Origin of the sequence: Parageobacillus galactosidasius, assembly GCF_002217735.1 — a bacterium.
In the GTDB taxonomy this organism is placed as follows: Bacteria; Bacillota; Bacilli; order Bacillales; family Anoxybacillaceae; genus Parageobacillus_B; species Parageobacillus_B toebii.
Genome location: NZ_NDYL01000001.1, coordinates 1662893 through 1766519, shown reverse-complemented (window position 1 = coordinate 1766519; position 103627 = coordinate 1662893). Strand labels below are relative to the sequence as shown.

Annotated in this window: 81 protein-coding genes, 17 pseudogenes, 1 riboswitch and 1 other annotated feature (1 of these 100 only partly in view); of the genes and pseudogenes, 24 read left to right on the top strand and 74 right to left on the bottom strand. The window is 39.5% G+C overall.

Translation table 11 applies throughout. From position 1 onward, the window contains the following. From B9L23_RS21005 to B9L23_RS09325, 3 genes and pseudogenes are all read right to left on the bottom strand, one after another. Positions 1-724: transposase (locus tag B9L23_RS21005; RefSeq protein ID WP_245842343.1), on the bottom strand; the 724-nt coding region annotated here is incomplete at its 3' end. Between the two features lie 316 nt (positions 725-1040). Continuing rightward, on the bottom strand, positions 1041-1187 hold the full coding sequence (locus B9L23_RS20995) for a hypothetical protein (protein ID WP_245842341.1): 147 nt from the start codon (positions 1185-1187) through the stop codon (positions 1041-1043). A gap of 302 nt (positions 1188-1489) precedes the next feature. After that, positions 1490-1778, bottom strand: a pseudogene (locus B9L23_RS09325) (ATP-binding protein); the annotation flags it as partial. Between B9L23_RS09325 and B9L23_RS21695 the strand changes: the two are divergent. Then, a pseudogene (locus B9L23_RS21695) lies at positions 1746-2283 on the top strand (transposase); the annotation flags it as partial. The pseudogenes B9L23_RS09325 and B9L23_RS21695 overlap by 33 nt on opposite strands. A 367-nt stretch (positions 2284-2650) precedes the next feature. Here B9L23_RS21695 and B9L23_RS09310 read toward each other — a convergent pair. The 12 genes and pseudogenes from B9L23_RS09310 to B9L23_RS09250 all read right to left on the bottom strand — a co-directional run bounded on the left by B9L23_RS09310 (position 2651) and on the right by B9L23_RS09250 (position 13581). Further along, positions 2651-3223, bottom strand: coding sequence for a DJ-1/PfpI family protein (locus B9L23_RS09310; RefSeq protein ID WP_089097447.1), 573 nt, complete (start codon positions 3221-3223; stop codon positions 2651-2653). 62 nt (positions 3224-3285) lie between these two features. Next, positions 3286-3996 (bottom strand): iron-sulfur cluster assembly protein, encoded by a 711-nt coding sequence (locus B9L23_RS09305; protein WP_089097446.1) that lies wholly within the window; start codon positions 3994-3996, stop codon positions 3286-3288. 36 nt (positions 3997-4032) lie between these two features. Continuing rightward, positions 4033-5061: an amidohydrolase family protein gene (locus B9L23_RS09300; protein WP_245842339.1), complete on the bottom strand. Its 1029-nt coding sequence runs from the start codon at positions 5059-5061 to the stop codon at positions 4033-4035. A 562-nt stretch (positions 5062-5623) separates the two neighbouring features. After that, positions 5624-6529: pseudogene (locus B9L23_RS21530) on the bottom strand (transposase). Between the two features lie 375 nt (positions 6530-6904). Then, the gene (locus tag B9L23_RS09290; RefSeq protein ID WP_089097445.1) at positions 6905-8230 is read right to left on the bottom strand and encodes a Na+/H+ antiporter NhaC family protein; all 1326 of its coding nucleotides are present in this window, start codon (positions 8228-8230) and stop codon (positions 6905-6907) included. A 109-nt stretch (positions 8231-8339) separates the two neighbouring features. After that, a riboswitch (SAM riboswitch) is annotated at positions 8340-8445 on the bottom strand. Positions 8446-8633: 188 nt separating this feature from the next. Next, positions 8634-9311: a TetR/AcrR family transcriptional regulator gene (locus B9L23_RS09285; protein ID WP_015863723.1), complete on the bottom strand. Its 678-nt coding sequence runs from the start codon at positions 9309-9311 to the stop codon at positions 8634-8636. Further along, positions 9311-10108, bottom strand: coding sequence for an ABC transporter permease subunit (locus tag B9L23_RS09280; RefSeq protein WP_089097444.1), 798 nt, complete (start codon positions 10106-10108; stop codon positions 9311-9313). Before B9L23_RS09280 ends, B9L23_RS09285 begins: the two co-directional genes overlap by 1 nt. Positions 10109-10122: 14 nt before the next feature. Continuing rightward, a complete protein-coding gene (locus B9L23_RS09275) occupies positions 10123-10998 on the bottom strand; it encodes an ABC transporter ATP-binding protein (RefSeq protein WP_089097443.1) in 876 nt (291 codons plus the stop codon). Between the two features lie 78 nt (positions 10999-11076). Further along, positions 11077-11370, bottom strand: coding sequence for a hypothetical protein (locus B9L23_RS09270; RefSeq protein WP_089097442.1), 294 nt, complete (start codon positions 11368-11370; stop codon positions 11077-11079). Positions 11371-11602: 232 nt separating this feature from the next. Continuing rightward, positions 11603-12763, bottom strand: a complete 1161-nt coding sequence (trpB, locus tag B9L23_RS09265; protein WP_015863721.1) for a tryptophan synthase subunit beta — start codon at positions 12761-12763, stop codon at positions 11603-11605. A 336-nt stretch (positions 12764-13099) separates the two neighbouring features. Beyond that, positions 13100-13264, bottom strand: coding sequence for a DUF4937 domain-containing protein (locus tag B9L23_RS09255; protein ID WP_089097440.1), 165 nt, complete (start codon positions 13262-13264; stop codon positions 13100-13102). Between the two features lie 26 nt (positions 13265-13290). Then, positions 13291-13581 carry a 4a-hydroxytetrahydrobiopterin dehydratase gene (locus B9L23_RS09250; RefSeq protein WP_089097439.1) on the bottom strand — a complete coding sequence of 97 codons (291 nt, stop codon included), beginning with the start codon at positions 13579-13581 and terminating at the stop codon, positions 13291-13293. 364 nt (positions 13582-13945) lie between these two features. Between B9L23_RS09250 and B9L23_RS09245 the strand changes: the two genes are divergently transcribed. From B9L23_RS09245 to B9L23_RS09235, 3 genes are all read left to right on the top strand, one after another. Next, complete coding sequence (locus tag B9L23_RS09245; protein ID WP_089097438.1) at positions 13946-14731, top strand: ABC transporter ATP-binding protein; 786 nt, start codon at positions 13946-13948, stop codon at positions 14729-14731. Positions 14732-14833: 102 nt separating this feature from the next. After that, positions 14834-15802 carry an ABC transporter substrate-binding protein gene (locus tag B9L23_RS09240; RefSeq protein ID WP_081189673.1) on the top strand — a complete coding sequence of 323 codons (969 nt, stop codon included), beginning with the start codon at positions 14834-14836 and terminating at the stop codon, positions 15800-15802. 4 nt (positions 15803-15806) lie between these two features. Further along, positions 15807-16574 carry an ABC transporter permease gene (locus tag B9L23_RS09235; protein ID WP_089097437.1) on the top strand — a complete coding sequence of 256 codons (768 nt, stop codon included), beginning with the start codon at positions 15807-15809 and terminating at the stop codon, positions 16572-16574. Positions 16575-16628: 54 nt separating this feature from the next. On the opposite strand, the gene B9L23_RS09230 is transcribed toward B9L23_RS09235, so the two are convergent. Continuing rightward, positions 16629-17078: a winged helix-turn-helix transcriptional regulator gene (locus B9L23_RS09230; protein ID WP_062755333.1), complete on the bottom strand. Its 450-nt coding sequence runs from the start codon at positions 17076-17078 to the stop codon at positions 16629-16631. A gap of 354 nt (positions 17079-17432) precedes the next feature. Between B9L23_RS09230 and B9L23_RS09225 the strand changes: the two genes are divergently transcribed. Both B9L23_RS09225 and B9L23_RS09220 read left to right on the top strand, forming a co-directional pair. Next, positions 17433-17966: a DUF4242 domain-containing protein gene (locus tag B9L23_RS09225; RefSeq protein WP_062755335.1), complete on the top strand. Its 534-nt coding sequence runs from the start codon at positions 17433-17435 to the stop codon at positions 17964-17966. Between the two features lie 139 nt (positions 17967-18105). Further along, a complete protein-coding gene (locus B9L23_RS09220; RefSeq protein ID WP_089097436.1) occupies positions 18106-19170 on the top strand; it encodes an acyl-CoA dehydrogenase family protein in 1065 nt (354 codons plus the stop codon). Positions 19171-19303: 133 nt separating this feature from the next. On the opposite strand, the gene kdpC is transcribed toward B9L23_RS09220, so the two are convergent. The 3 genes and pseudogenes from kdpC to B9L23_RS09205 all read right to left on the bottom strand — a co-directional run. After that, positions 19304-19861 carry a potassium-transporting ATPase subunit KdpC gene (gene kdpC / locus B9L23_RS09215; RefSeq protein ID WP_081189978.1) on the bottom strand — a complete coding sequence of 186 codons (558 nt, stop codon included), beginning with the start codon at positions 19859-19861 and terminating at the stop codon, positions 19304-19306. 21 nt (positions 19862-19882) lie between these two features. Then, positions 19883-20113, bottom strand: a pseudogene (locus B9L23_RS09210) (potassium-transporting ATPase subunit B); the annotation flags it as partial. Beyond that, a pseudogene (locus B9L23_RS09205) lies at positions 20103-20423 on the bottom strand (transposase); the annotation flags it as partial. The pseudogenes B9L23_RS09210 and B9L23_RS09205, both read right to left, overlap by 11 nt. A gap of 97 nt (positions 20424-20520) precedes the next feature. Here B9L23_RS09205 and B9L23_RS09200 point away from each other — a divergent pair. Next, positions 20521-21933, top strand: coding sequence for an alanine/glycine:cation symporter family protein (locus B9L23_RS09200; protein WP_081189932.1), 1413 nt, complete (start codon positions 20521-20523; stop codon positions 21931-21933). 110 nt (positions 21934-22043) lie between these two features. Next, positions 22044-23369 (top strand): branched-chain amino acid transport system II carrier protein, encoded by a 1326-nt coding sequence (brnQ, locus tag B9L23_RS09195; protein WP_089097435.1) that lies wholly within the window; start codon positions 22044-22046, stop codon positions 23367-23369. 698 nt (positions 23370-24067) lie between these two features. On the opposite strand, the gene B9L23_RS09190 is transcribed toward brnQ, so the two are convergent. The 3 genes and pseudogenes from B9L23_RS09190 to B9L23_RS21525 form a co-directional block, all read right to left on the bottom strand. Then, positions 24068-25645, bottom strand: a complete 1578-nt coding sequence (locus B9L23_RS09190; protein WP_318282000.1) for a malate:quinone oxidoreductase — start codon at positions 25643-25645, stop codon at positions 24068-24070. Positions 25646-26170: 525 nt separating this feature from the next. Further along, positions 26171-26515 (bottom strand): hypothetical protein, encoded by a 345-nt coding sequence (locus B9L23_RS09185; protein WP_089097433.1) that lies wholly within the window; start codon positions 26513-26515, stop codon positions 26171-26173. Between the two features lie 119 nt (positions 26516-26634). Then, positions 26635-26981 (bottom strand): annotated as a pseudogene (locus B9L23_RS21525) (Imm70 family immunity protein). Positions 26982-27229: 248 nt separating this feature from the next. Here B9L23_RS21525 and B9L23_RS20415 point away from each other — a divergent pair. Next, complete coding sequence (locus B9L23_RS20415; protein WP_169712543.1) at positions 27230-27370, top strand: hypothetical protein; 141 nt, start codon at positions 27230-27232, stop codon at positions 27368-27370. Positions 27371-27528: 158 nt separating this feature from the next. Here the strand turns inward: B9L23_RS20415 and B9L23_RS09175 are convergent. From B9L23_RS09175 to B9L23_RS09160, 3 genes and pseudogenes are all read right to left on the bottom strand, one after another. Then, a pseudogene (locus B9L23_RS09175) lies at positions 27529-27925 on the bottom strand (PTS transporter subunit IIC); the annotation flags it as partial. Between the two features lie 114 nt (positions 27926-28039). After that, a complete protein-coding gene (locus B9L23_RS20735; protein WP_062678840.1) occupies positions 28040-29194 on the bottom strand; it encodes an SEC-C metal-binding domain-containing protein in 1155 nt (384 codons plus the stop codon). Between the two features lie 409 nt (positions 29195-29603). Further along, positions 29604-29840, bottom strand: a pseudogene (locus B9L23_RS09160) (PTS transporter subunit IIC); the annotation flags it as partial. A gap of 87 nt (positions 29841-29927) precedes the next feature. Between B9L23_RS09160 and B9L23_RS09155 the strand changes: the two are divergent. Beyond that, the gene (locus B9L23_RS09155; protein WP_089097499.1) at positions 29928-31052 is read left to right on the top strand and encodes an NAD(P)/FAD-dependent oxidoreductase; all 1125 of its coding nucleotides are present in this window, start codon (positions 29928-29930) and stop codon (positions 31050-31052) included. 110 nt (positions 31053-31162) lie between these two features. Further along, complete coding sequence (locus B9L23_RS09150; protein ID WP_015863713.1) at positions 31163-31612, top strand: hypothetical protein; 450 nt, start codon at positions 31163-31165, stop codon at positions 31610-31612. A gap of 569 nt (positions 31613-32181) precedes the next feature. Continuing rightward, positions 32182-32425 (top strand) — a binding site (T-box leader). Positions 32426-32668: 243 nt separating this feature from the next. On the opposite strand, the gene B9L23_RS09145 is transcribed toward B9L23_RS09150, so the two are convergent. The 3 genes and pseudogenes from B9L23_RS09145 to B9L23_RS09135 all read right to left on the bottom strand — a co-directional run bounded on the left by B9L23_RS09145 (position 32669) and on the right by B9L23_RS09135 (position 34500). Continuing rightward, positions 32669-33715, bottom strand: a complete 1047-nt coding sequence (locus B9L23_RS09145; protein ID WP_089097431.1) for an RNA-guided endonuclease InsQ/TnpB family protein — start codon at positions 33713-33715, stop codon at positions 32669-32671. 31 nt (positions 33716-33746) lie between these two features. Beyond that, positions 33747-34111, bottom strand: a pseudogene (gene tnpA, locus B9L23_RS09140) (IS200/IS605 family transposase). Positions 34112-34245: 134 nt separating this feature from the next. Beyond that, the gene (locus B9L23_RS09135; RefSeq protein ID WP_015863711.1) at positions 34246-34500 is read right to left on the bottom strand and encodes a hypothetical protein; all 255 of its coding nucleotides are present in this window, start codon (positions 34498-34500) and stop codon (positions 34246-34248) included. 201 nt (positions 34501-34701) lie between these two features. Here B9L23_RS09135 and B9L23_RS09130 point away from each other — a divergent pair, with 201 nt between their 5' ends. Continuing rightward, entirely contained in the window at positions 34702-35826 is a 1125-nt protein-coding gene (locus B9L23_RS09130) for an IS256 family transposase (RefSeq protein WP_089097430.1), read from the top strand. Between the two features lie 302 nt (positions 35827-36128). On the opposite strand, the gene B9L23_RS09125 is transcribed toward B9L23_RS09130, so the two are convergent. Further along, the gene (locus B9L23_RS09125) at positions 36129-37874 is read right to left on the bottom strand and encodes a cache domain-containing protein (protein WP_089097429.1); all 1746 of its coding nucleotides are present in this window, start codon (positions 37872-37874) and stop codon (positions 36129-36131) included. 231 nt (positions 37875-38105) lie between these two features. Here B9L23_RS09125 and B9L23_RS09120 point away from each other — a divergent pair, with 231 nt between their 5' ends. Next, the gene (locus B9L23_RS09120) at positions 38106-39437 is read left to right on the top strand and encodes an APC family permease (RefSeq protein ID WP_089097428.1); all 1332 of its coding nucleotides are present in this window, start codon (positions 38106-38108) and stop codon (positions 39435-39437) included. A 210-nt stretch (positions 39438-39647) separates the two neighbouring features. Here B9L23_RS09120 and B9L23_RS09115 read toward each other — a convergent pair whose 3' ends face one another. The 29 genes from B9L23_RS09115 to kynU form a co-directional block, all read right to left on the bottom strand. Continuing rightward, on the bottom strand, positions 39648-40376 hold the full coding sequence (locus B9L23_RS09115) for a glycerophosphodiester phosphodiesterase (protein ID WP_015863690.1): 729 nt from the start codon (positions 40374-40376) through the stop codon (positions 39648-39650). A gap of 143 nt (positions 40377-40519) precedes the next feature. Continuing rightward, entirely contained in the window at positions 40520-41857 is a 1338-nt protein-coding gene (locus tag B9L23_RS09110; RefSeq protein WP_089097427.1) for an ABC transporter substrate-binding protein, read from the bottom strand. Between the two features lie 18 nt (positions 41858-41875). Continuing rightward, the gene (locus B9L23_RS09105) at positions 41876-42688 is read right to left on the bottom strand and encodes a carbohydrate ABC transporter permease (protein WP_089097426.1); all 813 of its coding nucleotides are present in this window, start codon (positions 42686-42688) and stop codon (positions 41876-41878) included. Then, entirely contained in the window at positions 42685-43611 is a 927-nt protein-coding gene (locus B9L23_RS09100) for a carbohydrate ABC transporter permease (protein ID WP_089097425.1), read from the bottom strand. The genes B9L23_RS09105 and B9L23_RS09100 overlap by 4 nt, the downstream gene beginning before the upstream one ends. Continuing rightward, positions 43608-44714, bottom strand: a complete 1107-nt coding sequence (locus tag B9L23_RS09095; RefSeq protein ID WP_015863686.1) for an ABC transporter ATP-binding protein — start codon at positions 44712-44714, stop codon at positions 43608-43610. The genes B9L23_RS09100 and B9L23_RS09095 overlap by 4 nt, the downstream gene beginning before the upstream one ends. Beyond that, positions 44701-45288 (bottom strand): glycerol-3-phosphate responsive antiterminator, encoded by a 588-nt coding sequence (locus B9L23_RS09090; protein ID WP_041269868.1) that lies wholly within the window; start codon positions 45286-45288, stop codon positions 44701-44703. Before B9L23_RS09090 ends, B9L23_RS09095 begins: the two co-directional genes overlap by 14 nt. A gap of 943 nt (positions 45289-46231) precedes the next feature. Next, a complete protein-coding gene (locus tag B9L23_RS09085) occupies positions 46232-46678 on the bottom strand; it encodes a hypothetical protein (RefSeq protein ID WP_089097424.1) in 447 nt (148 codons plus the stop codon). Between the two features lie 29 nt (positions 46679-46707). Next, entirely contained in the window at positions 46708-48705 is a 1998-nt protein-coding gene (locus tag B9L23_RS09080) for an AAA family ATPase (RefSeq protein WP_089097423.1), read from the bottom strand. Then, positions 48702-48902: a hypothetical protein gene (locus B9L23_RS09075; RefSeq protein ID WP_089097422.1), complete on the bottom strand. Its 201-nt coding sequence runs from the start codon at positions 48900-48902 to the stop codon at positions 48702-48704. The genes B9L23_RS09080 and B9L23_RS09075 overlap by 4 nt, the downstream gene beginning before the upstream one ends. Beyond that, positions 48895-53058, bottom strand: coding sequence for a sigma factor-like helix-turn-helix DNA-binding protein (locus tag B9L23_RS09070; protein ID WP_089097421.1), 4164 nt, complete (start codon positions 53056-53058; stop codon positions 48895-48897). Before B9L23_RS09070 ends, B9L23_RS09075 begins: the two co-directional genes overlap by 8 nt. Before the next feature lie 610 nt (positions 53059-53668). After that, entirely contained in the window at positions 53669-54004 is a 336-nt protein-coding gene (locus B9L23_RS20975; RefSeq protein ID WP_245842337.1) for a hypothetical protein, read from the bottom strand. After that, positions 53974-54345 carry a hypothetical protein gene (locus tag B9L23_RS20970; RefSeq protein WP_044746809.1) on the bottom strand — a complete coding sequence of 124 codons (372 nt, stop codon included), beginning with the start codon at positions 54343-54345 and terminating at the stop codon, positions 53974-53976. Before B9L23_RS20970 ends, B9L23_RS20975 begins: the two co-directional genes overlap by 31 nt. Positions 54346-54414: 69 nt before the next feature. Next, entirely contained in the window at positions 54415-55863 is a 1449-nt protein-coding gene (locus B9L23_RS09060; RefSeq protein ID WP_089097420.1) for a protein kinase domain-containing protein, read from the bottom strand. A gap of 5 nt (positions 55864-55868) precedes the next feature. Then, a complete protein-coding gene (locus B9L23_RS09055; protein ID WP_089097419.1) occupies positions 55869-56474 on the bottom strand; it encodes a hypothetical protein in 606 nt (201 codons plus the stop codon). Further along, positions 56467-58155, bottom strand: coding sequence for a helicase HerA domain-containing protein (locus B9L23_RS09050; RefSeq protein ID WP_044746806.1), 1689 nt, complete (start codon positions 58153-58155; stop codon positions 56467-56469). The genes B9L23_RS09055 and B9L23_RS09050 overlap by 8 nt, the downstream gene beginning before the upstream one ends. Continuing rightward, the gene (locus B9L23_RS09045) at positions 58155-59312 is read right to left on the bottom strand and encodes a hypothetical protein (RefSeq protein WP_211278801.1); all 1158 of its coding nucleotides are present in this window, start codon (positions 59310-59312) and stop codon (positions 58155-58157) included. Before B9L23_RS09045 ends, B9L23_RS09050 begins: the two co-directional genes overlap by 1 nt. Further along, entirely contained in the window at positions 59299-60108 is an 810-nt protein-coding gene (locus B9L23_RS09040; protein ID WP_089097418.1) for a hypothetical protein, read from the bottom strand. Before B9L23_RS09040 ends, B9L23_RS09045 begins: the two co-directional genes overlap by 14 nt. Further along, the gene (locus B9L23_RS09035) at positions 60108-64157 is read right to left on the bottom strand and encodes a hypothetical protein (protein ID WP_089097417.1); all 4050 of its coding nucleotides are present in this window, start codon (positions 64155-64157) and stop codon (positions 60108-60110) included. Before B9L23_RS09035 ends, B9L23_RS09040 begins: the two co-directional genes overlap by 1 nt. A gap of 13 nt (positions 64158-64170) precedes the next feature. Continuing rightward, the gene (locus B9L23_RS09030; RefSeq protein WP_089097416.1) at positions 64171-65250 is read right to left on the bottom strand and encodes a hypothetical protein; all 1080 of its coding nucleotides are present in this window, start codon (positions 65248-65250) and stop codon (positions 64171-64173) included. Then, a complete protein-coding gene (locus tag B9L23_RS09025) occupies positions 65247-66332 on the bottom strand; it encodes a hypothetical protein (protein ID WP_089097415.1) in 1086 nt (361 codons plus the stop codon). The genes B9L23_RS09030 and B9L23_RS09025 overlap by 4 nt, the downstream gene beginning before the upstream one ends. 32 nt (positions 66333-66364) lie before the next feature. After that, positions 66365-67780, bottom strand: coding sequence for a restriction endonuclease subunit S (locus tag B9L23_RS09020; protein ID WP_089097414.1), 1416 nt, complete (start codon positions 67778-67780; stop codon positions 66365-66367). Positions 67781-67827: 47 nt separating this feature from the next. Continuing rightward, positions 67828-69705: an HsdM family class I SAM-dependent methyltransferase gene (locus tag B9L23_RS09015; RefSeq protein WP_089097413.1), complete on the bottom strand. Its 1878-nt coding sequence runs from the start codon at positions 69703-69705 to the stop codon at positions 67828-67830. Between the two features lie 13 nt (positions 69706-69718). Beyond that, positions 69719-70078 carry a hypothetical protein gene (locus B9L23_RS09010; RefSeq protein ID WP_089097412.1) on the bottom strand — a complete coding sequence of 120 codons (360 nt, stop codon included), beginning with the start codon at positions 70076-70078 and terminating at the stop codon, positions 69719-69721. Beyond that, complete coding sequence (locus tag B9L23_RS09005) at positions 70079-70666, bottom strand: hypothetical protein (RefSeq protein WP_089097411.1); 588 nt, start codon at positions 70664-70666, stop codon at positions 70079-70081. A 16-nt stretch (positions 70667-70682) separates the two neighbouring features. Further along, positions 70683-71954, bottom strand: a complete 1272-nt coding sequence (locus B9L23_RS09000; protein ID WP_089097410.1) for a restriction endonuclease subunit S domain-containing protein — start codon at positions 71952-71954, stop codon at positions 70683-70685. 355 nt (positions 71955-72309) lie between these two features. Further along, entirely contained in the window at positions 72310-72936 is a 627-nt protein-coding gene (kynB, locus tag B9L23_RS08995) for an arylformamidase (RefSeq protein WP_089097409.1), read from the bottom strand. Positions 72937-73009: 73 nt separating this feature from the next. Beyond that, positions 73010-73867 (bottom strand): tryptophan 2,3-dioxygenase, encoded by an 858-nt coding sequence (gene kynA, locus B9L23_RS08990; RefSeq protein ID WP_089097408.1) that lies wholly within the window; start codon positions 73865-73867, stop codon positions 73010-73012. Between the two features lie 62 nt (positions 73868-73929). Continuing rightward, a complete protein-coding gene (locus B9L23_RS08985; RefSeq protein WP_089097407.1) occupies positions 73930-75369 on the bottom strand; it encodes an amino acid permease in 1440 nt (479 codons plus the stop codon). 38 nt (positions 75370-75407) lie between these two features. Beyond that, the gene (gene kynU / locus B9L23_RS08980; RefSeq protein ID WP_089097406.1) at positions 75408-76694 is read right to left on the bottom strand and encodes a kynureninase; all 1287 of its coding nucleotides are present in this window, start codon (positions 76692-76694) and stop codon (positions 75408-75410) included. Positions 76695-76879: 185 nt separating this feature from the next. Here kynU and B9L23_RS08975 point away from each other — a divergent pair, with 185 nt between their 5' ends. Further along, positions 76880-77494, top strand: coding sequence for a TetR/AcrR family transcriptional regulator (locus B9L23_RS08975; protein ID WP_089097405.1), 615 nt, complete (start codon positions 76880-76882; stop codon positions 77492-77494). 653 nt (positions 77495-78147) lie between these two features. Here B9L23_RS08975 and B9L23_RS08970 read toward each other — a convergent pair. Together B9L23_RS08970 and B9L23_RS08965 are read right to left on the bottom strand one after the other, a co-directional pair. After that, positions 78148-78693: a GNAT family N-acetyltransferase gene (locus B9L23_RS08970; RefSeq protein ID WP_089097404.1), complete on the bottom strand. Its 546-nt coding sequence runs from the start codon at positions 78691-78693 to the stop codon at positions 78148-78150. An 88-nt stretch (positions 78694-78781) separates the two neighbouring features. Further along, positions 78782-80224 (bottom strand): NAD-dependent malic enzyme, encoded by a 1443-nt coding sequence (locus B9L23_RS08965; protein WP_089097403.1) that lies wholly within the window; start codon positions 80222-80224, stop codon positions 78782-78784. Between the two features lie 412 nt (positions 80225-80636). Here B9L23_RS08965 and B9L23_RS08960 point away from each other — a divergent pair, with 412 nt between their 5' ends. Then, positions 80637-80786 carry a DUF3006 domain-containing protein gene (locus tag B9L23_RS08960; protein ID WP_223812141.1) on the top strand — a complete coding sequence of 50 codons (150 nt, stop codon included), beginning with the start codon at positions 80637-80639 and terminating at the stop codon, positions 80784-80786. 91 nt (positions 80787-80877) lie between these two features. Here the strand turns inward: B9L23_RS08960 and B9L23_RS08955 are convergent, their stop codons facing one another. After that, entirely contained in the window at positions 80878-82200 is a 1323-nt protein-coding gene (locus B9L23_RS08955) for a gluconate:H+ symporter (RefSeq protein ID WP_081189718.1), read from the bottom strand. Between the two features lie 663 nt (positions 82201-82863). Continuing rightward, positions 82864-83778, bottom strand: a complete 915-nt coding sequence (locus B9L23_RS08950; RefSeq protein WP_089097402.1) for a tyrosine-type recombinase/integrase — start codon at positions 83776-83778, stop codon at positions 82864-82866. A 372-nt stretch (positions 83779-84150) separates the two neighbouring features. Here B9L23_RS08950 and B9L23_RS21520 point away from each other — a divergent pair. From B9L23_RS21520 to B9L23_RS08925, 5 genes and pseudogenes are all read left to right on the top strand, one after another. Further along, positions 84151-84548: pseudogene (locus tag B9L23_RS21520) on the top strand (transposase); the annotation flags it as partial. A gap of 38 nt (positions 84549-84586) precedes the next feature. Next, complete coding sequence (locus B9L23_RS08940; RefSeq protein ID WP_089097401.1) at positions 84587-85279, top strand: lantibiotic protection ABC transporter ATP-binding protein; 693 nt, start codon at positions 84587-84589, stop codon at positions 85277-85279. A gap of 15 nt (positions 85280-85294) precedes the next feature. Continuing rightward, positions 85295-86041, top strand: coding sequence for a lantibiotic immunity ABC transporter MutE/EpiE family permease subunit (locus B9L23_RS08935; RefSeq protein ID WP_081189715.1), 747 nt, complete (start codon positions 85295-85297; stop codon positions 86039-86041). A gap of 1 nt (position 86042) precedes the next feature. After that, positions 86043-86831 (top strand): lantibiotic immunity ABC transporter MutG family permease subunit, encoded by a 789-nt coding sequence (locus B9L23_RS08930; RefSeq protein WP_081189714.1) that lies wholly within the window; start codon positions 86043-86045, stop codon positions 86829-86831. Positions 86832-86943: 112 nt separating this feature from the next. Next, on the top strand, positions 86944-87378 hold the full coding sequence (locus B9L23_RS08925) for a NisI/SpaI family lantibiotic immunity lipoprotein (RefSeq protein WP_081189713.1): 435 nt from the start codon (positions 86944-86946) through the stop codon (positions 87376-87378). Positions 87379-87592: 214 nt separating this feature from the next. Here B9L23_RS08925 and B9L23_RS21690 read toward each other — a convergent pair. The 7 genes and pseudogenes from B9L23_RS21690 to B9L23_RS08895 form a co-directional block, all read right to left on the bottom strand. Continuing rightward, positions 87593-87805: pseudogene (locus tag B9L23_RS21690) on the bottom strand (IS110 family transposase); the annotation flags it as partial. 24 nt (positions 87806-87829) lie between these two features. After that, positions 87830-87964, bottom strand: a pseudogene (locus B9L23_RS21685) (IS110 family transposase); the annotation flags it as partial. Positions 87965-88122: 158 nt separating this feature from the next. After that, a complete protein-coding gene (locus B9L23_RS08915) occupies positions 88123-89568 on the bottom strand; it encodes a sensor histidine kinase (RefSeq protein ID WP_089097400.1) in 1446 nt (481 codons plus the stop codon). Then, the gene (locus tag B9L23_RS08910) at positions 89555-90253 is read right to left on the bottom strand and encodes a response regulator transcription factor (RefSeq protein WP_089097399.1); all 699 of its coding nucleotides are present in this window, start codon (positions 90251-90253) and stop codon (positions 89555-89557) included. Before B9L23_RS08910 ends, B9L23_RS08915 begins: the two co-directional genes overlap by 14 nt. A gap of 134 nt (positions 90254-90387) precedes the next feature. Further along, positions 90388-90552, bottom strand: a pseudogene (locus B9L23_RS08905) (lanthionine synthetase LanC family protein); the annotation flags it as partial. A 467-nt stretch (positions 90553-91019) separates the two neighbouring features. After that, a pseudogene (locus tag B9L23_RS08900) lies at positions 91020-91169 on the bottom strand (gallidermin/nisin family lantibiotic); the annotation flags it as partial. A gap of 297 nt (positions 91170-91466) precedes the next feature. Continuing rightward, positions 91467-92634, bottom strand: a pseudogene (locus B9L23_RS08895) (transposase). Between the two features lie 389 nt (positions 92635-93023). On the opposite strand from B9L23_RS08895, the pseudogene B9L23_RS21680 reads away from it, so the two are divergent. Next, positions 93024-93200, top strand: a pseudogene (locus B9L23_RS21680) (ISNCY family transposase); the annotation flags it as partial. Positions 93201-93369: 169 nt separating this feature from the next. After that, the gene (locus B9L23_RS08880; RefSeq protein ID WP_089097398.1) at positions 93370-94266 is read left to right on the top strand and encodes a DMT family transporter; all 897 of its coding nucleotides are present in this window, start codon (positions 93370-93372) and stop codon (positions 94264-94266) included. 39 nt (positions 94267-94305) lie between these two features. On the opposite strand, the gene B9L23_RS08875 is transcribed toward B9L23_RS08880, so the two are convergent. Next, complete coding sequence (locus B9L23_RS08875) at positions 94306-94860, bottom strand: DJ-1/PfpI family protein (protein WP_015863676.1); 555 nt, start codon at positions 94858-94860, stop codon at positions 94306-94308. Positions 94861-95015: 155 nt separating this feature from the next. Here B9L23_RS08875 and B9L23_RS08870 point away from each other — a divergent pair, with 155 nt between their 5' ends. Continuing rightward, positions 95016-95744 (top strand): NAD-dependent deacylase, encoded by a 729-nt coding sequence (locus B9L23_RS08870; RefSeq protein WP_062677288.1) that lies wholly within the window; start codon positions 95016-95018, stop codon positions 95742-95744. After that, positions 95741-96613 (top strand): fructosamine kinase family protein, encoded by an 873-nt coding sequence (locus B9L23_RS08865; protein WP_089097397.1) that lies wholly within the window; start codon positions 95741-95743, stop codon positions 96611-96613. Before B9L23_RS08870 ends, B9L23_RS08865 begins: the two co-directional genes overlap by 4 nt. A 160-nt stretch (positions 96614-96773) precedes the next feature. Here B9L23_RS08865 and B9L23_RS08860 read toward each other — a convergent pair. From B9L23_RS08860 to B9L23_RS08845, 4 genes and pseudogenes are all read right to left on the bottom strand, one after another. Beyond that, positions 96774-98248 (bottom strand): annotated as a pseudogene (locus B9L23_RS08860) (penicillin acylase family protein); the annotation flags it as partial. A gap of 417 nt (positions 98249-98665) precedes the next feature. Continuing rightward, positions 98666-100780 (bottom strand): GDYXXLXY domain-containing protein, encoded by a 2115-nt coding sequence (locus B9L23_RS08855; RefSeq protein ID WP_089097396.1) that lies wholly within the window; start codon positions 100778-100780, stop codon positions 98666-98668. A gap of 402 nt (positions 100781-101182) precedes the next feature. Beyond that, complete coding sequence (locus B9L23_RS08850) at positions 101183-101821, bottom strand: phosphatase PAP2 family protein (RefSeq protein WP_089097395.1); 639 nt, start codon at positions 101819-101821, stop codon at positions 101183-101185. 902 nt (positions 101822-102723) lie between these two features. Continuing rightward, a protein-coding gene (locus B9L23_RS08845; protein ID WP_081189802.1) for a carbon-nitrogen hydrolase family protein crosses the window boundary here: on the bottom strand, positions 102724-103627 show its 3' portion. The gene runs 50 nt beyond the window's last position; the window shows 904 of its 954 coding nt (coding positions 51-954); the start codon falls outside the window, past its right edge — the gene reads right to left on this strand; its stop codon occupies positions 102724-102726.

Here is a 103627-nt window from a genome sequence, read left to right as displayed (position 1 = left end):
GCGTGGCGAGTGAAAAAAACCCCAGATCCCGAATGCAAAGGTCATTCGGTAAAATCGTGTGCTGGGTATGATAAGCAAAACGGGCATCGGAATCATTGGCCTGTTGGACGCACAGCTGAAGACAGGTGCCCGATAACAGCTCATACTCAAATTGGATTTTGGCGCCAGATGAAACCGAACCTTGATAGTCCTCACCATAGTCGGCCGGCGTGGCGAGTGAAAAATACCCCACATCCCGAATGCAAAGGTCATTCGGTAAAATCGTGTGCTGGGTATGATAAGCAAAGCGGGCATCGGAATCATTGGCCTGTTGGACGCACAGCTGAAGACAGGTTCCCGATAACAGCTCATACTCAAATTGGATTTTGGCGCCAGATGAAACCGAACCTTGATAGTCCTCACCATAGTCGGCCGAACGCAACCGGGTAATATAATAAGCACCTCGAGCATCGATCTCCGCCAGCGTGGCGAGTGAAAAAAACCCCAGATCCCGAATGCAAAGGTCATTCGGTAAAATCGTGTGCTGGGTATGATAAGCAAAACGGGCATCGGAATCATTGGCCTGTTGGACGCACAGCTGAAGACAGGTTCCCGATAACAGCTCATACTCAAATTGGATTTTGGCGCCAGATGAAACCGAACCTTGATAGTCCTCACCATAGTCGGCCGGAAGTAAAAAACTGGTAGAGTCTAAGATCCGCAGACGGGTGAAACAAGAACGCAACCGGGTAATATAATAAGCACCTCGAGCATCGATCTCCGCCAGCGTGGCGAGTGAAAAAAACCCCAGATCCCGAATGCAAAGGTCATTCGGTAAAATCGTGTGCTGGGTATGATAAGCAAAGCGGGCATCGGAATCATTGGCCTGTTGGACGCACAGCTGAAGACAGGTCGGGCATCGGAATCATTGGCCTGTTGGACGCACAGCTGAAGACAGGTGCCCGATAACAGCTCATACTCAAATTGGATTTTGGCGCCAGATGAAACCGAACCTTGATAGTCCTCACCATAGTCGGCCGGGAGTAAAAAACTGGTAGAGTCTAAGATCCGCAGACGGGTGAAACAAGTTCCGCTGTTAATGAACGCTGCCGCTGAATGAATCCGACTTTCCGTGCCAGACGGGTCAGTTCTTCAGAGGAGAAGAGTTGACGAATCGTTTTTATCCATGCCTTCATCTTTTTTGCCATCAAAAAACAATCCTTTCCAACGATGATTTTCGTTAGAAAGGATACCATGTTTTTGGCGCTGAAAAAAGATCAAATTCTTAACTTGATGGCTATGGTCCTCCTCCCCCTCCTCTGAATCGATGGATTTTCTCTTCCGAAATAATTCACAAAAAATTTAGCACATTCTTTCAGAAAAGGGGAGAGGGCTTTCTGAAGGAATGTGCAAAAAAATGGCTCTTTTGTTCCGAAATAAAGTGATAATTTACATCAAGGCCGATTATTTTTTCCCCAAAATCCCCGGTTTAAAACTCCCCAGAAGAACCTTATTGATCCTTCTGTTTTTCTTCTTGGAGCCTCTTTTCCCGTAATCGATAGCTTTCCTCCTTTAGGTTGAAAATGATGGAATGATGTAGTAATCGATCTAACATCGCCGTCGCAAGAACTGAATCTCCCACGATTTCTCCATTCTCCAAAGCTTTTGTTGGAGATTAGGATAATCAGGACATATTCGTACCGACGGGCGATCACCTGAAATAAGTAATGTGCGCTGTTCGGGGCCAGTTTTAAGCATCCCATTTCATCCATAATGAGAACGATTGGCTTCACAAACATCAGAGTGAAGGATCATCTAAACTGTTGGAACAATTCCCGAATCAAATTCTCAAGACGCAAGTTGAAGAATAGCTGAAGCACGCCGTTATAAGCGTACGGAAGGACAAAAAGACGATTCGAAACGGGTGCTGACGCCACCAGGTAGCGGTTGACCTTGCGCATTCCATGAGAGGTGGGGAGTTCTCCATCGAACTGTTTAGACGATATCAACGGAGTGAACAAGCTCTAGTACTGACACGAATGGAAATGGTGGTAACGGGTGGTTACGCGAAAGGTGACGCAAATCACCAAGGAGTTGTGCGGGACTTCGTTTTCCAAGTTCATGGTCTCCTAGCTGTACAAGGAGCTAGATCCGATTATCCAGGACTGGAATTTCCATTCCTTGCATGAACACGTATATCCGTTTGTACTGGTGGATACCATTTATGCAAATTATACAAATGTCCAGGAGAATGGACGAGTGCACTCCAGAGCTGTTTTGATCGCCACGGGAGTGAATGAGGAGGACATCGGCAAATGTTGTTCGGTGAGGTAGCCGGTAGGGAGACTTGCCGGACTTACCTATTAATAGGTCAAGCCATCGATTCCGCGGTGTCTATCAAAGGGGAATTTACACAATAATATTTGGACTTGTAGATGATAAGGCAATCGAACATTCGGACACATGTTCGACATTCTGATTATTCTCTCAAATTGCCTCATTAAACAAACTTCATTAAAAATAATCCTTGCTCATTTGATCTCCTCCGCTCACACCTTTGATTCGATTGTAAACGTATTTTTTTCATAATGAAACAAAAATCCCGAATATCGGACTTTTTAAAGTATCTGATATTCGGGGTACATTTCGGATACATCAGCCTTTTTATTATTTAAACAGAAGCTTTTTCTCTTATATTCAACAATTTAAAGAATTCTCTCATGAATCCCGGTAAATCCGGCCAAGCATGCCCTGATACAATGTTTCCATCAACATGAAGCATTTTTTCCACATAAATAGCGCCTGCTGCTTCCACTTCTGGTCTACAAGCAGTGTAAGCCGTCATCTCTCTTCCTTTAATATATTCTCTTACAGTTGTTAAGACTAATTGTCCATGACAGATAACCCCAAGAGGTTTATTTTCTTTTAAAAAGTGAGCAGCAATTTCCTGAACTTTTGGATTCATACGAATATATTCAGGCGCACGCCCTCCTGGAATAATTAATCCATCATAGTCGGCAGGATTAATCTCATCTACTGATGCATGAGATTCGATTTTATATGCCCATTTTTCTGTAAAAGTCTCCATTTCAGGAAGAAAATCATGAACAACTGTCTGAAGCTTCTTTTTAACAGGAGAGGCAATTGTACAATTAATATTTTCTTCAATACAACGATAATAAGGATAAAACACTTCTAATGCTTCAGCAGCATCACCAGTAATAATAAGAACATTTTTACTCATCTTACATCACCTTTCCTTTTATATTATTAATTAAATTATTTGCAGACTGTTAAAATAATGAATCATTTTACCAAACCGCCTTCATGGGCATTAGGCAAATTATATCGTGTCTCTAATAATCCCCGGCAATAATGGGCATTAAACTCCATACTCAACCGTGTCAGCTTGGCGCCTTGCAAGTAATCCGAAAACTCTTCTTCAGACAATGGTTTATCTTCTGGAGTTGTTATGGCCAATATACTTGAGTGATTTAATACTTTTTTCTTCTCCAAATACTTTTCTCTTAACAACTTCCCTTCTTCGGGCAGGGGCAGTTCATTTAATTCTTGAAGAGATAAGGACGTGATCTCTTTCTTTGTCATACCCCTATTTAGAAGATACTTAATAAGTTTCTCTTGCCTTGCATAGTAAGCTTTTATATCAAATGTTTTACGCAATTCTTCGAGGTCTCCGTCAGATAAAGCGCCGAAGACTTCGCTAAATGATTTTCCTGCTGATGCTCCGTGATTAATTTCATCGGATGCACAATGATCCAGTAAATGAACTTGAACCGTTTTTACCCATTCTAACTCAGACACATATTTCCTTATATCTTCAGCCATGATGTATGCAAAGTTAGGAGAACACCAATAAGTTGGAAGACGAATGACTACTTCAACATGATTGTCTTTAATTACAACATGGTCGATAAATCCCAACTCTGTTAACGGCTGGTCCAGTTCAGGATCATACACTTTTTCAAGCATGCTATACACTTGCTTTTCTTCATCCATTAACTTCGATGCACCCCCCATTCAATGGATTATCAGTTATGCTGTTTGTCTAGATAGTTTGCAATTTTTTAACTTTTGTTTTTGCTCTTCGATATCAATGTTATACAATCTCGCTACATTTCCTGCTAAAATCTTTTTCTTAACTTCCAAATCAAATGTAACTCCAGTTTCTTCTTGTATATCTTCTGGAAGTTCAAATTCAAGAAACTTTTCAATGATCCACTTCGGTTCCCATATAGCATAATCACTTCCAAAAATGATTCGGTCTTCATCAAGCCAGTACAACAATTCACTAATAATTTGAGCAAAATAACGAGGTCGAGTATGAATTAAAGCAATGGCAACTGCCAAACCTGCATAGACATTTTTCTCTTGTGTAGCAATCCAACAAAAATCTTCTAATCTTGGAAGCCCTACGTGTTCTACAATAAAGTTAAGTTCAGGGAAACAACTTGCTGCATCATCAACATCTGCTACGTCAAATGCATCCCGATTTAAAGGAGTGATCGTTGGACCCTTATGAATATGAATATTTCTTATCCCCAGCTCTTGGCATTTTTCAAGATATCTTTTTGACCAGTCATCAGATAGTTTATAGCCCTTTGAATTACCGTACCAATCAGCTGTATATAACTTGACACCTTGCCAGTTGTATTTTTCTTTATTTTCTTCTAATTTTTCTAAACCTCGTTCACCATGTCGGGGATCGAATGTTCCATTGCAAATAAAACGATTAGGGTACTTTTTTGAAAGTTCCTCATTTGCATCAAAATTACCAAAACCATTTTTATAAAACTCTTTTAGAAGAACTGGTTGGAAAATCGCCATATCCACATATCCTTCAATAAACACATCATTCACAAGTTTTTCTGGAGAATACTTTACGAACTCATCTTTAGGCCACCAATATTCTTTCGGACTTAGATTTTTGTGATAATCATAAAAGCAACTAATAAATTGTTCTCCGTGGATATTTAATTGATTCTCCTTACTTCCATCCCATAAGGCAATGTGTGCATCAATAATAAAAATTTCTTCACCATTAGATGTTTTGATCAATTCCATTCCCCCCTCACATTAGATTAATTTTCAATTGAAAGCGGTATCATTTTTTCGGATGTCCATAGAAAAGTGTTTTTGTAGGTACGAATATTTTTAGTTTTCATTTTATTTAGAAAATTCTAATCAAATTATACTTGGTTAATCCACTATTTGAAATATATACTTAAACAAAAAACAGCAAATTTTGCCATCAATTTTTTGGGTGATGAAACAAAACTTTTTATAATCTAAAATTAAAGCACATACCCCTGTCAAGTAGACAATGAAAAAGAGTATATTATGATGCCATGGACTTTTCTCGATATTCCATCAGGGAAAGGCCGTTCAGCAATACGCATTTTCCAAATCTAATATTGTGACAGGAAGGTTGGAACAACATAAAAAAATGGGTAATTCACCATTTACTCAATCCTAGAAACATGTTAGCTGGATGAAACAGGTTCATCCGATGGGCTCCTTCTTCCGCATACGGACCACCAAGTTGGTAGAATGGAAACAGTCAAGTGCTTTCCTTGACAGGTTCCATTCTACCAACTATCATACCGATAGCGGAAGAAGTGAGAGCTTAGGCAGCCTGACTGCCTGTAGTGTTCCCTGTACACTCCAGAAATACACGCAAACGAAACCGTTCTCGATTTCGATAGCCAATGCCCGGCGTTTGATGTTTTTGATCTTGTGATTCGTTCCCTCCATTCGAGTAGCCTTTTATATAGAAGGAATCTAGCCTTTTTCAATGAGGAGAATTCCTTCTCGCTTGATCCAGGGCTTGTGTCACCTTTTGAACCACATGGTACTTATCGATCACAATCGAAGCAGATGGAAACAGAGCACGAACCGCCTTGTGATAGGGTTCCCACATGTCAAGAATCACGGTTTGCACCATTTCTTTAGACAGGACGTTTTGATTCAACAAGTTGATGGCGGAGTCACATTGGCGGTCGGCATGCAATCCCATGACCGATCCTGCTTTGGCATCCATCAATACGGTTTCATACTGATGTCCTTTTTTACCGCGGTTTCATCTAAGCTAAGCACCATCCCTTCTGGAGAAGAGGCCTCCATCGCTGCTTGGCGCTCTTTTGCTTTTTTCGATGCGATGGAGTAATAAATGCGTTCCAATGTCGTATATGGGATACGATGCTTTCAGCCTTCACAAAGTTCATACAAGTACTCGCAACATGATTGGTGTAATGTTGGTTTGGTGGAATCGATTCGAAAGAGGCAGAAAACACTTGGAAACAATTCCAGCATCGATAACGCTTCACCTCTACGAACAAGTACACCGGTTGACGGAAAATCGCTAAATCCCGTACTTTTCGTGTCCGTCTGTCATGGACAGTGGAAGTAAGAAACCCACAATGTGGACAACGTTCTTGTGTCTCTGTTTTCTCCACATGAATCGCATAACCATAGGAAAGAAGTTCTTGTTTAACAATTTGAATTCTGGCAATCCTAGTGATATAGAAAGCACTTGCGAAGCCTCCTTATGTTTGTTTCGTCGCTGACATTATTGCCAGGATTTCGTTAATGCTTTCTCTTTTTTATCACTAAATCACAAAATTTGGTGATGAACCTATTTTTTATTACTCTCTTCTCTTAATTTATTTTTGTGAAATATTCATAAATTATATTAGAAATGTTTAATGTTGAACAAGTCAACCAGCTTATTAAAGAATGTTTAATGTTGAACAAGTCAACCAGCTTATTAAAGAAAGATTTCAACTTTGCAAAATTATTCACTAATATACTCTTTTTTCGATCATAAAAAATAGAATCGCTCTATTTGGTGAAAATGAAAGCTGACTCAACATCACTCCAAGGGATGTTTTGAGTCAGCCCCTTTCCTTTATACCGCTTTATTCGCTTGTAAGTCTGCCTTTACTTCTTTTTGTGTTTTTAATTTTGGAAAGTCAAACACAATCGCGATCATGCCACAAACTCCAATTAAGAATGGGTAGAACGAATACTGCAAAATACTTAATGGTGAAATGGAAGCAACACCTGCTGCCACAAGCATTTGCGCACCATATGGGATGAGCCCCTGGAAACAGCATGAGAAAATATCCAATATGCTGGCAGATTTACGCGGATCAATGTCATATTGATCAGCAATGTTTTTTGCAAGTGGACCAGCAATTAAAATGGAGATCGTATTGTTTGCTGTTGAAAGATTTGTTAAGCTCACTAATCCCGCGATGCCGAATTGTGCTCCTTTTTTTGACTTTACATTTCTTGTTACTAATTGAAGTAAATAATCGATTCCACCGTTATGTTTAATGACTTCCACCATACCGGAAATTAAGATCGCAAGCAATGACAATTCCTGCATTCCGGCGACCCCGTCGCCGATGGCTTGAATGAGGCCCATTGCACTGTAGCTTCCATCAAGAAGGCCGATGATTCCTGCTAATAAAATACCGCCTGCTAACACGACTAGTACATTAACGCCCATTAATGCTGTTATTAATACACCAAGGTAAGGTAAAATTTTCATCCAATTAAAAGATTGATTCGTAATTTCCGCTTGCTCTCCAGCAGTAATGGCCCAGAAAAGAACGATAGTGATGATTGCCGCTGGTAAAACAATGAAAAAGTTCACCTTAAACTTTTCTTTCATTCTTGTATTTTGTGTACGAACTGCCGCAATCGTTGTATCAGAGATAAAAGATAGGTTATCTCCAAACATAGCACCGCCAATGACAGCTGCCATAGATAATGCCAAAGAAATATCGGTTTGTTCACTAATTCCGACTCCAATCGGCGCTAACGCTACAATCGTTCCCATGGACGTTCCCATCGAAATGGAGATAAAACATCCAATGACAAATAAACCGGCTATTAATAAATTTTGCGGAACAACGGAAAGAGCTAAATTAACCGTTGATTCAACAGCTCCCATTTTTTTAGTTACTTCCGAAAATGCCCCTGCTAATAAGAAAATGATGACCATTAACATGACATCGGCATTTCCAGCCCCTTTTGTGAACACTTCCACTTTCTTCGTTAAAGACTCTTTCCGATTCATCATCAACGAAATACTTGCCGCAATCAAAATTGCTACAATGACTGGAAATTTATAAAAATCGCCTGTAACCACGCCTGCACCAATGAACAACACTAAAAAGACCACAAACGGAAATAACGCAAATAGATTGCCTTTTCTTAACTCCACTCTTTCCACCTCATTTTATGTTTTTTTGAAGGAGCTTTCCACTTAGAGAAAAGGCCTCTTCTTATCTGAACATAAGAAGAGGCCTTATACGTATCTATATAAGAAACCCTTCTTATCTTTCAAGCACAATGCTTGCTGGATTTGGCACAGCACTCGAAAACGAGTCCGCTGCCGAGACTTCTTCGGGCCAGTCCCTCCGCCTCTCTAGATAAGAAGATGAGCAGTTGTATTTCGTTATATAAAACAAATAAAAGATTACAACATATTCATCTATTGTGCAATACACTTTGATAATGTCTTATTTTTAAATAATTTTAAATAAATCTTAAAATTATACTTGTGTAACATTAATAATATGCAAAAATCCCGTAGCAAAACGCCACGGGAAAAGAAATCAAAAACTCTATTCTGGTTTATAGATTCCATATTTAATAATCTTAAGATATTCATTCAGTTCCCTTATCAAAGACTCCACACCACTCATGACATCCATTTGCTTATTTTTGTATATAGCCATATACTTATTAGACAGCTGTTCGGCAATCAACATGGTCATGCGGATCGCGGTATCCACGGAAATATCCTCTCTAAGTTTTTCCGTTTGGATCAGATCTTTAATATAGACATGCTTCAGCAAAAAATCTTCCTGATAAGCTTCGTAATGTTTCTTAATAATTTCTTCCATTTCCTTCTTTACTGCCACTGGAGGATTAGTAAAGGCATCCGTAATAAACTGAGTTTCTTGGAGATACTGAACCGTTAGTTTTTGTTTCAACAGGACGATTTCTTTGATCCTTTCAAAGAAATCATCAGATTGGATTTTTTTCATTTCTTCCATTGCTAGTTCCGTCAGAAAGTCCTTCACATAATTCACTAAATAAAGGTATAAGTTTTTCTTGCTCTTAAAATAATGAAAAAGGATTCCCTTGGAAATTCCCGCCCGTCTCGTAATAACATCTGTAGAGGTCTTTTCATAACCATTCTTCACAAATTCCTCGATGGCCACTTTGATGATCAAGTCTTTTTTCTCTTTAGGCTGCTTTTCAAATGCTGAATACAATTTTAACACCTCTAATTTCATTAGACTGCAATATCTTTCTTTTTATATACCATATATGAAGCGAAGATACTAATCAAAATAACCGCAGCCATAATAAAGATATACAAAGGCTCAATCTCGTTATCATTAATAATGGAGGCAGCGTCCACATATTTAAACGGGCTTATATATTTTAGGAACTCTAAGTCTTCCGATATCCCTGCCATCACATTCATAAAGTAGGCAGCTAGGACAATCCCCAGTGAGATCGAAAGGATGTTTCTTGTTTTTTTCATCATCGACGACAACATAAACGCAATTGCACCGAACGTCAAATGAAGCAATATCGTTGCGGCGATTAATAAACTAAATGTGTCTGTCGGAACATCCGGGTCTTTTGCAAATTGAAATCCAATGATGCTTGCTACGGCTGAAACTACGTTAAAAATCAAAATATTTACCAAAACGGCCAGAAGTTTTTCTGTTACGATTCGGCTTCTTGTGACAGGCTTTGATAACAAAAATTCAATCGTTTTTTCATTTTCTTCCTTGGCCAGAATATTGGATGCAAGAATTGCCGAGTATATGCTTCCTAAAAGGGTAGTCATCATATAAATTTCTACCCCGTAAAAACCCATTAAATCTCCCATATTTAGCTCATTCATTCCAAACGCTTTTTTAATCGATTCCGGATAGGCCTCAAGCAGTTTGGTCATTTCTTTTTGCTGCTCGGCAAACTGGGGATAAATGCTTAATGTCAACAAAATAAGTCCGCTGAGTACGATGCTCCAAATGATCAATGACTTTAAATTTCGCTTCAATTCTCTTTTAAAAATCATTTTCGTTCCCTTCCTCACTTTTCATAGTAATGCATAAATACTTCTTCAAGAGTCGGTTCTTCGATTAATAGATCCTTGACCGGCAGAGTATTTAATTTATTCAGAAGCGTCTTCATATCCCCGCTGTAAAGCAGCGTCATTTCATTGCCGTTTACCTCTTTCTTCACTACTCCCTCCAGATTGAAGTCGATTGGTTCCGATTGGTCAAAAGTAATCGTGATATTTTTCAAATTGTTCTTCGTGAGATTTTCAATCGTTTCTACTTTAATAAGCTCCCCTTCCTTAATAATGGCGACCCGATCACACATTTTTTGCACTTCAGAAAGAATATGGGAGGAGAAAATGATCGTTGTTCCCTTCTCTCTTTCCTCTGCAAGAAGTTCAAAAAAGGTGTTTTGCATCAGCGGGTCGAGTCCGCCTGTCGGCTCATCCAAAATTAGAAGTTTTGGTTCATGCAAAAGCGCCTGGACAATCCCAACCTTTTTTCGGTTTCCAAATGAAAGATCCTCAATTTTTCTATTAAGATCCAAGTCAAGTCTTTCTGCCAGTTCTTTCATTCTCTTTGAATCAAATTTTTTGTAAAAGCCAGCGGAGTATTTTAATAAGTCGATCACCTTCATATCATCGTAATAATGGACTTCAGACGGCAAATAGCCCACGTTTTGTCTTATTTCTTTTGAGTGTTTGATGATATCCTTTCCGAAAATAGTCGCACTTCCGCTAGTCGGATAAATGAAATTTAAAAGTGTTCGAATGGTTGTGCTCTTGCCTGCTCCGTTCGGGCCGATAAAACCAAAAATCTCTCCTTCTTCAATCGAAAATGTAAGGTTTTTTATTCCCCTGTTTTTTTTATACGTCTTGGTCAAATGCTTGACGTCTACAACTTTCATACATTCCCTCTCCTTTGGGCGGCTTTGTGTTAATTGACTTACGAGTCAATCCAATTATAAAAAATATTGACTCACAAGTCAATGGATTTCAAAAAAGGGCTGCATGGTGCTTCCGAAGTGTTGCAAGGGTCCACCAATACCATTTGATGAACGTTCAATCGCCTCCTCCCCCTCCACTATCTCCACCGCCATCGCCGCTGAAATCGCAGTAATCGTTGTGATCATTGCTGGATGAAGTATCATGATAAAACGGCGAAAGCACTTCGCTGCCGCTTCTTTTATTTTCTCTATGTGTTTTCGTTGTATTTGACAGAAAACCGAGGAAAAAAGAGCATCGAATACGCCTAGAACAAAAAGCAGAAAAAATTTCATTCCTCTCACCTCGTTTTCTTCAAACGCTCGTCTCTAAAAAACGATGGCCAGACACGTTAACAGAAATCACAGATTCATAAGTTTAACGATTTTGTTGAATCTCTAGGTTAGATTGGCAGTAGTACGGAAGCGGCTTCTTCTTAATTATTTTCTCAGCATATATCATAAAAAAAACGATTCTGTCGTTTGACAAAATCGTTGAAACGCCGCGCTTTTGGCGGCGTTTGTATTCTTACTTTAACATATGAAACACTTGCTCAACGTCTTTATCGCCACGCCCTGAAAGATTAACGATTATAATTTGATCTTTATCCAATGTTGGTGCCAATTTTATTGCATAAGCAACCGCATGGGCACTTTCAAGCGCTGGAATAATCCCTTCCGTTTTCGACAAAAGCTGGAATGCTTCAAGAACTTCCTCATTTGTCACCGTATAATATTCGGCACGTCCGGATACTTTCAGATGGCTATGCTCAGGACCAATTCCCGGATAGTCAAGACCAGCGGCAATCGAATAAGTCGGCTGAGGATTTCCTTCTTCATCCAACAATACTAAGCATTTAAACCCATGAAGCACGGCCGGGACACCTTTGGTAAGTGTCGCCGCTTTTTCCGGCTCGACACCAATCAGGCGCACGCTTGGTTCATCAAGATAATGGGCAAACGCGCCAATCGCGTTGCTTCCGCCGCCAACGCAAGCGATGACGACATCAGGCAAACGTCCTTCTTTTTCTAAAATTTGCCGTTTGCTTTCTTCGCTTATAACAGACTGAAAATGTTTAACGATACTTGGATACGGATGAGGCCCAACCGCTGAACCAAGCAAATAGAACGTATCCTTATAGTTTTGCACAAAGTCATTCAACGCTTCATCGACGGCATCCTTTAATCTTCTCTGTCCTTTTGATACCGAAACGACTTTTGCGCCTAAAAGCTCCATGCGAAACACGTTTAATGCCTGACGCCTTGTATCTTCCTCGCCCATGTAGATGGTGCAATCAATGCCAAACATCGCGCAAGCCGTTGCAGTGGCGACACCATGCTGTCCCGCCCCGGTTTCGGCAATTATGCGTTTCGCCCCCATTCGTTTTGCAAGCAAAATCTGTCCGATGACGTTATTAATTTTATGCGAACCTGTATGGTTCAAATCTTCGCGCTTTAGATAGATTTTCGCCCCGCCTAAACGTTCAGTGAGCCGAGCCGCAAATGTAAGCGGATTTTCACGGCCGACATACTCTTTTAAATAAAACTTAAATTCATCGTTAAACGCTGGATCATCTTTGTACTTGAGAAATTGCTCCTCCAAATAATCAAGCGCTTCCTGCAACTCTGGCGGCACGAAGCTTCCGCCAAATTCTCCGAAATAACCTCTTCTTTGCTGAACTAAACTCATCACTCATCTCTCCTCTGCTTTTCAAACTTTATAATTAGGATATTTTCTTTGCCCATAAAAGTCAATGAATTTTCTGTATTTTCTTACCGATTATTTGTTTTTTGTTTCCTCCAAGCCAGCAGGACGAACACGAAAAGAAAAGCTAGGATTCCAGTCAATACAAAATCCTGCGATGAATGGAGTATCTCGATTGGCATTAGCTTTTCATGGAAAATAAGTTTTTCAACAAATTCTTCTATTAAACTAGTTTTGTAATACGTCCCTTCTTGCCTGCTTCGTTCAAAAATTTCGTCATGTTTATCACTCAATAAAGGATTGATAAAAATCAAGATTTTCCTAAAACGCCAATATACACGCTTCTTGTGGCTTTGCAATATTCCAGCCGCCAATTTGCCCGAGAAAACCAGGGCATCCTTTCAAATCGCACCATTTTTCTTGCGCGGCGGAAAACAAAGCTTTCTTCTCTTCCTCCACTTCACATCGAATCCATTTCAAAAGCATTACTTTCCCCTCTTACTCTGCGTTGATCATTTCATTTTGTCGTAAACCTCATCATATTTTTTCGCCAGTTCGAAATCGAGCTTCGTGAGTCCTTTCGCTCGCCAAGACGAAATCTTTACCGTGATTAACTTATAATCAATGGAAATGAACGGATGATGGTTTGCTTCTTCCGAAATGGCCGCAATTTGCCGCACAAATTCGATTCCTTGCAAATAGTCTTGAAAGCGATACTTTTTCGCAATCCATCGCTCCTCCACCAACTTCCAACCTTCCATCTCTTGTAAAAGAAATTGCACTTCTTCCTCTGTTAACCGCATCACCGTTTGCCTCCTTGATTTTTGTATCAAAATCGAACAACCAACATCGCATATCAGTGTAAAAATATTACCATATATACCAAAAGCCTTCTAGCAAATTTTAGTTGATTGGAGTTAAGCAATAACGAATAAGAATGCCCTTGGAATACTCAATGTGTTCTATCTGGATTTCCAAACAAACGTTTTAGAATTATCTTAAAATTATAGGTTGATTTTTTGAACAAAGTATCATAAAATTACTAGCAAATATTAATCATATTAAACATATAGGAATTAATTATTTTAAAAAACATAAATGCCGCGTTTATTCACTGCCTAAAATGTCTGTCCGTTTCTATAAAACAATGAAAGGTAGGTTAGGCGATTGAAAAATTCAGCAATCATTCAAGTGGAGAATTTGAGCAAAAGCTTTCCTAATCAAGGAAAATTAGAACCAGTGCTCCAACAAATCTCCTTTCGCATAGAAAAAGGGGAAATCATCTCCATCCTTGGCCAGAGCGGCTGCGGAAAAAGTACACTTTTAAATATTATCGGCGGTTTCGAAAAACCAGACAAAGGTCATGTCCTGTTGGATGGAAATGTAGTGGAAAGACCTAGCCGGCGATGTGTAATGTTATTCCAACATTATGGCCTCCTGCCTTGGCGTTCCGTCCTGAAAAATGTCGAGTTAGGTCTCGAAGGGATGAACTTAACCTCCGAACAACGACGAAGCCGGGCTTTCGATTATCTAAAGCTAGTTGGTTTACATGACTATGCTGAACGCTTTCCCCATGAATTGTCAGGCGGGATGCAACAACGAGTCGCGATTGCCCGCGCGCTTGCGATCCAACCAGAGGTAATATTAATGGACGAACCGTTTGCCGCACTGGACACTTTTAACCGTTATTATTTACAAGACGAACTCTTGCGTCTTCAAGATAAAGAAAAGACAACCATCATTCTTGTGACCCATGATATTGACGAAGCAGTATATTTATCAGATCGGGTGTTGATCATGAGCGCAAATCCTGGCCGAATCCATAGAGAATTAAAAATTGACACCCCAAGGCCTAGAGATCGAAGTCACAGCGACTTCCAATATTATCGAAAGATTATTCTTGAAGAATTTCATTTTCATCGTCCGACCCCTCCCATTGATTATAATATTTAACTAACTTAACCAAGGATGTATACAAACCCTTATACACGCAAAATTGCCCAAATCTTTAGATAGTATAGTCATGCAGCGCAATAATAAAGGAGGTATATTTCCATGAAGAAAAAATTAAGGAAACTTATGATTTCTTTATTCATCATGACAGTAGCTTTTAGCCTAACCGCTTGTAATTCCAATAGTGCTCATTCCAACACAAACGGAAAGCGGACCATTAAAATAGGATACTTGCCGATTACCCACGCCGTACCCCTATATATAGAAAAAGAACTAGAAAAAGGCCAGTCCCGGAATTTTAATCTCGAACTCATTAAATTCGGCTCATGGCCTGAACTAATGGATGCACTGAATACAGGTCGGATTGATGGAGCGAGCGTGCTTGTGGAATTGGCGATGAAAGCAAAAGAACAAGGCGTTGATTTAAAAGCAGTGGCGTTAGGACACAGAGATGGAAATGTGGTTGTGACGTCCCATAATATTCACAGCGTAAAAGATTTAAAAGGGAAAAACTTTGCGATTCCTCATAAGTTTTCTACACATAATCTATTGCTCTATCAAATGTTAAAGCAGGAAGGTTTTCAATATAAAGATGTGAATATCGTTGAACTGCCTCCTGCTGAAATGCCGGCAGCCCTTTCAGAAGGCAGAATATCCGGATATGCAGTGGCAGAACCTTTTGGGGCTCTGTCTGTAGCAATGAATAAGGGTAAGGTGTTATTCCAATCTGAAGACCTTTGGAAACATTCTGTGTGCTGCGCGCTGGTTTTAAGAAATGACTTTATCCGCAACGAAAGAAAAGTCGCTCAAGAGTTTGTTAGTGAATATGTCAAAGCCGGAAAAAAAGCAGAATTAAAAGATGAGTATACCTATGAAGCTTCCTCCAAATACATGAAGGTAAATAAAGATGTGCTCAATTTATCCTTAAAATGGATTTCATTTAAAGATTTAAGAATAGATAAAAACGCATACGAAGAACTAAGTCAGTACATGGTCGAAACGGGATTGTCCAAGAATCCTCCGTCCTATGAAGAATTTGTCGATAATTCATTAATAGATAAAGTGAAGTGATCGTATGAACATGATAAAGAAATTCACCAACGTCATCATAGGATTTTCGATATTAATTGCTGTATGGCAAACCGTGATTGTAATTGGAAATTATGAAGAGGCCCTCTTCCCTTCTCCTTTAAAAGTAGGGGAAGGAATTGGGGCTCTGATTACCAACGGCACTCTATTTGTACATCTAAAAGTGAGCCTCATCCGGTTTTTCATTGGTTATCTCTCAGCGGTGGTTACTGCTGCTATATTGGGACTCATGTTAGGCCGTCTAGTAAAATTATGGAATATTATTGATCCGATTGTTCAAGTCCTAAGACCTATCTCACCGATTGCCTGGTCACCCTTTATTGTTTTGTGGTTTGGAATTGGAGACATCCCTGCGATTGTGATTATATTTATCGCAGCGTTTTTCCCAGTATTGCTTTCCACCGTTTCCGCTGTAAGGAAAGTGGACCGTATATATTTAAAGGTGGCGGAAAATTTTGAGATCAGGCAGCCCCATCTAATGACGAAAATCATTTTTCCTGCCGCTTTTCCGTTTATCGCCAACGGTCTTCACATCGCACTCGGCACCGCTTGGATTTTCCTCGTTGCCGGTGAAATGGTCGGCGCCCAATCCGGATTGGGTTATTTAATAGTCGATGCGAGAAATTCTTTACGTTTGGATCTTGTTTTAGCCGGAATCATCTTCATCGGCATCTTGGGGCTTATTCTTGACAAGGCAATCCAATTATTCGAAAGATGGGTAGAAAAGCAATGGGGAATGTTATCGAATAAATAAACTAGTAAAAAAGACAGAAAGTATCATGCTCTCTGTCTTTTTTACTAGCCATTATCACCGCTTTTCGGGAATATTTTCAGAATCGACTTCGACAACGGCCAAGTTCTCTACATTTGTTTTACATTGCGGACAATAGTAGGAAATTTCCACCTCATGCCCGCAAGATTCATGCACCAATTTTTTATAACATTTTTTTAAATGCTTTCTGCCCCAAAGGATTAGGGCGTTAAACACCATTTCCAAATCCTTTCCGCTTTTCGTTAACATGTATTTGTATCTTGGCGGGTGTTCAGAATATAAAGCAGAAGTGATCAAACCGGTTTCTTCTAAATATTTTAAACGATCCGATAAAAGATTGGAGGATATCCCTTTTAACGATTTTCTTATTTCATTAAATGTCTGACGCCCCATTAAAATTTCATGAACAATCAACAATGTCCAGCGATCACCAATGATGTTCAAGGATTGGGCGATATTGCATGGCAAATCATATCTATCTTTCATAAAAAAACCTCCTGTTCTCGTTTCGGTTCAATTATAACTTACCTTTCGCAGAATAGAAATTTCGTTTACCACTATTTTTTATCAAAGGAGCATGTTCCACACTTGCCTCTGAACGTCAAAAAACTTCTTATTTCATCAGACGCCGAATTTTCAATTTCTTCTGGTATAGTGCATGTTCATGGCCCAAAACATGTGATATGGAGGCATACTTGCCAAATTTGTGTGACAAAGTAATAAATTCAGAATAATTTATTTTTAAGGTTGATTTTTTGAACTAACTATAATAAAATTACCATAAAATCATATTAATTTTATAAGAATTTAAGGTTATAATAATAAAAGGAGGCAATAAAAATGGCGCTTTACTTAGTGGAATCGATTTTAAACGGGGCAGTAAAGGACAAAGAAGGATTTGAAAAGAAAGTTTCCGAGATTAAGGAAGAAGTAAGAAAAAACAATGCAAATCTCATTGAAGTCCAAGTTTCCAAAGATTTTTCAAGAGCATTTTTCATTTTTGAAAGCGAAGAACGAAATATTATTAATGATCGCTTAAGACTGTTAGGCATTCCTGTTACTCTTATTAAACCGGTCCGTTTAGTTGGAAAAGATATCGAAGAAGTCAAAAAAGAAGCGGATACCGTAAACTACGTAGTCGAATGGAACCTTCCTGAAAATCTCACCATGGAAGATTATTTAGAAAGAAAGAAAAAGAATTCCGTACACTATGCAGAAGTACCGGAAGTCACTTTCTCTAGAACGTATGTATGCGAAGATATGACAAAATGCCTTTGCTTTTATAATGCACCGGATGAATCCGCTGTCAAAAGAGCCCGTGAAGCTGTGAAAGCACCGATTGATACGGTTACAGAAATTTTGCCAAACAAATAACATTCCCCTAACCTCAGCTGGAATTTTCACATTCCCGCTGGGGTTTGACTATCATTAAATTACTAGTTACATAAATTGTCATAATTCGATGTCCCTTATTCACAAAGAAAATACATAATCAGATAGGAGGTGGCGGTAAATGGCCATTATGGAATCAGAAGCAAAAAAGGCATTCAACGATTTGCTTTACAACCAATTAAAGCCTTTAGTAAGAAAAATTGATACAAAAGCCTATTATCCCCGTGAATTTTTAGAAAATATCGGGAAATACGGTTTCCTATTGTCAGCGGGGCTTTCAAAAAAAGAGGTTCTTTCCCGTGAAATGCAATTAGTCGAGGAAACGGCAAAAATATGCATGACAACAGCTTTTACCCTTTGGTGCCACTTAGCAGCGCTGACATACTTGCGAACATGTGAAAATTCTTACCTCAAAAATGAAGTTTTACCGCTGCTTGAAAGCGGAAAGGTGCTTGGGGGAACCGGACTGTCTAATCCAATGAAATATTACGATGGGCTTGAATCTCTCCATTTGAAAGCAGAACGAACTCCGAAAGGATATATCATTAACGGCCATTTGCCGTCTGTCTCCAACTTAGGGCAAAATCATTGGTTTGGTATTATCGCATCCGTTAATGAAAAACAGCGGATCATGGCGTTTGTCCCATGCCATGTGCAAGGATTGGTGTTAAAGGAAAAGCTAGACTATTTAGGACTAAATGGAAGCGCAACGTATGCATGCACATTCAATGAAGTGTTCATTCCGGATCAATGGATTATTTCTGAGCAAGCAGATGACTTTGTGCCCAAAATACGTCCTTCATTTCTTATTTATCAAATCCCGCTAGGATTGGGAGTTACAGACGCTTCTATCCAGTCGATGAAAAAAATACAAAATAAACAAAACGGATGCAATCGATATTTAAGCATTCAACCAGAGGAATTAGAAAGTGAACTAACATCCATCCGTGAAGAAATGTACCGTCTTGTTCAGTCTTCTGATTTGACGCAACATTGCGAAGATTTATTAAGAATCCGTTTAAACGTTACTTATCTCACTTTAAAAGCGGTCCATGGTTCAATGTTACATCATGGAGGAGCCGGCTACTTGCAACAAAGCGACCCATCCCGCAGATTAAGAGAATCTTACTTCCTTGCCAATTTAACACCTACGGTTAAACATTTGGAGAAATTATTAAATAACTAGCTTTAAGGTCATGTGCATCCCTTAATATACGGAATTTTTTGTCATACCAAAAGCCGCCCCAACCAGATTTTGAGGCGGCCTTTTTCTTCAAAATTTCTTCTGGACTCATTTCTTTGCGCATATATCAAGATTTTTATTCCATCAACTTTTGCAGTTCCATGTTTAATTTCAATACATTCACCCGCAGCTCTCCAAAAATACCAAGCATTCTTCCTTCGGTATGCTTGTTTACTAGTTTCTTTAGTTGTTCTTCAGATAAACCGGTTGCTTTCGCGACATCAGGAACTTGAAAGAGAGCTGCATCCGGGCTGATATGAGGATCTAATCTTGAGCCGGAATTTGTGATTAAATCTAACGGAATCTCTTCCTTTGTTTTTCCTGGATTTTTCTTTAACCATTCTTCAGCTGCCTGCTCTGTTCGCTGAATCATTTCTTCGTTAGAAGGGGCATAGTTAGGTAAACCTAAAGCAGCCGAATCATAATTAATGGAAGAGATGCGCCCATGAAAATACCTTGGATCTTGAAATGATTGACCGATTAACTTCGAGCCTACAGCTTTGTTTTCATCGCTATAAACAATGCTTCCATTCGCTTGATGAGGGAAGAGCGCTTGTGCAATTCCGGTCATCAAGGCAGGATAACCTAAACCGAATAACAGGATCATGACGATAGCTAAACGAATGGATTTCATAACCTCTTTCCTTCTCTCCTCTTAAACAAATACCCCGGTAAAAAGATCAATAAGCTTAATGCCGATAAATGGAGCGATCACTCCGCCTAAACCATATATCAATAAGTTTCGGCGCAATAGCTTCACAGCTGGCATCGGCTTATACGTAATTCCTTTCATCGCTAAAGGAATCAATAAAGGAATAATAATGACATTAAAGATTAATGCCGACAAAATCGCACTGGTAGGCGAATCGAGCTTCATAAAATTCAAGAATTTCGCGATACCCTTCTTCATTCACCCCTAACACCACATAAATGACTTCTTTCTCCACGGTTTCGCGACGAAGTTTTACGTATAAACCATCCAAATATAAGACAGAATAACGCTTGTGCAGTGGACGAGTGTGCCATTTCTCGATGTCTTCCTTCACTACATCGGTAATACGGCTGATCGTTGCAGGAGAATAGGCATTGCCTAAAATTCGTTCAATAAACTTGCCAATTTCCCGTGTGCTCATGCCACTTTGATACATCCTGATGATGGCTTCCTCAAGCCAGCCGGTGTGGCGTTGGTAAGGGGCTTTTTGGAAGCTGGTTTATGCAACATTGATGATACAAAATATTAAAATTTATGTTAATATGTTAAAGTAAAAGTAAACTATCATGTGAGGTGACAGAATGGAGCTACTACAGAAGATCATTTCACTGCTGAACGACTGGTTGTGGTCTTACGTCTTAATCGCATTACTGATCTTCATGGGTCTTTATTTTACGTTTCGCACAAAATTTGTCCAATTTCGCTATTTTCGTGAAATGTTTCGCGTAATCGCGGAATCCCCTAACCAAAAAGGAAGCATCTCCTCTTTACAAGCGTTTTTCATCAGTACAGCTTCACGCGTAGGAACGGGTAACTTAGCAGGAGTAGCTCTCGCTATTTCTCTCGGTGGTCCCGGCGCGGTTTTTTGGATGTGGTTAATCGCTTTGATTGGCGGAGCATCCAGTTTTGTCGAAAGCACGCTTGCGCAAATTTATAAAGTAAAAGACGGAAGCAATTATCGCGGCGGCCCAGCATATTACATGGAACGAGGGTTGAACAAACGTTGGATGGGAATTATTTTTGCGGTACTCATTACGTTCAGTTTTGGTCTTGTTTTTAACTCCGTTCAAGCAAATACGATTACGTTTGCGTTTGAAAACGCATTCGATGTAGACCGTACTATTGTTGGAATTATGATTACAGTATTAACAGCAATCATTATTTTCGGTGGAGTGAAGCGGGTCGCTGTCGCTACGTCGATTATCGTTCCTGTGATGGCTGGACTATATTTATTAGTAGCGATTTACGTATTGCTTACAAATATTACAGACGTCCCATCCATGTTTTCGTTAATCATAAAAGACGCGTTTGGCATTGGACCAGCTGTCGGCGGCACGTTAGGTGCAGCGGTGATGATGGGAATTAAACGCGGTTTATTCTCCAATGAAGCAGGTATGGGTAGTGCACCGAACGCGGCGGCAACCGCTGAGGTGTCGCATCCCGTCAAACAAGGCCTCATTCAAACGTTAGGTGTGTTTACGGATACATTGCTCGTCTGCAGCGCGACGGCATTTATGATTTTATTATCTGGTGAGTATACGAAAGAAGGACTTGATGGAATCGCCTTAACGCAAGCGGCGTTAAGCGCGCATATCGGCGGCTGGGCCGAAGAATTCGTCGCTATCTGTGTCTTTTTATTCGCGTTTAGTTCCGTTATTGGAAACTACTATTATGGCGAAACAAACATTGAGTTTATTCAATCTAGCAAAACGGCGCTATTCGTTTATCGCCTCGCTGTTGTCGGCATGGTTATCTGGGGATCGCTTGCCAGCCTTGAACTCGTTTGGAGTTTGGCTGATTTATTCATGGCGTTAATGGCCATCATCAACTTAATCGCCATCTTCATGCTTGGAAAAGTAGCATTTGCGGCATTAGCCGATTACATGGAGCAAAGAAAGAGCGGGAAAAACCCTGTCTTTTACGCTCGTAACATCGGAATTCACAATACGGATTGCTGGGACGAGCCGTACGAAGAATGGAGAAAAGAGGCATAAAAATAAAGCTGTCCAGACAGCCTTCAGCTTGTCGACAAAGTCGATAAGCTGACCCGTCCCTATATGTAGGGACGGGTTTTTATATATTCTAAACAATAAAGGAGATTACTTTGAAAAAATCAGACACCTTATCGATTGGATTGATGTTGCTTTCGATGTTTTTTGGCGCAGGAAACCTGATCTTCCCGCCATTCTTAGGAGCTGAATCTGGTACTTCCTACTGGCTGGCCATGCCAGGATTTATTATTACCGGCGTTGGCTTGCCATTTATAGTGCTGTTTGCTGTTTCTCTCGTAAAGGGCGGTGTTCAAACCATCGGGGATCGTGTTCATCCGGTATTCAGCATAGCCTTTATGGTTATTATTTATCTATGTATCGGACCATTTCTGGCCATTCCGAGAAATGCAACTGTTGCGTATGAAATGAGCGTTACACCTTTCCTTAGCGAATCGTGGAAGAACTCATCTTTGTCCTTATTTTTATATACGGTTATCTTCTTTTCCCTTGTCTATGTGATAAGCTTAAACCCTTCCAAAATGGAAAAATACATGGGACGTTGGATCACTCCGATCTTGCTTTTATCGATGGTTATCTTGTGTGCAGTTGGGTTTGTTAAGCTGGATGCACCGCTTCAATCGCCATCAGAAGCCTATCAAACCGGAGCATTTTTTAAAGGGTTCATTGAAGGATATAACACTATGGATGCCTTGGCCGCATTGGCCTTTGGCATTGTCATTCTCACCTCCATTCAACAAAGAGGAGTGCAAGACAGTAAGAAATTAACAGAATATACGTTGAAAGCCGGTATGATTGCAGGGGTATTGCTTGCACTAGTATACGTCAGTCTTGGATTGATTGGAGGAAAAATGGCTGCAAACGGGCCGTTTGAAAACGGCGCGGATATCCTGTCCTCTGCTTCAACGCTTTTATTGGGACAAAGCGGCACAGCTTTGCTTGGGTTCATTTTTACGTTAGCTTGTTTCATAACAGTGGTGGGATTAACAGTAGCCTGCGGCCAATATTTTTCAAATCTCATTCCAAAAGCAAGTTATAAATCAGTAGTATTCGCCGTTACTCTAGTAGGCTTCACTCTTTCCAACTTAGGATTAAACCAAATACTTAAAGTATCAGTACCGTTCCTTGTCACGGCGTATCCATTGACAATGGTATTAATCACCCTTACCTTTTTTAAGAATTCGAAAAAAGTATACAGAAGCGCCATGTTATTTACTGGCGTATTTGCCGTGATTGGCGGATTAAACGCATTTGGTTTGGACTTGGGTCCACTTCAAACCATAAGAGATATTCTTCCTCTTTCATCCGTTGGGTTAGAATGGATCGTGCCGGCACTTGTCGGTACAGGTTTAGGAATCGTTTTAAGCAAATTCAGCAAGAAACAGGAGGCACCAGAACAGGTTGATGTAAAAGTTTCGTAGTTTATAAGAAAAGCTTAAGCGCCTTGTTTGCCCCAACATACATATGATGGACTCTGAGGGAAATCCTTTCTTTATGCGAGGAGGCGCTTCTGAAGCGCTCCTTGTCCTGATTTCCGCAAGGAGCCATCTTATAACATAAAAAATAAAAAAGAAAAAGAAAAGGAACCTTTGCATCATTTCGATGACGAGCGTAATTTTACTGATACCTGACGACTTCTGATACCGCCGAAACACATATTGGAATGCCGAAAAAGCAACTGTTCATCATCCACAAGCGATTGTTGTCCCCATGTGGCAGCCTATTCATGAGGCATGGGCCTCCTTGTGGGAATGGTTTGGCGGCAAATATCCAGCCAAGGTGTCTGGTTTATGTCTCGCTTTTTTGTTTATTTGTATCAAGTACATAAATTGACCTAGGGAGTAGAACATGAAGCATTTTTTGCTCCTATTTTTTGTAACACGGTTCACCGCAGCTTCTCTAACTGCGAATTCGAAAAAAAGAACCTTTGATCCAAAGATGGATCAAAGGTTCTATGTTTTATTTTCAATCATATTCTATTATTCTGTATTTTTTATATATTACCTCTGTTTTATAATCATTGACTTTTCCATCTCTTTATCATAGAAATAATTGTCCATTGATGAAAAGTGTTGCTTAAACTTTTTCATTCAATACCTTTGTTTCTGCATCCAAAGAATTAACTATAAACCAGTTCTTTTTCGCTTACACCAGAGACCGGTTCTTTTTCGTTTAGACCGAGCGTCTCTGCTGTTGAATCATGAAGTTTTTGGAAAAGATCTGGGTTTTTCGCTAGTGACACGCCATAAGAAGGAATCATTTCTTTTATTTTCGGTTCCCACTCTTTCATATGTTGTGGGAAGCATTTTTTAAGCACCTCAAGCATTACGTGTACGGCAGTAGAAGCACCAGGAGAAGCGCCGAGCAATGCAGCGATCGAGCCGTCTGCGGCACTAACAACTTCCGTGCCAAATTGAATCGTTCCTTTACCGCCAGCTTCAGTATCTTTGATAATTTGCACACGTTGGCCCGCGACGACTATATCCCAATCCTCTGATTTAGCCGTCGGGACAAACTCGCGCAACTCTTCCATGCGCTTTTCTTTCGTTAACATAAGCTGCTGGATCAAGTATTTTTCCAAAGAAAAGTTTTTAAAAGCTGACGCCAACAAAGTTCCGAGATTGTGCAGTTTTACGGAAGCAAACAAATCCATATTTGAACCATTTTTTAAGAATTTAGGCGAGAAACCTGCAAACGGTCCAAAGAGCAACATTTTTTTGTTGTCGATATACCGTGTATCAAGGTGCGGAACAGACATTGGAGGAGCACCGATTTTAGCTTTACCGTAAACTTTTGCATGATGTTTCTCCACAACTTTTGGATTATTACATACCATAAATAATCCGCTTACAGGGAATCCACCAATATGTTTGCCTTCTGGAATACCAGATTTTTGAAGCAAATGCAGACTTCCCCCACCGGCTCCAATAAATACGAATTTAGCCTTATGGATTTCAACAGAACCGCTATTGAGATCCTTTACTTCCAATTCCCACAGGCCATCGCTGGTACGTTTAATATCCTTAACACTATGCTTGTAGTTTATTTCGACACCTTTTCTCTTTAAGTGGTCAAACAACATGCGCGTTAAAGCGCCAAAGTTAACATCCGTACCTGAGTCGATTTTGGTTGCCGCGATCGGTTCATTCGATGTACGGCCTTCCATTATAAGCGGCATCCATTCTTTCAGTTTTTCCGGATCATCAGAAAATTCCATTCCCTGGAATAATGGATTGTTTGATAGCGCTTCAAAACGTTTCTTTAAAAATCTCACATTATTTTCCCCTTGGACTAAACTTATGTGGGGCAACGGTCTGATGAACTCTTGCGGATTTTGTAACAGATTGTTTTTTACAAGGTAAGCCCAAAACTGTTTGGAAACTTGGAACTGTTCATTAATTCTTATAGCTTTGCTAATATCAATAGATCCATCCGGTTTCTCAGGTGTGTAGTTAAGCTCGCATAGTGCAGCATGCCCCGTTCCCGCATTATTCCATTCATTAGAGCTTTCTTCTCCTGGTTTGTCGAGCTTTTCAAACACTTTAATTTCCCATTCCGGTGCTAATTCTTTCAACAGTGTCCCTAAAGTCGCACTCATGATTCCTGCACCAATTAAGATAACGTCTGTACTAGTTTGTCTGTTACTCATTTTTCTCATCCTTACCCCCAATATTTTGCAGAAAAGATGCAGGCGCACCTGCTTAAGTCAAAGCTATCCAGGTCCTCGCCACACACCTTTTCTGCACAATCATATCTATAGTATATCACTATTTGATTATAAGTATATCATTATTTAATTAATAGTATATCATTATTATTTATAGATTTATATATACTATAATCAACTTTTTTTGTACAACTAACATACTAATTGGCCACGTTACATTTATATTCCTCCTAAAAACGAAATATCAAATTAATTATAAATATTCTGATAAGTAACAATATTTTTATCATTTTCCCGTAATATTGGTTATAGTTGTTGACAAGGTGACGTGCTCCCACCACCTATGCTAACGCTTAGCGGTGGGGGCTTCTCGGGTCATCCCTTCCAACGAAGGGAAATAGGAAAAAAGAATAGATACCTATGATTCAATATGCGTCATTAGCGGAGAGATAAAAATTCATTTCGCCGAATGTTTTACATTTATGCATTTAACGATTCAAGTGTTTTCAAAGCATGAAAATTCAGGAAACAGTAATTTAGAATGTTAGTAGCACACTAATCCCAAAGTATAACTGTTCTTCGGCGAACAGTTTCTGTCACTGTTCGCCAAGATGATCCCCTTTTGTTTCTTTTCGCAAATGCTTCATCATGTGCTATTCTAATGATAAAGAAAAAAACAGAAAAGGTGCTTTTTATGAAATTATACATAGTCGATTCTTCAGAGATTCCTATCATCTGTCCACTTGACACCGCTCCAACTCCGTCGAGGGCGGGCTGCCATTGGACAAATGGAACGCTGTCAAGAAGGTCGTCCCATTGCTTCTTGATCGAACAGATCGTTTCAGTAATCGGCGCCTTTACGACTTGGTGGTACGCCTCCTGAAGGACAGGTTGTATCATTCGTCACTTCCCCATCTCATAAAATAAAAAAGAAACCTTGAAAGAGTATCTCATACTCATTCAAGGTGTTTATAAATTACTTATATTGTACGGTTCCTAAAAATCTAAACTGATTTTTTTCATTTAGATTCCATTATATTTACATCCATTGCATTATATAATACTTCAAAAAAAGTTTTCCCATCACTAGTTGCAAAATAATTTGCTAAATTAGTTACTTTTGAACTTATCTTATCTCCCCATGGAGGAACTTTTGATAAATCGTTAATATCCCATATAACTTGTTCAGGTGAATATTTTGAAAGTTGTTCTTCAATTTCTTTTAATTGATTCCTTGCCTTTGGTACATCATGCCACTTTAATTATCATTGTAAAAATCATTCATTAATAAAGGATACCTTGTCCCCCAACCTTTCTCTTCTAAATGGTACGAAATACAACGGTAGAACGCTGGTTTTACCAACATGCCCCGACTCTTTTACCAGCATCGAATCCTACTGTAGTATGTGTGGATGAATTCGCTTTCCGAAAAGGTAGAGACCTTTACCACATTTTAACGTAAAAATCAAGTACATCTTTTGGTGATGAATCATTATATCATAAAATTGGTGAAAATGTAAAATATTTTTAAAATAAAATCAATAATGTATTTAAATATGTCGATATCTTATGTTAATATTTAATAAATAATAAAGATTTATGGAGGAATTCAATATGAAAGCATTGGATTTAATTATCGATTTTGTTAACCGTCAGGACACATTTATTAGAATAGGATTTTATGTAGGGGCATCTTTTATTATTTTATTAGCAGGATATTTAGTAGGAGGATTTATTGCTAGAATAACGGGGTAGGGGAAAGAAAAACGATTTGGGTTGGTGGTTTGATTTTTTTATTGTTACATTAAGTATTATGTTTTATTTTAAATGGAATGACAAAAATATCTGATTTTAGGTCGCATTTCTTTTTTTTCTAATTTTAAAAAACGCAAAAAGAAACTGACTTCAGACCGCTATCCGACGTCGAAGTCAGTTCTTTTCGAGTGTAAGAAAAAATACCCCAACAAAATCCCAACAATCCCAAAATCCGAATCTCCGAACGTTGTCCCTTCAAACCCGAGCGAGCCAAGGACTGGGAGCAAGAGCGCCGGTAAGAAAGAGATTAAAATTCCGTTGGCAAATGCCCCGAAAATGGCGCCTCATCTGCCGCCTGTAGCGTTGCCGAATACACCGGCAGCGGCTCCCGTGAAAAAGTGCGGAATCAGCCTAGGAACAATCTCCTTTAAGCCGACGAGCGGCAAGATAAACATCGAAATAATCCCCGCAGCAAAGCTCGATAAAAAGCCGACGATGACGACGTTCGGAGCGTATGGAAATAACAGCCGGACAATCGAGCGTTGGTTTGGCGTCTCGTATCACACGAAATTCATTGACATGCTTCTCCGATGAATTCGATGGTTGAACGTATTTGTGGGCGATCCACTTGAGATAAAACAAACCTTTTAAGTTAACGTCCTCTCTCCCCTATGCCCCGCAGCATTTCTTATATTTCTTCCCGCTCCCGCACGGGCACGGATCATTGCGTCCGATTTTATTTACGTTGCGATAAGGGACTTTCAGGGGGAGTTGATGTTGCAGTTGTTCATATCTCTTTTCTTTTTCGAGAGCTATTTGTCCCCATTTCTCGAGATTCGGGTGCTCGATCCCCATCACCCGATAAAAACCGTATGCGATAAGCTCTGTATCAATCATAGCAGCATTCCGTCTTTTTTCCATATATTCGTTAATTTCCGGCAGCGCTTCTTCGGAAAGCTGTTGGCAAAGCGCTTCAAACAGCAATGACTTTATATCGTCATCCATTTCCCGTCTGTAGGCGTTTTTCAGCACGTCAACGGCAAGCGTGGATTTGGTATTGGCAAGCACAGAAATCGCAAAAATAACGGATTCTTGTTTCTCTACATACGGCGCAACCGCCTTGACAACGGCATCCGACTGAAACCCAAGTAACGCCGAAACAACTTCTTCCAAAAGAATATCATCATCCTTGACTAACAAACTAGCCAGCAGCGGAATATGCTTTTCTAGCTTCAATCGTCCGGCGGCGTACACGGCAAAAACGCCAGCAAACGAAAACCATTCTTCTTTTTCTGCTTGCAAAATATCATCAATCTCCGCCTCGGTCATCCAGCCATTCCGGACAAGCGCGGCAGCAATTTTTTTCGTTCTTCGAAACTGCAAATCGTTATAGGAAACATTCTCCTCCAACAAAGCCAGCATGCGCTCATATTCGCGCCATACCTCTTCCTTTGTTCCGTGCAATAGAAGCTCATACAGTTCCCATGTCCCATTAGAAATATATGGCTTTAATTCTGCTTTATATTTGATGGCCAATGCGGGCTCGACATTGTCCAACAAGTTGAAATACGGACGGGCTTCTCCGGCCTTTTCCCTCTTCAATCCTTCGATCAGCAGCAACAAAGCCCTTTCGCTTAACGAATGATTCCGCAAATCCCATAATATTTCTCTATGTTTCCCATGCGAACGCACCGCCTTTTCGATTAGCCGCTCCGTCCACTCGTTCGGAACGTGTGGATATTCCTCGAGCGCTTGCAAAACGAATTGCTGAACGATCGGATCGCCACTGACGACATACGGTTCTATCTTTTGCAAAAATGCCATGTTTTCATTCTCCTTTCTCCTTTTGTTCATCACTATTTTCATGTTCGTTAACCGAGAATAACCGTTTAGTGGTAAATCATCAAAGGGCTCGACTTCTACTCATGATTCTCCCCTATTTATTTATTCGGCCCTTGTAGAAGAGTCCCTCTATATAAAATAAAACATGCTTCCCTCGAACGTGAAAAAAAGATTTCCATTTATTAACAAATCGAAACGCCACCCTTTTGGCACGTTTGTATTTCTTTGTATTATAGCATATGAATTACTTGCAAACAGTGCTAGACACTGTTCTTCCATAATTTCTTTATCTAAATCTTGAACCCACTCCAATACCTCCATCAAAGCGGGAATGCGTTCGCGGGCAAAGCGTTCATGAAACCAGCTTCTTGCATCAAGCACACGAAGCTGTTTACAAAAATAGTTTAATTAAATATCCCAACAAAATCTCAAAATCCGAATCTCCGAACGTCGTCCCTTCAAACCCAAACGAGCCAAGGACTGGGAGCAAGAGCGCTGGTAAGAAAGAGATTAAAATTCCGTTGGCAAATGCCAAAAAATGGGCGCCTCGTCTGCCGCCTGTGGCGTTGCTGAATACTCCTGCTGCTTCGGTGAAAAAGTGCAGAATTAACCCGGGAACGATCCCCTTAGAAATGAACTCTTACTTCTTTTCGCAAACGCTTCATCATGTGCTATTCTAATGATGGAAAAAGAAAAAATAGAAAAGGTGTTTTTTATGAAATCATACATCGTCGTTGGAGGCGGAATTTTAGGAGCGTCTACCGCTTATCACTTGGCCAAAGAAGGAGCAAAGGTAACATTAATAGATAGAGGTGACAAAGGCCAAGCAACAGATGCTGCGGCTGGAATTGTTTGTCCATGGGTTTCCCAGCGTCGAAATAAGCGTTGGTATCGTTTAGCGAAAGGCGGAGCGAGATTTTATCCTGCTTTAATCGAAGAACTGAAATTCTATGGTGAAACGGAAACGGGATATGAGCGTGTAGGAGCAATCTGTCTTCATACAGATGAAGAGAAGCTTCAAAAGATCAAGGAAAGAGTATTACAACGTCGTGAGGACGCACCAGAAATCGGCGAAATTACGCGATTGTCTCCCGAAGAAACAAAAGCACTATTTCCGCCATTGGCAGAGGAGTATAGCTCCATTCATGTCAGTGGCGCCGCTCGCGTCAATGGAAGAGCACTTCGCAACTCCTTAGTTCGGGCAGCGCAAAAGCTTGGAGCTGCTTATATCAAAGGAAACGCAAAACTTATCCATAAAGGTGCACAAGTAATCGGTGTCGAAGTAGAAGGAAGACAATATGTAGGAGATGCCGTCATCGCAACGGCTGGTGCGTGGTCAAAAGAGCTGCTTCTACCGTTAGGCATTGAATTTTTAGTGGTGCCGCAAAAAGCGCAAATCGTTCATCTTGAAAGGCCAGAAAGAGATACAAAAAACTGGCCCGTTGTCATGCCGCCAAATAATCAATATCTCCTTGCCTTTAAAGATGGCCGTATTGTCATCGGAGCCACTCATGAAGATGAGGTTGGCTTCGATTGTAGAGTAACGGCTGGTGGATTGCATGAAGTTTTAGACAAAGCTTTAACCGTAGCTCCAGGGCTGGCGAATTGTACTCATCTTGAAACAAGAGTTGGTTTTCGTCCATACACTCCTGGGTTTCTTCCGGTCTTTGGAGCGCTTCCAGGTTTCGAAGGCATCTATGTGGCCAACGGATTAGGCGCATCCGGACTGACAGCTGGTCCTTACTTAGGTTCTGAACTGGCAAAGCTCGTACTCGGAAAACCAACAGAATTAGACCCTTTGGACTATGATGTCGCTGGCGCCATTAAGAAAATAGAATAAAACATCCGGAGTCAATAAGAAGAACACCATCGTAATTCGCTTTCTGTTTGGGCGACCGAACGGCTACTCAGGCATAAAATCCAATAGAAAATTGACTAGGGGAGTAAAACATGAAACATAACACAAAAGATAAAGATAAGGTATTGAAATGGATTAATGAACAATTCAGCTTTTTCCAGTTTGACTCAGACCCAGTTTATAAGACAACCCTTTATTTCAAACTCGACAATCCTGAATATGACCCAGAAATCGAAGTTTATGTGCGTAAAACAACAGAGGAAATGGAATTCGGGTTTGAAGCGACTCAATGGGATGGGTACATGCCCGCTCCTTATCCTTCTATTTATCCAAAATACTCCACTCCGCTCGATAGTTTAAGAAGTCTTGAGGAAGAAGAAATGAAAGAGAAAATACTTGAGTTATTGATGAAGACCATCAACTCTAGAAAAAGGCAATATCGAAAATGCCAGTTTTGCGGAAAAAGGGTAGCAGCAGAACATCGATTTGATAAAAGCACTTGTCATCGTTGTGCTTCGGAACACTTTGGTATAGTATACTAAATTTCATTTGACACTTGGGTTGTAGAATTCAAATCCAAATAGAGATAAATTGGATTTATCTATGATATTGAAATGATTTTTAATAACCCTACCTATGTCTAAAATTGAATTCAGAGAAACCCTACCCCATTACATTACACAAAATTCTTGACGGTACCAAAAATTCTGTCGAATTATGTCATAAAAACACCAAAAAAATAGAATCTCAAACACTTCTGTCGTAAGTTAAGCGATGACAGATAGAAACTCCTCCGTTACATTCTTAAATGATTCAAGCAAACTCGAGACTGACCAACCCTATTTTTGTCCGAGCGTGTTGGCTCCGTTCGCATCAAAATATGTAACATCCGCCGCTTTTGAAACTAAAGGAATTCTCGTTTCAAGCACTCTTGGAAAATCTCCTTGATTCTCTTGGAGCTTTAATATAGTTTTTCACGGACACATCATAGTTAATAAGCAGGAATATTCCTGTGCTCACACGAAGATCAGAGATCTTTTTTTGCAAAAAGAGCATAAACTCTAAAAATATTGACATTTCAGTTTTACTCTGCTAAATTATTTTCAAATAATAAAAATCAATGACGAGAAGAGTAAGATAGGATCCCTGTTCTACAGAGAGTCGGCGTTTGGTGAAAGCCGATGTTCAGGCCTTATCCGAAGATCATCTCTGAGATGCAAAGCTGAAACATAGTAAGCTTTGACGGGTTGTCCACCGTTATAATGGAATGCGTATGATTGTACGTGATGGAGAGCCGCATGATTTTTACATATGCGGAATAAGGGTGGTAGCGCGGGCACAAACCCGTCCCTATATGTAGGGACGGGTTTTTATATTTTTGGCAGCACCAGTATCAATGACCATATTATCAATCAACTTGGACCTTCCTCGATAAACAATTTCTATCGACTTGACACTCCGCACGACTAAAGTCGTGGGATTCTTGGGTGGTAGTCGGAAGTCCATTTCTGGTATCCGTAGTTCCCCCAAGTTCAGGGGTGTGCCATCACCCCGTCCTACGGCAGAGCCTATAGCTCCGTAGGCTGGCAGACTTTCGCTTACGCTACTCCATCTGCCACAGGTGCCTTCATTATATTCCACGCACCCACTCGATCCCGATGCGCGACGTACCCACACCTACATACATACTTGCGGTCTCTGGCTTTATTTTTTGTTCCGCATTGCGGACAATGTTGAGAGGTGTATTTCGGGTCCACATACACAACCGAAATTCCAGCTAACTTAGCTTTGTATTCAATAAACTTGGAAAGCTGATAAAAACTCCATGTATGCAAGTGCTTTTCGTTTTTACGGCTTGTTCTTGCCGTCTGACGAATGTTCGTCAGCTTTTCAAGTTTAATAACGGAAACATCTTCCTTGATGGCCATGTTGACAATCTGGCGGCTGATTTTGTGGTTGATGTCTTTCATTATGCGTTGCTCTTTATTGTTCATTTTGCGAATAGCGGACAACTTCTTGAGTTTCCCTAACTTTCTCCTTCTTTGTTGATATTTACGGCGAATGTATTTGTTTTGCCTTCCATTTCCGAAGAAACGAGTTTTTCCATTCGAAGTCACAGCTACTGCAGGAACTTTTAGTCCGAGATCAACACCCATGACCTTTTCATTTTTCTTTTTGGTCACAGGGATGCTTAACGAAACTTGTGCATACCACTTTCCTGTCTTTTCCACAATGCGCATCAGTCCAAGTTTAGCATGTTGGATCAGGTTTTTATCACGCTCTGTCACCATCGCTCGAAATCTTGTTTTTCTCGTTTTTCCATCCAACATAATCGGAAATGCGATCATTTGCTCGCCAATGGTGTAGTTTTGATTATTGACGAAATATACAGGTTTTTTGAGGATGGGGCGCTTCCCTTCTTTTTTCATCTTCTTTGATACACTTTTTGCATCACGAATCGCTTGATTCAGAACCGCCGAAGGAAGATGGGCGTCCACATCTTTTGTCGTTACTTTCGGGAAAGAACCTTCTTTCTCGGCTTGTTCGGTTAAAACATTTACGGTATGGATATATTCTCTACTCAACTGACGAAGCAGTTCAGGGTGATCTGGAAAGAATTGGATTTTAATCGTCAATGTTTGCACCGTTTCACCCTCTTGTTTTTTGTTCTTCCACCTATCGTTGGATGGTTTTACTTGATACATTTCCTGCGGTGCTCACAAAGAAGGAACATGTCCATAGACTAGGCAAATGAGCAAGATGGGAAATTCTTGCCCTAAAATCCGAGAAGCCTTCACTTTGGCCATGATGCCGGATGGAGAATCTGTAGGAAGGCAGTTTAAGAACAAATGGCAATGGTCTGGCATTACTGCCATGGCAAGGATGTTCCAATGATGTTCGGAACAAATCTCTTGAACAAGTTCTTTAAACTGAATTTCCACTGAACCTGTTCATATCTTTCATCGATAGCGCGGGTAGAAAACAAAGTGGTAGTGGATGAGAGAAACGGTGGTTTTTGTACGTCGGTATTCTTGTTTCATACGTTGATTGTATCAGTTTCCCCAACAAAATCCAACAAAAATGAATGATTGAAAAAATAAAGGCGTTTCATCCCACCTCTAAAGAAGTAGGCTTTCACGCCTTCTCTTCTGTAAACAATAACCCATCGCGCTATTCAATCTGCATAACAAAATTTCCCTCTCAGGCCAATCGTTCCACGAACTTTTAAGACAATCTCCTTGTGACTAGTGTGATAAACAAGCTGATCCCCTTTTGATTGCAGTAACTCACGAGTTGCGTCCTCATCCGAAACCGTTCCAATGACAGCCACCTCTTCAATGATCTCCTGATCCCCCTGTAAACGAGACTTCAATACTTGTAATTTCACAAATTGGTTCGGATACAGTGAACGCACTTCCTGCCATTCCATCTCCATCACCTCAACTTGTTCTTTCAATTTGATTATATCACTACCAAAAAACCGAAAAAAGAATAGGTACCTATGATTCAATATGCATCACTAGCGATGATGTATAAAATTTTGTGTAAAGCATTTTGCTAGAACAAAAGAAAAAAGGTAGGGTATTCTCTGATTGAACCCAAACATTCCAGAGAAAGGAGAACCCTACCTATGTCTAAAAGTATACCGAATGTCGACTGGGCAAATCAACTGGAAAGCGTCATTCGTCAGTTTGTAAAGGAAAAATTAGAACTGATCATGCGGGAAGAAATCAAGAATTTCCTCGAAATAGAACAAGCCGGAACATCAAATATGAGAAACGGCTACTATCAACGAAATCTAGATACGCAATATGGTCGGATGGAAGGTCTTTTGGTCCCTAGAGACCGAAACGGAGAATTTCAAACCCAATTGTTCGCTCCTTACCAACGCCACACCGGCTGGCTGGAGGAAGCCATCATTAGGATGTATCAAAGTGGCATGAGTACGCGTGAAATTGGCAAGTTTATTGAACGAATTTTAGGCAATGCCTATTCTCCTGCAACGATCAGCCGTATTACCGATGTCGTGAAGGAAGACATCGAGAAATGGCACACTCGTCCACTGCACAAGCGTTATTCCGTCTTATATTTGGATGGTTTATACGTAAAACTTCGTCGCGAAACCGTGGAGAAAGAAGTCATTTATGTGGTGTTAGGGGTGAACGAAGAAGGATATCGCGAAATTCTTGATTTCTTTGTGGGAGGACAAGAAAGCGCCTATGTATGGCAGGAAATTCTTCAACACCTCTACCAAAGAGGCGTCAAGGAAGTGCTTCTGGGCGTATTTGATGGTCTTCCGGGGCTGGAGGAAGCTTTTCGGGCCGTTTATCCGAAAGCGGATGTGCAGCGTTGTGTCGTTCACAAAGTCCGCAGCACCCTAAATCGTGTTCGGAAAAAAGACCAATTCGAAATGGCGGAGGATCTGAAACTCATTTATCGTTCTCCGAATAAAGAAATCGCATTGGAGATGTTTCAACAGTTTGAATCCAAATGGTCTCACAAGTACCCAAGGGAAGTCCAATCTTGGGCCAATGAGTTGGATGTCCTCCTTACATTTATGGATGATCCAAGCAGTATTCGAAGTGTGATTTACACGACGAATGCCATCGAACGAACGATCAAAGAGATTCGGAAACGTCTAAAGCCGATGAACAGTTTGAGCAGTTTAGAAGTTGCGGAAAAAGTCGTGTATTTGACCATTCAAGATTTTAATGAGAAATGGGCAGGGCGAAAGTTAAGAGGATTTGCCGAATAGCATGAAGCCCTCGCGCGAATGTTTGAGGAACGTTATTGTTAACCAAATGTTGTAAATAAACAAAATAGGGGGATTCTCCCTTTCCACACAGGAGACTGAATATTCAGTCTCCTGTGTGGAGAAAATCAGTCCCCTATCAATTCAAATCCATTTCAGAGAAACCCTACCCCATTTACATTACACAAAATTCTTGACGGTACCGTGCCAGGTACTGTTCGCCTTATGCCCACATCAAATTTTTGTTGCGTGAATGATAATTTAAAATGATAATTTAAAAAGAGAAAAAGGACTGATCCTTTCACTCAGTCCTCCTGCTTTGAGGAAATCGGAAAAATCAAACACACGGTCGTTCCTTTTCCTTCTTCGCTATGGATCTTCATTTTGCCACCATGCGCTTCCACGATTTTAAAACTCACCATTAACCCTAATCCTGTCCCTTTTTCTTTGGTACTGTAGAACGGTTCACCAAGCTTGGCCATTCGCTCTTTCGGTATGCCGCAGCCTTCGTCTGTGATGCAAATGAGAATCGAATCTAGTCGTTGTTTCGCTTCGATCCGTAATATTCCGCCATTTGGCATCGCTTCAATGGCGTTTTTGATGATGTTGATGAACACTTGTTTCAATTGATTTTCGTCACAATAAAGCAGCGGAAGTTGTTCATCAACGAAATATTGAACCGTCACATGATGCAATAGCGCTTGTCCTTCGAGAAGCTTCATCACATGTTGTAACATTTCCGATACGCGGCTGTATGCTTTTTTTGTTGGATGCGGCTTGCCAAGCAATAAAAACTCATCGACAATTTCGTTTAATCGCTCTAATTCCGCTTCAATTATATCGAAATACGTCTGATTGCGTTCTCCCTCTTTTAAAAGCTGAATAAACCCTTTCAGTGATGTTAATGGATTGCGGATTTCATGGGCAACCCCCGCCGCCAATTCACCGACAACCGCTAGTTTTTCCGATTTTCGCAACAGTTCTTCCGACTGTTGAATAGAATCAATCATGTAATTGAAGCGCTTTGCGAGTATACCAATTTCCGTTCGATCAGTTTCGTCTGCGCGAACATGTTTTTTTCCTTTTGCGACCGCTTCTGCCACATCACACAACCGGCGAATCGGATGAACAATTTGATGGGCATAGAGCGCTGTTAAAAGCGATAAAATGAAAAATGCAGCAATAGAAGCAAACCAAAGTGCCTTTTCAAACAACACATAAGGTTTATAAATCTCCGAAACAGGCACTTGCGCAACAACACCCCATTGTAAAATCGGAATATACGCATAGGAAGCAAGCATCGCCACTCCCTCTGTATTGACGACTTCTTCATAGCCTGATTGTCCTCGAAGCAATTTTTGTACAACGGCATTTTCAGCAACATTATCGCCGATTCTCTTTTTCGATGGATGAGAAATAATGTTCCCATTGCGATCGACGATGAACGTATAGCCATGTTCACCAATTTGAAAACTTCGAACAATGGATCGAAATAGATTATTTTGTTCAATTCGCATCGATAAGTTGACGACTCTCTCCACTTCATTCTGTTCATTTAAAACAGGAACAGAAATGACGAGTAAATAACGTCCTGTATCAGCGGAGACGACATCGCTGAAGTAAGCTTTTTTCGTTTGCAGCGCTTGTTGGAAGTATTCGCGCTTACTTAAGTCATAGTTTAATAGATGCCTCAAGTCCTTAGGATAAAACCCTTTCACATATCCGTTCGAATCTAATATTGTAGCACTATCAATGTAAGGAGAAATTTTAATAATATGTTCAAGCCCTTTTGACCATTGCTTGGCATCATTCACCCGAAAATGCGGATCGTCTTGCACGTATTGCTCAAACTTATTTAAATCCTCAGCAATTTGAACAATTTGTTCTTTCATTCGCAAAACAGTTTTATCCGTCATGTGGCGATATTGCTCTTTTGTGATTTGAGGCAAAGACATCCGAGCAATCATAAACATTAAAGCTAGCAAAGCAAAAATAACGACTAAATTAATGATATAAATTTTCCAAAAAATACGTGACCGTATCCAATTCATTTCCCTGCGACTCCCTACATCATTCGTTGTAGATTTTTCCTATACCATTTATACCATGAAAATTATGACATGTTTCATCGTGTACAAAAAACTCGTTCATGTCAAGATGTCAAGAAATGAAATTAATTCTCTATAATATTTAAATTTTTAAAAAATAATAATTTACTTACTCTTATGCTATAATGATCCTGTACTCATAGAAAAAACATTTGTCTTTTTGAGGTGAACAAAATGGAGCAGACTGAATTAAGAAAAAGCATTGGCTTTATCGTTGCAACATCTTTAGTCATCGGCACGGTCATCGGTTCCGGCATTTTCATGAAACCAGGAGTTGTCATCGCCGCCGCTGGTGATTCGACAATGGCCCTATGGGCATGGGTCATCGGTGGCATCATTACATTAGCGAGCGGGTTAACGATCGCAGAAGTGAGCGTAAAAATTCCGAAAACCGGAGGGCTATATGCTTATGTAGAAGAGGTGTACGGAAAGTTTTGGGGCTTTTTATGCGGATGGATGCAAACGATCATCTATGGCCCAGCGGTGATCGGAGCGCTCGGATTATACTTCGGTTCGTTATTTGCAGGGGTGTTCGGTTTTTCAAAACAGACGGAAACATGGATCGGAATTTTAGCGGTTCTTTTTCTTGCGCTTATTAACATACTAGGAACACAATATGGCGGAGCTGTTCAAAGCTTGTTAACATTAGCAAAACTGCTTCCGATCTTCCTTATTATCGTGTTTGGAATGGTTCAAGGAGATGTGCCTGTGTTCGGAATGGAAAGCGAAAGCAGCCAAGCAATCAGCATGGGCGCTGCCGTATTAGCGACGCTTTGGGCGTACGACGGCTGGATGAACGTCGGGTTTGTGGCGGGCGAAATGAAAAATCCAGCGAAAACATTGCCAAAAGCCATTATTACTGGAATTGTCATTGTCATGCTCTGCTACTTAGGCGTTAATATCGCGATCCTTCACGTACTTCCTGCTAGTAAAATTGTCGAGCTTGGCCCGAACGCCGCAAAAGAAGCCGCAACGTTACTATTTGGCGATGTAGGCGGAAAAATAATTGCGATCGGCATTTTAATTTCCATTTTCGGTTGTTTAAATGGAAAAATTTTAACATTCCCACGCATGCCGTTTGCGATGGCAGAAAACGGACTGTTTCCTGGCGCTCGTTTCTTATCACGCGTTCATCCAACGTTTCACACTCCTGTTCAAGCAACCGTTTTGCAAGTAGCGATCGCTGTGGCGATGATGTTAATGACCAGCCCTGATCGCTTGACCGATATCGCCATTTTTAGTGTTTTCACATTTTACAGCTTAGCGTTTTACGCCGTATTTTTGTTGCGGAAAAATCAAAAGTCCGATCATTCGTTATATAAAGTGCCTTTATATCCTGTAACGCCTATTGTTGCGATTATAGGAGCGATTTACATTATTGGAAGCACCGTCATCCATCAACCGCTCGATGCTTTTCTTTCTGTGTTAATCACATTATCCGGAATTCCTATTTACTGGAATCTTGCCGCTAAACAAAAAAATAAAACGGCGAAAAAAGCAAGTTGAACGAACACCCACACCCTAAAAATGCATTTGGCGAACAGTGCCTAGCACTGTTCGCCATAGAGACATTTCAACAGATGATATCGCTCGGTTCTGTCATTGGTCCGATTGTATAGTGGGGTTTCTTGGTTCATCTCCATTTGACCGTTTCACCATCGCCGCTCCTGCCGCTTCGAACAAAATCGCCAGCGCAAAAAAAACATCCCACACCTTTCAAGACTCACACTTCTCCGCCAGAAATTCATTCGGAAAGTCTGTCATTAGCGCTGAAATTTCTTTATTCCGCAACATCGATGCTACCTTTGCATCATTCACCGTATAAACGCGCAATTTCATCCCTTGGGCCGCCGCTTTTTTTCCTTCTGAAGATAAAACAAACGGCAAATCTCCATGTATGGCTTGCGCATTCACCAACTTTGCACTTGGAACTGCGCTTTCATTAACTCCTTCAAACAATGTGCCGATTTCAATCACCGGATGAAGCCGCCGTGCCTTTAGCATGCTACATATGTTGAAAGAAGATAATATCACCTGTTTTTCCAACTGAAATTGTCCAATCATTTTGAGCACTTTTTCTTCTAAATGCGGATAATCAATGGCATTATTTTTCAGCTCAATATTAATCATTATTTCCTTATCTAAATCTTGAACCCACTCCAACACCTCCATCAAGGCGGGAATGCGTTGACGGGCAAAACGGTCATGAAACCAGCTTCCTGCATCAAGCAAACGAAGTTGTTTATAAAGAAAGTCTTTTACATAACCAATCCCATTGGTTGTTCGGTCGACTCGTTCATCATGAATGACGACAATTTCCCCATCTTTTGTCATTTGCACATCTAATTCAATCCCGTCAGCACCCACTTCGTACGCTTTTTGAAACGCCAGCATTGTGTTTTCTGGATATTTCCCGCTAAATCCTCGATGAGCATAAATTTCCATTCCTCTCCACCCCTCCATGGAATGCGTAAATCAAAGGAGCCGACCGATGAGCGTCTGACCTCATGCACAATCCACCATGTCCTATATATTATGGTCGTGTGGTCTGATGATTTGCCTTCAGGTCAGCCCTGTTGATTTCCAACTTATTTTTTATTCGCTACTTCAAGAGCTCGGTTCGTTTCCGCTGCTGCACGATCCAACGCTTCTTTCGGATCAACACCTTGGTATAAGCTTTCCATTGCTTTCACTACTTTTTGACGAGATTCCGGAAAAACAGATATAAGCGCTCCTTGTGTCGCAGGTATTGGTTTTGTTTGTTTTAATTGATCGACGGTTACTTTTAATTGAGGGTACTTTTCCCACTCCGCTTTCACGATCTCTTCGTCATAAGCAGCTGGATTAATCGCAAAATATCCTGTTTTCACATGCCATTTCGCTTGAACTTCAGGTGTTGCTAAATATTTCATGAACTCCCATGCCGCTTTTTGTTGCTTTTCACTAATATTTTTGGCCATCCATAGCGACGCTCCACCAATGATCACTCCTTGACGCTCGACACCGTCTGGAACTGGCAAGTAAGAAACTCCTACCTCAAACGGCGCATTGTCGATAATCGTTTTCACTCCTGCAGAAGAGTCTAAATACATCGCGACTTTCTTTGATTGAAACGCCGCATGCATATCATCCCAGTTTTGTCCTACGTTGTAGAACGTTCCTTCTTTATACATGTCACGAATCAAATCGAATACACGCAATCCTTCTTCACTATTAAAAATCGCTTTCGTAGCGTTTCCCTTGCGGCCATTTTCATTATTGACGTACAGCCCGCCTTGCACCGCGAGCATTTCTTCAAAAAACCAGCCGTAATTTAAAATGGAAAAGCCATATTGAGTCGTTTGTCCCCCTTGTTTTTTTGTCAATTTTCTTGCCGCTTCTTTTAACTCGCTATACGTCATCGGCGGCTTTTCAGGGTCCAATCCTGCTTCTTTGAACGCATCTTTGTTGTAAATCAACACAGGCGTGGAGGAGTTGAACGGCATGGAGTAGATTTTTCCATCCACCGTATAATAATTCACGATATTTTTTTCCCATTGCGATATGTCATAATTCTCTTCATCAATAAATTTTTGGACAGGTTGAATTTTGCCGCTATCAATCATATACTTTGTTCCAACTTCAAATGTTTGCATAATCGTTGGCGTGTCTTTCGTTCCAGCAACCGTATTAAATTTCGTCAACGCCTCTTCGTATGTACCTTGAAAAATCGGCTTCACCTCAATAGAAGGATGGGACTGGTTAAATTCCTCCACAATCTCTTTTAACACTGTTTCTAAATCGCCACTCATCGCATGCCAAAAAATGACCTCTGTTTTCCCGTCTTTGTTTTCAGATGGAGTGGCCGTTGCTTCATCACTTTGATTTGAACAAGCAGCCAGTATCATAAAAATGAACGTGAACAAAATAAAAATGCTTTTTTTCATAATGATTTTTCTCCCCCCTTATTTAATCGCTCCCTGCATAAGTCCTTTTTGAAGATGCTTTTGCCCGACAAACAACAGCAATAATGTTGGTAAAATGACCACGATAACTGCCGCCATCACCACCCCCCATTCTGTCGAAATTTCTTGCGATTGCATTTGCTTTAATCCAATTTGGACAGTGCGAACATGGTCATTATTGGTAACGAGCAAAGGCCATAAATACATATTCCAAGTCGTTAAAAAGCTGTAAACTCCTAATGTAATTAAGCTCGTTTTCGATAACGGAAGAACAATATTCCAAAAGAAGCGAAAGCGGCCAACCCCTGATACTTGCGCCGCCTCATATAATTCCAATGGAATCGTCTTAAAGTGCTGGCGCAACAGAAATATGCCAAAAGCTAAAGCAAAAAATGGAACCGTCAATCCTAAATAGCTATTCAGCCAACCAAGTTTTTGAACGGTCAAAAAATTCGGAATCATCGCTGCCTCCCAAGGGATCAGCATCGTTGCGATACATAGAAAAAAGAGAACATCTCTCCCTTTGAAGTTTAGAAACACGAAAGCAAATGCCGCTAAGCTCGAAACGATTAACTGTCCAGCCATGACAATCAACGAAACAATAAAGCTGTTTAACAAAAACTCTAGCAACGGAACTTTCTGAAACGCGGCAGCATAGTTAGCCATCGTAAACTTCTGCGGCCATATATGTCCCTGAAGCACCTCCGCTCCGTCCATAAAACTGATGAGAAAAGCGTAAACAACCGGAAACAGCACCACAACAGAACAAATGATGAGAAGGGCATACAACAGAAACGTTCGTAACACGTTCATTGATAGTGAACCTTCCTCTCTCCGAATTTAAATTGCAAAAAGGTAACCACTAAAACAGCGAAAAAGAGAATGACCGCTTGGGCACTAGCCGAACCGAAGTTGTAATTAATGAAAGCATCTTTATAAATGGAGTAAACAATGACATTCGTTGCGTCCATCGGCCCGCCCTTCGTTAAAATATCGATTTGGCCAAACGTTTGGAACGAATGAATGAGCGAAACCGTCGTTACAAAAAAGATCGTTGGCGACAATAATGGCAATGTCACTTTGCGAAGCTGATACCAGTAGCTCACCCCCGCAATGCGCGCACTTTCGTATAAAGAGGAGTCGATATTTTGCAATCCTCCGAGCAAAATAAGAAAGGTAAATCCTGTATTCATCCAAATCGTTGAGATGGCGACAGAAATGAGCGCTATTTTGGGGTCAAGCAGCCACTGAACGTCTGAAATTCCAAATAAAGATAGCACTTTATTGATAACCCCGATCGAAGGGTTGTACATAAACATCCAAATCACAGAAGAGGCCGCTACACTCATGCCCATCGTTGAAGAAAAAAACGTGCGAAACAAACCGATTCCTTTCAACTTTTCATTGGCCATGAGCGCTAAACATAACGCTAGAAAAACACTGGCCGGAACGGTGTAGCAAACGAACAACAATGTCGCTTTTGCGCTTTGCAGAAAGCTTGCATCTTTTAACAAATACACAAAATTCTCGATCCCGACAAATTGAACAGGATTTCCTTGATGATCTGTTACATAGAGACTTAAATACATGGTTCGCAGCATCGGGTAAAAAAGAAAAATAGAAAACAAAATAAGAGACGGAAGCAAGTACGCTATTCCTTCCAACGTTGTCCATATAGCTCGTTTGCGGCGAATAGGAACCGATGAAGATGATTTCATGGAAAGCGATGTATTCATTTGTGTTCCTCCTTGCCAGCCGCATAAGAAGGTATCGAGTAATTCAGCCGCTGGCCGTTTTCATGAAAGAAAAGGAAAGCTGTTTCATCAATAGTTAAAGGCACTCGTTCACCGATATGAACGTTCCATTGCCCATTCCATCGTGCAATCCAATGCTCGCTTTTCGTTAGTTCAAATGTGACGAGCGTTTCCGTACCTAACACTTCCACATTGACGACTTTCGCCACAAAATGGTCATCGCCTGGCTGGGCAAGGCGGATATGTTCCGGCCGAACGCCAACAATGACTTGTTGTATGGAAGAAGGCAAGCGATGATGCAGACGCATCGCCCGTCCGCTTTCAAAAAGCAGCAAACTTTCCAACACTTTTGCTTCCGCCAAATTCATTGGCGGCGTGCCGATGAAAGAAGCAACAAATGTATTGGAAGGATGGTTATAAATATCAAGCGGAGCCCCGATTTGCTGCGGCCGCCCTTCGTGTAAAATCATCATTCGATCCGCCATCGTCATCGCTTCTACTTGATCATGCGTAACATAAACCATGGTGATTCCTAGCCGTCTTTGCAGCTGGCGAATTTCTGAACGCATTTTCGCCCGTAATTTTGCATCTAAATTCGATAAAGGCTCGTCCATTAAGCAAATCGGTGCATGAGTGACAATCGCTCTTGCCAGCGCTACACGCTGGCGCTGCCCACCGGATAATTGGCGCGGTTTATGTTTAAGATAATCGGTCAAACCAAGCATTTCTGCTGCTTCTAAACAGCGTTGCTTTTGTTCTTGTTTCGAAATCTTCTTTGTATGTAGGCCAAATGTAATGTTTTGTTCGACGGTTAAATGTGGGTACAGCGCATAGTTTTGAAATACCATCGATAAATTGCGTTTGCTCGGCGGCAGATCATTGGCCTCTATCCCGCCGATGAGCAACTTCCCAGATGTAATCGTTTCTAACCCGGCAATCATCCGTAAAATCGTACTTTTGCCACAACCAGAAGGACCGACAAGAACGAAAAACTCTCCCGGTTTAATGGAAACACTTAAATCGTGAATGACATTCTCTTTTCCGTTGTAAGACTTATAAACATGAACTAATTCAATTTGCGCCATGCGCATGCACCTCTTCCCTGTTTATACTTTCCCATTTTCTCCACAACCATGGACGGCTCGTCGAAACAGAAACCGCCCCGCTTTGCAACGCAGCTTCAATATGTTTCTCATGTTGAATCAATCCGCCTGTAATAATAGGAACGTGCGTCTGTTTCCGGATCATTTCAATCATTTCCGGAATCAGCCCGGGCATAATCTCTAATGCATCCGGCTGAACATCATGAATGCTTTTGATGCCATTTTCCAACGCATCTGTATCCACTAAAAACAAGCGCTGAACGGTCATCAACCCTTCTTTTTTCGCTAATTGAACGAGAGAGCTTTTTGTCGTTACAATCCCATGCGGCCTTATAAATTTTGCCAAAAACTGCAACCCCTCCCGATCATAACTAATTCCTGGAATCTTTTCGACATGAAGAAAAACAAATCGTTGATGCTCTTTTAATAAATCGACATATCGTTTAATCACGCTAATGTTTCCCGTTTGCAAAAAGGCGACTTGCAATTCGGTGTTTAGGAACATTTCCAGATGCTTTGGGCTTTTAATTGCGGCAATGAGCCGATCGCTTCGCATACACTCCAACAACCGTTCGCTCACAACAATCCCCCTTTCACAAAGTAAAAGAAAAAGAAACCATGAAAACATATAGGAGCGTTTAGCAAGTAAGATTGCTCCCTTTTTGCATTCACGGTTTCTCCTTCTCTCCACCTACCCATTCACTTTTAATTCCATCATAGGCCATTTTTATAAATGGCATGTTAAAAGAGGGTTGTTTTTTTGTAAAATTCGGATATTTTTATAAACTGAGCCAAATTTTTGTGCAAGTTTTTATGAACTAGACAAGTACAAAAAATAAAGCCCGAACTCTTTATTTCAAGTCCGGGCTTTGTGTGATGATTGCGAGAGGGATTGAAGTGAGCGGCCTCTACCCTGTCAAGACTCGTTTAGGAATTTCCCATAATTCCCTAAAATGTCCGCACTCCTACTCATAACAAGGGTTGTGAGCATTTTCTTGGTTTGTTTATCTCTTTCTGTAATCGAAAATTATTTTTAAAATATGTGACCGGATTTGTGACTATTTTGATGCGGTTCATCGCAACAGTGGTAACAGAGAATTTTTTACCATTTTCATTAAAATTTAACTGGTCAACTTTATTAGCTATTTAAGTAAAAAAATACATATAACCCGTGGTGCTAGATAAAATCAAACAAGCATAAAAAATAGCTCTTGCCTGGCGAATCTCCTGTAGAATGAAAGTGCGACCTACCATTCGAAAGGAGAATCCCCATGCAAGAGCACTTTCATTTTACTCTCCCTTTCCACACAAGAGACTGAATATTCAGTCTCCTGTGTGGAGAAAATCAGTCCCCTATCAATTCAAATCCATTTCAGAGAAACCCTACCCCATTTACATTACACAAAATTCTTGACGGTACCGCATCAATTGACTTAGCCCCCTTATTTTCTAAAATATAACTACATAGAAAGGCCAACAAATCTATACTAGCTTTCATTTTAAAATGGAACTGTCACAAATTTTTGGCTTACAAATCTTGATAAGGCGAGTTGAACATCCATCTCTTTTCCTGGATTTAAACTGACTTCTCCTTGTTCGTTAATTAGTACAAAGTCTTTTAGCACATTTTCAATTAAATACGTAAATCCGAGGTCAGCCAATTGTTCTGCCTTTAAGAACAGCTCTTTTCCATCAAGAATTTGTTTTGTTTTTTCGTAAGCTAAACATTTTAATACTGTTTTTTGATATTCACTAAACGTATAAGCTTGGCACAGCTCTACTAGAGATAGCTTGTTTTCTTTTTCAAACAAATCTCTCCCTACTGTGCAACAAAAAGTAAAAAATTCATTATGTTCCTTAAAAATTTTTCGTTTTAATAAATCTTTGTAAAATGGTAAGTACTCTTTTCTTACCCTCACACGTAAAGAAGAGATTTGTCCACTCATGCTTCTTTCCTCCTACACTGTTACACTCATCATTCCAAAGAACGTTCAACTATTTGAGTAACCCCTGGTTCAACACTCTCTAAAATATAAAACTTTCCAACTTGTCCTTGCTCTAGGAAACAACGTTTTTCATTTTCACCAAATTCTTTGTCCGTTACTAATAAGATCCATTGAGAGCAAACCTTTGGAATAAAGTCTAAAAGATTCATTTGATGTTTTCCGGATAATCGTCCGAATGGTGTATCCATGAATAAAGGCATTTCTAAAGTTTCTGTTCCACCTGCAACTTGTGCTAACGCTGTTATAAAACTTAATGAAAGTACTTGACGTTGTCCTTGTGATATGTTCGCTAAGAATGGTTGACCAAAATGATTGACCACCTCTAATGAATAATCTTGTAACACTTTCACTTGCTTAATATTCATTCGGCCGCTATCATCTAGTAGATAATGTAAATTTTGTGTTGATGCAATCTCAAGGTCAGAAATGACATCTTTTTCGAATTGTTGGATTAATTCATCTATTGCTTCAATCGCTTTCGTTACTTCTTCCTGTTTTCGTATTAATTGTTGGTGAACCCCGCTTTTTACTTTCAAGTCGCGAAGCGCAAGGTTATTTTGTTCTCGCTTCGCTTGAAGAGTTTCATAGTCTTCATCTAACTGACGGATTTGAACACCTATTTCTATTTTTTGTTGAACAAGTTGTTCACGCTGTGCATTGATTTGGTCTAAATCTTCAATTTTCGTATCTTTTAATCGTTGATTGATATATTCAATTTGGCTTCTTATTTCTTCTAATTCCTGCTCTTTTTGGTTAACACTTTCCAATAAATATTGGAGATGCTTATCTTTATCTTCTAAGAAACCAATAAGTTTCATAATATTTGCTTTGAGATCAAGGTAATCAGCCTTCTCTAATTTATACTCAACCGCTCGCTGTAATCCTTTTAATGCGTCATATTCTTTAGATCCTTCTGTAAAAGTCGTCCCACAGATACAAGTAAAATCTCGTAAAATTTGTTCAATGAGTTCGAGACTTACGAAAGATTTTTCTGACTCTTCACCTAATAAAATATCAATCTGTGATTTTACAGCATACAGAGAATCTTTTGACAGCATTAGTTGCAGCGTTGAGTTAAATTCCTGCAATCTTTGAAAGGCATATCCATATTCTTGCTGAACTTTTTCATAACGATTTTCCAGTTCTTTTCTTTTTCCAATTTCATCAATTTTTTCTTGAAACATGTTTAGCTTTTCGTCAATGTTTAAAATTGACGCTTCCACCGATGAGAGCTGCTGAAACAGCTGTGATTTTTCTTTACGGTTTTTTTCTAGTTCCTCATCGAGTCGCAATTTTTCTTTTAACTTTTTTTGATACTCTCCTGTCGAATGCTTTTGTAACTCTTTCGTTATTTGTTTTTGAACATGAACCAAAACATCTTTCGTTTTTAGCAAATGATCGATTTTTAACAAATTCTTAATACCTGTTGCTATCTCATTTCGCTGTTGCAATGATGCTCTTGTGAGTCGCTCAATTCTTTCACCATCAAAGAAAAAATAGTTTTTCACACGAGCATCTAACATTTTGTTAATCATTTGGTTAATTTGTTCTTCATCATGAATCGTTTTTTCTTGTTCATAATGATAGAGTTTTACATCTTGTAGGCGTTCAATTACTTTTCCGTTATTTTCCATAATCGAATAAATAGAACGTTCAATTAAAAAATGTTCACGTTCATGATGAAAATCTAGCGAGACTTTACAAACAACTCCTTTATGTTCATTATTATAGTCTTCTTGGAGCGCTTTTATATTTGTTAATATGACCTCTGAATCACTTGAGTCTTGTTCTAATAGTAAGTCTCCATACAGCGCGAATAAAATCGCTCTATAAACGCCCGTTTTCCCTCTTCCGTTTTCTCCTAATATAATGGTAACAAGCTGATTATTCAATTGATTTCCAAATTCTAATATTTGTGTCCCATAAAATTGACGAAAGTTGTGCAATATTAGTCTATTGATAATCAACGCTCATCTTCTCCTTTTTGACTAGATCGAAGCATACGATCAATCTCTCGATCTACTTTTTTTGCAAGAGCTTCAACGGAGAGATTACGTTCTTGAACAAGTTCAAATGTCTTCAAAATTAGTGATTTTGTAAACTCATCCTTATCCTGAACAAATTCCTTTATCTTTTCTACTAAATAGTTATTATTTTTATTCAACATGATCACCTATTTCAGAAAGTATTGCTTTTAAAATTAATTCATCTCCAACACGTACGAAAGGTGCTTTGCCCTCTTCCATATCTTGAAGAGTTTCAAATAATAATTCCCCATCACTTGAATACTGATACTCTTTTAATCGTTTTCTTAATTCATTTAGTTTTACAGCACCTTCATATTTTTGTGCTATTACGTATGCGACAAAATCCGTGTTGGTTCTAATACCTTGTGCATTTGAGCTAAGAAGAATAATTGTATTCATCGAACCTAGCAAAAGAAATTCTGGATCACGTTTCAAGCAGTCGATCAATAAATCGATTGTCCATGGCAAATCAATCTCTAACTTCGGTAATGATTTTTCGTCAAAACACTCTTTCACAAGCATAAATGGTCGATCTTGAATAGTTTCAAATTTCTTTAAGACCAAATGACGAAGCTCTTTTTGTTTTTCTTCATTCCAGCCTAAAACATTCTTGTGAATATATTCTCCATACTGTCCTCGTGTATAGTAAAAAATATTATCTGAATGAGACAAGATGTTATCTAGAATATTACTTCGTCCACCAATCTCTTCCGTTATCCACTGTAAAACTTCCTCACGAGAAACTTCACGACCTTGTTCGAGAATATAATCCTCTATAATGGAGTCCATCGAAATCGAATCGAATTCCGCATCCAATCTTAGAATATGTGGGAAACGCGGGAAACGGAATAAATCATTATATCGTTCTCTCAACAAATCATATAATAACCTGTAAGAATCAATTCCCAACCCTTTACAATACGATTCTAATTCATGGAACACACCATGAACTTGAATAAAAGGAGAATGTTTAAGCTTTGATTTTACCTTTTCTATAATAGGCTGTAAGTCCTCGTGTGAAAGGGATTGATAAAACTCTGAAAGTGTATATACACCCCAGTCGGCTTTCAATATCTCGGGGTCATTCGATAAATTCCACTCTAATGTAAAACGTTTCCATCCTCGTTGGATGATAAATTCTTCCTTCAATTGCTCAAAAGATACCTTTTGCCCCGTTTTACGGATGAAATCTTTAATCATATCCGAATTGTTTTTAAAATCCTCTCCCTCTCTTGTTACACGAGGGAATTTCGGAAAACTGATCGATTCTTTTGTGAATTTCCGTAACAAGAAGTATAATGCATACTCATTTGGTACATGGTTTTCTTTTAATTCTTCCTCAAATGACTGATAGATTTTTCCGATGGAAATTATATCACGTGTTTCAAGTAATTGTGTAATGTGCTTAGCAATTTTATTTAATAAATCTTGATTTACTTGAACAAATGAGTGGTGAATATACACACCTCTTCCCCACAGGTAAGCAATATCAGTAAATTCTTCCCTTCCAAGGACAGAAGTAAACTCTCGTTCATTATCAAAAGTTCCAGGTACTATAGCATTTCCTTGTTTGCAAAGTTCGTCAGCGTTTTTATAGACTTCGACTCCTAGTGGATACTGTTTTAAAACCATTTCCACAATATCCGCCTTCGTGTAGCTGTTTAAGATGTAGTGACCGTTAGGTGTTTCGATCACGTTTTCAAAAATGACAAACTCAACAAAAAATTTAGGCATCTGCTGTTTTGTTATAAATTCTGTTAAGTCATCTTTCGTTATTAATTTCCCTTTATATTTCTTTACTAACTCTTGTTTTATTTGCTGCTCAAGTTCTGCCACTTCATGTCTTTGTAAGTTTGTAAAAATACGACCCTCATAGATAAGTTTAATATCGTATTGCTCAACTAATTCTACTGCTAAAAAGTGCGTAAATTGTTGCTGATCGATAATCGTATTGTAGATGACCTTATGCTCTTTTACTAGTTCATTTAAAAGCTCTATCCATTCCTTTCCTATTGGAAATATTCTAGTGAGGAATGTTTTAAGAATTTGTCTAATTCGTTCCCTCGTCACATCGTATCGATTCCCCAACTCTTCGAGAGTTAAATACTTACCGTTCAATAGTTCTTGATGTTTGAGTTGGAAGAGTTCAATTGCGCGTTCATTTAGTTTATATTCCTTTCTCATTTCTGGATTTTGTAAAACTTTCTCTAAACGACCTTGAAACTCAGAAAAGAAATAAGTAATTTGTTCTTCTTTCGTCATCTTTTGAATGACACTTTGCCTTTTTTCTTCCTCTATCAAATGGTCAAATAATAATTTTAATTGGTGAAAAAATTTTTCAACTTTTGAACGGCCGACACCTTGAATCGACAGTAATTCTTCTAATCGTGCTGGTATTTGTTCATACGTTTGAATTTTCTGTTCCTCCAAGCTATTTAACAATGAATCAATGGAAACAAACCAATCTTTATCAATTGGTTTTGAACGAACAAAAGCCGGAATATCCAAAATTTCCCCATCAAATAATATTTGTTCACCTTGTTTGACATGTTCACGTTGTGTCACAGCAATCGGGCTAATATTAAGACGGTTCACTAAATGATTCCAAAACTTCTTAACAGCTCCTGGACCAACATGTTTAAGATTTAGATGGAGTTCATCCAGCCTATTTGGTAAATCCTTCAATTGCTTGACATTATTGTTTAGTAATCCTCTTACAAGGGTATTACAACCTGGAAAATCTCCCGGTTTTATAGGATCCATTAATCGTTCGATAGGAATAATAATAGATTCATTTTTAAGAGAAATCCTTTTTGGTTCAATTGTCCCTTTGACAGAACTTACCGTTGATACTTGTTTGTTCTCTAACTTTTTTTCAGCATATTTTTTTAAAATTGACAATACTTCCTCAAATAAATTGTCAAATATCCATTTCAGCATAGAAACAGGTACTCCATGTAATTGTTGAACATTCTGTATTCCGAACCTATAAAGAATATTTCGGATGTGTGGCGGGAAAATTTCTTTTAATTCGACTGTATTGGTTAAATCCTTTACTTCAACGAACCCTAAATCTTCGTTAACCTCAATGTTTGCTAATTTTTGTAAATTACCAGAAAATTTTACTCCAACAAATGAAAATTGAATTAACAACCTATAAAAATTTTCTTGATGTTGTTGATAATACTGTCTTAAATGATCATCCGTTATTTCACAAAAATATTTAATACCAAATACATCAGCAAAATGAGAAAGTTGAGTATTCGAATATAAGTTCAATTCAACATGTAATAAATGGTTTGGGATATAAAGTTGACTTTCATTTACCTTATGATAAACAGGCTTTTCTTTTGTGATGGAAAGAAACACCTTATTATCGATTATTACTGTATTATCTTGTTCTTTTGAAATTACATTTTCGACATTTGGAATCGTATCTTTTTTCTCATTCGATAGATCCTCTCTCTCCCCTTCGTATTTACCCAACAAATACCAAGCTGGTCTTCTTTTCGTGGATCGGCTTCCATTTTGGGTAAAGCGAAAATATATCTTTTGTTCTTTTAAAGGAAACAAAACTTCATTTAATTCCCAACCACCAACAACCCAAATTGTTCCACCTGAAGCACGTTTATCAATTACCTCTAATCCCTTGCTGCGTAAGTATTCAATCAGACGGAAAGAAGAATGATTAGCCTTATCATTTTTGTATAATGAATCATTTGATTCTATCTTATTTATTTCTTGTTCCTTTAAACGCTTCAATTCATCTTGAAGTGATTTAAATTTCTCTTCAAAAGTATATCCTAATGTTTTTTGAATCGTTTGATTAATCAAATTACCCAATTCTGTTTTGTCAATAGAATGTGACTGTTTTAATTTTGGAATTCGATATGATGGAGGTGTAAATGTAACATCACCGTAAAGTTCCATATACCAAACAGCAATATCATATATATACCTATGTGCTCTTAATGAATCTTCTACAGATCCATATTGAGGTTCATGCGCTGCCTTATTCCCTTCTTTACGGATCCATTCAAATTTCTCATGAATTTCCTCAGTTATAATCCCTTCACGTAATAATTTATGCAAGCGCTCAACATGTTTTAACTCATACACTTCGTTTAATTTTTCATTTTGATACACTACTTTTATAATTTGTTCACAAAACAGACGTGCCTTTATTAAGACAGAATGAGGATCAGCAAAAAGACTTTGTTCAATTTCTTCACCTAAATCAGCTAAGACTTTTAAATCCTTTTCTAAAAAATAAAAAAGGTGTTGTTCCTGCATACAAATCCCCTTCTATTTCATTCTGCTAAAAATGAAGAATAATGTTATATCTGACAATAAATATATCAAAATTTATATTTCTTTCAGTCGAATTATGTCGAAAATATTTGTTTAGCCAAAATTTCTAACCATTTATCTTGTCTTACTTTTCATCGTACGAAAACGAAGATTGCAACGAATGTTTAATACATATTCCTATAAAAGTTCCCCCTGTTGAAAGAAAATAGCATTCAAGAATAGTAAAAATAGGACTTGAAAAAGTAATGAAAGAGAATAGTTCTTAGAAAGGTAGCTTTTTCAAATGCGGCAAAGGATCCATGAAAAAGGACCAGGTTTCTTCCAATAACCTAGCCCCCTCCAACATCTTCAAATTTTCCTTAAATACCATCGACAGCTGTTTATGTAGATCCTCAAGTTTCAGAGTTTTGCTTTACATTACCTTTCGTAATATTCAAGATATTTTGATCATGGTCAAGATGAAGGAAGATATCTTTGATTCGATACGCTTTTATTTTCGATGCTTTGTTCTAGTATCTGTCACCTAAATCAAAACGGATTCGATCAGAGAGTCTTCGCAGCGTTCTCCACAAGGTGACTTCTTCTTTCGATTTCATAAATAGTTCCGGCAATCTTTCGCTTCTTTTAAGGCGTTTAAGGTTGTCATAGTATAGACGGAGATACCATAGCCAACGGATTTTACAATTTCTTTTAAAAACCTCCAGCTTTCTACTTCAAATTTGACATATTCTTCTGCGCTGTTTTTTGGTAATTCAGTGATTTCATATCTTTTGACAAATTTGATATCGGTGATTTTTCCGTAGCATGTCACGCTGTTTGTTGGTACAGCTCCTTTCTTCGGATAAAGGGCAATGTATATTGCTTCTTGCCAACCTTTGTTAAGACGTTTTACAGGGATTATAGTAAAACGATGTTGAAGATGCGCCAATAGTTTTCTTTTCTCGGGACCATACCGACAAGAACTTTTTCCTCAAGAGAAGATCGACACTCTTCCATAGTTCCTCTTGGTAGGATTCCTTCTTTTTTGTAATTCTTCGGGATTTTTTCAATCAGTCGTTCGATCAATTGTTCTACTAAGCTTCTGGCATTGGGTAAAAGCGGCAATCCATCGATATTAACTTCATTGATACTTTTATAAAACTTGTGTTCTTGATAGCTGTCTTCATCTTGCCAAGGAAATAAAACGTAGGCACCAAATGTGGTTCGTATTGCGAACAGTGACAGGTACTGTTCGCAAACAACATCATAAAAATTAAGTAAAATCCACAAAATTATCCCGTATCACACTATAGTGCTACGGGATTAATTGGCTTACTTTATTCTCTAATTATCATTGAATTACAAATAATACTCATAAAGAGCCAACTTCTGCTTTACGTACTCATCATCTGGCCTTAGTTTTAAAGCATATTTGAAATAGGCTCTTGCCCGTTCGTAATCCTTTTTTTGGTCGTACGCTTGACCAAGTTTTTTCACAACAGCCCAAATTCCTGGAGTCTCTCGATTAATTTGTTCTAGAATTTGAATACTTTTTTCTTCCTGTCCGCACACCCCATAACATAGTGCTAATTTATAACGATAATCTAAATTTCCTGGTTCTTTTTGATACAATTCTTCATATAAGCGTAGCGCTTCCTCGTACTTTTTCATTGCTAAGAAAATTCTTGCTTTTAGATTTTTTACAGCTGTAGCAAAACTTGCTTTGCGTATATCCTCAATTGTAATTTCTTCAATATTTTCAATTTGCCGCAATGCCTCAAATAATCGGTCTGTTTTGTAATATACGTATGCCAGTTGCAATAAGATTTCTGGCATTGTATTTCCATTTGTAATTTCTGTCGTCAAAATTTTTTCCGCTAATGTAAATTTTTTGAGTTTACAATTCAACATTGCTAATTCTAACGGATCTTGTTTGTTTGCTAATGTTGCACGAGGAATAAACTTTTCAACTTGTTGCTGTTTGAAATGTTCCTCTACCGCTTTTTTAAATTCGGCGCGGAAATCGGTAACCGACTGATATCGTATTTCCGGATTTCTCTCTAACGCCTTCATGATTACCTTTTCCATCGAAGGTGTAATACTATCGTTCAATTCTCTTGGTTTTGGAAAAGGAACGTTATGAATCACGTTAAAATATGTGTCATGTGGGGTTCTTCCTGTTAACAATTGATATAGCAAAACCCCTAAAGAATAAATGTCAGAATTTAAATATCGCGTTTGCGAATGGAGAACTTCAGGAGCAATATAAGCAAATGTTCCTGCACCATCAATTGTTTTTACGAAAACATCTTCAATCAATCGACTCGTTCCAAAGTCCGTTAATTTTACAGTAGTTTCATTTATTAAAATATTGTCAGGTTTGATATCTCCATGCGCTATGCGTAGGGAGTGCATAAATTCAACACCATTTAGTACTTGATCAAAAATATCAAACATTTTTTGAAATGTCCGTGGATGACTGATTCCCTCTTCACTTAACTCTTGTGAGAGGGGCTTCCCATCAAACAGTTCCATTTCAATGATAAAATAACCGTCTACTCTTCCCATCCAATAAATATTGATAATATTTTCATGGAAAACGCCAATAAAACGTTTTCCTTCCTCTAATGCTGCGTCACCACGTTCTTGACTTTTTGGGATTTTTAACGCGACGATTTCTTCGTCTTCACAGCGAATGGCTTTCCATACATATCCGTATGACCCTTCTCCTATCATTTCTTGCAAAATATATTTATCCCCGATATTCATATCCTTTTTTGGTTGAATGGAATAACGCTTACGCACCATAATTGTTACCTCACTTGAATCCATTCATTTATGGTGAGATTTTCCTTCGTTCCGCTTGCTACTGCTTGAAAAACGAGATAATCGGTAACAAACGAATTAATCCCTGGAATAAAGCGACCGTTAGGTAACGTAAACCCTTCATCAAAAATACTAATGTATTTATCGATATTTTTCGGAATAGTCCCGCTGTAAGACCAGTAGACAAAAAGAATCAATGGTAAATCGCCACCAAGTTGATGATATGCTAATAATAAATTTTCAATCTTCTCTCTTAGTTTATCATGCTTGCCCTTTGAATTTTCAAATCGTTCAAACTCTGAAACAAGAATGGGCTTTACGTCTTGTTGACGATACCATACAGAATCCGGCCGAACTTCTCGAGTAATGCTATGACCATATTGTTGGTTAATTGGATAAACAGGGCATTCAGATAAAGCTGTTATTCCTTGAATATGTCTGCCGATTTCCGTAATATAATTCAGTCCTGCAGAATGAACAGTTTCGGAATAATCTCGAATACCATGAACGGAAAGCATCGGAAAAAGTGAATTACGAATTTTTCCAGTCTTAAATTCTTCAATAATTATTGCCTTTAATTGCTCTTTATCCACCGAATACGCCCCATTCTTTGACAACTTCCGGAGATTGACCACCATGAACTAACGCTTTTGTTCCAACTTTCACTAATAGTGGAGCTGGAATCGAACGCCCCGTAATTAACGCTTCTCCTGTAGATAAAGACGGGAGTTCATCAATATCGGCTTTCGTTAACATATCGGACGTTTTCGTAATGAAACGTTGATCATCTGGATTTTTTAGACGCATAGTAATAATCGTGTTGCATTGCGATGTGACATCTGCATCCAATTTCGAAGGACGTTGTGAAACGATGGCAAAACCTACCCCGAATTTACGGCCTTCTGCGGCAATTTTTTTAATAATTTTTTTCGAAATCGTTGGTGTACCTGCTGGAGCGTAGTTATGACCTTCTTCATATACAAGGAAACAAGGACGAATCGGGCGTTGTTTATCTGCCGCTGCACGCATAATTTCACTGGATACAAGAGCCGTGACAATTTGCTTTGCATCGTCTGACAATCCTTGCAAATCAATAATGATTAATCGTCCATATTTTTCGTTCATTTCTCCAATTAATTTATAAATATCCGTTGGCTCACCGATCGCTTTCGTATAAAAGCTTCGCGCTTCGTTAATGACGCGATTCAATTTCATCGAAGCCACCGCTGCACTTCTGCCGCTTAAAGCTCTTGCTTCTGCTTCCGTTATTTCATCCCAATTCCGTAACTCTTCTAAATCGCCTGAAAGCAACTCACGCAAATCTTTAATATCACGGGGCGGATGTGGGTATTTGTATTTCCAATAACGAATCGCTACATCGAGTACTCGTTGTTGAGGTTCTGTTAAACCAGGCAAGATTTCTTCAAAATCATCCATTTCAAAACGGTCAAATTGCAACGCGAGATGTTTATTCTTACCAGCATATTTATAATCAAACTCTTCCATTTGTGGCGTATACACATGAATGCCGCCTCCTGCCGCTTGTAAAGCACGGAAACGTTCTTGAATAAATAAAATGCTTTCCCGCTCTTTTTCATCTTCAATATGATCAAGGTTGGTATTGAAATGAATATCCCCTTTTTCAAATGCCTTTCCATACTCACCATGCGTATCAAACACAACAACGGTTCCATTCATTTGCGCCACTAGTCGTTCGATGATACGACCGACCGTATAAGACTTTCCTGAACCCGTCATCGCCAAAACCGCTAAATGCTCTGTCACTAATTTATTGACGTCCAAGTAAACAGGAACAATATTTTCTCCACGTTCATAGCCGATTAAGTTGCCAATCGCAATGCTTTTATTTTCATCAAATTGATAAAACTTAGAAAGAAATTCATAATCAACACCATATACTTTACTTCCCGGATCTAACGGGCGACGTGGAATGCGAATTTGTCCTGTGGCTGGTTCCTTGTAACCGACAAGGTCAATGGAAGCAAATAGTGTCTCCCCAGTCATTTGTGTTCCGGGTAATAATTCGATCGAATTCAATCCTTCTCCAAGATCGCTGTTATATAAAATATTGCTGCGAGAAATAGAGGTAATCCTCCCAAGAACATATGTCGGTTCTTCATCTGGACGTTCTTGATGCAAAATTTTCACAAATTCACCACGACGTGCGGAAAAGCTATCTTGAAGCACCATTTTTAAATCATTCGGGTTTCCGGTATTCCCAATTAGTTTACCGATATATTTTTCTTGACTCATCATTCATCCTCCCCGAAAAAGTCTACTTCTTCGGTCCAAACATTTTCTACTTCTTCCTTTTTAATCATTTCGCGTGCCTGTGTTTTAAAATAATGAAGAATGGCACCACTTCGAATTGGTTTTAGAGCGTACTCGGCATACCAAAGCGGCAGTGGAAGTGCTTTTGGCTGATCCACTGTAAAAAGGGAAACAATATAGGATGCTAATTCATTAATGGCCTTTGAATCCCAATCTTTGTTACTCCCTATCATTTCTGCAAGTAAAGGCATTGTTCTCATCCCGGCTCGTAAATGAAAGTTGATTAGTCCAAGCTCTCTTACTTTTACCGGCTCTAGCCGATTGTCCGAAGTTAAAATATCATATTGATAAGCTGCCGTTCTCGTTCGACGCGTTAAAATACCGTGGAGTAATTTTTTTACACCTACTTTTTTAATCTTATAAAAAGACTCCTCAATATCTTGTAATTTAGAAAAATGAATCGTGTCAATGATATATTTTTCTCGTTCTACAGCTGTTAGCCCGTAAAAGATGGAACCAAACCGTTTCGTACTAAGAGAGACTAATTGAATTCCATGAGGATTAAACGGGTACATTTTATCTTGATACATAGACCAAAATCGTTCTATTCGTTCTTTACATTGCTCATAATCTTTCAATAACTGTTCATGTGATTCTAACGGTGCATCGGAACGTTCTAACAATAATGGTGTATCAACGATTACCATTTGCGGCGGAATAGATTCTTGCACCATTTCTTCTAACAAATCATACATTTGCGTAATATGAATGAATTTTAGTTTTTTAGTAACATCGATATCATCGGCTTCGTCAATGTCAACGAGGCTGTCTTGAAATGTTTCGTACACAGAGCCTTCCTCTATATATAAATCTTGACGAACGGCACCAGCACTATATAAAATACCACCAAATGCGGGTATTGTTTTGCTTGCTGTTGCAATCCCCGATACCCGAATCGTCAGTGGCGATTTTTTTTCAATGGGACGAATGACACCGCTGTTACGAAGCTTCGGAGCAATGTGATCAATAAAACGCATTTTCGCGCTTAATTTCGTAACAGTACTTGGTAACCCTAACTGGATTTTCGCTACTAGACTATTGGCAATCACGGTGTCCTGTTTCATTTTACCATTCTCCATCATCGTTCCTCCGCTTTATGATTTCTCTCACAAATGCCCGATAACCATTTTCCTTAATATACTGTTGCCCTTTCTCAGTGATGGTTCCGTCTGAATGGATATAATGTAAATTTGCGAGCTCAGCAAAAGCACTTTTCACCTCATTTTCACGTACTTCCAAATAGAAAAACTTTTGAATTAACGGAACGAGCTGTTGTTGTTCTATAACGTCGGCTGCTGAGAGAAGAAGTAAATAGTGATGAACGGGCTTAAAAATCACTTGTTTTTCTTCCCTAATTTCATTTTTTGTATCTCTTTCATTACTGTGCAATAACGATTGAAATAGACGTTGGCATATTTCGCGTTGCTCAAGCAACCGGTAATCAAGAAGCGGCAATGTTGTGATAGTAATGCATCCGCTACTTGTATCGTAGTAAAAGTCAACGGCAACGGTTTGTTTAGTCGGTAATTGAATTTTGGGAGTTAAATTAGTCGCTATTTCTTCGCGCACCGGAATTCCTTCATATGTGCATTCATTCATTTCTTTAATGGAAATCGAGTCATTCATCTGCAATAATGAAGAAATATCTAAATTAAAATACGGGGGGAAAACCATTAACTGGTTCCCCCAGAATTTTGCCCATTGAATTAGGTTTAAACGATCGCTTTCTGACATTTTTAAAAGAATGATAGCGGGAATAACGCAAACCCCTGACCGTAACTCTCCAACAGCTTTCTCTTCGATATCAAACCATTCGCGCAACATTTTATACTCTGTCCGTCTTGAGAATGGTTTTAAAATCTGTAGGCTCGACATTAGAGAACCTCCACTTTTGTCCGAATTAACCCAATTTGCTCAAGCTCTTCCTTTTCTTTTTGATAATTGGCCCAGTCTAACTCTCCTTTGCGGGCAACAACTTCTTTATAAAACTCAAATTGCACAAATTGAGCATGATCAGCAAAAAATTGATGTGCATATGTTTCTAATTCTTTCATTTCCGCTTCTACTTTTTCTATTGTTTCTTCGTATGTTGCTTCTTGAATTGGTGCACTTAAGTCCGGTTGGTATGGCGGTTTATGTTGCAGGCGGAAAAGACGGTTCACAGCATCAATTAATAAGTCATCATAGAGCTGATTCCGCTTTTTCCTAGTTATATTATCAACATTTGTGATTTGAGCTCTTAAATCCGTCATATCGTTTTTGTGTTCTTTCAACAGCTTTTCCGTTTCATCTATCAGTGTCATTGGATTTCCTTTTTTTGCAATACAAATATCATCAACCGCTTCTTCGAAACCAGATTCTAAAAATACGGTTAACTTGTCAAATAGTGTGGAAAGCTCAGCAATCCCTACCTCACTTTTCACATCAGCATTACTATTTTCATAATAAGCAATCCATTTCTCAACTTTCGGCTTCGATTCTACAAAAAGGTCTACCATTTGTACAAATTTATCTTTCAAATCGTAATAACGCCCAATGATACCGCTTCTTTCTTTCCACTCAACCTTTGTTTGATCGACTTTCTTTAAGCCTATTTGAGAAATAATGATATTTAAACGGTCAATCGCTTCCTTATAATTCCCTAACGATAAATGATGCGCAAGTGTTTCTTTATTGGATACCATTGTTCGCAATTGTGAAGATTTGACATGATTCATCGCATTTTCAATTTCGTTTTTATATAATTCAAGCACATACGTAAACGGTGAAATTGGTATATAGTAACCTTTATACTCGTTTGTGTTTTTCATTTCCTCTACTTTCTCGTGAATTTTTGCGAGAATATCCTTTTGAATCGTTGATACATACTCATGGAACTGTTGCACAAGCTTAAGCTTTTGCCAAATTGGCATATCATTCCGGTCAAATGTGATATTCGCGAAGTTACGCTCGTTTGGTTGGAGCGTATTCCATTTTTCCTCATCAAAGATGAAATTACATTCGTCATGAAATTGTTGCAAATAACTTAATTGCTCTTTCCAAATAGCGAGATGATTGTTTGTATGAACATGCAATAGTTTTAAGTCGATCTTACGTAATGCTTCATCAATTTTCTCTAAGTCTCCATGGCGTTTGTATCGTTTCAATAGTTCGATGCGAGCTTGATCAAACGTTTCTTTGAATTCGTCCACTAGTTGATCATATTCTTTCTCATACCATTGTTTAATTTTATCTCGTTTTGCTTCTAACATATGGGACGTGACATTTTCAACGTGATTGTTATTGATCCGTACAATTTTTAGCGCTTGCAAGAATGTCATCCATTGTTCAACGATTTTTGGTGGTTTAATCACATCAACAGAACTAAAGAAAAACGCTTCTTCAATCTCTTTATATGTTACACGACGATTTCCAATAAACGACATTAAAGAAGCAAATGTAGCTGGAATTTGCACTTCATATTGATCATTTTCGTTATTTTGAATAAACAAGCCTGTATCGCGATAACCTTCCTTATCTAATTTAGCCGGAACTTTCGTTGCTTTTAAAGCATGTTGAAAGCGAGTAAAATCTTCGCTGTCTGTAAATTTTACGTCTTGTTTTGCCCCTAGTTCAGCAATTGTTGCATCGTGAATAATCATTTTCGCATATCCTTCTGCTAATAATGGAATAGAGTCTTCCTCTGATTTCGTAAAAACGATTGGGCGTAACACATATCCTTCTTTATCGACCTGTTCAAACCAGGTTCGTGCTACCCTTGCAATTTCATCTGTAATCGCACGAATTTTTGCGCGGAATGGCTGCGTTAATTGATGAGCTGACTTGCGGATATCCATCATCTCACGTTCAACCGATAACGCTTCTAATACTTTCTTCTGCGAATTCGTCACTTGGAAAAAGAGCAAGCAACGGCCAAGACGCTCATACTTTCGTTTTATATCATCGATTTCTGTTTCCGCATCAGCGGTCGGTGCTAAAATGATAATCGGGTGATTTCCGCTATCTAGTAATTTGCTATCAACAAGATCGTGCAAGGAAGCTAGTTTGCTAGCCCAAATAATGTCGACGATTTTTTTTGGATGAACCCCTAAATATAAATGGTTTGTCACCTTTATACGGAGCCCGCATTTATTTCCTTTTATCTGAATCGTTTGCACTTCTGGATAGTCTTGCTCAATCGCTCTTGTAAAACCAAGAAGAAGACGTTGAATTTCTCCGTCTTTATCATATTGTTTCGCCAACTCATTTAAATGTTGTTGAAGTTGTTGATCTTTTTCTTCATTTAATAAATAGTTCGCAATACCTGTTTTGACAGCATAGCGACGATTTAACCGCTCAAGGAACGCAAAGTTTGGGCCAATATATGTTTCGAGTAGTTCTGTTTTCATTCGTTGCTCGAGATACGTATATAAAAGCTCCGCTGCTTCAACGACTTCGTCTTTCGGATAAAGCATGCGTACTTGCGCTAAAAACGTTTCCCGTTCCTTTCCGACAATAAAAGTCCCTTTAGGAGCATTAATCGAGAATGTTTCGAGACTCCGTAACAGTACATCTAAACTAAATGATTCACCTGTCGTTTCATTTACGAATAAATGATCTGATTCGGCTTTATATTTGTTTTTCACAAGATAAAAACCTAAATCATTTTTCGTAAGCGGCAAAGCGACAAACTCTTTAAATAATGGTATGCCTTCAATATGTTTCGCTGATAATAAAATTTGTTGTTCTTCCGCACTATAATAATCTTTCGGATACGGCAGTTGCCGTAATAACGCTTTTTTTACAAACGGAATATGCGCTGGCTTTGTATTAATGTAATCTAGTTGCGAATGATCGATTAAACTTTCTTTAAAACGCGGCACTGAATAAGCCAAATCTTGTAAAATCTCACCAGTTTCCTTATCTGGATGCTTCTCAAGATATTGATCACAATGGGCCATAATCACATTTAACCAGCCGAAGTTTCCGGCGGCAATCGTGTAAGCTGCTTCAACAAGACCTGCAGGATATTTACGTAATTTTCCACTTTGTTGTAACGATGCGACATAATCGCTAATATCTGCATAGGAGTTTTGATTGATTTCTAATTTATCTAAACGACGGGCCAACGCCTCGAGTGCTTTAATTTGATCGCCAATTGCCGGTGAACAAAGCAACAAGAAAGAGACATTTGGATGGCGAGTGCGGCTATCTTCATGTTTAATCGCTGATGTGATCACTTTAATCGCATCACCGTCTAATTTCTTTTTCCGCTCTTCGCTTTGCTCTTGAATCCCATCCATAAATAATTCGTACTCGGATTCTACTTCATCGACAATAACCATTAAATGCTCAATGCCAAACTGCTTTAAGTAAGCTAAACCGTTTTGGACAAGTTGATCAAGCTGATCAATATGTTGTAGTAAATCATTTGTTTCATGCCGCCCTAACTCAATCGCCTCAGCCAATTTCTCTGGTGAAAAACCAAGCGGGAGAAAATGATCTTGAATATGTTTCACAATCGAACCTTGAATCGTGCGGGCAGGTTGTTGTTCCGCTAATTTTGCTAGCGCTACATACGCCCCATAACCGACCCAGTTTTCCCCATAAAGAAGATCCTCATGCATTTGTTCATAGCGAATATAAATAGGTAAAATGCCGTCAGCGAAATCTGGCTTTAATAACCGGACTTTTTGCAGTTGACCTGATTGGTCACGAATCGTCCATCCTTTATCAATTCCAAGCGCTTCGCTCACTAATTCATAAGCAATACGCGATTTACCAATCCCCCATTTGGCAATCAATGTAAAAACTCGTGCCATTGGCGCTGACTTTAAATCTTGTAAATACTCTTTAAACGCCTCATAAAATTCACACTGACCGACCATTGGCTGCTGAACCGGAAATGTGGAAACCCCATCTTTTAACCAGACAGATTTGCTCATCTTTTCAACCCCTTTATCGCTGGAATTCAAGTTTTAATAATTGGTATTCTCGTTTACCTAAATAACCTCTTCCATGTCTTGGCTGGCCTGATTCATAATCAGCAATATAAAACAAACCTTCACGAATACCTTTTGTCATATAATAATCGACAAAGCGCGCAAGCCCTTGTTCCCACGTTGGATAAAAACGCTCCATCAGCTTACGAAGCAACGGTTCAATTGCAACAAAACCGCGATCATCCTTCTCTTCGTTCACTTTTTTCTTTAACCATTCGATTTCTGATATACTCTGAACGTTCGTCAATGAAAATAAAGAATGTGAACCGATATGTTCCAACACCTTTTCTTTATTTAAAATGATGATTCCTACATCTGCTTCAATAAACCAGTCTAAATAGGCAAATAATTGCATCGGCGCACGCATAAACGAAGAAATATTTGTTTTTGCCGGCTCTTTGCCGCTTGAGCCAACAAACATCCAATCTTCATCCAATTTAATTTCTTCTTCAGCAAGAATATTACGCCAATCGTTCCCTAACGCTTCATTTTTAAAAGCATGAAGAAGAAAATTCATATCATTAAGCTCTGGATTCCTTGAAAACGGATGATACGCAACATCAGCAAATCGCAATGTCCACTTGCTTAGCTGTTCGATCGATTGACCGTTTGTTTCAAAAAAACCATCATTCAACAATAAATGCATGATGACTCTTGTTCTTGGCGAATATCGTAATAGTTGTTTTGCAAGCAACAATTCCCATCCTTGTTGTTGTTCGTACGCAGCTACGAGTTCATTCGCTTCCTCTGTACGAATCAAATATCCATCATCTGTTCGTGTTAGAAAATGGACACCTTTAATTTCAAAATTACGTGAATTTTTCACGTACTCATAACCATGTAGTCCAAATAATTCTTTGGAACGGTCTAGTTTTTTATCTTTTTCTTCCACATCTTTTCCTAAGTATAATTTTGCGATTTCCTTGATTGAACGCGCTTCGGTTTTCTCCGGAATGCGCGATAACAACTCACACCATCTTTCAAAATTTCCTGGCTCAATCCAAAATCGTTCAATCGATAGTTTTATTTGTTTCATCCTCTGTCCCTCAATTCATCAATCCACTGTTCGATCCGTTGGCGGAGCTGTTTGCTGCCTGCCATCAGCGGAATAAACAAACTTGTATTGTATAACTCATCTTCAATATGGCTCGGAATGCGATATTCTTCATCGACAATCGTTAAAAAACCGCGATCATGTAAATAGTGGAATATCGTTTCTAAACGAGCGATCTCGTTTGGAAATAGTTGATAGTTGTTCACTTTACAAAACTCCAAAACGAAATCGTTGATCGTTCCGTATCGATATTCTTGATTTTTTGACGACATTAAAATAACGTCAACTTCGTCGTTCACCGCATGAAACCGAATGGTTGTCATCCCTTGCGCCTCCGTCTGTTCGCGGACAACGCAACAAAGGAAAATAAATAGGTTCCAAGGATGTGCGAAAATATGTTTGAATAACGGATTCTTTAATGAAATATTTGGCTCATGCGGCGCTAATACCGCAAGAGGCTGATCCTTTAACGGCGATAACTGCAAGTTAGCAGCTATTTTTCTCCCTTTTGCCCATTGTTCATCAATTTTTTTACCGAGCGGTTCATCTTGTTCAACCGCTTCTTGTTGATACTGTTGAATATGGGCTAAATAATAAATAATGCGCTGATAATACGGCGCTCCGTTAAAAATAAAATGATTGCGTTCACGAAAAAGAGGCTCGACTTCCTTTACATGATGTTCTAAAGCTTCCGTTTCGTACCGCTCACCATGTTTCAATTCATCTAATATTTTTACGATTTCCCCTGCAAACTTTGGCATTTTATGAACGAAATCAACAATTCCGTCAGTATCTTCTGCCTCACGCATTTTTAATACCGTTAACAAGGATGTTTTCAACAAGTATTGTTGATACAACTCATCAAAGCAAAACAATGTATGAAGGAAATCAGTTTGATTCGGAAACCGCTTCACAAACGCAATCCAATTGTTCGTGATCACTGCTTTTTTCTCATGCACATATAAAAGACCTTTTCTAACAAACGGCTCAAGCTCAGCGACATAAGCCGTTTCACCGTAGTGATACAGCTTCTCTAAATGACTATGTAACCTTTTCAACTCCAACGCATTCACCTCCTAGAAAAGAAGGAGTGCCCTTACACTCCTTCGGAAATTTTCGACTCATCGAACTTGCCTTCGATCAGGTCTTCGACGTCCTGTTTGGCTTCGATGATAAGATGTTTTGATTCGTAAATATGTTTAATATAATTTAAAATTCTATCAGCAATCTCTTTTTGCTTGCTCATCTCAATAATAGGTATTTTTAAACTTTCGATAGCTGGTTTTGTAGTATTTGGTCTTACTGAAGCATAAGAAATTGTTTGTTCAATTTGTAGTTGCATAATTTTACTCTCATATAACAATGCTAAATAGCCAGGAAGAACTTTATTTGTATCTTTTAATGAAATTTTTAAGCAGAATGACGGGAATAAATAACCATCAAATTCCTTTGAAACATAAGCAACTTTTCCAGTTGTGTCCCCTAATTGAACCATCAAAATATCATTTTCCCTAACAAAATGCCTATCTTTAATTTTCTCATTTACGGGAATATGCTTTATGTCACTTGAATCAATTAATAAATTTCCAGGCATATTTGTTATTCGAATAATAGGAATTCCCGAATCAACTTCTGTATAATCTTCTTGAGGCATATATCCATACTCAACATCTGCTATTTTTTTGGTTATTACATACTCAAATTGGGAAATAAATTTATCCAATATTGTATACTTAGCTTTATAATAATAAGCATCTATTCTTTCGGTAAGTGCTGTTTCTTCTACCCAGTTATATTTTTTGTTTTGCTCCATTAAAAGATGTTCTAGTTCTTTTATACGTAATTCATTAAATAGAATTTCTTCAGCCTCTTCCTTCAACCGCTTTGCTTCTTCCCGTAACTCTTCCGCTTTTCGGATTTTATTACCGATATATGTTTGGATTTTCCGTGCAGGTAACGGAACCAGGAATTCACTAAAATCAGCTAAATTAACCCTAGGAGATGTAAAACTTTTTCCTAATCTCCTATAAAGTTTATTTCCAGTAGGACTGTTAATATATGCACACACATAATATGGGTCTACTTCTTTTTTTAATTGTACTTTAGCAATTGCGTGATTTATATTACACCCCACATAATCCTTAGATACTACAGCAGCATTACCAAAATATTGACCAATTCTAGTTATTAATAAATCGCCTTGCTCCAACCAACTTTTTCTATATTTGTTATGAAACTCGGGTTCAATAAATTTTTTATCCGACAAATCGAAACCAGCATTTTTTATATTTTGTGATCTTAAAAATAAGACACCATTATCTACAAAAGTATATCCATCATGAGGACCATCAGTAATTTTATTTGAGATATCCAATAAAGTTTTAAGAGGTAGTTCGGAATTAAATAATCTTCGTAAATTTTCTATATCCTCTTTTTTATAAAAACTACTATCAATTCTATCTATAATTAAAGTAGGGTGGACCCATCCGGATTTTGCAGTATAGCTATTCATTTTTTCCACCTTCTCTATTTTACTCTTAAAAAAACCCTATGGTTCATTTACATACCTTTTTTATAAGCATCAACTATCTTCAAAAGATCGTTTCTATCATTTCCTAACTGAATCTCAACTTTATTCTTAACATCAAACCCAATTTCCTCTGCAACTGCCATAAACACTGGTCCTTGTTTTTCGTTTTCGTGTTCTTTCTTTTTAATATAGAGGAATGACGTTTTCGCACCTGTACCAGATAATTGGAATGTAACTGTCGGTAATGAAACAACCGCTTTCACAATCGCGCGGCCACCTTCAAATTCGCCTGTTACTTCGTTTTTCTTACCCATTAAATATTCACGTACATGTTTATAGCTTGAGTTACTTAAAATTCCATCTGGAAGGACCATAATCAAATAACCACCTGGTTTTAATAACTCTAAATTTCGGTCAATGAATAATACCGCTTGGTCTGTCGAATTGACTTGTTTCCAAACACCTTTATTATTTGGCTTTGCTCCAAGACATAAACCTTTTTTCATCGGTTTTCCGTCTTCGTCAATGCCGGATGTATAACGTTCTAAAATGGCTCTGCCTTCTTCTGTTTTATTGGATACAGAACCGGAGCCAAACGGCGGGTTTGTGATAATCACATCAAATGATTCAGGTTGCAATGAATCGGTCATTAACGAGTCGCTTACCCAGAAAATCGGAGCTTTTGGCAATCCGTGCATCGCCATATTCAAACGTGCTTTTAAAATCATGCTCCGTGTTTTATCGGCACCAACAAAGCTATGCTCTTTCATTTTTTCTAAATGCTCTGTTATTTTTTCTTTTTGAATCCCAGCAAATTCTCTCGTAAAGTATCTTTTTATTGCTTCATAGGCTTTAATTAAAAATCCTCCAGATCCGCAAGTTGGGTCAAGTACACGGAAGGTTGGATTTCCATTTTCATCTGTTTCTAGCAATTTGGCTGCTTCTTTTGGATTCGATGTTAAATCATGCATTACCATATCTACCATTGCTTCGGTTACCTGACGCGGTGTTAAATACGTTGCTTGACCGACTTTACTGTCATATTTTCCGCGTAGTAACACATCGTATAGGCGTCCTAAAATATCAGCGGTTACATCTTTTAACGTCGCCTTTTTAATTGCTCCATTATCATCTTCGAACTCACCGAGCTCTTGAAAAGCTTCAAATGCGGCAACATAGTTTGCCGGATTTTCTAACTTAATAAACTCTTCTTCGTGAAAGATGTAGCACTTTTCACCTTTGTCGTTGATCGCTACATAATCTTCATGATTTTTTATTTCTTTAAATGCATCTTTGATTTGTTTTACCGCTTTTTTGCCATGTTGCTTTATGTACTCATACTTTAAAATGTCATATAATTTTAAACCAGCATTTTCTCCTTCTTTTAATACATAATCAGGGTGATAAAGGCGGAAAATTTCCATAAACAGTAATTTACTCAGTTCATCGATTGCCTCGTTCGTAGAACTAATATTATCGGCACCAGCGGGACCGTAAAGACGCTCATGTAAATCATCAAATCGTTTTTGCAGACTAGAATAAATATCAAGCGACCAAAGTTCTTGTTTTGTTAATTTTTTCTTTTCTTTTTTTGTTACATCCACAACAGATGGAATTTCTGCAATTGGCGCAGATTCAATACAATCGGCGTAATAGTTTACATCTCCATTCGTGGCCCAAATAAAGTCAGGAGCCGATTCATGATATTGTGCTTCAATTAGTGCAGATTGTTGCACCGCATATGATAAATCAGCGTCTTTTTCAAAGATTTTCACGTAAACGACTTTGTCATCTCCTGTCGCTGTGAAAATCATTGTTCCATCTTCTTCATTTGTAGTAAGCTCAGAGAATTGACCATATCCTTTCATTTTTAATTGTTCTTGTACTTGTTGAATTGTCGTTTCCATTCGTTATTTCCTCCTATTTTCGTTTTACACGAAGCAAATTTTCGCGCGGTGATTCATATTTACCGCTGCTAATGGCAACATCAATAATTTCGCTTTGCGGTACAATGACATCAGCAGGGAGCTGGGCGAAAACATCTGGATCAATTTTTGTCATCGGGCGACCTTGTAACGCCCGCTCAATCGCTGCCAATATCATTTGCCGACGTTCATCTTGCTTCACTGTCCAAAGCCCTTCTGCATTTTGAATGATACTTGGATCTAAGCACACAAACAACTCCATTTGTTCCCGATTCCAATATAACTCATTTTCATGTGCAATCGTTACAAGCTGGTCAATCGTTTTTGGGGTTTTTAAATATTCATATAAAATCATTTAACCCCTCCTTCTTTCATTCACTATTTTTCTAGCAATTTTTAGAACCTGCTCGACAGGTGCGGTAATTCCATTATGATAACTTTCTTCATAAGTGAGTCCTTTCGATAAATCCCAAAATGCAATCGTTTCAATATTTGTTGGGAGCATAGTAGTTAACTCAAATGAGGTTACCAACGTTTTAAAAACTGGAATCCAATAAGAAACATCATTTAATTTACCATACTCAAGTAGAATAATTTGTTTCGCATTACGATCGTAAAAGTACCCAAAATCAATATCTAGCCGTATGCGCCCAGTAAGTAACTCTTTTGGAATATGAATACTATTTCTATGATAATCTAGGTCAAAAATAGGTTGATCGTAACGTTCATTCATTAATTGATACAGTTTTTTCAAAAAAGAAATTGTGAGTTGTCTAGGATATAATTGATGTTCATAATCTGTAATGTATGATTCATCTCTTAGGTCAAAAGCATTATAAATTTGCCTTTCCGCCTCTCTTATCGCAAGTGCATAATTCCTTTTCCCTTTCAAAGGATAATTAAAATAGTATTTATAAAATCCGTATAACGATGGTAACCTCATTCTTGTATCCCTCCGATTAATTAACTAATTTTTTCACCATATTTTCAATCAAATTGATCTTTTCTGGTGATTCAGCCGGGAGGTAAATTCTTTCAAGATCATCTATACTTATCATCATTTGCAATTGTCCTCTTCGCTTAGCCCTTAACTGGAATCGTACCAAAGGATGAGACAAACACCATAACAAATATGCAGACGAATACTTACAATTACGTAGAACCACAAACGCACTAGATGCTAAAGCTCCTTCGTATTCTCTAGTTACAAAAGCCAACGGTTGGTTCTCTTCTCCAATATATGGTCCGACGACTCCTAGTAAAATGTCGTTTTCTTTCAATACATATCGGGCACGACTTCTCACTTTTTCGAATGATATGGTCTCTGCCGAAATAATCCGATACGAATTTGTATCAATATTTTTAAAGCCAATGTAACGAATTTTTTTATTGTTAAAATCCGCCGGGCTAACTGTTTGTCTTACGATTTCACAAACATCTTTTAACTGCACCCATCGTTCGGTTTTGATCTTATTTTTCAATTGTTCGAACGTTTTTGAAGTATGGTAACGATAATAATCGACATCCAACCGCTTTGTTGACAGTTGTTTTTGGACCCAAAACTCTGTCGGTAGCGACGCGTTTAGTTCATTTAACTCAAATCCATATAAGTTATGCAGTTGTTGTTTTAAAATAGCTTGTTGGTTATGACCTTCTTCTTCAGAATCCACATCTATTACAATCGCTAAATCCTCTAACTGTTTAAGCGAAATTTTCGGCAATACAGATGGAACCGCCATTTTTTTTAATGAAAGCATTCCGATATTTGAAGCAAAAAACTTCATTAATATTGCTTGAGCTTGTTGATCCACGGGGCGAATTTTTATAATATCAGGACTAATAACAGCTCCATCATATGCCTCATCAACAAGAGTAATTTTAGGAAGCGAGACAATTTTCGAAATTAAAATATCCCCTTTCCTAACAATCGCTTTCTCCTCAATTCCATCTAAATCAAATAAATATTTCATCCCCTTTTGCACTAACTTATTATCCACAATATTTGATAAGCGAATATAAGGAACAGTCGTTCTATAACCAACAAACTCTGTCGCGTTTCTTGTTCCATCTGTAATTTCTTTACATAACATCCGTAAAGGAACAGTCTGTTTATTTTCTAATTTCTTTTTCAACTCCAATTCAATTTGATAAAAATACGGATCTAAACGCTCGGTTCGCAAATCTTTTTCACAAATAAATTTATGTATACAACCACATCCTTTATTGTTCATTTTGTTCTCTTTTTTATATTTTTCCATCTTCAATTATAATTTACTAACAAATACATAAAATGTCAAACATTTTTTGAGTATTTATTTTTTATTGTTCATTTTATTCTCTTTTTAAATAACAAAAAAATAAATCTATAAATCTCTTGCTACAATAAATATGTAACGAAAGATTTATATCAAATCCGGCTCCATATGTTGGACATACCGTAAAATGGTTGTGATAGAGTGATAAACACAACAATGATTCCAACTTTCAGAACCATTGAAGTTCTTGTTTTTTATAGACAACAGTGTTCATAGTACCATAATTAGCGAACAGTACCTGGCACTGTTCGCTATTAATTAATATTTGATGTTACCCCCTCTTTTTTAATACCGCTCTTACCGGGCTTCCATCCGCTTCTGCAAGCGGAAGCGGAAAAGCTATCAGTTCATAGTCGCCTGGGGCCACATGATCAAGGACAATACCTTCTAAAATATGGATGCCATAACGAGTCAATTCATGATGGGCAGGTAACTCTTTGCTATCTAAAGGATCGACGGACGGCAGATCCACGCCAATGAGCCGAATGCCGCGTTCGGAAAGATATGGCGCTAATTCAGGTTCGATATGGGGAATGGCTTCTGGAAAGACCGTACGGTTTTTCCATGCGCCTGTATAAATTAATAGGCGTGTTGCTCCTTCTAAATTTACACTTTGCAATTCGTCTACTCCAATCTTCGTTTTGTTTGGCAGATGGATGACACGGGCTGGGCCAATGTATATATCCAAATCCAAATCAAGCACCCGCTTTCCTTCATTATCAAAATGAAACGGGGCATCAATGTGTGTACCTGTGTGGGTGCTCATCGTGATTTGGCCTACATTGACAGACCCGCTTTCCTCTTTGCTCCAATTTACACGGTAGGAAAAAGGAGTATCCCCTGGCCATACAGCAACTTTTTCATCCAGCCGTTGAGATATATCAATCCACGCGTTCATCATTTTTTCCCCCTTATTCATTTACTCAACAGGAAAGGAGGCCTTTTCCCCAGCCTCCTGCCATGCATACATATTAAAGCTTCGTTCTTAAAGTCCATAATTCAGGGAAGAAATGTTGATCAAGCGCTCTTTTTAAATAAGTGACGCCTGATGAACCGCCTGTTCCTTTTTTATGGCCAATAATTCGTTCAACCGTACTCATATGGTTATAACGCCATAACTGTTGCTGGCTGCCGATGTCCACCAACTTCTCGGCCAGCTCATATAAATCCCAATATTGATCCACGTTCCGGTAAACAGTCAGCCATGCTTCCTCTACACTGGCATTTGGCTGATAGGTTTGGGACCAGTCTCTGTCAAGAACTTCTTGGTCAATTGGCAATCCTCGGGCTGCGAGCGCTTTAATCGCCGCGTCATAGATGCTTGGCTCATGAAGCGCTCTTTTCAGCTTTTCATAAATCTCAGGATCATGTTGGAAGACTAATAATGTATGAGCATTTTTATTTCCAAACGCAAATTCGATCAAACGGTTTTGGTAGGACTGAAATCCGGATGCATGACCCAATTTATCCCGAAATTCCATGTATTCAGCAGGAGTCAATGTGGAAAGGACGCTCCAAGATTGGATCAATTGCTGCTGAATTCTGGATACACGTGAAAGCATTTTAAAAGACGGTTCCAAATCGTTGCGGAGAATACATTGAATCGCTGCGTTCACTTCGTGCAAAATGAGCTTCATCCAAAGTTCGCTTGCCTGATGAATAATAATAAACAGCATTTCATCATGATGATCGGACAATCGTTGTTGGCTGGATAAAATTTTGTCGAGTTGAAGGTAACTTGCATACGACATTTCTTTTCGGAAATCTGTATGAATCTCTTCCTCTAATCCATACTTGGAATTTGTTTCATTATTATTAATGTTCACCATACCTGGCATCCCCCTTTTTTCATTCCCATCCATAGCTGCCTTCTATTAAATTTGCTATGACGCTATTTATCTAGGTTGACGTCACTTCCAGAAAGTTGGAGGGCGTCGTTTGTTGCATGATGCATTGCATTTGTTTTTTTCCAAATAAAATAAGCAGCCGAAAGAAAAATTAACCACGGAATTCCAAATTGAAGCATGATTTTAAATTGCGTAAACCATGTCGTAATCATCAAGCTGAGCAATAGAACGCCCCCTAAAATCGTCAAATAAGGAAAACCGATCATTCTTACTGGTAATTTGCGTCCCCCCATTTGCTTCCACTTGCGGCGGAAAAATAAATGAGAAACGAAAACCATCAGCCATGTGAAAATGGCACCGAACATGGAAATCCCCATCATGACCGCATAAGATGTCCCAGGAACCAGCGCCGAAACGACGGCAGCGACGACAATCCCAAGTGTAGAAACCGTAAGAGCGTTTGTCGGAACCCCTTTTTTACTTACCCTTCCAAAGAAAGCAGGCGCATATTTTCCTCGTGATAATGAATATATCATCCGCGTTGATGCATATAACTGGCTATTCATAGCTGATAATGCAGCCGTTAAGACAATAAAGTTTACAATTCCCGAAGCACCAGGGATATTCAAGATTTCCATTACTTTGACAAATGGACTTTTATCGACCCCAGCCGATTTCCAAGGAACGATCATTAACATGATGGCCATTGTCAAAACATAGAAAGTCGACAAACGGAATACGGTTGCTTTTAATGCTTTCGGTACCGCTACATCCGGATCTTTCGCTTCACCTGCTGTAACCGCTATCAATTCTGTCCCTAAAAAGCTGAATAGAGAGATAAAGATGGCTACCCACATTCCCCACCAGCCAAACGGCAGAAAACCGCCATCGTTTACAAGATTTTCGCTTCCTATTCCCGGCTGATCAGACGCTCCAAATAGAACATATGCACCAAGGAGAATGAAAAGCACAATCGCACTAACCTTTATCATGGAGAACCAATACTCAAAAGTAGCAAACGTATTGACACTCGTAGCGTTGACATATATCAGCACACCGCCAAACAACAGGATCCATACGATTCCCGGAACGTTTGGAAACCAGTATTTCATATAGACAGCAATTGCACTTACTTCTACTCCCACAGCAAGTACATTCGCTATCCAGTACGAATAGCGAACAATAAAACCTGCATAAGGATGGATATATTTTTCCGCAATCGTCCCAAAAGACCCTGAAGTAGGATGGGCAACCGTCATTTCCGCTAAACATCCCATTAAAAGCAATACGATCAATGCGCCTATCATATAACTAATCAACACGCTTGGCCCGGCAGTTCCAACAGCAAGCCCGCTTCCAAGGAACAATCCGGTGCCGATGGCACACCCCATCGCAATCATGGTAAGCTGATTGGTTTTCAAATCGCGATTTAATCCTCTCTCCCGCTCATAAAGATCATGGAAATGATGATTTTGGTTTTCCATTGTTTCCTCCCCCTTTCTTCTCGTAAAACGCGACATCTTTATGCCACTACCTCGCGCTCATTCGTAAACTTTTCATATTGTTTTTCCTTCATAATTTTTTTCAGGATTTGGACGACTTTCCACACTTCTTCATAAGAAGTGTACAATGCGATCGGTGCTAAACGAATGATGTTGGGTGCACGAAAATCCGGGATCACTCCGTTTTCTTTCAATGATTTACAAATCCGAGCAGCTTCATCATGTTCGAGGCTTACATGCCCCCCTCGGCATGCATCGTCTCTAGGATTGCCAATGGTAAAACCAAAATCTTTCAGCTCATGTTCAATTAAGTACATTAAATATTGAGTGATTTGCAGCGACTTTTGGCGAATGTTTTCAATTCCGGCTTCGGCAAAAATTTCTAAGGATCCGATTAAAGGCGCAAGGCTCAACACGTGAGGCGTTCCGATTTGATAAGCCCCTGCCGTTTCAGCCGGTGTGAATGTATGCTCCATGTCAAACTGTTTATCTTTTCTGGAACCGAACCATCCGGCCAGGCCAGGAAGCTTCCCGAAATGTTTGCGATTCACATATAGTCCCGCGACACATCCAGGCCCCCCATTTAAATACTTGTAGTTGCACCAAAACGCAAAATCAACCTCCCACTCACTGAACGAATGAGGGATGGCACCGATAGAATGACATGCATCAAATCCAATGAAAATGCCACGAGCGTGCGCTTCCTCTGTTAAACGCTTCATATCCAATATTTGACCGCTTCGATAAAGAACCGTTGGTAAAATAATTAACGCAATATCGTCGGCCATGGCAGCGATAATGTCATCCTCTTCTAAAAAGCGGCCATCGCGGCTTTTTACACGGATAAGATGCGTATCTGGATCATAGCCGCGGATACGGAGCTGGCTTTGCAGTGCGTAAATATCAGAAGGGAATGTCAACTCATCAGCCAAGATTTTTGTACGTGTTCCCTCAGGTTTGTAAAAGGTCGCAACAAGTTGATGCAAGTTCACTGTCGTGGAACCAGTTACAATGACTTCTTCAGGAGAAGCTCCCACTAATGGCGCCATCATTTCCCCAAGCCTCTCAGACAGGTAAAACCATGGATGTCTCCCTTGCGTCCACCCGTCAATCCCTAATTCTTTCCAATCATCCAAAGATTCTAATAGCGTTTTTTCAGCTCTCTTAGAAAGAAGCCCTAATGAGTTACCGTCCATATAAATAGAGCCAGGCTTTAAGTAAAACTCATGGCGGAAATGCCATAGTTTATCTTCCCGATCGAGCTTCCTGGCAAATTCTAGTGTGGGTTCAAAAGAATAAGAAAGCATCCTATCCTATTCCTCCTTCACATTGTTTTTTGGGAAAATTGTATCAATGAAGTTGACATGATGTCAATTAAAAATAAAAAATTTTCTAAATGTTAAGTTAAGTATTAAAATTATCATAAATCATCCTTTTGTTTTCATCAGATTCCATTTATGCTATTAAAAAGGAAACGAATGGAGGGAATGTCGTGGATAGTAGCAAAGTGGCCGATAAACGTCATATGCGTTCCATCATGACACGCCAAAAACTATTGCAAGCGGCAAAAGAAGTATTCATTGAGGAAGGGTTTCAAAAAGCAACGATTACTCAAATTATCAAAAAGGCAAATGTGGGATACGGTACAGCCTACGTACATTTTGGAGGAAAAGACGAAATTTTGATTGTGCTAATGGAAGATGTGATGGAACAATTTTATCAAATTGCAGAAATGCCCTTCTTTCCAACGTCAAAAGAAGAAGCCCAACAAATCATCAAAAAACAGGCATATTCATTTTTAAAGATGGCAGAAGCAGAGCGAAGCATGATGCAAGTGTTTGAACAGGCTATCGGAGTTTCACCGGTTGTGTCCGCTAAATGGAAAGAAATCAGGGAAAAATTCATCCAGCGAATTTCACAAGATATCGCCTATTCACAAAAAAAAGGACTAGCCAAAACGCAGTTAAATCCCGAACTTGTTGCCCGCGGCTGGTTTTTCACCAACGAAATGTATCTTTGGGAAATTGTCCGCAATGAACATAAGGCATCCGTAGAAGACATTGCCCAAACCATTACAGCCGTTTACACAACGGGACTTTACCTGTAACGATATGTTTTTGTAAAAGCTCTTTTTTCCATAGGCTCTTTTTTAATAATTGACTTATGATAATTTTTTATAATAGATGTTTTATATCTTACAAGAAGATAAGAGGTGTTTGTTAAAATGATAGAAGCTTTGGGTGGCTTCTTTAGTGCAATCGCAACGGCCTATTAGGCAAAAAAAGTAGGAAAAAATAAAGATGACTTTTCTTTATACACATCTTTCTACATACTTGAACGCCTCCTAAAACGCATATATCAACTATTAATGTAGTCAAGAAAGCAACAATCTATAAAAACCCCCTTGCAGTAGACAGTACTGTCTACTGCAAGGGGGAATAATATCAAATTCAAGAACTAGGCGTACTTATAGTGTGCTTTTAGTGTTCTTTTCTTACAAAAGCGCTCCATTTTGAAGACGAAGAAATTCCGAAGCCTTATTGTTGCCACGCTTGATTGCAAGAGATAATGCGGTTTCCTCACCTTCAATCCTAGCTCCATGTTCGATCAATAAATGATGAAAGGGAGCGTACGTTTGTCTTATTTCAAATTTCAAAATACACTGGATTGATAGAAAAAAATGGGTTTCAGACGAATGTCTGTTATAGTAGAGAGGGAAAATTCCCCCTCTCTACGAACATCTTGAAAAAGAAAGCATGTTTAGTGCGTATTCCTTAATACCGTAATAAACCCATCCAGTATTTGATGACTGATTTTAAACCCTTTTCGGAGATAAAATTTTAACGCATCATCATTTCCGTTTGATACAAAAATAAATATGTCCTTGATTGATTGAAATGAACTTAACCATTCCATCGATTTTTCGAATAAAACGCTGCCAATTCCACGGTTGCGATATTTTTCTTTTATATAAAACTGCGAAAGGCAGCCAACATCATCGGTTGGAACAGAATCAAAATCAAAAAATGCGTCACACGGCAAAGTCGCGAAATTATTGGAATAGATTGTTTTTGGAGAAATATTGCTATATGCATACCCAACAATTTCATCGTCATCTTTCGCTACGATGATGTAGTTCACTTTCGCCTTTTCGATCGATGGAATCATTCTCGTTTCAAAACACATCCCGTCAAACCACTCGGGATGGATCGTTGCTTTAGATTTTTGATAGGCCATTAATTCATTGCATAAATCTTTAATACAAATAATCTCGTCTTCGGAAATCACTTCATAACGAATCCCCATGTTCCAACTTCCTTTCGAAGGGATCAAGTAAAAAATAAGGAGAAGGGCATCATCATCTTTAACAAACAGTCTTGTCTAAGCGACAGCCTCATCTTTGTTCTCCGGAATATCCCCCTAAAGGAATGTTATCTTTCCGCGCCACGCCAGTGCGATATGCCGCTTCAATAACGGCTTGTCTCACTCGTTCTACCACTTTGTTATTAAACACGCTCGGAATAATATATGTTTCGCTTAACTCGTCGTCAGTTACAACGGAAGCGATCGCTTTCGCTGCGGCGAGTTTCATTTCTTCGTTAATTTCTTTTGCGCGGCAATCGAGCGCACCGCGGAAAATGCCTGGGAAGCAAAGAACGTTGTTAATTTGGTTCGGATAATCGGAACGGCCTGTCGCCATCACGCGAACGTATGGCTCCGCCAGTTCTGGATCGATTTCCGGCACTGGATTGGCCATCGCGAAGACGATTGGATCTTTCGCCATTTTTTTCACATCATCGACTTTTAAAATGCCTGGAGCGGAAACGCCGATAAATACGTCCGCACCCGCGATAACCTCGGATAAACTGCCTTTTTCGTTATCTGGATTGGTGATTTGCGCATATTCTTGCCAATACGGGTTATCGTACTTCTCGTCGCGATGAATGGCACCATGACGGTCTACACCGATAATATTGCGCACACCGGCTGCCAGCAAAATTTTCGTACAAGCAATTCCAGCGGCGCCGATTCCCGTTACGACAACTTTAATGTCCTCTAGTTTTTTGCCGACAATTTTTAATGCATTTAATAGCCCCGCAAGCAGCACCACTGCTGTTCCGTGTTGGTCATCATGAAATACAGGGATGTCCAGCTCTTCTTTTAACCGTCTTTCTATTTCAAAGCAATGCGGCGCCGAAATATCTTCCAAGTTAATGCCGCCAAACGCTGGCGCAATCGCTTTCACAATTTGAATAATTTCTTCTGTATCTTTTGTATCTAAGCAGATTGGGAAGGCATCGACGCCCGCAAATTGCTTAAACAACATCGCTTTTCCTTCCATCACTGGCATCGCCGCGTAAGGTCCGATATTGCCAAGCCCAAGCACCGCTGTACCATCGGAAATGACCGCCACCGTATTGCGCTTAATCGTTAAGGAATATGCTTTTTTTGGGTCTTCCGCAATGGCTTTACATACTCGCGCTACCCCTGGCGTATAAACCCGTGATAAGTCATCACGCGTCTTTATCGGAAATTTCGAGTTCGTTTCGATTTTTCCACCGATATGCATCCAAAACGTACGATCTGATACGTGAATAATTTTAACGCCCTGAATTTTTTTCAGCGCTGCAATAATTAAATCGCATTGTTTTGTATCTAACGCACTGACGGTGATATCACGCACGGTATGTACTTTGCTAGATGAAATAACATCAATCCCGACGATATCTCCCCCTGCTTTTCCGATCGCAGCGGCGATATCGCTGAATGAGACATGATCTTTTTCATATTGAAGACGAATCGTGATGTTCATCGTTGCGCCACTTGGTAATGCCATTACACTCTACCTTTCTTTTACATTTTTATCCATATAAAAAACTCCCACGATTCACATGTTATCTCATTAAAGAAAAAAAGACAACCCTTATCCTATCGGAAAAGGTCTGCAACTGCTTCTTGCGATGGTTTCTCCGCTAAAAAGCAGAATGGACATACATAATCGGAATATACTTTATGGTGTCGGTCGCATTTATTATATTATCACATCTGTTTCGTATTATTATATGAAAATATCACCGGACCGAAAACTTCGGCGAGCGTTGGCTGTAAAAGACGTATGGCGAGAAGGCCGCATGCGGTTTCTAAAGGGAAAACATATAAGACACAAACTTCATTCACTCCTAGATAAAATAAAGAGGATGCGAACATAAGAATGAAACATATTATCGATCGTTTTGAAAGCGATTTGGATGCTTTTGAAGCAAATGATAGATATCGGAAAAAGCATGCTTCCTAAGAACGCTGCGGTCGGCGATGTGGTCATATTAGAAAATGGCCATTTTCGCGTTGACAAAGAAGAAACTGATAAACGGAGAAAAGAAATGGAGGATTTGATTTAATGAATGAACTGGTTGAGGATGAAAAGCAATAAGCCCCTTTCAAGGTGAGGAAGGGGCTATTTTTATTTCCTTAATCGATGAAACGTGGATATTAGCCAATCACCGTGCTTAACGTTAATACTCCAAGCAATCCATAAATAGCAATAAGAGTAAACATTAAACAAACTGTTTTCACTGTCTGTCCTATCGTCAAGTTAAAATATTCTTTTGTCATCCAGAAAGATACATCGCTTGGTGGAGCAAAAGCTATAGAAGCGGTTCCAATTGCTAATACCATCAATTCAGGGCTAACACCTGTTTTTTGTACAACTGGCGACATCATTGCTGAAGTGGTTAAAACTGTTACCGTGGCAGACCCTACGGCTAACCGTATTATACAGGCAATAATCCATGCTAATATAAATGGTGAGATATTCCATCCACTTGTGAATTGAGCAATGTAATCGGCCATTCCACTATCAATAATAACTTGTTTGAATGCACCACCGCCTCCAAGAATGAATATAATTCCGCCCATAGAAATCAGTGCTTCTTCTGCGATTTTCATTAGTTGAGTAATCGTCCTTCTTTTTTTACGCAAACCAAATACATATACTGCGATGAAGAGCGATATAAGCAAAGATACATCAGCATTACCGATAAAGGTTAAAATTTTGTAGATTGTAGAGGTTTTAGGAAGTGTATATTCTGCAATTACTCCGATCAAAATGAGAATAACCGGCGACAAAGTCGTTAAGACGCAAGTTGCAAATGATGGGACTTCATCCATGTTGAATTCTGTCTTTGTTACTAAATGATCTGGAACTTCTACGTCCCAATTTTTATATAATATGGAAAATAAAGGACCGAAAATAACTGAAGCTGGAATTGCTAGAATCAACCCATAGGCCAGAACAACTCCTAAATTGGCTCCTAAAACAGACGAAATAGCAGTTGGTCCTGGATGTGGAGGTAAAAAACAGTGTGTTATTGATATTGCTGCTAAAAACGGTATACCCACTTTTAGCAACTTCACTCTTGCTTCAACTGCAACAGTGTAAACTATTGGAATCAACAAAATGAAAGTGACTTCGAAGAATAATATTATCCCCAATATAAAAGATGCCAGGCAAACTGCCCAACCCACTCTTTTTTCACCAAAATTATTAATTAGAGATCTTGCAATTCTGTGGGCTCCACCGCCTTCAGATATGATTTTCCCAAAAATAGCACCCAAGCCAATAATGATGGCTAAATGTCCTAGGGTACCTCCAAGGCCAGATTCAATTGATTTGACAATAGTTAATGGTTCCATCCCTTGGAAAACCCAAACGAATATGGCCGATAAAATCAGAGATAGAAAAGCGTTAAGCTGAAAAACTATGATTAGTAGAAATAATAACACTATCCCTAGTGCCAATATAATAAGTGGCATATGATCACTCCATTCTTAAATTTATTAATGCAATTCATTAAAACAACTCCAACAACCAATGAATTTAAAAAATATAATTAATATTCAGAAAAATAATATCCTATTAATCCGATAAACTTACATCATTTCATTTGGTAATTTAGTGTATTTCATTACTAACCAACTTGTAGACTTAATTACCTGGTGATCCTTTTTGTAAACGGTTACAACACAAATAATATCCCCCCCCTTATTTATGTAGACCAAAGAATCATATCAAGGAAAAAACCAATCCCATCGTGCAAGTTCTCATTTAAGTATCTTTTTTTGCATATGTATTTGTATTTTTGCAAATGTATGCTAACATTTGATTATTTTACTTTTCATATACTATTTTGAAAGGGTTCGATACGGAATGTGGTGCCGTCCTTAGATATTTAAGGTATCCTTCCATAAATCCTCTCTAAAAAAGCGCAAAAAAAAACCTTTAGGTCCGAATCTAAGCATACAGAAAGTATGCAGCTGATCGAATCCAAAGGTCCTTGCTGATTCCTTGTTGGTGTGGCAGTCTATTAAAATCCAGCTATGCTGCGCATGTAAAACGCATTGTCACCAAAATATCCGTCAATGAGCTGTAATTGATCCATCATCGATTTCCTCTCTCATGGAATGAATTTATCTGGATTAAAACTTCGGCAATGTCTCTACCGCATCCGCCAGATCGCTGTAGCTGTCTTTTAAGTATCGGGATGTCGTGGCAATATTACTGTGACCAGCAAGCCTCCGTACTTTCTCGATATCGTTGTTCGTCGCCTTTAACATCCACTTACAAAACGTATGCCGGAACATATGGGGCGTCAGTTTTTTATTTGGCAGGCTGTAGCTTTCGATCATTCGCTGGATGCCCCTTACCGAAAACTTCGGAGAACGCTGGCTGTAAAAGACGTATGGCGATTCGGCCACATGCGGTTTCTTTTTCGCCATTTCCGCGCGAAACTTAAGCCAATCCTCGAGTTCTGCCAGCAAGATATTCGAGATCGGCACCGTTCTTACCTTCATCCCTTTTCCCACGATCCGAATTCGTTTCATCTCTAAATCTAAGTCCGTTAATTTTAAATTGGATAACTCTTCCACTCGCAATCCCGCATAGGTAAGCAAATACACCACCGCACGGTCCCGGCGATATTTCTCCTCGGGATCGACTCCTCGGCTTTTAACCGGTTTTTTCCGCATCCGATGCAATAAGTCCTCGAATTCTTCTTCCGTTAGCCACATAATTTTTTCGTTATCTTCATCGGCCGATTTTAAATCCTGGATATCTTTCATTGGGTTCTGTTCGAGCTTGTAATGTTCGACCGCCCACGCATAAAAGCTCCGCAGCGAATTAAGCCGGCGATTGATGGTGGAGATGGCCGACGGTTTCCCTTCCGCCGGATTTAACATTTGATGGATCCATTTGCGAATGTCGGCCGGCGTGACGTAATCACTCGGACCGATATGTAAATCTTGGAAAAAGATATTCAAGTCATTGGTATAAGAGATGATCGTGTTTGGGGAAGCACCTTTTTCCTGAAGGTAGATAACATACTCATTTAACATCTTTTCCACCCTTTCACTTATACGACGAGTTTAAAAAGGTTCGAAGAGCAAAAAATCGGTCAAAAAAATAACATTATATGACGAGTATATCATAAAAAAGAATAGATTGTTAGTCATATAATGTATATTATATGACAAGTTATAAGTACAAGTGAGAGAGCGTATATATTTTTATTTTATAAAAATACCTAGTTAATTACAGTGGGTTCTCAAACAAGAGGAAAATAATAAAGAACAATATGGTATAAATAGGATATATTTCATTTAATCAAAAACCGGAATTATTATAAAAACTTTATATTGAAAAGTTAGTGTGAAATTGCAGGTGAATGATGATTCAAAAATGCATTCATTTCTCTAATGGATTTGATTACTTCCAAGGGAATGATTTTGTCCCATGTATTCACTACAGTGAATCGGAATGATGCAACCGTAGCGCCGGAATTGCTTACTTCTCTCAAACAATAAGAAATCGAATTTGCCTTAGGTGATGCCGCATATGACAGCGAAAAGGTTCGACAAACCGCTGAGTAGCCTAGATCCCTATTCATTTCTTCCATCAACGGCCACAATAGCGAGATGCGGAAGGATGCTTATAGCCGAGTTCTTCCCGTCTTTTTGAAAACAAGAACAGGTTGGAGCAACCGAGATGGTACGGATTCCATCGGTATTTACTCCATGTGTTATGTTGCATCTTTATGCATAATTTTCGAGTTTTTACTCTAGTTTTGCAACACCATCCAATACAATACCCAGAACATGGTATATAAAAACTTTAAAGTTTTTTAACTTTGAAAGGAGAATAAAAATGGAAAAGTATTTTTTGGAAACCAATCATTTAAGCAAAGCTTTCGGCAAACAACTTGCGGTTGACAATGTATCTATAAGAGTCAAGGAAAATACTATTTATGGATTGCTTGGACCGAATGGAGCCGGAAAATCAACAATCTTGAAAATGTTAACAGGGCTTTTGCGTCCTACAAACGGCGAAATTATCATTAACGGTCATCCATGGAGCAGAAAAGACCTTAAAGATATCGGTGCGCTTATCGAATCACCGGCTCTTTACGGCAATTTAACGGCCTATGAGAATTTACTTGTTCATGCAAAATTACTAAATTTGCCTGACTCAAGAATAAAAGAAGTGCTGAAAATTGTTGGTTTGGAAAATACAGAAAAAAAGAAAGTGTCTCAGTTTTCCTTTGGTATGAAGCAGAGATTGGGTATTGCCAAAGCACTTTTAAATCACCCCAAACTTCTTATTCTCGACGAACCGACAAACGGACTTGATCCGCTGGGTATACAAGAATTGCGGAAACTTATCAGATCTTTCCCAGAACAAGGAATAACTGTCATCTTATCAAGCCATATTTTGACGGAAGTAAAACAATTGGCGGATTATATCGGCATTATTCAAAATGGGAAACTCAAATATCAAGGCGAAATAGATGAAGACCAAGATCTAGAAAAACTCTTTATAGATGTAGTCAACGGATTATGAAGGAGGATGTGAATAATGCTGAATATGATACAGTCTGAACGTTTAAAATATAAGCGGACTTTTGCCAAAAAACTCGTATATATTGCTCCTTTTTTCTTTGTACTGTACGCCATTATTACCATGCCTACGATTAATTCAGAATATAATTATTTCGAATACACCGTATTTAATTGGTGGCCGTTAATATTTGCTCCGTTAGGGACGTCATTGATCGCATCGCTTTCGGCAATGAGAGAAAAAAAGTCAGGGAACTATAGAGCCTTACGTTGTCATGATATCAGCATTATACGTATGTGGTTCAGCAAAATCATTGTAATTGCCTATTATACATTGCTCTCAACAATTGAACTCATTCTATTGCTAATCATATTAAAATTATTTTTGCCCAACAGCATTTCATCAGCAACTGTCGTCATATTGGCCAGCCTTACCATTTGGATCACATCTTTAGCATACATCCCTATAGGGTTGTTTTTTGCAGAACGATTCGGAACGGTGATTTCCGTTATTGTCAGTGTGATAGGGATTGTGTTAGGAGTAGTAATGGCTCCAGAATCGTACTGGATGTATATTCCGTGGAGCTGGGGAATGAGACTGATGTCCCCGATTGTGGGTGTTCATCCGAACGGAGTCCCTTTGGAGAAAGGAAGTCCTTTATTGGATCCTTCCGTTATTCCAATAGGAATTGCTGCCTCCATTGTCATTTTTGTTTTATTATCTTTTGTTACAGCATTTTGGTTTTCGAGAAAAGAGGTGAACTGAAATGTCTTTTCTGCAGGTTCTGTCTTCCGAATGGTTAAAGACAAGGCGTACAACAATCAGACTGATCGTGTTTGTAACACCGGTCATTTATCCAATCTTTATGTTATGGTATTTTTCCAGATACAATGATCCTTCTTCTTGGCAAGTTAAAATATACGGAGGCTTTTTTGAGGTATTGACTGTCTCTTTACCTATTATTATCTCGCTGCTTACCGGTTTGATCTCATACCAGGAAGAAAAATCGGGAAGTTTTATGAACTTGTTGACCGGTCCTGTTTCAAGAGCGAAATTTTACTTCGGCAAACTTTTTCTGCTGATTTCTGCAGCAATTGCGGACATATTCTTGTCAACTTTCCTTATGTTGTTAGGGATGAGGTATATATTGAACGTAGACAATGTTCATTATGATTTGTTTTTGCAGGGAGCGATGTTGTCTGTTGTTGGCTCACTAATTCTTTTTTCCATGCATATGCTTATCAGCTTTGCATTCGGGATGGGTGCATCTATAGCGATCGGAGGCGGAGGATTCCTTATTTCGGCTATCATCGGGGCAACTGTCTTGGGAGATAATATATGGAATTATATTCCATGGACTTGGGCCGTTCGCCTTTCGCAAGTTCCCATGTTATTGATGCCCGAGGTAAAACATGCCTTTGGAATGCAGTTGTCAAATCTCTATTTTCAAGAGTTGTTGAAAGGGATTGTGCCTGCGATTATATGTTTTATACTCGTAACTATAATCGGTTTAATCTGGTTTAATCATTGGGAAGGGAATAAGTCATATGAATAAAACGTCCATGAGTGAATTTCGCTCTCCACCCAGGTATAAAATCATCACTCATGGACTGAAGATTTTCACAGAATAATGGAAAAAGCAGGGGAAGGAGGAGAATAGAGCAGAAATGAAGAATTCCATCTTATTTCTTATACTGATTGGGGCAATTCTCCTGGGGGGCTGTTCGCTTTTAAGTGACTTAAAAAAAACCGCATCAGAAAATATGGCTATTGATAAAAAATTACCGAAATATGAATTGAACAAAGAAAACTTTAAAGAAATAAGCTATGAGGGCAAAACATATATTATTCAAGAATCAGAAGTAGATCGTGACAATTTGGATGAACCTATTGGGAAAGTCTCGGAAAATATTACGATTAATGAAAATAATGAGATATTAAGCAAAAAAGAGCTCAGAAAAATTGAAGTTGTTCCAAATAAAAAAGACGAAAAAAGAACTCATTTAAACTTTGGTTGGGTATACAGCATAAAAGGTGTAAGCCCGGACGAAGAAGTTGCGGTAGTTATTAACAATAAATTTCATCTTGCAAAAATAAAATAATCATAAGGTTCATATCTTGATTGAAGCAGAAATAGCAATGGATATTTGCAAAAAAGTACTTTTTTGTGAAAACCCATAACCCCCAGCCATCCCTGTATACGCCCCGATCTGGCCGGGTATACTGGCAAATGGCTAAAGAAGGCAATAGGAAAGCAGAGGTGCCTGATTTTTTTCGTTTCGGCACCTCGTATATTCCGTACGCCTTTTGGCTATACTAGTTCATTTGTGGTTCGCGGAACGGTTCCTTTCGGGTGATCATGTAAAACATGATCGAAAGCATCCGTCGCGCAGTCTCGATGAGTGCTTTCTTCTTTCCCCGCCGAGCCGCCAGAGACCAAAATTTCGACGCCAATGGTTGATTCCTGCATCGGGATAACGCCCATGCCGTCTCGCATAACGCCGATTGGAGATGGGGATTGCCTTTGCCAATCCCGCCCATGAAGCGAGTGCTCATATCCGTTCCGATTTTGGCGATCACCACGGCGGCGGTTTCTTTTTTCACTCCCGGCATCGTCATGAATAGTTCCACTTCCTGTTGATACGGTTCAAGCAGGTGGTCGATGCGCTGGTCGATCTCGGCAATCAAACTCAACTTGACATGGAGCCTCTGCGGGTGTGATCGAAAAGCTAGAAAGCCAGCAATATCAAGGGCTGAGAGGCGATTTGTTTGCCTAGTCACTGTCGAACTCGGGTTGATATTTCAAGGGATTGGTTCGGTATGGCCATGAAAAAATACTCCCGATTTTAGTCGGGAGAGTGCGAAATGTGAGAATAATTTGAGATCTCCTTTATATAAAACTCAACGGTTGCTCCGCCGTTTTCATTGTTGTAAGCCCAAATCTCTCCATCATAATTGTTTACAATTTTTTTCGCAATATAAAGACCTAAACCAAAATGGTTTTTATATTGTTCATTCTGATAAAAAGCCTTGAACAACAGAGACGTATCTTTTTCCTTGAACCCTGTCCCTGTGTCCGAACATTTAAAATAGATTTTGCTGTCGTGTCCGTCGACTTCATCATGTACTTCAAGTTTAATTTCCCCGCTCGTTGTAAATCTCAGGCTGTTATATAAAATATTATCCAAAACCCTCATTAACATGGTTTCATCAAGAAAATAAAATTGTTTCCTTAAATTCACATCAAAATAAATGTTTACGGATTTTTTATTATAGACCATTGTTGATATTTCTTGCTTTTTCTCATTAAGCATTTTGTTTAAATCAATTCTTTTAATATTCAATAAGAAGTGTGCTTTTTCCACTTTATATAGCAACGACAAATTGTCTGTAAGCATGCTCATTTTACTGCAATTCTTGCGGATAATATCCAAATGGGGAGTAATATCAAAATGATCTAGGCTCTTCAAATCATTAATTAAATCGATTTGTCCTCGGATTACGGTTAATGGAGTTCTTATATCGTGGGCAATCGATGACACCATGATTTTCCGTTCATCATCGATCTTTGATAAACTTTCAATCATCTCTTTAAGGGCGCTGATCATTGTATTAAACGAATCCTGTATCCTTATAAACTCTTTTCTTTTCAGCCCCGAGACCTTAAAATCAAAATCGCCGTTCGAAATTTTATCGGCAGCCTGAAGCAACACTTTAATATTATTAAACAATGATTTATACAGCCTGGATGTAAATAAAATTAAATATATAATAAAAAATATCAACGGAGAAATCAACAATACAACATAAATAAACACTATTCCGAGGCGATCATTATTATTAATGATGAATCCGAAAGGGGCTTTCAGCACATACACCGCTTGAATAGAGTTATCATGTTTAATAGGTATAAATCTGTAAACATAACTTCCTTTTACAATCTCATGATTTATAACTTCACCAACATCTATTTTGGCCCCAGCAACTCCCTTATCACCATACATATGATTACCGTTGATGTCCAAAACTTCCCCCTGAATCTTTTCGCTATAGGACTTTGTATCAATTAATCGCCCCATTAAAATTGATGCTGAGTTTTCTTCAATCTTTTCTTCAATTAAATCGAGATATTTAACAAAATAATTCGTCGGTTTGATAGTATTATTATTTGTAAACATAAATATGAATAATAATAAACATAAATAAGTAATAAGTGAGGATACAATGGTTGACAAGAAGATCTTAACAACCAATAAATAAAAATCTCTTTTTATTGTTTTATCTTTTTTCATATGTAACATCCCATTTATAACCTAATCCATATAATGTTTTAATATAGGAAGTTTCTTTATCTAAAGCTCTTATTTTCTTCCTGATATTTTTAATGCTCTCTGTTACCGTTTCTAACTGACTTTCTGAATCCAATCCCCATACGCGTTCAAAAATTCTTTCTTTGGAAAAAACCACATTTTTATTCAACATTAACAATTTAATAATCTCATATTCTTTTTTTGTTAAATGCAATTTAATCCCTTTACAAAAGACCTCGTTGGCCAAAAGATCAATTGTAATATTTTTAGAACTCAAAAGATACCTGTCATTCGAACGGATCCGCTCTTCCCGTCTTAAATGGGAATCGATTCTCGCCTTTAACTCCTTTAAACTGAAGGGTTTGGTTATGTAGTCATCTCCACCGATGGAAAGAGCTTGAACCTTATCTTCCTCCAGCGTTTTTGCACTGACAAATATAATCGGACAATCCACTCTATCACGGATAATACCACACAATTCCATTCCGTCAATGCCTTCCATCATAATATCCAATATAATCAAATCAAAATCATTGTTGATAATTTTCAACACCTCGGTACCGTTGTGTGCAATTTCAACCATATAATTATAAAGCTCCAAATATTGTTTGATCGTAAGACAAATATCTTCATTATCATCAACTACTAAAATTTTCTTTTTATTCATTTTTCCATATCCCACCTTACAGTTAATGGAATTTAAACACCATTTTAACATATTCCGTATCTATGCAGATAGGGTACCCTCTTAACATCATAAGAGAATACCCTGCCTTTTTCTTAGTCTGACCAATAATAATTTTAAACTTCAGACAATAAAAATGCACAGTCCCAAGGCGTTTTTTTAGAGTTTTGTATAGCTAATAGCGTCAATAAAATTCCCGCCGTTCCGTCTATTAATCCGACATAATCATAATATTCCCTGTTCTCTTCGCTTCCCTCAATATTTTTAAAACCAAAAGGAAATTCATCATTGTAAAATTACACTATATCATTGGCCAACTACTGTAGCAAGCGGTATCACTAAGATTCCTTTTATCACCCTGCCAACAGTCTATAAAATACTCCTACAAGCTGTCTGGTTCGTTCTGCGGGGGACGAGACGTAATTTGCGTCAAAGGGTTGGCATTACTTGTTCTTTTATGTTGGATGCCATCAAGAAAATCGTGTTGTCTTATCGTGTCTGCTCCAACCGAGAGAATCCTTGACCATTCCAACCCCATCAACGGAAAAATCAAGAATGGACAAGGGCTTCTTATACTCTTTCTGCTCTTGCCCTCACTGACTTCTTTCTCTCCCTTGACGAGCGTTGATCAAGGTTGAATTTAAGTGCCAAATTCCCTCAATTTTCTGTCGAAAGTTGGCTTGTGACCGATTTTCTTAAAGTCGTTTAACGCTAACATGGTTGAATGGATGTTGATGAATCAGAACCATTAGCATCGAATGCAAGAGTTGCAAGATACACAAGAATTTTGCGTTAAGCACATTAACACACCTGTGATACAACTCGGAGTACAAAGAGATTTACTTGTAACATTCGGTTGTACGACGTTGTCTTGTTTTTTGACAACAATGTCCAAATCGAAATCATCAAACTATTCAATCCTTTCTCACCAAGCAGTTAATGTCAAAACTTAAAAACTTCTTTTCGATACTTAACGTAGATAGAAATTCTAATATTTTTCTAATGTGTTTGTGTACATTTTTATAATTTTTGTAAATTTATTTATGTTTTTATAAATTTCTTTATATTTTTGTAAAAATTGAAAAATGTTGCACTAATTGTTGTTATTATTATTGGATATCTAATTGGTATTGAGTTTATGGGATTTCTTTTTCAGGGGAACAGATTTTAAATATATTACATGAAGGGGGCTGTTTCACTGAGAAGTTTGGAATGCAATATAACAGATATTTTGGATATTTTTTGCTCTCTCAAAGAATTTGCTTCTTCTCATCCCCGTATGTTTCTCCCTTTTTCTTTTCATTGGATCGATGGTGGCCGCCCACTTTTTCAAATTGTGAGCAGCACAAATAAGCCCCCATTCCAAGGTAATTTTTGGGAGCCCTCTCAACAAAAAGCGCTGAAATTGCTGGTTGTGCTTGATTTGCCCAAACACCGGCTCGTTTTCGATTTGTCGTTTTCGGTACGTCGCCGCCCCTTCTTCCTTGGACAGCCGTTCCCGGATCTCTTGCCGTTGTTGTTGATTTTTCAAGGAAACGCGGATGGTTTTCGTGTCTTTGCCTTTGGCGCATGCCGTCTGAAACGGGCATCCGGCACATGCCGTACAACGATACGTCCGTTTGACGGTAACGTATCCGTTGTCGGTCGTTTCCTTCCGTTCATACACAAACACCAACCGTTCTCCTTTGGCGCAAATCCACTCATCCAGCTCCTCCTCATACGTCATGTTCTCGATTCGGCCGATCTCTTTCGCCCACGCTTTCGTTTGTTCTCGATCCAACGTGTTGTACTTGATCAGGGCGACTATCTCCTTTTTCTCACAGTACGTGTAGTTCTCCTCACTCCCATAGGCAGAATCCGCAATGGCTCGTTTGGGTATTGGACGTCCATAGGCGGCCAATTGCTCCAAATGCGGAATGAAACATCCGGCATCCCCTGTCCGTTGATGCACGCTAAATCCAGTGATGAATTGGTTCTCTGTCCCAATCTACACATTGTACCCCGGTTTGAGCTGGCCGTTTTTCATATGGTCGTCCTTCATCCGTTCCGACCGAAATCCGGTTGATTGTGCGGAAATCCGGTGTTTGATGGCCGGATAGCCACATAAAGTAAATGTTTTCTTTCAACTGCTTGGCGATTTGGCGAGAGGAGTAGATCCGATTGGCGTAGGCATACAGGATGGCTTTCCACATCATTTTCGGATGATAGGCTGGGCGGCCTCCGCCAGGATAGAGGGAAACGAACAGAGCCGGATCCATTTTTTCCACGGCTAGATCCACGACCCAGCAAAGATGATGTTTGGGAATAAGAATTTCAAGATCCATTGGCAAAATGAGTTGATCTTGGTTATAATAAATATACATAAGAAAACCGTCCTTTCTTGGTAGGGTTGTGGTGACTCTATGATACCAAAAGAGGAACGGTTTTCTTCTTTTTTATCCAAAAAAGTGTCCCAAAAACGAACGCTATGCGAACACTTTTGGGACACCCTCTTTTTCTTTGTAGGAACATGTTGCCAAACGCATAACGAATGCATAAATGCACATAAAAAATCCACCACCTTGGAAATTATATACAGCGACCAAAAACAACTCTCCAAGGGGTGGATATGATCATGATTTCTAATTGGAACAGCGAACATGCATGGTCTTATGAAATCGATCCACTTTTAGCATCCTTATTTCGATATATTGACTCTCTGTCATTACCAGAAACACCGTATGTGACAGGAATGCCGACAGTGTCAAAAAAAATCGTTTTGAAAACGAGGTTTGGCCAATGGCTGTTTGGGCTTCGCCGCGGGATTGAACAGGTATTTAATGAGTTAAAAAGTGATGGGGTGGAACAGCCGCGATGGTATGGATTTCATCGATATGTACTACATGTGTTCTGCTGTATCCTTATGCATAACTTCGAGTTTTTACTCTAGTTTTGCAACACCATCTAACAATCAAAAAAATTCTCATTTCACTAGATGTACGTGCAGAAGAAACAACGTTAGCCAAACCCTCTTCTTCAAAAAAGAAGGATATCAAACATGTCATGAAGTAAATGTAGTAAAATAAGGAATATCAAAAGACGAGACAGGAGAGAAATGAATGAGAGAGAAAATCTTTTTAGTGTTAGCCAACTTATTTTGGGCAGGTAATTATCTATTTGGAAAATATGTCATCGCAGAAATTAGCCCTCTATGGCTTACATTCATCCGCTGGAGCGTTGCGTTTTTATTTCTTCTTCCCATCTCCTATTTTTTGGAACGACCGCGCTATGGAGAAATCATGAAGCAATTTTGGCTGCCATTAAGCATCGCCGGTATTCTTGGCATTATTGGCTATAACCTGCTTCTTTACGGAGCATTGGAATATACCTCACCGATGAATGCGGCGATTGTCAACGCATTGAACCCAGCGATTATCGTGATTATGTCATATTTTCTTTTAAAAGAACGGATGACATTTATCAATGTGATCGGTTTTGTCATTTCGCTAGTCGGCGTATTGTTTATTTTAACAAACGGACATCTGCAGTGGATTTTCCAAACGAGCTATAACCGAGGCGATTTGATGATGCTCATCGCTGGTGTAGTGTGGGCGCTTTATTCGATTATCGGAAAAAAATTAGCCGTTCCCCCGATTACTGCGACTACTTGTTCCGTATTTTTCAGCATTATTTTGTTGTTTCCGTTTCTTTTCTTTCAGCCGATTCCGCTTGCCGAGTTAAGCGGGAAAGGATGGATTGGCATCAGCTATATTTGTTTGTTTCCATCCGTTTTTTCGTTCTTATTTTGGAACATGGCTGTCAAAAAGGTTGGACCGAGCTACGCAGGCATTTATTTGAACTTAATCGCCGTATTTACAGCGTTGTTCACATTTTTATTAGGGGGAAAAATTTCCGCGTCACAACTGATTGGCGGTGCATTTGTGTTGATTGGGGTATACTTGGCAACAAACGCCCGAAAAGCAGAAGCAGCCCAGGCGAAAGACGCGGCCATATAAACATTAATCCCCTCAAGCTGCCTTGAGGGGATTTGATCATTATTTTTGAAGCAAACGAATAAATTCGCGCATGAAGACAGGCAAGTCCGGCCAAGCATGAGCAGAAACGAGGTTTTGGTCGACATGTGTTGTGCTGTCAGATACATACGTTGCCCCAAGTGCTTCCACACCTGGTTTGCAAGCGATGTATGCAGTTAAGCTGCGTCCTTTCAACAAATCTGGCATCGTTTCGAAAATAAGGGACGCATGGCAAATCGCAGCGATCGGTTTATTCGCTTCAAAGAAATGTCTAACAATGCGTTGAAGATCGGCGTCAAGACGAATATATTCTGGCGCGCGTCCACCTGGAATAACGATTCCGTCATATTGCGTTGGGTCGATATCGGCAAATGCCGCGTGCGCCTCAATAAGATATGCTTGTTTTTCTTCATATGTATCCCAGCCAGTAAAGTCATGCACAACCGTCTGTAATTTCTTTTTCTTCGGCGCGGCAATCGTTACATCATATCCTTCTTCTAGTAAACGATAATATGGGTAATATACTTCTAGCGCTTCTACCGCATCTCCGGTTACAATCAATACTTTTTTGCTCATGATCATGCCTCCTTATCTATTTTTACTTACACTTTTATCATACCGAAAGATGGAAAAAATTAAAAGAAAAATGCTTGTCAAATAGGATAATAGGGAAAATCGGACTCATCATGTAAAATAGAAATAACGAGTTTTCTGCAAAGGAGAGGAATAACATGATTGCTTCATGGTTATCGTCATCCCGTTACGCCGTAGTCTTGACAGGAGCGGGCATGTCTACGGAAAGCGGACTCCCTGACTTCCGTTCGGCTAAGACGGGTTTATGGAATCGCTTTAATCCGCAACAATTAGCAAGCACCTACGCTCTTGAACATCATCGCGAAGCATTTATCGAATTTTACCAATACCGCATCCGCACCCTCCGATCGTGTAAACCGCACGAAGGGCACGCCATTTTAGCCGACTGGGAACGGAGTGGGCTGATTAAACAAATCATTACGCAAAATGTAGATGGCTTTCACCAGCAAGCAGGAAGCCAGCGCGTCATTGAACTGCACGGCTCGCTTCGGACGGTCCACTGTCAGCGATGTGGAAACACATTAGACAGCGAAGTATATTTGCATAACCAATTCGAGTGCGACTGCGGCGGTTTTTTGCGTCCTTCTGTTGTCCTATTTGGAGAAATGCTTCCAGAAGACGCCATTGAACAAGCATGGCAGGCAGCGCAAAAAGCCGATTTATTGATCGTCCTCGGTTCTTCGCTTCAAGTATCGCCCGCTAATCAGCTGCCGCTTGTTGCCAAACGAAACGGTGCGAAAGTCGTTATTGTAAACTGGGAGCCGACGGAATTCGATGATATTGCGGATATCGTCATTCATGAGCGGAAAATCGGCGACGTCCTTCGCGACATTGAGCGTGAGTGGAAAGTGGGGAATGATTCATGAAAACGGAAACGATCATCGCAGAAGCGCTTCAACACATCGGCGATTCATCGGCCATCTTGCAATACAAACGGGTATACGGCGGCGATATTAACGAGGCGTTTTTCGTCCAAAGCGAGCGGCAGCCGTACTTTGTGAAAATCCGCCATTCCCTTCCGCCTCGCTTTTTCCAATGCGAAGCGACGGGGCTTGAGACGCTTCGCAAGGCGAATGCCATCAACGTTCCTTCTGTTTATGGCGTCAAAGAAACAAATGACTATGGCTTTCTTATTCTTGAATGGGTTGAAGGAGAAGAAACAAGCAAGACCGCGGAACAACTCGGCTATGCCGTCGCACGTCTTCATCAATGTTACGGTCCTTCGTTTGGGTTTGTGGAAGACAACTATATTGGGCTATTGCCCCAAAAAAACGGATGGTATGAAAACTGGGTCGACTATTACCGGGAATGCCGCCTGCTTCCGCAAATCGAACTTGCCGAACAAAAGGGGCGAATGCCAGCGCGCAGAAGAAACAAGCTGGAGAAGCTCCTTGCTTCTCTTGAACGATGGCTTCCTGAAACGTGCTCCCCATCTTTACTGCACGGCGATCTTTGGGGCGGAAACTGGATCGTTGGCGCAAACGGCGTTCCGTATTTGATTGATCCCGCTGTATTTTACGGACACTATGAATTTGAAATCGCCTTTACCGAACTATTCGGCGGATTCCCTAACCGCTTTTATGAGGCATATAACGAACTCATGCCGCTTTCTTCCGATTATCACGAACGAAAACAATTATATCAGCTTTTCTATTTGCTTGTGCATTTGAACTTATTCGGGGAAACATACGGGAGTGCGGTCGATCGTGTGCTGCGAGGGTATGTCGGAGAATAATAGAAAATATAAACACCCTTCCCCTGCTTTTAAGGAGAAGGGAAAGGGTGTTTATCTCCAATCTGTTATTTCACTTCCACCACCACATAATCCCAAAACGTATCCCCAATGTAGACAAGCAACGCCCATTTTCCTCGTTCGCCAAGCATTATATTCGATGGTCATCGATTTGATCATGATACCAGCGGCTGCTGAAATGCCCCGCCTGACCAGGCCCGACGATATGGTAGCCATGCTTGATATCGTTTATATCGATGACAAACCGCCAGGAAGCGCCATGGTTGACAATGCCTTTGTCCGTGAAGCTCGCTGCCTGCACCGTTGCTTGGCTGCCGCCGACAGAAACCGCCTTTTCCCGATTGAAGAAAAATTGCAGCAACGAGGAGGAACTTGACATCGGATGGGCAAAGTAAAGTTGATGATAGTCTCCCCACTTCCACTTCGACGGGTCAGCCCCGTATTTTTCCGTCAACTGGTCGGTGACATGATGCAGCACACGGGCAAATCCGCCGTTTTCCGCAAACCATGGCGAGACATCTCCTTTCGCCGCCCGCCGCAACAATTCGTCAACCACGATCTGTTTTTCTTCAAACAGCTTATCCACTTGCGGCGGAATATCTTTACGGAACAAAACTTTCGGAATTTCTTTCATCCACAGATGGAAAATCAGTGGGCGGCATCGTCTTTGCGATCGACATAATCCCAATTTCGCAGCTCATCAAGCGCCTTTCGCTCAATTTTGGAAAGCGGTTTGCCAGCCACCGCTTGCACCAATACCGGCACAAATTCTTTCGCCCATAAGTTGGTTTGATCCATTTGCAGCTTTTTCATGTCTTCGATCGTGAGATTATTTTTGCTTTCAAGCACTTGCGCAATCCGCATATAACGGTATGGCTGCGCCCAGTGGTGGCTGATATGGTATGGATAGTGATTTCCTATCACCTTGTTGTTCGCCGTGGCGATAAATCCTTCTTTTGGATTTACCACGCGCGGGAGCCTGTCAAACGGAATAAATCCAATCCATTCGTATTCGTCCGTCCAGCCTGGGACCGGAAGCAGACCGTCTCCTTTTTTGCGAACCGGAATCTTCCCGTTTGCTTTATACGCGATCGTTCCGTCTTTTGCCGCAAAAACAAAGTTTTGCGTCGGAACATGGAAATGCTCGAGCGCTTTTTCAAACTGCTGCCAGTTCGTTGCTTTATTCATTTCCAAGATGGCCTGCAGCTCTGTAGATGGATCCAGCGCCGTCCAGCATAGTGAGAACGCCATATTGTCATCTTTATATGCAAAATCGGAAATGACAGGACCGTGTCTTGTAATCGTCACCTTATATGGAATCGTTTTGCCGCCTTTGACTTTGATCGGCTCTTTCACGACCCTCGCGTCTTCCCACTTTCCGTTGTACAAAAATTGCCGCTTGTTTGCTGGATTTCTTTTTTCGATATATAAATCTTGCACATCCGGTCCGGTGTTTGTCACGCCCCACGCTACATGCTCGTTATGTCCTAAAATGATGCCTGGGATTCCTGAGAAAATCACTCCACTGACATTCAAGGTGGGGGCCTGCAAATGCATTTGATACCAAATGGACGGGGTGCTTAGCGATAAATGAGGATCATTCGCCAAAAGAGTTTTGTATACTTTCTTTTCAGTTTGCTCCATCGTGGGAGATGGATGTTCATGGGATATTGCGAAAACAGGTGGGGATGAAGAAATGATGACTGATCCTAACATTACAGATGACAAAACGATGGAAATAGACCGATTGCTCATCAGCAGCCTCCTTTTCATCAAAATAATAGAAAAAACGTATTTTTCCTGGTGCATTTTCTTGGGGCAAAAAATGTTGAAGCAGAGATATTGGAAGTGTTTTCATTTTTTATAGAATAGCAATTTATGGTATAGTTGTATATACCACTTTACTCCTGATTTGATTAGGACATTTTCCCTAAGTTTTCCTTTCTATGAAAAAGAAAAAGCTAATTCGAAGAACAGTTCCTTTTTCGAATTAGCTTTACCAAACATATTCCCTTTCATGAGGAAATGGTTCCCTCATTCACTGCTGATCTTTTCGAGCAGCGCATCTCCGTCCTCACTAACGCGCACATAGGCAAAGCGGGCCTTCTCCTGCCATTTTGTCCCTTTTCCTTCCGGAACAAAATACGATTCAATTCCATACACGACCGTATTGCCGTAAAACGTTCCATTGAGGATTACATCGCCATCTTGCGGAACATACTCCTCTTGTTGCTGCCCGTTTATCGCATAAATATCCGCAAAGCGATGCACGCCGTCTTGATCCTTTCGCAGCACTACTTGTACTTTGCCGCTCCCGTCTAAAGACCGAATCGTCGAAATATCATAAAATAACCGTATATAATCTCCCTGTAAAAACGAACGGGGATCAACCGGCTGCAATTCCAGCTTCACTACTTCTCCATTTCGCAAATGCTGCTCCTTATCCCAAACCATGTACCCGGCAAACACGGCCTGCGCTACCATAATCGCTAATAACGGCGCCCATTTCCGATACAGTCCTTGTGCAGGACTAACAGGCAGCAACCCTTTTCGTTTTTCCAATACCGCGGTTCCAATGAAAAACAAAAGCCCTGCAATAATCAAACTAATCGACTTGTCAAGCAAGTTCCAGGCAAATTCATAATACTTGAGCACGAGATACAGCCAAAAATATGCCCAGGCAACAAGCTGCTCATATCGTTCGTTTTGGAAAAGCGGCGCAAAAAGAAAAGTGAAAATGACAGCGATAAACAAAATGTTGGCAGACACATACCAAGCACCCGCTGCGAAGACATCCATGCTTGTTAAGAGGAGAAGTGCGCCCATTCCTAAAACGAGCGGCAAGAAAAGGGGTTCTTTCCTGCGCCTGCCCAGCCAATATAGACACCCGTTCAATGCGGCAACACCAAGCAACACAAGACGCTCCTCATTCGTTACTTGATCGAGAATCACGGCCGAATATAGCGACACGGCCATGTTTGTCAATGCGCGGATGCCACCATCAGCCGACTGCACATAGCAAATAAGAAGTGTAGCCGTATAAACTGTAAGCAGCACAAGCGAGATTTTCCACGTTGTCATCAAACCAAGACCATATCCGACGGCAAGCAATGTATAGCGCACAGTCGGATTCCAGCGCCTCCCCAAAAACGCGGGTGCGACAAATCCCATGACCGATATTGCAAACAATACATACATCGAAAGCGACTCCATCCATATCATCAACAGCCCCATGACGCTCGCAGCCGCAATCAGCGAAGCGACAAACGTGACAATAGACTGGAAAATGATAAGAAAAATCCTTCCTTTTGTGCTCTCGCTCGAAATATGCTTTACCCGTTTTAATAAAAACACACTTCCATATACAATGACTGCCGCAAGCACAAGCCCGCCAAGCAAAAACCCCTCTTCAAAATGCTCGCCAATCACGCGGAAATATTGCGCAATCAGAAACGCCCCCGCAAATAAACTCGTTAGCAACACATACGACCGTCTTTTCGCCATGGCGAAAAAGTAATAAAAGAACCCTATAAACAACAGAGCATACACATACGGCCACCAAGCGTCACGGCCATATAAAAATCCCGTCACATCCGTCACAAACAGCCAGCCGTGCATCGCCGCATACGCAAGATAAGCAACAATGGAAGAGCGGCTAAAAATCCATACAATGCCATTGATGACAGCAAACATCACAAGCAGAAAAAACGACTGCCATTCGCTCCACTCAATCCTGTATGAAGACGGAAAATAATAAAACCAACATGCCAGCTCCAGCAGCACGACACTGATGACCGAAAATACTTCATACTTCGTGATCCATGCAAACACAACCGTTGGAACGAGCCAAATGATAAACAGCCAATAGCTGTCGGCATGGGAGTTATAAATCTGCCCGATCAAGGCGAGTGTAATGCCAAACGCCAACGTCCCGCAGACGAACAGCCATCTGCCTAAAAAATCATGACGTTTCATGACATAAGCAAAAACAGCGCTCGACCCGTAAAATAATCCCATTAAGCCGATGCTTAATACTGCCTTTGCTAAACGATCCATACCTTGCCAATTAGACGCAAAAAAATAAATAACGCCAGTCAATATCAACGCTATACCTAATAAATAGCCTGTTCTTACTAAACGTATTGCCATCCTTTCATCCCCTTAAAAGACGAATCATATACCTCCATTTTCACCACATTTTATGCGGGAGAAAAAAAGTCTAGACGGAAAACGACTAGACTTTTTATCCTCCATACCAATCGGGGAAATTCTTTCGCGAAGAAAAAACAGCATAAGGAAATTTTATAGTGAAAGATGGTTTCTGATGTAATACTCTTTGCTTTCCATTTTACCATACAGAAACCAAGCTTCCTAAACAAAAATATACGTTTCTCACAACACTACGCCCCCCCTGCTTGCCTACTCATGCCGACGAAACGAGGCTTGATCGCTTTCCTCCTCCATCTGCCCTCGGCTTCGAGATGAGGGCTTCTTGATTAACCTTCCATTCACAAACGTGAACAACGGAAATCCATGGCTTTCGTTGTCGAATCAATGTTGCCCATCCTTTGAATGCTCCCTTTGCTTCGCACGGATCCATTCCACTACAAAAAATTGGTAAACGGAAATGCAAGCGAAGAGATAAGCAATCCCTAACAAAAGCCCTGCCAAAACGTCAGACGGGTAGTGAACTTGAAGGCTTAAGCGGCTAAGCCCTATCAATAACGCAAGAAGACCAAAAATGAAAAAAATCATCCATCGCTGGGATGCTTTCTTTACTTCTTTGCTTAGAAAATACGCGATTAACAACAAATAAATGCTGCCGACCATGGCGTGGCCGCTCGGAAAGCTAAACCCGTGCACCCCTTGCGCAAATGGCGGCCGCGCCCGCCCGACAAGATCCTTAATGAACGTGTTCAGCCCGTAACCGCCGCCGACAGCGACCAACACAAGCACCATGCCGTAATAATCGCGCTTGCGAAGCCATAAAAACAACACTAGCAGGATGCTCGCAATGCCGATGAAATAGCCATAACCTAATATCGTAAAGCCATCCAACCAGTCCCATGAATCAAACATTTGCAGCAGCCGCTCATCCATCGCATTGGTTGCTCCCGATTCCACCGCGGCCCATATGGCAAGAAACAGAAGAAAACTAAGTGCAGATACAGATAGAAGACATTTGTTCATGTTCGTGCTCCTTGCTTTTATTTTTCATCTAAATTATAACCCAACTTTAGTCATTTGTTAGATAAAATCTTGTAATCATATAAGACAGCTTAAAAACCTTTTATGATACAACATTAGCAATTGTCCTTAGGCTGCTCCTGACCGTCTCACACCACCGTACGTACCGTTCTATGGTGTCTCTCAAACCGGAAGTTTGCGCCCGCTTCCTCCCGATTCCGCGTTGCCACGGACACTCTTGCACCATATTAACAGCTGCTTCCTCCTTTACAACTCAGGACCATCCTCCTACAGACTGCACTTATACCGGGCACACGAACTCATTTAGAAGCGTTTCTTTTTCAAACACAGGATGATTGAATAACTTTTTCAAAAATCAAATGGGTATTTTTTATCATATTTTTATGAAGAAAATGATTCCAAATCCTTAATTTCCCTGTTTCGTATTTCTTGGAAAACAAACGCTGTGTAAAATATATAATGGGATTCCATATTTTCTATAAACAGTATTTATTTTGAAGGAAGATGAATATGACGGAGAAAGAATACATCATTCACCAATTATATAATGATACCCGTGGTGCTAGTTGAGCTTTAGCGCTCAACTAGCACCACGGGTTATTTAAATATTGTCGAATCATGTCACAAAGATGAAAAATTCCATATTTAGATTTCTTCCGAACTGTTAATTGCTTCATTGAATCCACGCTAAAGAACGCGCGTGAGTAGAACCAGCAATTAATAAGAAACTGTACTAAAGCATATTCTCTACAGACAAATAAAAAAGAGACACGAACCTAATTCCTTGGTTAGAATAGATGTGTCACCATACCATTCCACAAGGAGGTTCATGCCTCACGAATAGACTACCACTTCACCAAAAATTACAGTTGCGAAATGTAAGATTATACCCATTTTACACTATCTTTCTTCTCTTCATTCACTAAAAGCTGAAATACATCTGGCCTGGAGTAATGCCCTACTACATCAAAATCAAATTGACTATAGGCGATGTCACGCAAATCCAAATCGGCTATAAGAATGTCTTCTTTGCCATAGACAGGCTCCTTAATATAGTTTCCTAATGGACCTACAATGGCGCTTCCTCCAACGCACATCTCGTGAGGAGATGAGGCCAATTCTTCATAGCAGGCTAAATCAGTCGGGTACATATCCTTCGTGACATACTGATTGCAGGACAGTACAAAACATCTTCCTTCCGCTGCAATATGACGAATCGTAGACTGCCAGAGCTCTCTAGCATCTGCCGTTGGAGCAATATAAATTTGAACCCCTTTGGCATACATCGCTACTCTCGCTAATGGCATATAGTTCTCCCAACAAATCAACGCCCCTATCCTTCCGTATGGGGTATCGAAAACAGGCAACGTGCTTCCATCCCCCTCTCCCCAAATGATTCGTTCAGAGGCTGTTGGTTTTAGCTTTCGATGTTTTCCAAGCAAAGTGCCGTCTGGTCCAAAAAATAAAACACTGCAGTAAAGAGTGCCTCTACTAAACTCATTGTCTCTTTCCACTACACCGATAACGAGATAGGCTCCCGCCTTACGGGCTGCTTCTCCTAATAGTTCTGTTGTTTCGCTTGGTACGGCTACCGAGTTTTCCCAGTAACGAAGCCAGTCTTTTCGTCCTTCTGGTGAACGGCTTCCGACCGTCGTTCCAAAAGTAAGCCCTCTTGGATAAGCTGGAATGAAAGCTTCCGGAAATACGATGATATTTGCGCCTTTTTCTGCAGCTTGTTGCGTTAGCGAAATCGCTTTTTCTGTACTTGCTTCTCGATCCATAATCACG

Excerpts from the sequence above, each read along its gene's own strand:
- B9L23_RS09225 (WP_062755335.1), top strand. The coding sequence starts at position 17,433 with ATGGCGCTTTACTTAGTGGAATCGATTTTAAACGGGGCAGTAAAGGAC.
- B9L23_RS09090 (WP_041269868.1), bottom strand. The coding sequence starts at position 45,288 with ATGCGAAGCGATCGGCTCATTGCCGCAATTAAAAGCCCAAAGCATCTG.
- B9L23_RS08855 (WP_089097396.1), bottom strand. The coding sequence starts at position 100,780 with ATGGCAATACGTTTAGTAAGAACAGGCTATTTATTAGGTATAGCGTTG.
- kynU (WP_089097406.1), bottom strand. The coding sequence starts at position 76,694 with ATGCTTTCTTATTCTTTTGAACCCACACTAGAATTTGCCAGGAAGCTC.
- B9L23_RS09230 (WP_062755333.1), bottom strand. The coding sequence starts at position 17,078 with ATGAAAGATAGATATGATTTGCCATGCAATATCGCCCAATCCTTGAAC.
- B9L23_RS09240 (WP_081189673.1), top strand. The coding sequence starts at position 14,834 with ATGAAGAAAAAATTAAGGAAACTTATGATTTCTTTATTCATCATGACA.
- B9L23_RS09050 (WP_044746806.1), bottom strand. The coding sequence starts at position 58,155 with ATGAGTCAAGAAAAATATATCGGTAAACTAATTGGGAATACCGGAAAC.
- B9L23_RS09130 (WP_089097430.1), top strand. The coding sequence starts at position 34,702 with ATGTCTAAAAGTATACCGAATGTCGACTGGGCAAATCAACTGGAAAGC.
- B9L23_RS08910 (WP_089097399.1), bottom strand. The coding sequence starts at position 90,253 with ATGAATAAAAAGAAAATTTTAGTAGTTGATGATAATGAAGATATTTGT.
- B9L23_RS09280 (WP_089097444.1), bottom strand. The coding sequence starts at position 10,108 with ATGATTTTTAAAAGAGAATTGAAGCGAAATTTAAAGTCATTGATCATT.
- B9L23_RS08875 (WP_015863676.1), bottom strand. The coding sequence starts at position 94,860 with ATGAGCAAAAAAGTATTGATTGTAACCGGAGATGCGGTAGAAGCGCTA.
- B9L23_RS09070 (WP_089097421.1), bottom strand. The coding sequence starts at position 53,058 with ATGCAGGAACAACACCTTTTTTATTTTTTAGAAAAGGATTTAAAAGTC.
- B9L23_RS09010 (WP_089097412.1), bottom strand. The coding sequence starts at position 70,078 with ATGATTTTATATGAATATTTAAAAACCCCAAAAACGATTGACCAGCTT.
- B9L23_RS09220 (WP_089097436.1), top strand. The coding sequence starts at position 18,106 with ATGGCCATTATGGAATCAGAAGCAAAAAAGGCATTCAACGATTTGCTT.
- B9L23_RS08935 (WP_081189715.1), top strand. The coding sequence starts at position 85,295 with ATGCTGAATATGATACAGTCTGAACGTTTAAAATATAAGCGGACTTTT.
- B9L23_RS08880 (WP_089097398.1), top strand. The coding sequence starts at position 93,370 with ATGAGAGAGAAAATCTTTTTAGTGTTAGCCAACTTATTTTGGGCAGGT.
- B9L23_RS09020 (WP_089097414.1), bottom strand. The coding sequence starts at position 67,780 with ATGAATAGCTATACTGCAAAATCCGGATGGGTCCACCCTACTTTAATT.
- B9L23_RS09270 (WP_089097442.1), bottom strand. The coding sequence starts at position 11,370 with ATGAAATTTTTTCTGCTTTTTGTTCTAGGCGTATTCGATGCTCTTTTT.
- B9L23_RS09110 (WP_089097427.1), bottom strand. The coding sequence starts at position 41,857 with ATGAAAAAAAGCATTTTTATTTTGTTCACGTTCATTTTTATGATACTG.
- B9L23_RS09060 (WP_089097420.1), bottom strand. The coding sequence starts at position 55,863 with ATGGTGCGTAAGCGTTATTCCATTCAACCAAAAAAGGATATGAATATC.
- B9L23_RS09275 (WP_089097443.1), bottom strand. The coding sequence starts at position 10,998 with ATGAAAGTTGTAGACGTCAAGCATTTGACCAAGACGTATAAAAAAAAC.
- B9L23_RS09310 (WP_089097447.1), bottom strand. The coding sequence starts at position 3,223 with ATGAGTAAAAATGTTCTTATTATTACTGGTGATGCTGCTGAAGCATTA.
- B9L23_RS09150 (WP_015863713.1), top strand. The coding sequence starts at position 31,163 with ATGAAACATAACACAAAAGATAAAGATAAGGTATTGAAATGGATTAAT.
- B9L23_RS09135 (WP_015863711.1), bottom strand. The coding sequence starts at position 34,500 with ATGGAATGGCAGGAAGTGCGTTCACTGTATCCGAACCAATTTGTGAAA.
- B9L23_RS09155 (WP_089097499.1), top strand. The coding sequence starts at position 29,928 with ATGAAATCATACATCGTCGTTGGAGGCGGAATTTTAGGAGCGTCTACC.
- B9L23_RS09300 (WP_245842339.1), bottom strand. The coding sequence starts at position 5,061 with ATGGAATTGATCAAAACATCTAATGGTGAAGAAATTTTTATTATTGAT.
- B9L23_RS09040 (WP_089097418.1), bottom strand. The coding sequence starts at position 60,108 with ATGTCGAGCCTACAGATTTTAAAACCATTCTCAAGACGGACAGAGTAT.
- B9L23_RS08940 (WP_089097401.1), top strand. The coding sequence starts at position 84,587 with ATGGAAAAGTATTTTTTGGAAACCAATCATTTAAGCAAAGCTTTCGGC.
- B9L23_RS09250 (WP_089097439.1), bottom strand. The coding sequence starts at position 13,581 with ATGCGGTTAACAGAGGAAGAAGTGCAATTTCTTTTACAAGAGATGGAA.
- B9L23_RS08965 (WP_089097403.1), bottom strand. The coding sequence starts at position 80,224 with ATGGCATTACCAAGTGGCGCAACGATGAACATCACGATTCGTCTTCAA.
- B9L23_RS09030 (WP_089097416.1), bottom strand. The coding sequence starts at position 65,250 with ATGAAACAAATAAAACTATCGATTGAACGATTTTGGATTGAGCCAGGA.
- trpB (WP_015863721.1), bottom strand. The coding sequence starts at position 12,763 with ATGAGTTTAGTTCAGCAAAGAAGAGGTTATTTCGGAGAATTTGGCGGA.
- kynA (WP_089097408.1), bottom strand. The coding sequence starts at position 73,867 with ATGGTGAACATTAATAATAATGAAACAAATTCCAAGTATGGATTAGAG.
- B9L23_RS09125 (WP_089097429.1), bottom strand. The coding sequence starts at position 37,874 with ATGAATTGGATACGGTCACGTATTTTTTGGAAAATTTATATCATTAAT.
- kdpC (WP_081189978.1), bottom strand. The coding sequence starts at position 19,861 with ATGAAATCCATTCGTTTAGCTATCGTCATGATCCTGTTATTCGGTTTA.
- B9L23_RS20415 (WP_169712543.1), top strand. The coding sequence starts at position 27,230 with ATGAAAGCATTGGATTTAATTATCGATTTTGTTAACCGTCAGGACACA.
- B9L23_RS09085 (WP_089097424.1), bottom strand. The coding sequence starts at position 46,678 with ATGAGTGGACAAATCTCTTCTTTACGTGTGAGGGTAAGAAAAGAGTAC.
- B9L23_RS08870 (WP_062677288.1), top strand. The coding sequence starts at position 95,016 with ATGATTGCTTCATGGTTATCGTCATCCCGTTACGCCGTAGTCTTGACA.
- B9L23_RS09200 (WP_081189932.1), top strand. The coding sequence starts at position 20,521 with ATGGAGCTACTACAGAAGATCATTTCACTGCTGAACGACTGGTTGTGG.
- B9L23_RS09005 (WP_089097411.1), bottom strand. The coding sequence starts at position 70,666 with ATGAGGTTACCATCGTTATACGGATTTTATAAATACTATTTTAATTAT.
- B9L23_RS08985 (WP_089097407.1), bottom strand. The coding sequence starts at position 75,369 with ATGGAAAACCAAAATCATCATTTCCATGATCTTTATGAGCGGGAGAGA.
- B9L23_RS09015 (WP_089097413.1), bottom strand. The coding sequence starts at position 69,705 with ATGGAAACGACAATTCAACAAGTACAAGAACAATTAAAAATGAAAGGA.
- B9L23_RS20995 (WP_245842341.1), bottom strand. The coding sequence starts at position 1,187 with ATGGCAAAAAAGATGAAGGCATGGATAAAAACGATTCGTCAACTCTTC.
- B9L23_RS08970 (WP_089097404.1), bottom strand. The coding sequence starts at position 78,693 with ATGGGGATTCGTTATGAAGTGATTTCCGAAGACGAGATTATTTGTATT.
- B9L23_RS09095 (WP_015863686.1), bottom strand. The coding sequence starts at position 44,714 with ATGGCGCAAATTGAATTAGTTCATGTTTATAAGTCTTACAACGGAAAA.
- B9L23_RS08850 (WP_089097395.1), bottom strand. The coding sequence starts at position 101,821 with ATGAACAAATGTCTTCTATCTGTATCTGCACTTAGTTTTCTTCTGTTT.
- B9L23_RS09115 (WP_015863690.1), bottom strand. The coding sequence starts at position 40,376 with ATGGAAATTTATGCTCATCGAGGATTTAGCGGGAAATATCCAGAAAAC.
- B9L23_RS08960 (WP_223812141.1), top strand. The coding sequence starts at position 80,637 with ATGCTTTTGAAGCAAATGATAGATATCGGAAAAAGCATGCTTCCTAAG.
- B9L23_RS09000 (WP_089097410.1), bottom strand. The coding sequence starts at position 71,954 with ATGAACAATAAAGGATGTGGTTGTATACATAAATTTATTTGTGAAAAA.
- B9L23_RS08930 (WP_081189714.1), top strand. The coding sequence starts at position 86,043 with ATGTCTTTTCTGCAGGTTCTGTCTTCCGAATGGTTAAAGACAAGGCGT.
- B9L23_RS09105 (WP_089097426.1), bottom strand. The coding sequence starts at position 42,688 with ATGAACGTGTTACGAACGTTTCTGTTGTATGCCCTTCTCATCATTTGT.
- B9L23_RS08925 (WP_081189713.1), top strand. The coding sequence starts at position 86,944 with ATGAAGAATTCCATCTTATTTCTTATACTGATTGGGGCAATTCTCCTG.
- B9L23_RS09235 (WP_089097437.1), top strand. The coding sequence starts at position 15,807 with ATGAACATGATAAAGAAATTCACCAACGTCATCATAGGATTTTCGATA.
- B9L23_RS08865 (WP_089097397.1), top strand. The coding sequence starts at position 95,741 with ATGAAAACGGAAACGATCATCGCAGAAGCGCTTCAACACATCGGCGAT.
- B9L23_RS08950 (WP_089097402.1), bottom strand. The coding sequence starts at position 83,778 with ATGTTAAATGAGTATGTTATCTACCTTCAGGAAAAAGGTGCTTCCCCA.
- B9L23_RS08915 (WP_089097400.1), bottom strand. The coding sequence starts at position 89,568 with ATGAAAAAAGATAAAACAATAAAAAGAGATTTTTATTTATTGGTTGTT.
- B9L23_RS09100 (WP_089097425.1), bottom strand. The coding sequence starts at position 43,611 with ATGAATACATCGCTTTCCATGAAATCATCTTCATCGGTTCCTATTCGC.
- B9L23_RS09120 (WP_089097428.1), top strand. The coding sequence starts at position 38,106 with ATGGAGCAGACTGAATTAAGAAAAAGCATTGGCTTTATCGTTGCAACA.
- B9L23_RS09285 (WP_015863723.1), bottom strand. The coding sequence starts at position 9,311 with ATGAAATTAGAGGTGTTAAAATTGTATTCAGCATTTGAAAAGCAGCCT.
- B9L23_RS20735 (WP_062678840.1), bottom strand. The coding sequence starts at position 29,194 with ATGGCATTTTTGCAAAAGATAGAACCGTATGTCGTCAGTGGCGATCCG.
- B9L23_RS09305 (WP_089097446.1), bottom strand. The coding sequence starts at position 3,996 with ATGGATGAAGAAAAGCAAGTGTATAGCATGCTTGAAAAAGTGTATGAT.
- B9L23_RS09185 (WP_089097433.1), bottom strand. The coding sequence starts at position 26,515 with ATGATACAACCTGTCCTTCAGGAGGCGTACCACCAAGTCGTAAAGGCG.
- B9L23_RS09035 (WP_089097417.1), bottom strand. The coding sequence starts at position 64,157 with ATGAGCAAATCTGTCTGGTTAAAAGATGGGGTTTCCACATTTCCGGTT.
- kynB (WP_089097409.1), bottom strand. The coding sequence starts at position 72,936 with ATGAACGCGTGGATTGATATATCTCAACGGCTGGATGAAAAAGTTGCT.
- B9L23_RS09255 (WP_089097440.1), bottom strand. The coding sequence starts at position 13,264 with ATGCTTTTGAAATGGATTCGATGTGAAGTGGAGGAAGAGAAGAAAGCT.
- B9L23_RS08955 (WP_081189718.1), bottom strand. The coding sequence starts at position 82,200 with ATGCCACTTATTATATTGGCACTAGGGATAGTGTTATTATTTCTACTA.
- B9L23_RS09045 (WP_211278801.1), bottom strand. The coding sequence starts at position 59,312 with ATGGAGAATGGTAAAATGAAACAGGACACCGTGATTGCCAATAGTCTA.